This is a genomic window from Oceanospirillum beijerinckii DSM 7166 (assembly GCF_000422425.1).
GTDB lineage: Bacteria > Pseudomonadota > Gammaproteobacteria > Pseudomonadales > Halomonadaceae > Oceanospirillum > Oceanospirillum beijerinckii.
Window position 1 is genome coordinate 1 of sequence record NZ_AULT01000010.1, and the last position, 115,343, is coordinate 115,343.

A 115,343-nucleotide genomic window follows, 5' to 3' on the forward strand; every position below is an offset into this window, starting at 1 on the left:
TGAGCGACCTAGTAGCCCGATTACTATTCGAGGCAGTAACAATAGTGACCGTACCGAGGCGATGGTGATAGATGCGTCCAATCTGCCTTCCGGTACGATTCTGAATCTGCAGAATATTGAGTTTGCGGTCATTATTGGCCCTGCTACCCTGTTTGGTGGCGATGGTCAGAACACTCTGTATGCGGGCACCGGTAGTCAGTTTATGATTCTGGGACCGGATGATGATGAGCTGCACGGAGGCGATGGTGATGATACCGTGGGCTCCAAAGGCGGTGATGATCTGCTGTTTGGTGATAACGGTAACGACACCCTGTTTGGTGGCGAGGGTATGGATATTCTACATGGCGGCATGGACTCAGACCGAGTCACTTATGAAGGCAATCAAGCCGATTACCTGATTGAGCAAACGCATGGGGTGTTGACGATCACCCATAAAAATGACATCACCGATAGTGATACATTAGTCAATGTAGAACTTGTTGAGTTTGCTGATCAATCACAGGTCGTGACTTATGCTCAAGACTTGGGCGTAATCGCAACGCTATACACGCATATCTTGGGACGCCAGGCCGATGTCGCAGGCTTCCAATGGTGGGCTGAAGAAGAAAGCCAGGGTGAGATCTCCTTAGGTGGAATGGCACTGAGTATGATCGAATCGGAAGAGTTCCAGAGTAAAAATAACCTGGACATAGGGTCTCAAAGTCAGGATGGCCAGATTGAGAGCTTGTATCAGATTATTTTGGAGAGGGATTCTGATGATGCCGGAAAGGCTTATTGGATTGAACAAGCTCAGATGCACAATATGACCTTATTGGAAATGGCTCAAGCGTTTGTCGATTCAGAAGAGTTCACTGAGCAGTACTTAGCTCCTGAGAGCTGGAACTTCTTGTTGTCTTAAACAAAACATCACAAGCACTAAAGTCAACCTGGCTCGGATTGCCTGTACGATGGGCTCCGATGCTCAGGTTGGCTCTCATAACAAAAGGATGAAGCGCCTTCTCAGGGGTTTTGATCTCAATTTTGATCAGGCTGCTCGGTTCATCGCCGCTATCAGCGCCCCTGGGGACATGGATGCTGGCTATGGACAGAACAAGCTGGCAACGAGGGCGCTTTAAAATCAATATACTGGTACTGGCCATTGTGGTGGGCGATGCAGGCATTCCTGTGCTCTGATTACCTAAGACTTCCTGAGGCATTAACTTAAGACGCTTCGCCAGCTATCACTCGATTGAGGTTAAAGTGATTATGCCAATGGAGCAGATCCACCTCATTCATGGGTTTGGCCAGTAGAAATCCCTGGCCTTCATTACAGCCCAGTTCTTTGATTAGATTAAGTTGCTCGCGATTCTCAATGCCTTCTGCGGTTACATCCAGCTTCAGGCTATGAGCCAGTTGGGTGATGGTGCGAACAATATCCAAATCGGTACTATCAGCACTTAATTCCTGAATAAAGGCACGGTCAATCTTAAGGGTATGTACCGGTAATCGTTTCAGATAAGCCAAGGAGGAATAGCCGGTACCAAAGTCATCAATGGCGATACGAATGCCCATCGCCTTAAGCTTTTCCAGTTGGGCGATGGAGTGCTCAACATCGGCGAGCATACTGGTTTCGGTCAGTTCCAGTTCCAGTTTATGGGCGGGTAAACCGGTTAGATCCAAACAACGATTAATGACTTCAGGCAGATTATCCTGGCGTAATTGACGGGCAGACAGGTTGACCGATATTCCTAGATCATGGCCTTTCTGCAGCCATTGGCTGGCAAAGTTGCAGGCTCTTAATAGCGCCCACTCACCGACAGAAGTGATTAGGCCTATCTCTTCCAGTACCGGAATAAACTCCGCCGGAGAAGTGCTTTTGCCGTCTCTATGAATCCAGCGCAGTAAGGCTTCTACCCCTTGCACCTGACCTGTTTGCAGATTAACCCGGGGTTGGAATACCAGGTGGAACTGCCGGTGCAACAGAGCCTGGCGTAGCTGATTCTCCATACGTACCCGGTTCTGGGTTTGGATCGTCAGATCTTCGGTAAAGAAACCAAAGCCTTGTTCATTGTCCTTACAGCGATGCATGGCGCTGTCGGCTTTGTTGATCAGTTCATCAAACTGATCTCCGTCATAAGGGTAGAGCGTGATGCCCAGGCTGATACTGATAAACAGCTCCGCCTGAGTCAGTTCAAAGGGCAGGGCCATGATCTGATGGAATTGTTGTGCCATATGGGCGGCTTGATCCGGTGTTTGAATACCTTCCGCCATCACCAGAAAAGCGTCGCTGCCTAAACGGCCAATAAAATGCTCCGGCAGGCGCTGCTTCAGGCGTTGGCTGAACAGTTTCAGCAGGTCATCACCAGCACTGCGGCCCAGGCTGTCGTTGATAAGGCTTAGACGATCTAAGTCAATCAAAAACAGTGCCATAGGCGCACGCTTGCGTTGCAAGACATGGCGTTCAAAGTGTTCACACAGGCGCTGACGATTGGGTAAGCCTGTTAAAGGATCAAAGCGCCTGAGGAAGTCCAGATGCTGCTCACTGTTGACCAGCTCTGTGATATCTCTGCCGGTGGACACAAAATGGCTGACCTGACCAAACTCATCGCGAATCGGTGTAATGGTTTTCTCTTCCTGGTAGCGTTTGCCATTTTTCCTGCGGTTGATAAAGATATCTCTGAAGCTTTGCCCTGAGCGCAGGGTTTTCCACATTTTGTGATAAAAGGTGTTGTCGTGCTCACCAGAACTCAGCAGCTGTGGTGTTTGTCCCAGAACGTCGTTTTCTGCATAGCCGGTTTGGTGAATAAAGGCTGGATTAACGTACTCGATACGGCCATGGCTATCGGTCACCATCACCAGATCCTGAGTCTGCTGCATCGCCTGATGAAAGTGTACGGGCAGTCGGCTGGCAGCCTGATACTGGGACATATCTTTCAGAATCGCCTGTAAGTCTCCACTGTCGTCATCAACGGGTTGCAGGCTGATCTGGAGTGTACGTTTAACGTTTTGTCGGCTTGTAGCACTAAGGTTCAGGCTCAGTTGATCATTGCGGTGTGCTCGGCAGGCTGATATCAGACTGGTTTGTTCCTCAGAAGGTAGCTGATGCAGGAGTTCCTGGCCGGAGAGGGTTTGTTCGGGAGGAGTAAGCGCTAATAACTGACGAGCTGCCTTGTTGGCATAACGAAGTTGAGCCTGTGCAGATAAGACTATGGTCGCAACAGCCAGATTGTCCAGAATTTTGTGCAGCGAAGCATTTTCGGGATTCAACTCTGTTTTTAGAAGGTTCATGCAGTTAAATATCTCGGTACGGCAACAAAAAGCAGCGCAACGAACTCTTCCTCGTGTTGCGGTTTCTGCTCTATAAAATATCAGGCTTCACGCCAACGTCATAGAGTCTTGATACAGGTATTTCACAGTCTGGTTCCCGGATGTGATGGTTTTCACATTGGGTAATTATTTTCAGAGGGAGTTTACAATGGGTCAAACAGTAAAAGTGGCGATTGTCGGAGCAGGTACTGCGGGTTTAAGTGCCCTGAAAGTTGTGCAGCGCCATACAGATGATTTTGTCTTGATTGACCCAGGACCTTTGGGAACCACATGTGCCCGTATCGGCTGTATGCCATCCAAGGCATTGATTGAAGCTGCCAATGAGTTTCATAAGCGACATTTTATGCCGGAGCTGGGGATCAGTAATGCCCGTCAGCTGAGAATCGAGTCCCGAGAAGTGATGAAGCGGGTGCGTTTATTAAGGGATCGTTTTGTTCAAAGTCCGGTTAAAGCAGCTAAAAATCTGGGGGAGCGTTATATCTCTGAGCATGCCGTATTTGAAGATGCCCGGACTCTCCGGGTTGGTGAAACTCGTATTAAGGCTGAAAAAATTATTTTAGCTACGGGCTCGAAACCCATCATCCCGGAGGCTTGGCAGCACTTTGATGAGCGGGTTTTAACCTCAGAGCGCCTGTTTGAACTGGAGACATTACCTGAAAGCATCGCGATTGTCGGTTTGGGTGGCGTAGGGTTGGAGCTCGGGCTGGCGTTGTCCCGACTTGGGGTGCAAGTGATCGGTATTGAGCAAGGTGAGCGTTTGGCAGGGGTTGCTGATCCTGATGTCAGTCATTGGGCTTTAGAAAGCCTGTCAACGGAGTTTCCTATCTATATGGGGCATCAACCTGAGTTAGATCGTGATGCCGGACAGATTACCATACAGGTGTGCGGTGAACGTGTAAGGGTAAGTGCGGTATTGGCTGCGATGGGGCGTCGCCCTGGAGTGCTGGATATGAACTTTGCTGCGACAGGGTTGCCGGTGGATCCGCAGGGGATTCCATGTTTCAACCCGGATACGCTTCAGGTAGCCGATAGCGGAATATTTATCGCAGGGGATACCTCCGGCGGTCGGGCTCAAATGCATGAGTCAGCCGATGAAGGACGTATCGCGGCTTATAGCGCTTTGCAGGGTGTGGAGTTAAAGCCGTATCAACGCCGTGTGCCCATGTCCATCGTATTTACCGATCCCCAGATAGCATCCTTTGGTGCGCGTTACGATGAGCTGGATCTAAGCCAAACGGCCATTGGCAGTGCCGACTTTAGTTTTCAGAACCGGGCGCTGATTATGGGAGTAAACCGGGGCGTGGTGAAGCTTTATGCGGATAGAAAAAGTCGCAAACTCCTTGGAGGGGAGATGCTGGTGCCAAAAGCCGAGCACTTTGCATTTCAATTAGCCACTTGTGTTCATAACGGCATGACCGTCGATGAGATTGTTCATCTTCCGTTCTACCATCCGACCATGGAGGAAGGGTTGCGTAGTGCTCTGTATCACCTGGGTGAAGAGCTGGGTGGTGTGCTACCGGAGCACTTTCTGCCTTATAAAACCGACTAACAGAGTGAGAGTTGCCAATGCTTGATACTCAGAGACGTGGCGCATCAAATTTCTTTATTGGTTTGCTGCAGGTCTGGGTATCAGGGGTGCTAAACACCCTGATATCTGTTACTGAGATAAATGCCATCAAGAATCAGTTTTTGGCCACATCCTGCATATCCAGCTCGACCACATGGCCTGGGCCTGCATCCAGTAGGATGTAGTAATCCTGCTCTGGTAGTGGAAAGGTAAAGGTCGATTGTTCAGATGAGTGGCCTTGCGCTAAGACATCGTCGTTATAGCTGATCACCACATAGGGCAGATTGCTGGTGCCCGAGCCATCAGAGAAACCGCCTTTACATTGCACTTCCTGCTGCACCTGGCTGCAATCCAGGTTGATGCTATGGGCGTGGCTAAGTTGGCTGCTTAATATGAATACCGACGCCAACACCAGCAATGAGGGTGACGATGAAGATAAACGAAACGACATAAGGCGGCTAGCGGACATCAAAGGTCTCCTTGTTATCAGGCATTATCGGCCAGGAGGTCTGATACACCTCTCCAGACCAGGTTTGAGCGGTCATCCAGAAGCGAGCGCCGTCATGGATCTTTTTCGGTAACTCAAAGTGCGCGTGTTTGCTGCCCAGAGGGCCATGAATCAAGGTGCCTGGTGCGCGTATTGTTCTCGGTTTGCCCACGCGCACATGCAGGAACTTAATCTCATGTAGCGCTTGTTTGCCGATGTTGACGGCCAGATTGGTGGAGATGCCCGGCCTGATCGGTTTCAGGTCTTTTTCCAGTAACCCTGCATAGGCATTCATAGAGACTTTCCACGGACCCAACGCTTTTTCGCTGTAGCTAAAGCCGGTGTCTTTAACCCCCTGGCTGCCCAAGGTGATAGCGATGCTGCAGCCAACGCCGATCCCTACCAGCATCAGAATGTTAATGTACTTAAAGACACCCATGGGGCCGCCCCAGGGCTTGGCAAGGTGCCAGCTCTTCTTCAGAGCTTTAAGCGCCGGAGTTCTGCTCATCACGATACGCGCCCCACGGCGGGTGCGTTTCAGATTAATAATCAAGCCGGTGACAGCCAGGCCTGTCATTAGTGCGCCAAAGCTAAACCAGACTAGTTTTACCACCAGATCGGCAGTACCGGATTTGGCCCAGTAGCCGTAGTGCAGGGGCCCCATGGCGTGATCAAAGCGCTGCAGAGCTGTGTATTCGCGCACATCGATGGTTTTAACGATGTCGCCATCATACGGGTTGACATAAACCGTGCTGCCACCGCCGGTTCTTACCAGCCATTCACCAAAGCTACCCGAGACCTGATAGGGATCAGCGTTATGCTCTGGGGCGTTGAGCATATCGATCTGAAAATCCGGGTACTTGTCCTGCACGATTTGGCTGATCTGAGCACCGGTGAGTGGTGTTGGTGTTTTTGTGCCTAACTTTTCCAATTGTTCGTAGCTAAGTAGCGGTTTACTGGGATAGGGCTCAACCGGATTAGGGGCATCCATAAAGCGCACAAACGGGTTTTTATAGAACCACCAGCTGCCGGAGATACCGATAATCAGCAGGAACCAGATGCTCCACAAGCCGACCAGTTTATGCAGATCAGCGATAAAGACACGGGTGTTGCCGGTACGGGGCTTTTTAAAGAAGAAACGCCAGAACTTGGGGTAAGCCAGTAAACCTGCCACCAGAGAGATCAGGGTCAGCAAGCCAAAGGCATTGACCAGGCTGCGGCCAATCACTGGCAAAAACAGAGTGGCATGCAGAAAACTTAAAAAACGTCCTACCGTTAACAAAGGAGTATCGCCCGTCACTTCGCCGGAATAGGGGTCAATCCAGGCGTAACGGAAACCGCCATTTTCATCGTTATAACGGGCAAAAGCCGCAGTATGGGGATGGTTTTCATTGGTCTGGAAAAAGCTTAACCCCTGCTCGGGGTAAGCCGCCTGTAGGGTGTCAAGCAGTTCCCCGGAGTTGATGCGTTCACCGGTGGGGGAAACGCGCATCTCAGGCATCAATAGCCAATCGATCTCCTGAGACAGAACCGCCAGAGTGCCGGAGGCCAGAACAATCGTCATCAGCAAGGTCAGCTTTAAACCGACAAAGCTATGAATCAGATAGGCCAGATACTGGCGGTTCCATTTGCGTTTTACTTTCGGGCGGCGGGTTGCACGCTGTCTGCCTGCGGAGTCAGCCGTTGCCGCTGGTGGGGCTTGTGTCAGCTCATCCATGGATGTGCAGTCCTCGATAGTGGGGGCAAATTGTGGGGGGCAATAAGATTCAGGGTTTAGGCGGGTAATGCCATCTCTTGCTGAATTTGCATGCACCAGCGCTCAATACGTTCGTCGGTCAGATCTCTTTGGGTGTCTTCATCTAATGCCAAACCGATAAAGTTGGCTTTGTCTTCAGTGAGCGCCAGAGATGCTTCAAATTCGTAACCTTCGACCGGCCAGTGACCGACAATGGTGGCTCCTTGTGCAACAACCTTGTCATGCAGCATGCCCATAGCATCCAGGAACCATTCACCGTAACCCAGCTGATCACCCAGGCCGATAAAGGCCATGATCTTGTCGGAGTAATCGTATTGATCCAGCTCGTCCCACACTTCTTCCCAGTCTTCCTGGATTTCGCCGTAATCCCAGGTTGGGATGGCAAACATAATAAAGTCGTACTCGTTGATCACGTTCAGGTCAGCGTCCTTCACGTCAAACAGATCAACCAGTTCATCGCCCAGTATCTTTTGTACTTTTTCTGCGACGTCTTGGGTATTACCGGTCGTGGTACCGTAAATCAGAGCGATCATGATTAAAGCCTTTGCAATGGATTAAAAATAAAATGCAAATGATAGTGATTGTTATTTATTTTGAAAATGCTTTAATTGATCATCTGGATAGATCGTTTGGTGCTAATAAAGTAATCTGGCTAGAGGCTAGAGGCTAGAGGCTAGAGGCTAGAGGCTAGAGCGAAAGTGCGGCAAGGGAGGGGATAGGTGTAAATAGTAGAAAGGGGATAGTAGAAGGAGACATAAAAGGTACGGAAACAAACAGGCCATATACGTTGATCGCATACGGCCTGAGGACTTTACCGAAAACTGGCTGGTAAGAATATGTAGCTATTAGCCCTGACTGATTAAGCCGAGCGTTTCACGGCCAGATCCGCAAACAGTGCCAGGCGCTCCTTATAGATGGAGTCCGGTAGGCAATCCAGAGCTGTTTTGGCTTTATCTGCCATCTCGTAAGCTTTCTCACGGGTGTATTCCAGTGCTCCTGTTCTATTGATGATTGCGAGCACATCATTCAGGTGTTCCAGGCCGCCCTTACGAATCGCTGTGCGGATCAGCTTGGCTTCCTCATCGGTGCCTACGGCCATGGCTTGAATCAGTGGCAGGGTGGGTTTTCCTTCTGCCAGATCATCACCCACGTTTTTGCCCATCGCTTTGGCATCGCCTTCATAGTCCAGTAGGTCATCCTGCAGCTGGAAGGCCAGTCCCAGGTAGTTGCCATAATCAGCCAGATGTTGACGTTGTTCAGCCGTTGCGCCAGATAAGATGGCAGCGGACTCGGTGGCCGCTTCGAATAGCATGGCGGTTTTCGCTTTAATCACCGTCATATACTGTTCTTCGCTGATTTTAGGGTTGCGCACATTGGTCAGCTGTAGCGCTTCACCTTCGGAGATCACGTTCGTTGCATTGGCGTAGATCTTCAGGATCTCCATATCACCAATCTGAACCATCAGCTCAAAGGCGCGGGTATATAGGAAATCGCCCACTAATACGCTGGCGGGGTTGCCCCACTTGTTATTGGCCGTTTCATTACCGCGACGCATATCAGATTCATCGACCACATCATCGTGTAGCAGAGTGGCCGTATGGATAAACTCCACCAGCGCTGCCAGAGGAATACGCTCTTCTTTTAAACAGTCGAAAGCTTTACACACCAGCAGGACCAACAGAGGCCGCATGCGTTTACCACCGCTTTCTACAACGTATTCGGCGATATTTTCAACCAGAGGCACACGGGAGTGCAGCTGATCAATGATGTTCTGGTTAAGGGCGGAGAAGTCGTCCGCAACGATATCGTGGATCGAGCTCTTAGGCTGCATGATGTTGGCTTTTCGCTATTAAATGACACAAAAAAATGGGTGTCTGAATGCTATTGACCGGGCGTTAGGGTGTCAAGTTGAAGCTGGCTTTTTACGCTATATTACAAGGCGATGACGACATTGATTGAAGAGGTTGTTCAGGTGGATTCAGAAGACTATGAAAGGTGAAGGCTATTCATCCAAAGCCTGTTGTAACCAGTGCTTAAGCTGTGCTTTGGGAGTCTCTGTGGCTTGTCGATAGCTATCCTGCATCACTCGAATATCGTTTTCCAACAGGGCTGTTAGCTGTTTGGCTGCGTCTTTATTATCGCCGATAAGCAGGCTGTTGATAATATTCAGACGTCGTTGGCAGGCTTTAACCGGAGAGGATTTAAACTGCATGGAGATCAGATCTGTCGCTTTGCGCAGGCGATTATGTTGCTGCATCATCTGCAATAAAAAACGGTTGCCGGAACAAGCGATCAGTTGCTCATGAAAGTCAGCGCTGAGCTGAAATAATATCTTGGCAGGTATGGGGTTGTTTTGCTCAATAATCGCCTGATGGCGACTCTGTAACTGCTTCAGTGCGGAGCGATTCAGTTGCCATTGAGGTTCCAGCAGTGCCGCAGGTTCAAACATCAAACGACAGCGATAGCTTTCATAGTGATGTTGCAAGCTGTTCAGGCTGGGATTGACCTGCCACTTATAACCTTGTCCGCGTGAGAGCAACCCATCGTTTTCCAACTGCTGCAGTAGATTACGACCGCTGTGTCGGCTCAGTTGGTAGTGCAGCTGGAACTCCTTTTCAGAAAAGCTTTCGGTCAATTCCTGGAAAAACAGATCCACCAATACCCTCAGATAGACCTTTTCCTCAACAGGAGGTTGCTCTGTATTTTTCTCGGGTTCTGTCAGCTCAGAGCTATCCACCAGAAGCTCAAAGCCCCGATAAGGCAAAGAGCGCACCAGTTGATGCTCTTGCAGGTAAAGCAAGGCCGCTCGTATTGGGGTGCGGGAGACACCAAGGCGTTGTGCCAGTTCGGCTTCCTTTAGGCGATAGCCTGCACTCAGGTGCTCAGACCTTATCCAGTGAATGATTTGGCTGGCCAGTTTCTGCTGTAAGGCTGTGATAGCGGTTTTGCTCATAGATCCCGGTTAATCGACTTTGCTGTACTGGGAGAGCATCTTAGCGGATTAATCTTTTGATCACCATAATTGTATTTTGTATTCAAAAAAACAATTGATAATAATTATCATTAGATATAGTCTTTTGTGTGTTCAAAAAACTATTTATCTGTTGTTCAGGAGTTTCCCGTGCCTTTTAAGCGAGCCATATCCCGACAGTCCGCTGTTTTAACACCTTCTCTACTTGCCAGCGCTATTGCACTGGCTGTGTCCTCTCATGCCTGGGCGCAGCCCGAGTCTATGGATGATATGGTGATTACCGCTAATCGCACGGCAACAAAAATTGCGGATATACCGGGCTCTGTGCAAGTGATTGAGGCGGAACAGGTTGAGCAACAGATGTCTGGTGGTGTGGACTTTAAGGATGCCCTGTCGCAGCTGATTCCCAGTCTGGATGGCGGTAGTCAGGGACGAACCAATTACGGTCAGCTGATGCGTGGGCGCTCCGTGCTGGTGATGATTGATGGTGTATCATTGAATTCCAGTCGCAGCGTCAGTCGTCAGTTCGAATCCATTGATCCGTTTAATATTGAACGTATTGAGGTGATCTCCGGTGCCAGTGCTATTTATGGCGCCGGTGCCAGTGGCGGCATTATCAATATCATCACGAAAAAAGGTGCTCAGGATGAGTCCAGCTTTAGTGTTCAGGCGGGTTTAAAAAGTGGCTTTAACAGTGATGATCTGGATCGTCAGTTAGCCGCATCGGCACAGGGTGGTACTGAAACTGTGGACTATCGTGTATCGGCGTCCTTGCGCCAGAGCGATGGCTTCTACAATGCCGATGATGATCAGGTACTGCCGGATATCACTCAGACCTCATCTCAATATATCGATCAGCAGGATCTGATGGCCAGTGTTGGTGTGCAGCTGGATGATGAACAGCGTTTGGAGTTGGTTGCGCAATATTTTAAAAATGAGCAGGATGCCAATAAGTCAGCCTCTTTTGGTATTAATTATGCTGGCTTTTCTGATCCAGAGCAGATCAGTGTTCAGCATGGTCTTGTGTTGGCTGAGCAGCCCGCAACAACCCGTCAGTTGCTTAATCTGCAGTACTCCCATGACGATATTGTTGGCCAGTCACTGTATCTGCAAGGCTATTATCGCAGTGAAGAGATGCAGTTTTATCCTTTCCCGCGGATTGCCGGTGCTAACAGTACAATCAGTGCCTCGAATCAGCAGACTGATGTTTATGGCGTAAAATCCGCGATGGTCAGTGCTTTGGATGAAGCAAGCACTGAGCTGGTCTATGGTGTTGATCTGAGTCGGGAGAGCTTCAGTAGCAGTCAGCAGTATTATGATTTTGCAGCCGCAGCAGTCAGTGGTGGTCTGATCTATAACCCAACGGTTAACACCGGGCGTTATCCCGAAGTCGATATCGATACCGCAGCGCTGTTTTTACAGGCGAATACCCGGTTAAGCGATAAGCTGACCGTCAATAGTGGTATGCGTTATGAATATGCTAATGCCAATGTGGGGGATTTCGTAGCGACAACGCAGCAATACCAGGTGGCGACGGGTGCTTTGCCCTATGCTGATGCGGTACCGGGAGGTGAAGCAGATTACTCGGCAACATTGTTTAATTTAGGTGCCGTATTCGATCTGAATGCTCAGCATCAGTTCTATGCTAATTTTTCTCAGGGTTACGATATTCCTGACCCGGCTAAGTATTACGGTTATGGCAGTTATGACGGCTCTTCTCTGATCAGCGGTATTGATGTGGCTGGTAATAAGGCAGATGCCATTGAAACGGATAGTTATGAGTTGGGCTGGCGTTTTGATAATAATCAGTTGAGTACTCAGGTTGCGGCCTATTACTCGTTATCCGATAAGCGTATTACCAATAGTAGTCGTAATCTATCGGTGCAAGTGGTGGATGAAAAGAAACGTGTCTATGGCCTGGAAAGTGCCGCTAGTTATCGTATCAATCATCAGTGGCTCGTCGGTGGTAACCTGCACCTGGTAAAAACAGAGAAGAAAACCGAGGGCCATTGGCAAGATCTGGAAGCTTATTATGCCAGTAACAATAAGCTGGGCGCTTATGTCGATTGGACTCAGGATAAGTTAGGCCTGCGCCTGCAAGCCAATATGATTGATGACCACACCGATGGGGCAGAGCGTCAGCTGGACGGCTATACGGTGACCGATCTGCTGGGGCATTATGTTTTGCCTGTTGGGCAGCTGAATTTTGGTATCAATAACCTGCTCAATGAAGACTATCAAACCCTCTGGAGTCAGAAAGCTCAGATGCTCTATGCTAATTTGACTGATCCAGCAGTCGTGACTTTTGAGGGGCGCGGGCGTACTTATAGCGTCAGCTATAGTCTGGATTTCTGATCTTTCGATGCGTGCTCTCTATATCTGAGGGCTGTATTGATGGAGAGACGTATGGGCTGGTGCCTGGCTTTCCTTAGACGTTATATGCAGTTAATTATTCGATAAAACAGAGGCTTATCGTCTAACAACTGATGGCAGGCCCGTCATGCTAAGTAAAAAAGCCTGACAGGCCTTTTGTGTCGGGCGATCAATCATAAAATTGCCTGGTAATAAGGGTTGCTGTTCGACGGTGCTTACTATAGAATGCGCGACCTGCTTAGCATCCCCTTTGCTCCCTGTCCGATGGTTGCCAGAGCGCGTCCATTCAAAACAGGTAAGTAAGTAGCATTCATCAATCGCTAAGCACTGCAGTATTTTGGAGACAAACATGTACGCAGTAATCAAAAGCGGCGGTAAGCAGTACCGCGTAGCTGAAGGCGATGTCCTGAAGATTGAAAAACTGGAGCTGGAAACTGGCGCTTCAGTTGATTTTGACCAGGTTCTGCTGGTTGCAGATGGCGATGACGTTAAAATTGGTGCTCCTCTGGTTGAGGGTGCTAAAGTGTCTGCTGAGATCGTTAACCACGGCCGTGCTGATAAAGTTAAAATTATCAAGTTCCGTCGTCGTAAGCACAGCATGAAGCGTCAGGGCCACCGTCAGTGGTACACTGAAGTGAAAATTACCGGCATCGCTGGTTAATTTACGCTTATCACTTAGGTTTCGCTCCAGCCCAAAATGGCAACAGAGCCGGGCTGACAGCGGCAAGATTAATTCAACGAGGATGCACTAATGGCTCACAAAAAAGCTGGTGGTAGTACCCGTAACGGTCGCGATTCCGAATCGAAACGCCTTGGTGTTAAGCGCTTTGGCGGTCAAGTAGTTAAAGCTGGTAACATCATTGTTCGTCAACGTGGTACTAAATTCCACGCTGGCGTAAATGTTGGTATGGGCAAAGATCACACTCTGTTTGCAACTGCAGACGGTGTAGTGAAGTTTGAAGTGCGCGGTCCGAAGAAACGTAAGACAATTACGATCGTTCCTGCTGCATAAACCGATTTTTGATCGGTTTGAAAAGCCCCGCCTTGTGCGGGGCTTTTTTCGTATTCAGCGCAACCATCTGAGATGGCCTGCTGAGATCACTTTTCCAGCGATACTGAGTTATCTGGGGTATCGCTTGCCTGTCGAAATCAGGGCTTTTCAAAGGCTGAAGATAGATCGGGATACTCTGTGAACGCTTTTCCTGAAGTCTGCTGGTCGAACGATACACGGTTTTTTTTGCCGGTATGCGCTACGATCGGAGCCTCGTCGGAAAGAGTATTAAGTTGCAGGGATAAGCCGGTGAGAAGCTGGAACAACGTACCAGATTGAAGAGCACGGAATCATGCAGTTTGTAGATGAAGCAAGTATTCACGTGGCCGCCGGTAAAGGGGGTAACGGTTGCCTGAGTTTTCGTCGGGAAAAGTATGTCGCAAAAGGTGGCCCGGATGGCGGTGACGGTGGCGATGGCGGTAGCGTCGTGTTGGTGGGGGATGACTCCCTTAACACTCTGATCGACTTCCGTTATCAGCGCCGCTATCGTGCGCAAAACGGTGATGGTGGCCAGGGGCGTCAGTGTTCCGGTAAGGCCGGTGAGCATCTGTTTGTTCAGGTGCCGGTGGGGACTACCGTCATTGATGAAGATACCCTTGAGGTGCTGGGTGATATCACGGAAGTGGGTCAGGAGCTGATTGTGGCTCAGGGCGGTCGCCGTGGTCTGGGTAATACCCGCTTTAAATCCAGTACCAACCGTGCACCCCGCAAAACCACCAATGGTAAGCTGGGTGAAGAGCGTAATCTGCGCTTTGAGATGAAGGTGATGGCGGATGTGGGTCTGTTAGGCCTGCCTAATGCCGGTAAGTCCACTCTGATTCGTGCGGTATCTGCTGCTAAACCTAAGGTGGCAAACTATCCATTTACTACTCTGGTGCCAAACCTGGGTGTGGTAAAAATGGAGCAGCACAAGCACTTTGTCATGGCCGATATTCCCGGTCTGATCGAAGGGGCTTCTGAAGGTGCTGGTCTGGGTTTTCGTTTCCTGAAACACCTGACCCGTGCCCGTCTGTTGCTGCATCTGGTGGATGTGGCCCCGTTTGATGAATCTGATCCGGTAGAGTCTGCTCAGGCGATTATTCGCGAGCTGGAACAGTACAGTCCAACATTGTCTGAGCGTCCGCGCTGGTTGGTGTTGAATAAGCTGGATCTGGTTCCTGAAGAGGAGCGTGATGCGCTGTGTGAGCGTATCGTATCTGAGCTGAACTGGGATGGTCCTGTGTTCCGTATTTCCGCTATTGGTGGTGAAGGTACGCAGGATGTGTGCTGGACAATTATGCGCTGGTTGGATGAACAGCGTGAATTGCAGGCCGAGAACCCAGAGCTGGCGGAAGAAGAAGCCGAAATTCGTGAGCGTATGGAAGAAGAAGCCGTTGCTCGGGTTGAGGCTTATCTGGAACGCCGTCATGGCCGCAAAGCTGTGGTTCAGGAAGACGATCTGGATGATGACGATGACTTCGACGACGATGATTACGACGTTGAAGTTGAGTATACCCCTTGAGTTTTTTCTGTAGCACAGTAAAGTCTCACGCCGGGTATCTAGCTGTGAACTGCGGCCGCTTAGGGCCGTGTATTAAGCGGTGAGCACTTTGCAGTATTAGCCTTCGGGCTGATACTGACTGAATACACAAAAGGTGGATGGATGATGTCGCAGCGTGACAGATTGGAGCGCGCAAAACGGGTCGTAGTTAAGATCGGTAGTGCCTTGTTAACCAATGATGGTGCAGGCTTGGATCTACCGGCAATTGCGAGCTGGGTTGACCAGATGGCCGCCCTGCATGAGCGGGGTGTGGAATTGATCCTGGTATCTTCCGGTTCTGTAGCCGAAGGTATGAGTCGTCTGGGGCTGACTGAACGACCGTCCACCCTGCACGAGCTTCAGGCTGCCGCAGCGGTGGGGCAGATGGGCTTGGTGCAGGCTTATGAAAGTCAGTTTATGGGACACGGGGTTCGTGCGGCGCAGATTCTGCTCACCCACGATGATCTGTCAAACCGTAAACGCTATTTAAATGCCAGAAGCACGGTTAAAGCGCTGCTGGAGCTAAAGGTGATCCCCATCATTAATGAGAATGATACTGTGGTCACCGACGAGATACGTTTTGGTGATAACGATACTCTGGGGGCTCTGGTGGCTAATCTGCTGGAGGCAGATGTGCTGATTATTCTGACTGATCAGGAAGGTCTGTTTACCGCAGACCCCCGCTCTAATCCGGATGCAACCCTGATCAGTGAAGCCTGGGCGGATGATCCCGAACTGGCAGGTATGGCGGGCGACGGTGGGCGTCTGGGTCGTGGTGGTATGATCACTAAGGTGCGTGCTGCCAGCTTGGCCGCCCGTTCCGGTACGACGACTCTGGTGGCCAGTGGTCGTCAGCCCAATGTGCTGTCCCGTGCCCTGGATGGTGAAGATCTTGGGACTCTGTTTCTGCCAAAAGATACGCCTTGGGCTGCGCGTAAGCGTTGGCTGGCCGGTCATCTGCAGACCCGTGGTACGCTGGTGTTGGACGCTGGTGCGGTACGGGTGCTGCGCGATAAGAATACCAGCTTGCTGTCTGTGGGTGTGAAACAGGTCAGTGGCCGTTTCCGTCGCGGTGATATGGTGCAGTGTGTCAGTGAGCAGGGTGAGTTGATCGCCAAAGGCCTGGTTAATTATGATCAGGATGATGTGCTGAAAATTCTGGGTCAACCGACTCATAAGATGGAAGCACTGCTGGGTTATATCGCCGATCCTGAGCTGATTAACCGGGATAATCTGGTTTTAGTCTGATCTTTCGGACCGATTCTGGGTAAAAAAATAGCAATTTCCTTTAAAAAGCGGTTTTAAGGGGTGTTCAACGGCTTTGCTTTGCCGTAAAATGCGCACCCCTAAAGACATTTGATTTTAATATATGACGTGCGCCTGTTGCGCATATCATTAACCGAATTCTCCAAGGAGCTTAACGGTGGCGAATATCGCATCTGCAAAAAAACGTGCACGCCAGGCTGAAAAGCGCCGCAATCACAATGCTAGCCTGCGCTCTATGGTGCGCACTTATGTAAAGCGTGTTGTAGCGGCAGTTGAAGCGGGTGACTACGCAAAAGCAACAACTGAATTCCAAGCTGCACAAGTGAAGCTGGACAGTGTTGCTGACAAAGGCATCATCTCTAAGAACAAGGCTGCTCGTACTAAGAGCCGTCTGAACGCTCGAGTTAAAGCACTGGCTGCTTAATTCAGAGACGTTTCTTTGAGATAAAAAACCGGCTTAGGCCGGTTTTTTTATGCCTGCTATTTATAGCCACCTTTTAAAGCACTTTTTTGCCTATCTTCTGATTTACTTTTTTCCTGTTAAAAGCTCCCCCCTTTCTCTTTCTGGGGTTAAAATCGATCTCTTTTGCGGATGTTGCTGTATTTATTGAAAGCTCAATATTCTGCTCAGCTTGTGCTTAAGTGTGATCACCTAAGTGTTACCGGTTTTCCTCAGCTCTAAGGATTCGCTATGTCCCGGCCTCAGTCCCGGCCCTCTCAATCCGATCAAGTCCAGCCTTCGGAATCACAGCCAGGCCAAGCTGCTTCTGGTAACCATCAAGCGAGTTCTGGTAATAACGAAATGACCTCTGGTAAGAGCGATGGGGCTCGCAAACCCGGCCTGCTGCGCTCCGGTTTAATTGTCAGCATGATGACCATGCTGTCCCGTGTGTTGGGTCTGGCACGGGATATTGTGATTGCCAACCTGTTTGGTGCGGGCAGTGGTGCGGATGCGTTTTTTGTCGCCTTTAAGATTCCTAACTTTCTGCGTCGTCTGTTTGCGGAAGGGGCGTTTAACCAGGCCTTTGTGCCCGTGTTATCGGAGTATCGCAGCCAAAGGGATCGCGTGGCTGTCAAAGGGTTAATTAATGCAGTGGCGGGAACGCTGGGCTTAACTCTGGCGGGTATCACGCTGTTAGCGATTCTTGCTGCGCCTTTGTTGGTGTGGGTATTTGCTCCAGGATTTAGTCAGATGCCTGAGAAGCAGGCGCTGACCGTTGAGATGTTGCGTCTAACCTTTCCCTACCTGTTATTGATCTCAATGACTGCCTTTGCGGGTAGTATTCTCAATAGTTACGACCGCTTTGCTGTGCCGGCATTTACCCCCGTGTTACTGAATTTGTCGTTGATCGGTTCGGCTATCTGGCTCACACCTATGATGGCTGAACCTGTGATGGCGTTGGCCTGGGGGGTGTTGATCGCCGGTAGTGTCCAGTTGCTGTTCCAGATACCGTTCCTGGCACGAATTGGGCTGTTACCCAGGCCTAAGGTCAGTTGGAAGGATGAAGGTGTACGTCGCATTATGAAGCTGATGGCACCGGCCTTGTTTGGTGTTTCGGTCAGTCAAATTAACCTCCTGTTAGATACGGTGCTGGCCTCCTTCCTGATCAGTGGCAGTGTCTCCTGGTTGTACTACTCCGATCGCTTGGTTGAGTTGCCATTGGGGGTCTTTGCTATCGCCATTGCGACAGTAATCCTGCCGAGTCTGTCCACCAAGCATGCGGAAAAGTCCCAACAGGGTTTTGCCAGAACCCTGGATTGGTCGATGCGCATGGTGCTGCTGATTGCGGTACCTGCTGCTGTGGCCCTGATTGTTCTGGCTGAGCCTCTGCTATTTACACTGTTCCAGTACGGTGCGATGACGGTGCATGATGTGGATATGGCGGCAATGAGCCTGCGCGCTTATGCGGTGGGGCTGATCGCCTTTATGCTGATTAAGGTGTTGGCTCCCGGTTATTACGCCCGTCAGGATACGACGACCCCTGTGAAGATAGGTATTAAGGCCATGGTGGCTAATATGGTATTTAACCTGGGCTTGGTGTTCTGGTTGGAGCATGCTGGTTTGGCACTGGCGACTTCGCTGTCAGCCTTCCTGAACGCCGGTTTGCTGTGGTACGGGCTGAAAAAGTCTGGTGTTTTTGTCTGGCAAGCCGGGTGGTGGAAGTATCTGCTGCAACTTATCTTATCCACAGGCTTGATGCTGGTGTTATTGCTGCAATTGAATCCAACGTTAGCCGAGTGGGCCAGTGTGGATTGGCTGCAGCGAGCAATCTGGATGGCAATTCTGGTAGCCTTTGGCGGTGTTGGTTATGTGGCCATGCTGATATTAACCGGTTTAAAACCGAGAGACCTGCGCCACTGATTTAATGTGGTCAGTGACGAGGTATGTCCTATAGATAGCTCTCGCTCAACTATGCTCCGGCTGCTCTGAGGCTTTGATCTCCGCCTATTCTTTATGTAGGGGGTACATATTAATATATTGCACAACTCGTGGGCTATGGGCTCTATTCGGGCTGCTACCATGGGGAAGAGCGTGGTGCCAGATAATAAGATCTCCAGCTTTTGCAGCAATAGGCTTGATATTAAATTTGGACCAATCCTGCTCTTGAGGGTTGGTGTTATCCGGTAAAGATCTTAGCCAATTATCAATTTTATGGTGGAAGCCCGGAGCGCAGCTGAATGCTCCCTGATTTTCTGCGGTATCGGTCAGATAAATAAGACCTTGCGTACGAAATGGAATAGGTGGGTTAAAGTGATCAAGATCCCAGTGGATGTCAGGGCCAGGAAATTTCCATAACTCCGTCTCAGGGGGGTTAATACTGACTCGGTCAGTGGAGACCGTTAACTGGTTTGTTTGCCATAGTTGTGCAAAGGCTTTTCGAATAACCTCTTTTTTTCTAATCTTTTTCTGTATAGGGCTATCAAAAAACTGCACCATGATTTGTTGCTTGCTTTCATGGGGGAGGTACCAAGTGTCGGGGACCTGCAAAGAGAAATTTAGAAACCGGTTAATTTCTTCGAGTAGAGTGTCACATTCCTGTTGATTCAGAACAGAGGGGATTATGATATAACCCTGTTCATTCCAAAATGCCATCTGCTCTTCTGAAAGCACATTTGTAATTTCTTGGGGATCGTATTGTGCAGGAGAGTGCCGTAGAGCTTGATTGATTGCTTTAACAGCTTGGTCGGGAGCTTGATCATTATTCTTTGTTAAAACAAAGTCCTCAAATTCAGTAAGCTTTGAGCATTGATATAGACAGGCTAGGGCAGGTTCCAAGCCAAGGTTTAGTTCATTGATCAGTATAAGATCTAGTTCCCACTCCTGCTGTATCAATTCCTGGTCGATCCTACCCTGTTTGTTGAGTTGATGCTTATGCCAGAAGCGCTTTAGGTGGGGGATGTTTAACGCTGTTAACTCCTGGCTTTCAGGCAGTCGCTGTTGCTTGGTTTCTTGAGGCATCACTTCTTTCATATTCAGTCCCTTGGCTCGATTGTCTTGGTATTTGCTCTGTGATTCGAGCAGTATGCTATAGGAATATGGTCATGAGGAGAAAAAGAGTGACCTCAGGCTAAACTACAGCCTGGATAATGGGAAGGTTGCCCGTTAAGTTAAATCACAGGGCTTTGTCTCTATATTTTGCCTGTAAATACTGCTTTAAAGTAGACAATTGAGCCCTTACTGATGAGATATTGGGTTGAAAGGGTGCACCGTACGTTTATTTCGCTATAATCAGGCTCTTTTGATTTTTTTGTGTACACACTGCATAGGGTGCACTTAGCCGTTTATTCTTATTGGATAAGCACGGGTATTAAACCACCTGAACGAGGGTAGCTGGGGCAAAATGGAACTGATTCGAGGTTTGCATAATTTCCGGCCTGAACACAGAGGCTGTGTCGCCACCATTGGTAATTTTGATGGTGTACACCTGGGACATCAGACTGTTTTACGTCAGGTCAAAGCCAAGGCTCAGGAGCTGGGGCTACCTTCTACTGTGGTCGTGTTTGAGCCTCAGCCCAGAGAGTTCTTTGCTAAAGATCAGGCTCCGGCCCGTTTGACCCGCTTTCGTGATAAGACTGAGCGTTTAGCCGAGCAGGGCGTTGATCGTGTGGTCTGTCTGCCCTTTAACCGTCGTTTAGCCAGTTTATCTGCCCAGGCCTTTATTGAAGAGGTTCTGATCCAGGGGTTGGATATTCGTTATCTGGTGGTGGGTGATGACTTCCGTTTTGGCTGCGATCGGGCCGGTGATTTTGCTCTGCTACAACAGGTGGGCGAAGAGCAAGGTTTTGATGTGGTGCACACTGAAACCTTTGAAGTGGCTGCTGAGCGCGTCAGCAGTACACGGGTACGTCAGGTCTTAGCCGATGCTAACTTTACTCTGGCCAGTGAACTATTGGGCGTACCTTATCAGATTTCTGGCCGTGTGATACATGGCCAGAAGCTGGGGCGGCAATTGGGCGTACCGACGGCCAATCTATCATTAAAAGATAAAAAGCCTGCGTTGCAGGGAGTGTATACGGTGCTGCTGACAGGAGAGGATGGTACAACTTATCGTGGGGTTGCCAATATTGGCAACAGGCCGACGATTCGAGGCGTTAAACCTTCGCTGGAAGTGCACCTGTTTGATTTTAATGGCGACCTGTACGGACAACGTGTGCAGGTAGTCTTTTGCAGTAAGTTACGTGATGAAGTGCGTTTCCCGGATGTGGAAGCGCTGCGTCAACAGATCCAGCAGGATCTGCAGGTGGCGCGCAGCTATTTTGATGGACATGATGGTCAGATGATCCCTCTGGCCCACGGCATACTGGGTATTAACTGAACAGGGCAATGATCGTATGGTCCAAAGGCACATGAAGGGTTAACTTGCCCGGCAGCCTTAGGCCACGGACATCAGCCTGAATGACCAGTAACGGACTGTCTGTAACCCTATTATTTTTTGAAAATCTGAGCAGCGATATCTGAGCCATGAGCGATTACAAAAACACTCTCAATCTTCCAGAAACTGATTTTCCCATGCGCGGCAACCTGCCTCAGCGCGAACCTGATCGTCTTGCTCGTTGGGATGAGATTGGTCTGTACGACAAGATGCGTAAGGCGGGTGAAGGTCGTCCGAAATTTGTTCTGCATGATGGCCCTCCGTATGCAAACGGCAATATCCATATTGGTCACGCCGTTAACAAAATTCTGAAAGATATGATTGTGAAATCCCGTACGCTGGCGGGTTTCGATGCGCCATATGTACCGGGTTGGGACTGTCACGGTCTGCCGATTGAGCACAAGGTAGAGACCATGATCGGTCGCGCCGGTGACAAGGTGCCGTTCAGTGAGTTCCGTCAGAAGTGTCGTGAGTATGCAACAAAACAGGTGGATGGCCAGAAAGCCGACTTTATCCGTCTGGGTGTGCACGGTGACTGGGAAAAACCTTACCTGACCATGAACTTCGATACCGAAGCCAATATTGTTCGTGCTCTGGGTCGTATTCAGGAAAACGGCCACCTGGTAAAAGGCTATAAGCCGGTTTACTGGAGTGTGGTCGGTCAATCCGCTCTGGCAGAAGCTGAGGTGGAGTATCAGGATAAGACCTCGATTGCTCTGGATGTGGCATTTACCTTTATTGATCAAGCCAGGGCGCTGGAGCTGTTTGGTAATCCTGCCGGTGAAGGCGATGTTTCCGTTGTGATCTGGACCACCACCGCCTGGACACTGCCGGTTAACCAAGCGGTGTCTCTGAATGCGAATCTGGATTACGCCCTGGTACAGCTGCGTGATCAGCGCCTGGTACTGGCTGCGTCTATGGTGGATGGCATCATGGCGCGTTGGGGCGAAGATAAGTTTGAAGTGCTGGCAACGGCTTCCGGTCAGGCACTGGAAAACCAGCTGTTGAAGCACCCATTCTTCGACAAGCAGGTACCTGTGATTCTGGGTGATCACGTCACTACCGATGCAGGTACAGGTGCAGTACACACCGCGCCTGATCACGGTATGGACGATTTCCTGGTGGGGCAGAAATACGGTCTGGGCACGATTAATCTGGTTCAGGCTAACGGAACCTATACGGATGAGGCCGGTGAATTTGCCGGTATGCATGTCTATAAAGTGGATGAGCCGGTAATGGATGCCCTGAAGCGTGAAGGCAAGCTGGTGCATCACAAAGCGTTTGAGCACAGCTACCCTCACTGCTGGCGTACCAAAACACCTCTGATCTATCGTGCGACGCCACAGTGGTTTATCTCGATGGAAGAGAAAGGCCTGAAAAAAGACGCGCTGGAAGCGATCAAGGGTGTGCAGTGGTTCCCGGGTTGGGGCCAGAACCGTATCGAGGCGATGGTTGAGCAGAGCCCGGATTGGTGTGTCTCCCGTCAGCGTACCTGGGGTGTGCCGATTACGCTGTTTATCCACAAAGAGACTGAAGAGCTGCACCCGCGCACGACTGAGCTGTTTGAGCAGGTAGCGCAGCGCATCGAAGAAAAAGGTATGGATGCCTGGTTTGAGCTGGACGCCGCTGAGCTGTTAGGTGATGAAGCCGATCAGTACACCAAGGTCACCGATACGCTGGATGTATGGTTCGACTCCGGGGCGACTCACTACGCGGTACTTAACAACCGTGACGAGCTGACCTTCCCGGCGGATCTGTATCTGGAAGGTTCGGATCAGCACCGTGGTTGGTTCCAGTCCTCGCTGAAAACGTCGATTGCGATCAATGGTTGTGCGCCGTACAAGCAGGTGCTGACCCACGGCTTTACCGTGGACGAGAAGGGCTACAAGATGTCCAAGTCCCTGGGTAACGTGATCGCGCCACAGGAAGTGACCGACTCTCTGGGTGCGGATATTCTGCGTCTGTGGGTTGCCGCAACCGATTATTCCGGTGAAATGGCGGTATCCAAGCAGATTCTGCAGCGTACTGCAGACTCTTATCGTCGTATCCGTAACACCGCACGTTTCCTGCTGGCCAACCTGAACGGCTTCAACCCTGAAACCGATATGGTGACACCGGAAGAGATGCTGTCTCTGGATCAGTGGGCGGTGGATCGTTCCCTGCAGCTGCAAAATGAACTGCTGTCTGCCTATGAAGAATATCACTTCCTGAGCGTTTACCAGAAGGTACATAACTTCTGTGCCCAGGATCTGGGCGGCTTCTATCTGGATATCATCAAGGATCGTCAGTACACCACACAGGAAAACAGCTTGGCACGCCGTTCTTGTCAGACTGCGCTGTACCATATCGCAGAAGCGCTGGTACGTTGGATTGCGCCTATTACGGCTTTCACTGCGGAAGAGATCTACGAAAATATCCCGGGTGAGCGTGGCGAATCTGTCTTCCTGACGACCTGGTATGACGGTCTGTTCGAGATGCAGGACAGCGGTGAGATGAACCGCGACTACTGGAATCGCGTAATGAGTGTGAAGGAAGCCGTAAACAAGGCTCTGGAAGACGCGCGTAAAGACGGTAAGGTGAAAGGTTCTCTCTCCACTGAAGTGACCCTGTATGCGGATGACGAGCTGCAGCAGTTGATCGGTCGCCTGGGTGACGAGCTGCGTTTTGTACTGCTGACCTCTGATGCTCAGATCAAACCGCTGGCCGATGCGGCTGATGCGGCAGAGACTGAACTGGCTGGTTTGAAAGTTGTGGTTAAAGCCGCTGAGCATGCGAAATGTGGTCGTTGCTGGCACCACCGTGAAGACGTGGGCCAGAATGCGGATCACCCTGAACTTTGTGGTCGCTGCGTGTCTAATCTGGAAGATGGCGAAGGCGAGCAACGTCAGTTTGCTTAAGCCTTTGGATTAGAAATAAACCGTTCGGCTGGCTGCTTGCTTATTTTACAGCGATGGCTGGCCGAATGGGTGGTTAGAACCGCCTGCCCAGAGTTTTGAAATGATCCAGTCTCTTAAATGATACTGTGTTTTGCTCATACTGAGCTGGTAGCTGATATTACCTATTAAGCGGATTAAAAAGCGGTTAACTATGGCACGCAAAGATACACACAGGGGCGAAGCGCTTAACGGGTCAGCGAATGCTGGCCCGTCTCTGTCTGGAAGCTACCACCAGCAAACACCTTTGATTGATGAGCCCAAGGTCAGTAAATGGGGCCAGTTAAAGTGGCTGTGGTTGTCGCTGGTGGTGATTGTCTTGGATCTGGCTACTAAGGCCTGGGTATCCAATACCTTCCGTTATGGTGAACTGTTAGAAGTGCTGCCGATTTTTGATCTGACCCTGCTGCACAATAAAGGCGCGGCGTTTAGCTTTCTGGCCAATGAAGCGGGTTGGCAGCGCTGGTTTTTTGCCCTGATTGCCGTGGTGGTCAGTGGTGTCTTGCTGGTGTGGTTAAAACGCTTAAAAGGCAATGAAACCTGGTTAGCCGTCGCTTTAGCGCTGGTGTTAGGCGGTGCGCTGGGTAATCTGCATGATCGTGTCTTGCTGGGCTATGTGGTGGATTTTCTGTTTTTCCACTGGGAAAACAACTACTTCCCCGCTTTTAATTTGGCAGACAGCGCCATTACCCTGGGTGCAGGTATGCTAATTATCGATATGATTCGCAACCCCGATAGTAAAAAATCCTGACGTTTTATCGCTGTAGCGCATGCTCTATTGCGTATAGCTTGCAGTTTGAAAGGCCTCCAATAATTTGAAAGCCCCTAATAAACTGCCAAATTTTGTCTAACCCACAAACGTGGAAGGTCGTGAAGATGAGTGAACAACAGATTGGTCAAGGGACTCAGGTCACTTTGCATTTTGCCCTGAAACTGGAAGATGGCGCTGTCGTGGACAGCACCTTTGATAAAACCCCGGCTACCTTTGCTGTTGGTGATGGCAACCTGCCTGAAAACTTTGAACAGCTGCTGCACGGCCTGAGCGCTGGTAGTAAACAAAGCTTCACTGTTGCGCCGGAAAAAGCTTTTGGTCAGCATAACCCAAGCAATGTGCAGACGATTGCCCGTGCTCAGTTTGGTGATATGGAACTGGAAGAAGGTCTGATGATCAACTTCGCCGATAAAGCCAACGGTGAACTGCCGGGCGTGATCGCAGGATTTGACGATAAAACCGTACAGGTGGATTTTAACCATCCGCTGGCCGGTCGTACTCTGACGTTTGACGTGGAAGTGATTTCGGTGGCTGATGCGCCGGAAGAAGCCACTGCGGAATAAGCGGGATAGCCTGATGACAAGTGAACAAGGCATGCAGATTCTGCTGGCCAACCCCAGAGGCTTTTGTGCCGGGGTTGATCGTGCCATTGAGATCGTAAACCGTGCGCTGGAGATCTTTGAGCCGCCCATCTATGTGCGTCATGAAGTGGTGCATAACAAGTTTGTGGTGAATGATCTGCGTAACCGTGGTGCGGTGTTTGTCGATGAACTGCACGAAGTCCCGGACGATACCATCGTAATCTTTAGTGCTCACGGTGTATCCAAAGCGGTGCAGGATGAGGCGGATCGTCGTGGCCTGAAAGTCTTTGATGCCACCTGCCCTCTGGTGACCAAGGTTCACCTTGAAGTGCTGAGATACAGCAAACAAGGCCAGGAGTGTGTGTTGATCGGTCACGCCGGCCACCCGGAAGTAGAAGGCACCATGGGGCGTTATGATACCTCAAGCGGCGGTGCGATCTATCTGGTGGAAGATGAGGCGGATGTCGCAGCATTGGAAGTGCAAGACACGGGTAAGCTGGCGTATGTGACTCAGACGACATTGTCGATGGACGATACTGCACGGGTGATTGATGCCCTGCGTGCCAAGTTCCCGCTGATCGAAGGCCCGAAAAAAGACGATATCTGCTACGCTACGCAAAACCGCCAGGATGCGGTGAAGCAATTGGCGGAAGAGGTGGATCTGGTCCTGGTAGTCGGTTCACCCAATAGCTCCAACTCGAATCGTCTGCGTGAACTGTCCGAGCGGATTGGTACCCAGGCTTATCTGATCGATAATGCCGAAGAGATTCAAACTGAGTGGTTGAAAAATGTTGGTCAGATCGGTATCACTGCGGGTGCTTCTGCCCCTGCGGTACTGGTTGAACAGGTGATCGAGCGCTTAAAACAGTTGGGTGCAGATGCACCAAAAGAGTTATCAGGTCGGGAAGAGAATATTGTGTTCTCTATTCCAAAAGAGCTAAGGCTGACAGAAGTGGAATAATACCATTCCCGATAAGTTTCTTGATATCAGAGTAGGTTGGATAAGCGAAGCGCCATCCGACACTGACTCCGATACCGGATGATTGTCGGAAGGCGCCTTGCGGCTTTTCCGACCTACAACAACTTATCTGGTTTGGTATAAGCTGCTGTACCTTTCTCTGTAATAACAAAAAAGACGCGTCAAGCGTCTTTTTTGCTTTACGAGGTTTAGATCACCAACAGGCTGCGGGTGTTTTCGCTTCGCCGCTAGCCGTCACTGTCATCACAATACTGGTACAGCCAGTATCATTTGCCTGTACCTTTCCTGTTACCGCTTTGGCTGTTACCGTGTAGTTTGTTGCTGACGCATCTTCAATTTTCAGCTTGTACCAGCCTTCCTCAGAGGTTAAATGCACGCCAATATCCGAAGCGCTATTGGAGTAACTGCTACTGGACACACGCCAATTTTCCTGTGCCAGCTGTACCTTCATAATAGCGGTATAGGCATCGGCCCGGCGGCTTTCAAGAACATAGTTGTTGTATGAGGGATAAGCGACGGCTGTCAGAATACCCAAAATAGCGACTACAATCAGAAGCTCGATCAATGTAAATCCCTTTTCTAGCCTATTCATGGCGCTCTCCATTTGCTTACCGGTCTGGTGGACTCTTACACTTGCACGGCGTGTGTCGATTAAATGTTAGGCGAAAGCACCCTCTAAGGACAGGAGGTTCTGTGTATAGTCGGGGATTTACCTTAATCGAGTTGCTATTGACAGTACTCATTGTCTCTATCCTTGTCGTTATCGCTGTTCCCAGCGTTAAAGAGCAGATTGAGATTGAAAATATTCGCGGTGTTGCCAATAACCTGAAGCAGGAGCTCTCTTTGGCACGTTCTGAGGCGATTAAGCGTAACTCAGATATTTTTGTGGATATGACGATGAGTGGCGATGGTGCAACCTGGTGTATCGGCATTAGCGTGAATGATAATTGCGACTGCACGATCACTGATCCTGATCTGGCCGGTGCCTGCACACTACCAATTAATGGGATGAAAGTGCGCCGGGTGATCAATAGCGATGACTATGGTGATGTGGCGATGGATATGGCTGCGGATTTTAACTTTAGATTTAATGCGATCCGGGGTACCGCCAGTCCTGCAGGGTCCTATGTGTTTGAAAGTGGTGCCTATAATATTGATGTCACAGTGAGCTTGCTGGGTCGGGTCCGGCGCTGCGATAACAATAATAATATGGCCGGGTGGACAGACTGTTAGGAGGCTGGGATATGGACCTCAAGCAGGGAAAGCAAGCAGGTTTCTCTCTGGTAGAACTAATGATAGCCGTATTGCTTTCGGGTGTGATGGCAATGGCTGTGAGTCGTATCTATGTGACTGGTGTTCAACAGGCGAATAACAACCATCAGCAGGCGCAGTTGAATCACAATCTGAGAGCCAGTCTTGATTTGATATTGACTGAGCTGAAACGGGCTGGCGGTTACTCAGTCGATTTTATGACGATCAATAATCAGAATGACTTCAGTGTTTACACTGCTAACCCTTTTATGCAGGGGGTTAATAATCTATCGCTGGGTGGAAGCTGCACAGGGAATATCTGTACCTGTGTTACTTATAGCTATGATTTGAACCAGGATGGCAGCCTGGGAGTCAGTTCAAATGGCGGAGCGGCTTTGGCTAACCCTGTAACGGAGAATACCGCAAATGTTGAGCAGTTCGGCTTTCGTTTAAATAAGGGGGCCTTGGAAATGCGCCGTTCCAGAGCTGCCATCGCTAATACAGGCTTCGATTGCACCAGTAGTACAGGGCGCTGGGAAGACCTGACAGACCCTGAAGTCACCATTGATGACTTTGATGTACGCTATATTGATGAAGCGGGTACCACGCAAGCAGGGCCTGAACAGATCGACCTGACGAACGGTGGTGTCAGTTGCGGCCCTGGTGCGAACTGTTTGGAAGTTCGCAATCTTGCCATCAGCATCACGGGTTCCCTCGGTCATTACTCTCTCTCTGCTGCTGGACGGATTCGGGTTCGTAATGACCGTTTATACACAGTGCCAGCAGTACCTTAGGGCGTGTGATTATGCTTCTTTATCGCCGACAGCAGGGCATGGCCACTTTAACCTTTTCCATCATGTTGCTGCTTGCGATCACATCCGTCAGCTTCTTGACGGCGAAGACTTTGCTAACGGATCAAAAAATAGCATCTAATGACTACCGAGCGAAGGAGTTGACCTATGCATCAGAAGCGGCATTAGAGTATGGTCTGGCTTGGTTGAATCGTCATCAGCCCGACTTTGAGGCCTGGAATACGAATGATGAAGATGCTAATGGTCAGAGTTTTAACGACCTAAATGCGCCTAACACCAGTCTTACAGCTGCTATCGACAGTTATATTTTAACGGTTTCCTACCGTCGTCGTTGTATCTCGCCTGATTCCGGTACTGTTGATGATGCATGTGGGCAGTGGTTGATTCAGATGAGCACGCAAGCCTCTGCAAGCAGTGATCATAGCTTGAGCCGCTCTCAGGTGATGTTAGTGCTGGAAGATTTGAGTAACTTTCCGGCGTCTACCGGTTATATCCGTGTACCGGGCTCCTGGCAGGACTGGTGATAAAAATGAAAACTTCGTCTTTGACCTCTCCAGCTTTTTATCAGAAAGGTTTGACTCTGATTGAGGTGATGGTGGTGTTGTTAGTGGTCTCGATTGGCCTGATGGCGACCGCAAAATTTCAAGGTGATTTACTGCATGAAGGTGGCACCAATAAGGCACGTATACAGGCGTTGAGCCATGCATCGGATAAAGTTGAAGCGTTGCGTATTGATCATGACAGTGCTGCGGGTGGTCATAGTGTTGAAACCGGTGCTAATGCTCAATATTTGGTAAATTGGACGGTAGGCTCGTTTGCAGGTATTACTGACGCGCAGCACCATAGTGCCAGTGTAACCTGGACCGATACCCTGAATCGAAGCCAAGCCATGATGTTATCCTCTGTCGCTTATCCCGACCGTTTATATACGGACCCGGAAGGTGCCGCTAACTGTATATATGGTAGCTGTTCGCTTGATGATCCTGACCCGCCAGTGGTCACTATTGCTGTGGGAGGTGCAGAGGATATGGGCGGGAAATATCGTTATCCTATCACTTTGACGATTACGCCTGAGGCCGGTTATGGTCAGGTTGCGCTTGTGGTGTTAGAAAATAATGTGCCAAATAGCATGATAGAAGGTGGATCTGATAACGGTGATGGGCACTACACCTTAGCCGTTAATATCAGTCATCAAGTGACGTTTGATCTGCTCTCTGATGCTGTTTATGGTGCGAACGGTTTAGATGTTGACGTTGGGGCGACGTGGGTACAAAGAGAGCCGGTGGTTACTATTGTCTTAAAAGAATCACCTTAAAAGAACCACCTAAAAAAATCTTCACCCTGAGCGATGCTCCTGAAATGTAGAGGATAGAGTTGTTGAATGATTTTCTGATTGTAGGCGGGGGCGTGATCGGCATGATGATGGCCCGTACTTTGTCTGATAGTGGTGCAGATGTCACTATTGTCGATAAAAATGAGTTGTGCCGTGAATCCTCTTGGGCAGGAGGGGGAATAGTCTCTCCATTGTACCCTTGGCGTTACCGCGCAGAGATAACGGCTCTGGCCAGCTGGTCTCAGGGCTTTTATCCCAAGTTAGCACAAGAGTTATTGGCAGAAACCGGTATTGATCCTGAGTTTCGTCCCGGCGGTTTGTTGATGCTGCGGGTCGCCGATGAAGAGGATGCCCTCGCTTGGGCGGAAAAACACCATCGCCCTCTGACTCGAGTCGGCAAAGATTTTATCTACCAGACTGAAACCAATATCGTGCCAGATAAAGAGCAGGCGATCTGGATGCCCGAAGTGGGTAGTATTCGTAACCCGCGTTTAGGGAAAGCGCTTAAGCGTAGTCTGGAGTTGCGTGACAATGTGCGGATTCTGGAAGGTGTTGAGGTGAAAGGCATTCGCGAGATGGATGGGCATGCCATCGGTGTTGAAACTGCGAACTCTGTTTTAAGTGCAGGTAAGGTTATTGTGACTTCTGGCGCCTGGAGCGGTCAGGTTTTAAAAGGCATCTTGCCTGATTTACCGGTACAGCCAGTGCGTGGTCAGATGTTGGTGTACAAAGCAGAGCCGGGCCTGGTGGACCGAGTGGTGATGTTGGATGGCCGTTATGTGATTCCTCGTAATGATGGCCGTATTCTGGTGGGCTCTACACTGGAGTATGCTGGTTTTGATAAACAAACGACAGAAGAAGCCAAAGCGGATCTGATGGCATCTGCGGAATCGATTCTACCGGCATTAAAAGATCTGGCCGTTGAGCATCACTGGTGTGGCTTGCGCCCAGGCTCTCCTGATGGGGTGCCATTTATTGGCGAAGTGCCTGGCCTGAAAAAGCTCTACATTAATGCCGGTCACTTCCGTAATGGTCTGGTGTTGGCACCTGCGGCCACTCAGTTGCTGTGCAATCAGTTATTAGGCCAAGAGCCGATTATTGACCCTGAACCTTATCTGCCAGAGAAGCGTTTACAGGAAGCGGATGACGGTGTGATGATCTGATGGTGCGCTTGGATGATACCATTGAACTCACAGGTGACAGAATATGAAAAAAAGCAGCTTAAGCTGCTTTTTTCATTAATAGGATGGAATTTTTCCGGATGTTTACCTGCATCGAACAGGCTACCTCTGTTCCGGCCCATCATCTAAAAAGTGTTGCTTGTGCTCATGGCAGCAAAACCACAGCTGTTCATGTTTCACAGCATCTTTTTGTGGCAGATGCAGACTGCAGAAGCGGCATTGTACCATCTGTTCTGACTGCTCTTTTTTGTCTTTGACGTGTTTCTGTTGATACTCAAGCTTTTTTCGGTTGTAGGCTTTAAGTAGACGTATGCCAACCCATACCAGAGCAGCAAAGATAATCAGTCGAAAAATAATAAATCCCATATACGCTTCCTTTTCGTCCGCAGGTCTGGGGTTCTGGTCCCGATGCCACTGATCAGGCAGCGGTCAAACAGATCACTTATGGATACTCAGACCGCAATAAACTATCTGGTGTTCCTGAAGCTTAGTTATCAGTATTGAGTTTTTGCGGTCAGGTGTATCGGTTGTTAACTAAACACATCAGGAATCAGGAATTCCCAAGGTGCTTTTGATTTTTCACCCATCGTTTCAATTAAACGAAACTCACCATCATCATTCAGCTGTGGGTGATCCGGGTATTGATCGCGCAGTAGTTTTAGAGAATCACGAGCCAGATCTTCCATACCCAGGTGTATATAGGCTTCTGTCAGTGTCGCCAGGGCATCAGCTGTCACCGGTGACGTTGGGTAGTTCTCCAGGGCATAACGGCTGCGATTGACTGCGGCCAGGTATCCGCCCTTGCGAATATAAAACTGTGCGATAAAAATTTCATGACGGGCTAATACGTTACGAATAAATAACATCCGCTGACGAGCGTCTGTGACATAACGGCTGTTAGGGAAACGTTGGATCAGTTGACTAAAGTCATTAAAGGCATTGCGTGTTGCACCCAGATCACGCTCAGAGATATCGACCAACTCCATACCTTCAAGCATATAACGCCCTGCCATATATGCAGACAAACCACGCAGATAGTAAGCATAGTCTACTTGTGGGTGGCTTGGGTGAAGCCGGATAAAGCGATCCGCGGTCGCGCGGGCCAGCTCATAATCCTGACTTTTAAATTGAGCGTAAACCTGTTCCAGCAGTGCCTGAGCTGAGTAGCGCCCCAGGGGGTACTTGGTTTCAAGAGCCTGTAACAGTTCCAGGCTACGTGTGTAGTTATCGCTGTCCAGTGTGCCCTGAGCTTCCAGGTACAGAGTGCGCTCTGCTTTTGCTAAATCTTTGCTCGTATTATCCGTTGATGCACAACCCGTCAACAGGCCGATTCCAGCCAGACAAACAAGACTCATACTCCGACGCAGGGTATGCTTGGGTTGCGAGAAAAAGTGTAAATAGTGGACTAAGTTTCGCATAATCACCAAAAAAACTGTTTTCAATGGTAGAATTACCGGGCAGACGACTATAGCACAGGCCGTTATTAAATACGTGACCGGATTCGTGCTGATTATTTAATTCCCTCATGGGAGAGAATTAGACATAAAATAACTTAAGAGTTGCCTGTACAGCACGTAATATACGCTTTTTTCTGACACAACCTTCATTTCCGGACTGATATCCTCCATGGCTGAATCCATTTCCCTGCAAGCAGACGTTCCCTTTGAACTGGGTGGCTCCCGTTTTGATCAAATTGCGGCCGAGCTGTTTCCTGATTACTCCCGTTCCCGTTTGCAAAGCTGGATTAAAGAAGGCGCGCTGACGGTGAATGGTCAGGTGCGTAAGCCGAAGGAAAAACTGAACGGTGGTGAAACTCTGAGCGTAAATACCACTGTTGAAGATAATGAAGAGTGGCAGGCGCAGGATATCGCGCTGGATATTGTTTATGAAGATGACGATATTCTGGTGATCAACAAACCGGCGGGATTAGTCGTTCACCCCGCTGCAGGTCACCAAAGTGGTACCCTGCTGAATGCTTTGCTGCACCATTGCCCCGAAATGGCACACCTGCCCCGTGCCGGTATTGTTCATCGTCTGGATAAAGACACTACAGGCCTGATGGTGGTCGCGAAAAACCTGATGGCACAGAATGCTCTGGTTGAGCAGTTGCAGGACCGTAGTATGGGCCGTGAATATGAAGCGGTCGCGATTGGTGTGATGACTGGTGGTGGTAAAGTTGATGCTCCCATTGGCCGTCACCATAAAGACCGTAAACGTATGGCGGTGACCGATAGCGGTAAGCCTGCAGTGACACATTATCGTGTATTAGGTCGCTTCCGTGGTCATACCCATATCCGCTGTAAACTGGAAACCGGGCGTACGCACCAGATTCGTGTGCATATGTCCCATATCAGCTATCCTCTGGTGGGTGATCCCGTTTACAGTGGGCGCATGAAGTTGCCTGCGGGTTGCAGCCCTGAGCTGAAAGAAGCCTTGCGTCGTTTTAGTCGCCAGGCCCTGCATGCCAAACGTCTGGAACTGTGGCATCCTGCTACCGGCGATATGATGGAATGGGAAGTGGATCTGCCGGAAGATATGCTGCAGCTGTTGGAAGAACTGACCCAGGATAAAGATCTATAATGCGTAACGCATTCGCTTTTATATCACCTCATTGGCCTGCGCCAAGAAGTGTAAAGGCACTGGTAACCTCCCGTGAGCGGGGTGGTAACCCTAAGCCCTATGAACATTTCAATATGGCAGAACATGTGGGAGACAGCTCGCCTCATGTGGCTATGGCCCGTGAAGACCTGCAGCATTTTGTGGGTGACGCCCATCCGTTGTTATGGCTCAATCAAACCCATAGCACGATTGTGGCCGACGAATACAAGCCGGGTATGGAAGCGGATGCTTCGGTGGCGTTTAGCTCTGATTATGCCTGTGTCGTAATGACGGCGGATTGTTTGCCGGTATTTTTCTGTTCCACTGAGGGTGATCGGGTTGCCGTAGCTCATGCTGGCTGGCGCGGCCTGGCCGATGGTGTGCTGGAACATACTCTGGCACGCCTGAACTTACCGCCGGAGAAAGTCATCGTATGGCTGGGGCCTGCAATCAGTAGTAAACATTTTGAAGTAGGTGAGGAGGTACGTGAGCGCTTTATTGCCAGTGATGCTCAGGCTTTCCAATGCTTTGAGCCCAGCCCGTTTCGTCTAAAACACTATATGGCGGACCTTTACCATCTGGCCCGTTTACGCTTGAATCTATGTGGCGTTGATCAGGTTTATGGCGGTGGCTTCTGTACCTATGCTGAGCGCAGTCGTTTCTACTCCTATCGTCGTGATGGTGTCACCGGTCGTATGGCCAGTGTGATCTGGCTGGCACAGTAATTCTTTCTGTGCCTCCCCCTCTTTTATGCTCTCTGCAATTAAAAAGTTCTGATATAGATCATAGGCTTAGACCTTTATCTTCAGGCTCACTCTTGAACTTGCCCTAAGTGTCCCTATCTTTCTTGGTAAGAAACGAAAGCTATTCTATCTGTTGGCCTACCTGGAAGAGCCTCTAAAACGACTCTGGCCAGGTCTCGCACAGATTACGTGAGGAATTTAAGTATGCGTGTTGATCGTTTAACTGGAAAGCTGCAGCAGGCGTTGGCCGATGCACAATCTATGGCTGTTGGCCGCGATCACAATATGTTGCACCCGGTTCATCTGGTGCTGGCGATGGTTGAACAACGCGACGGTGCTGTACGTCCTTTGATTGTTCAGGCTGGCGGTGATTATACCAAGTTGCGCAACGAGCTGCGTGAGCAGCTGGAAGCTTTGCCGGTTATCAGCAATAGCGATGGCCAGGTGATGATGTCTCCTGAAATGGGGCGGATTTTGAACCTGGCGGATAAAGAGTCACAAAAGCGCAAAGACCAATATATATCCAGCGAGCTGGTGCTATTGGCGGCAGTCGCTGACTCCAGTGATACTGGTAAGGTGCTGCGAGGCTGTGGCCTGAGCAAAGATAGTCTGGCTAATGCCATTGATCAGGTGCGGGGAGGACAAAGCGTGGATGATCCTAATGCTGAAGAACTGCGTCAATCTCTGAATCGCTTTACCGTTGACCTGACCCAGCGTGCGCTGGACGGTAAGCTGGACCCTGTAATCGGTCGTGACGACGAGATTCGCCGTACGATTCAGGTACTGCAGCGTCGTACCAAAAATAACCCGGTTTTAATCGGGGAACCTGGCGTAGGTAAAACCGCCATTGTTGAAGGTCTTGCCCAGCGTATTATCAATGGTGAGGTGCCGGAAGGTCTGAAAAACAAGCAGGTACTGTCACTGGATATGGGCGCGCTGATTGCCGGTGCTAAATATCGTGGTGAGTTTGAAGAGCGTCTGAAAGCGGTACTGAATGAGCTGTCCAAGCAGGAAGGTCAGATTATTCTGTTTATTGATGAGCTGCATACCATGGTCGGTGCCGGTAAAGGTGATGGCGCCATGGATGCGGGTAACATGCTAAAACCGGCTCTGGCCCGTGGTGAATTGCACTGTGTCGGCGCTACGACGCTGGATGAGTATCGCCAGTATATCGAGAAAGATGCCGCTCTGGAGCGTCGTTTCCAGAAGGTGCAGGTGGATGAGCCCAATGAAGAGGATACCATCGCGATTCTGCGTGGTCTGAAGGAGCGTTACGAGCTGCACCATGGTGTAGATATCAGTGATGGTGCTCTGATTGCGGCAGCGAAGCTATCCCAGCGTTATATCACCGATCGCCAGCTGCCGGATAAGGCAATTGACCTGATTGATGAGGCGGCTTCACGTATCCGTATGGAGATGGATTCCAAGCCGGAAGAGATGGATAAACTGGATCGTCGTTTGATCCAGCTGAAGATCGAACGTGAAGCGCTGAAGAAAGAGAATGATGACGCATCCCGCAAGCGCCTGAAACACCTGGAAGAGGTGATCAGCCAGCTGGAGCGGGAATACGCTGATCTGGAAGAGGTCTGGAAGAGCGAGAAATCCGCAGTACAGGGCACACAACAGCTGAAAAGTGAGCTGGAACAGGCTCGTTTGGATATGGATGCGGCTCGTCGTGCCGGTGATTTGGCTAAAATGTCGGAGATTCAATACGGCATTATTCCTGATCTGGAGCGCAGTATGGAGATGGCCGCTCTTGAGGAACAGCAAGAGAGTCAGCTGTTGCGTAATAAGGTCACCGATGAAGAGATTGCGGAAGTCGTCTCTAAATGGACCGGTATTCCGGTGAGCAAGATGTTGGAATCTGAGCGGGAAAAGCTGCTTAAGATGGAAGAGGGCCTGCATCAAAGGGTCATAGGTCAGGAAGAAGCGGTGTCTGCGGTATCGAATGCGGTGCGTCGTTCCCGTGCCGGTTTGGCGGACCCGAATCGACCAAACGGTTCTTTCCTGTTCTTAGGCCCTACTGGTGTGGGTAAGACCGAGCTGTGTAAGGCTCTGGCTAAGTTCCTGTTTGATACCGAAGATGCGATGGTGCGTATCGATATGTCGGAGTTTATGGAGAAGCACTCCGTAGCGCGTCTGATCGGTGCCCCTCCGGGTTATGTGGGTTACGAAGAAGGCGGTTATCTGACTGAAACCGTGCGTCGTCGTCCTTACTCGGTAGTCCTGCTGGATGAGGTGGAAAAGGCTCACCCGGATGTATTTAACATCCTGCTGCAAGTGCTGGAAGATGGTCGTCTGACCGATGGTCAGGGCCGTACTGTCGACTTCAGAAATACTGTGATTGTGATGACCTCGAACCTGGGTTCCGATGTGATTCAGTCCCATGGTGGTAAGGATGAAGAGTACGATGTGATGAAAGCTCAGGTGATGGATGTGGTCGCCAGCCACTTCCGACCAGAGCTGGTTAACCGCATCGATGAGGTTGTGGTATTCCACAGTCTGGGCCGTGCGGCAGTGAAAGGTATCGCGCGTATCCAGTTGGAGCGTCTGCAACAGCGTCTGGCGGAACGTGAGTTAAAACTGGATATTACCGATGAAGCGTTGGAGCAGTTGGTTGAAATCGGCTTTGATCCGGTTTACGGTGCCCGTCCATTGAAGCGCGCTATGCAGCGCTGGATTGAGAACCCGCTAGCCCAGGAGATTCTGGCTGGTAAGTTCAGCCCGGGTCATACCATTCAGGTTCAGAATAAAGAGGGTGAGCTGGTGTTTGCTTAGCGGTTGAACAGGTTGCTGATGATTCTGACAGAGGGATCGCTCAGTGTCATCAGCTGAACAAACTTGTTATTGAAACAGAACATATCGCTAAATTGAGAAGGGTGTCGGTCTTTGAATCTACGCCCTTTTTTATTCATTACTTGGGTGTCAGACCTTGCCAGCTGTGTATTGATTATTCGGCTGTGTATTGATTGCTCAGCTGTGTATTGATTGCTCAGCTGTGTATTGATTGCTCAGTGAGACGGAGCGTTATTCTTTAGACTGTCCTTTAACAGGGGGCTTAATGGCCCATGTTTTTAGTTGCACATAACGTCCTGCCAGGACCTCTTTTGAGTGTAATGGCGTGACCTGCCAGACGACCCTGCGTAAGCCACTGGCAGGGTCCAATACGGGAAGGATCGTATCGACACGAATAATACCGACATCCTGCCCGTTATCATGAATAATCGTTTCAGTATTTTCTGTCAGTCCGCGGGACATCTCCAGGGAGATATCCACACTCAATTGTAGCTGATCGATATTAGACAGCGTCAGGGTCTCATCTCCCGCTTCAATATACTCTCCCGCTTGTAGCTTGGTATCGGTGACAACACCGGTAAAGGGCGCGCGCAGTGTTTTCAGCTCCAGGTTTATACGGGCACTTTCCAATAATGCCTGAGCTCTTTCGATACCGGCCTGGCTACTGCTTAATGTTATCTGGGCATCAAACAGATCGTTATCAGAGACTGATTTTGTTCGATGTAGGCGATGCATATTACTCAGGTTCCGCTTGGCCTTTTTCATTTCTGTGCGGGCTATTTCCAGGTCTGCCTGAGCTTTGGCCAGAGCAGCTTTTTCCTTGCGGCTATCCAGCTGGGCCAGTACATCACCTTGATAAACCTTCTCTCCCAGCTTTACCCGTTGAGTGAGGACTCCATTGCTTTCGAAGGTCAGCTTGGCCTGCTGCTTTGGCATTACAACGCCGCTAATCAGTTCGTTGGCCTGACTCATTGGAGATAAAAGACTCAAACTAAGCAATAAGCATAGACTGGAAGCTATTCCCAGCCACATCTGTCGATTAGTGAACGATGGACTGGCAATTGTTGTTTGCATGGTCATAAAAATATCTCTGTCTAGATCAGATAAAGAGCTCTGCTCTTAACATCTTGCGCACCGGACGCCACAAGTGTTCCCAGAGCAGGCGGTGTTCGGCCAGTATTACAGCCTGACAGGCTAATTCTTCCGGGATCGGTCTGGATTGGGTTTGCACCCGGATATTAATCTTACGATCCGGGCCGTAGGCCTCGGCCAGTGGCGCCATTTCATATACCTGTCCGGTAATCAGGTCACCGTTTTGCAGTCGGATGCGCGCTTGTTGTCCCAGCTGAATCAGTTCTCGGTCTGCTTGTTCAATACCGATATCAATCAGCTGCCTGGTGGCTGGGCGCAATTTGACTATCTCTTCACCCTGGCTATAAAAACGGCCCTGAATCATGGCGACAGGCATCGCTTCTACCAGCCAGTCGCCTTCTGGGAGAGGAATGTTCAATTTTTGCTGACGTTGTCTCAGGTGCTGCAGATTTTCACGGGCGGCGACAAGCTCTGCCCTTAAACGGCTTGCTTCAGCACCTTCATGTTCTGCTTCAGCGACTTGGATCTGTAGCTGTATACCCTGTACCTGAGATGTGGCTTGTTCAAGCTGGAGCTGCAGTTCCGGAGAGTAGAGTTGAAAGAAGCGTTCACCGGGGGCAACAGTCGGTTTATGGTACGCATCAATCGCTGCGAGGGTAATAAAACCACTTTCCGGTGCATGAATCACCTGTTTGGGAGTGACGCTTTCGCAAGGGGCCAGTACCCGAACTCTGGGATTGAGGGTGAATAAGGTTACGCTAAGCAGGCATAAGATTCCTAGCGTCCAAGGGCGACGTTTTTACTCCAGAACACAGTGATACTCCACTCTTTCATCGCCCTTGGCCAGGTGTTGGTCAGTTTGGCGATGATTTTAGCGACCAGCCAGATAAAAAGCAGAACCCCCCAGAAGCCCAGGGTTTGGGCGATAAAGCTGTAACCAAGATAGGCTATAGTAGAAAGCATTATGCTGATATAAAGCAGAGCCAGACCACCATAGATCATATAAAAGCGCCTTTCTCGCTCGGTGGGCATTAAAGGGGCCTCTACATCCATACGAAACACTTTGGTTTTTAACAGCCTGGAGAACCAAACCGTGGAGTTCTGCTTAAGGTTGGGCATCTCCATCAGGTCACTGAGAATGTAGTAGCCGTCAAACTTCACCAGGGGATTCAGGTTAAAAAGCAGCGACTGGGCGGTACACATGGTCATGATAATAAAGGCGATAGTGCCCAGAATACTGTTTACATCCGCTATCAGCCAGATATAAGCTGAGATCGCCGCCAGCAAAAGTTCGGTATAGATCCCGGCCAGAGCGACGTAGATCTTGTGGCGTTTGTTTTCAAATAGCCAGGCATCGTTAACGTTGCAATAGAGGCAGGGCTGCATTACCAGTAATAGAAAACCCATATCATCAATATCGCCGCCAAAGTTTTTACAGGTAAGCCCGTGACCGCATTCGTGCAGAGCAATTACCACCAGGGCTACAATCCATACCCCTAAAAAGTTCAGCCAGTTTTCGTGCATGGTAAAAAATACCTGCTCAAAATCGTCTACAAAACGATCCAGTTGCCCAAGCACCAGTACCAGAGCAGAAAACATAAAGATCAGGCAGGCTTTAACAAACAGCGGATGCCATAAAAAACGGACCTTATCGATCAGGGCATTAAATTCTGTATTGGGGTTTACCAGGTGGAAACGCATCAGCAGCATGGAGCCTTTGGCTTGCAGGAATTTGCTGCGTTTCTCATCCTTTAAGCGCTCGATCAGAGCGATATTTTCTTCATGTTTACTGCGTTTAAGCAGCTTGTTGTCCTTCAGGGACTTGTACAGCTCCTCGGCACTTTCGTTGTCGTACTCGTATTTGGCGCTGGTTTCGTTAAATAGCTCCACCAACTGCCTCAGATTACGAGCACCGTCAAACAGCCGAATCAGGTCAAACTGAGCCTCATCAAAGCGGAAATACTTCTGCTTTTCGACATCCTTGATGATGTAGGAGGGTTCTCCATCGATCATCATCTTACGCTGGGTTAAATCTTCCCGCAGTGGTAAAGGGATGGTGTCTGACATGGACTAGACTCCAAACCAGAACAGGAAGAAGTTTCGTACCCGGCGGGCCATACGGATCAGGGTCGAGCTTTCCGGGGTATTGATACGGGCGACTCCTGTCATACCCGGTTGCAGGTTATCCGGTGCCTGCTCAATCACCAGCTCGGCAATAAATTCGTTCTCTTCCAGCTCGGATTTAGCTTCCTGGTCCAGTGCCTGAGTGGGGACATCAAAACTACGACCAATATAAGCGACTTTGCCGGAGAAATATTCGCCGGGGCGGGCTTTCAGTACGGCGGTCACCTGATGGCCGATCTTCACATCCAGCACATCTTCTTCCGCCAGTTTGACGATTACCGTTGGTTTATCTGGGTCAGCCAGGCGGAGGATTTCATCGCCCAGGCTGAAGTTGCGCCCCACCAGCTCATCGGTACGAGGGGTCAGTACAATAGCGGGACGGGTGGCTCTGACATCCACCTTATGCAGATCTTCTCTGGCTTTGGTTACCTGAGCTCTGACGCTGTTGCGATCAATCAGGTGACGACTGAGCTCAGCCGCGTCATCTTTAGCACGGGCTTCAATAATCTGTCGTTCCAGTACTGCCAGCTTGCTTTCTGCTTCGATCAGGCTCAGGCGCAGATCACTGTCATCCAGTCGAAATAAGAGCTGTCCGGGTTTTACTTTCTGGCCTTCGCGTATGTGCATCTCTTTGATGACACCTGAAACCGGTAGGAAGAGGCCTTGACCCAATTTGGCTTCTACCACCACATGGCCGGTAACGGAACGGAAGAAGGGGGCGTAGTGCAGAGTGGCAGCAATTAGACCGACTGCGACACAGATGATGGTCCATTTACGCCAGGACACCATGGCGGCACGGCTACTGGCACCCACTTTACCTAAGGCTCCGGCAAAAGGGATTTTCTGGTACAGGCTGGCGTTACGCAGGGAGATGGTGGTTTGATTTGCCAGAATGCTAAGAATATCGGCCTTGGTGCTACTGGCAAAACCGCTCTCCTTACTGATCATGGCGATCACACCTAAGGTACCTTCGTCATCTTTTAGCGGCATCATCCACAGGGATTGAGTGCCTTCCCGCTGCAGGAAGTTAAGCCAGATATTATTGTCGGGATCATCGACCTTTTTGCGATACTTCTCTCTATCAGCAACATAAACGCTGCGACCGGCTTCCCGCACTTTCTGCATCATCTCCAGCAGGGCGTCTGTCAGTTTTTCCGACCACTGCTTATGTTTGTCTTCACTTGCTGCCCCCATAAAGAGTGTGTCTCTGTTTTCATCCAGCAGGGCGATGGCACAGTATTCGATTTCGACCAACTCATTAGCGAGGGTGGTGACCGAGGTGAGTACGTGGTTGATATCCAGTGTCGAGGTGATCTGCTGTGACATGGACAGCAGGGTGTTCATCTCCTTAACCTTTTGTTCTGTTTGCAGGAAACGCACATTCTTGATCGAGATGGCGGCGCTCATAGCCAGATCCTCAATCATTTGCTGATCATCTTGATTAAAGGTACCGTCAATACTGTCTTTGCGGTTCAGTACCTGAATTGCGCCGTAGATCTGATCATCAATAGTTAGGGGGACGCAGATCATAGAGCGGGTCACAAAGCCGGTCTTTTCATCTACGGTATTGGTAAAGCGCTTATCGTTACGTACATCGGTTACGATTTCAGGGATTCGAGTATTAATTACACTACCCACAATACCTACGCCTTTCGGTAGACGCAGGCCAATCACTTGGTTTGCAGTAGGGCCTTCGGCCAGCTTACAAACATTCTCTTCCTGTTTGCCATCTACAATCCAAAATGAACCCGCTTCTGCATTCAGGGCTTCCAATACCCTTTCGAAAATCACAGATAATAGTTTGGTCATATCTGTGGTGCTGACAAACTCCCGGGTCAGGCTTTGAGTTAGCCGGAGTTGCTCCACTTGCTTTTGCAGGTGGTCCGTCGCAGCTGGACGGTCTACCGATTGCTGTTGAGGCGGCGTTTGTCTATTGCGACCGGTATGCTGAGCGCCTTCGGCTTGTGTCTTGGCCGTAGCTGTTGATTTCATGCCTAAGTGGCTTGGGCGGCGAACCCCAGGATTTGGACCCATGTGCATGGGTTTGGGGCCAGGGCGGCGGGTTACAGGTTGCTTAATGCCAGACGGGTTATCTGGCTTGAGCACAGTAGCGACCTTTGGGTTGGTTTGAACTTGAGGACGCTTGGGAACTGAGGCCATACAGAATCCTTCTACATGCACCTGCCATAGATGCAAAAGCCTTAGGCCTGAAACAGGACTAAGGTTGGTATCACATAACTAAGATTAAAGCTAAATTAGCCTGCCGTTTTGGCTTGGACTTGGTGCTTCAGGCTCGCATGCGGGTTTGAACGCTTTTCATCTCCAGAGTACTGCTATAAACACTTTGAGGAACCTGTCACCTTGAGTCATGGTTATTCCTCTGTATCAATGTTTGGCGGTAAAGCCTGAGTACTTCAACATAAATATTTCCTTCCTCTCTGGTCACTGACCGGAGAGGAAAGGGTCTCACTGCCGACAAACTTTTGTGTAGGTGCTTAGAGTGAGTTCAGGTGCCAAATTTCTATAAATAATATTTTAGTTTAGAGCGTTATGGGGAATCCATTGTGGTCGGCTCACATTTTTCAGTTTAACCCGTGATTAGTCTTGCTCATGCTACATGATAAGCAATACTGCCGGTTTTGCTTACTGCAAAATACATCAACAGTGATGGAGTGAATAATCTAAAGGCATATAAAATCTGAGGCTATTTGGTAAGAAAAATCTAAAATAAGCACCTGTTTTAGAAATATTTTCTGTCCTTTTTGCACTAGCGCTATTGTTCTATTGACATCCGTCAAGGTCTGTAAGAACCTACTCCTCCTTATTTTACGGGCGTAGAGATAATGGGCGACCCCCCGAAGTCTACGTGAAGGGTAAACAGGCTAATTTACCCGCCGAAGGAATAGCAGGCCCAGGTTAACCCGCCAGGCCTGGCTGACGCCCCGACCCGCATCTACCTATGCGAAGAAGAGTGCAGGACCCACCCGGTCCTAAGTGCCAGGTAAGGCAGCCTTGTCATGTGCCTGCATGACTAGTGAAGTTAAAGGTGGCTGCCCTTTATCAGCCACATTGGATTTTTATTATCGTGATCAGCTTTTTCTTGCTGAGACTTTGATTTGGCTTCCTCTGAGTGAGGGGCTCTGTCTTAGCGCAATAAATAGAAGAAAGACTGTTCGTCTGATATCTGTTCGTTTTTGCACTCGAACTATTTTTTAGGGGGTTCACTACGGTGGAATTACTTTCTGGCGCCGACATGCTCGTTCGTTCTCTCCAGGATGAGGGCGTTGAGTATATCTACGGTTATCCCGGCGGCTCGGCTCTTCATATTTACGATGCCATATTCCGCCAAGACAAGGTTAAACACATTCTGGTCCGCCACGAGCAAGCAGCAGCCCACATGGCTGACGGTTACGCTCGTGCGTCCGGTAAACCGGGTGTGGTTCTGGTAACGTCTGGTCCAGGTGCGACCAACACTGTAACCGGTATCGCGACGGCCTATATGGACTCTATTCCTATGGTCGTACTGTGTGGTCAGGTGATGAGTCACCTGATTGGTGAAGATGCGTTCCAGGAAACCGACATGATCGGTGTTTCCCGTCCTGTGGTAAAACACAGTTTCAGCGTGAAACATCCTTCCGAAATTCCAGCAGTGATCAAAAAAGCCTTTTATATCGCTTCAACCGGGCGTCCCGGTCCGGTTGTTGTGGATATTCCTAAGGATATGACGGCTCCGACCGATCGTTTTGAATACGAATATCCGAAGAAGGTTAAAATCCGCTCTTACAACCCGGTAGTGCGTGGTCACACGGGGCAGATTAAGAAAGCGGTTGAGATGATGTTAAAAGCCAAACGCCCGATTCTGTACGCGGGCGGTGGTGTGATTCTGGGTAAAGCGGCTTCTCAGTTTACTGAACTGGCGAAGAAGCTGGGCTTCCCGGTGACATCTTCTCTGATGGGAATTGGTGCTTATCCGCAAACCGATAAACAGAGTATCGGTTGGTTGGGCATGCATGGTAGCTATGAAGCTAATATGACCATGCACCATTCTGACCTGATTGTGTGTATCGGTGCGCGTTTTGATGACCGTGCAACCAATAACACCAGCAAGTTCTGTCCGACGGCGAAGATTATCCATGTGGATATCGATCCGGCGTCTATCTCTAAGACCGTTCGTGCCGATGTGCCGATTGTAGGTCCGGTAGACTCTGTACTGAACGAGATGCTGGAGCTGCTGGCGCAGGCTAAAACAAGTCCGAATACAGATGCATTGGCAGATTGGTGGAAGCAGATCAATGATTGGCGTGCCAGCCACTCTGTACTGTATACCGCAGAAGAAGATCGTCCGATCAAACCTCAGCAGGCTGTTGAAGCCATGTGGCGAGTGACCGGTGGTGATGCATATGTAGTAACCGACGTGGGTCGGCACCAGATGTTTGCGGCGCAGTACTACAAGTTTGATAAACCAAACCGTTGGATCACCTCCGGTGGTCTGGGCACCATGGGCTTCGGTTTCCCGGCGGCCATGGGTATCAAACTGAACTACCCGGACAACGATGTGGCGCTGGTCACCGGTGAGGGCAGTTTCCAGATGATGATGCAGGAACTGTCAACCTGTAGCCAGTTTGGTATTCCGGTGAAAATTATCAACCTGAATAACCAATCTCTGGGTATGGTGCGTCAGTGGCAGGATCTGAACTATCAGGAACGTCACTCTCAGTCTTGCATGCAGTCTCTGCCTGACTTTAAGATGCTGATTGAATCTTATGGTCATGTGGCACTGAAGGTTGAGAAGATCGAAGATCTGGAGCCGACGCTGGAAAAAGCGTTTGCCATGAAAGATAAGCTGGTGTTTGTCGACGTAATGGTCGATCCGAAAGAGCACGTTTATCCGATGCAGATTCCTCAGGGATCGATGCGTGACATGTTGCTGAGCAAGACGGAGCGTACCTAAGATGCGACACATTATCTCAATTCTGATGGAAAATGAGGCCGGTGCGTTATCACGGGTAGTAGGCCTGTTCTCTCAGCGTAACTTCAACATTGAATCGCTGAACGTTGCACCGACAGAAGATCCAACGCTGTCTCGTCTGACACTGACCACCATAGGCTCAGACCAGGTGATCGAGCAGATCACCAAACAGCTGAATAAGCTGGTTGATGTGGTGAAACTGGTTGACCTGACCGAAGGCGTTCACGTTGAGCGTGAGCTGATGCTGGTTAAGGTGAAAGCGGTGGGTGCTCAGCGTGCCGAAGTGAAGCGTACAACCGATATCTTCCGGGGTCAGATCGTTGATGTGACTAACACCATGTACACCGTACAGATGGTGGGAGATAACGAAAAGCTGGATGCCTTTATCCAGGCGCTGGGCGTTAACGGCATTCTGGAAGTGGTGCGTACCGGTGTTTCCGGTATTTCCCGCGGAGAGAAGGTGTTAAGCCTGTAAGCTTTGGCTTCGATCGTTTAGATACTTTCTTGCTAAGTGTCAGAACCGCCCCTTGTGCAAACAAGGGGCGGTTTTTTTATGTCTGTGTGAATAGGACAAAATGACACATTCGGTGTTTGTGCTGGGTTGTTTTGTTCGTATTTGAGTGGATTATTCGGTGTCTGATTTTATTAACCCCTTGTTAATAAAGGGGAATAGCATAATGGCTTACCTCTTGCTGAACCCTGTGACAGGTTCGGACGTTAACAGAACAACCCCAACCCTCCGACCTCAATTCCAAATGTCATAACAACAAGAATGGAGTTCATTTATGTCTGCTTCTTCAGGGCCTCTGGCCTTTTTGATGAAAGACCGGATCGTTGCTAAGCCGGGCTTTAATCGTTGGTTGGTGCCGCCCGCATCAATCGCAATTCACATGTGTATCGGTTCCGTTTATGCCTGGAGTATTTTCAACCCACCTCTCGTGAAGCAGGTGGGCGTAGTCGCCAGTGCAGCGGATGACTGGACACTCAGTTCCGTGGTCTGGATCTTCTCCACCGCGATTGTTTTCCTGGGGCTGGCTGCTGCGATTGGCGGTAAATGGCTGGAAGAAGTGGGCCCGCGTATGGTCGGCTTTCTGGCTGCAATCTGCTGGGGAGGCGGCTTTCTGATCGGCAGTGCCGGTATCGCGACCCATCAGCTCTGGCTGGTCTATCTCGGATATGGAGCGATAGGAGGCTGTGGCCTTGGCCTCGCCTATGTTTCCCCGGTCAGTACCCTGATACGCTGGTTCCCGGACCGAAGGGGGATGGCGACCGGGATGGCGATTATGGGCTTTGGTGGTGGTGCGATGATAGGTGCGCCCCTGAAAACCTGGCTGCTGTCTGTGTATTACGAAGCACCGCAATATCTGGGTAAGCTGGCCGATGTTAATCTGATCACAGAAGGTGGTCGTCGTTTTGCTGAGGTTGCGGGACAACAGGTTGAAGTGGTTGTGGCAACAGCAGCCGATATGGCTAAAGTGCCAGTGCCCGGACCTGAAGGTGTCTATGTTGTCGGCACGGGTGATACCGGTGCCGCAAGCGTCTTCCTGACCCTGGGTATTGTCTATTTTGTCATTATGACGATTGCGGCGTTCTCATATCGCGTACCGGCAAAAGACTGGGCGCCGAAAGGCTGGACACCGCCATCTGATGAGAAATCCGGTAAGAAGATGATCTCTGATAATCATGTTCATATCGACCAGGCGATTAAAACTCCTCAGTTTGCCCGTATGTGGATTGTGCTTTGCCTGAACGTGACGGCCGGTATCGGGGTAATTGGTGTCGCCAAGACCATGATGGGTGAGATCTTTGGTTCGACCCTACCCGAAATTGTCGATGCCAGTTTCGCCGCCACCTATGTGCTGATGATCAGTGTCTTCAATATGGTGGGGCGTTTCTTCTGGGCTTCTATTTCTGATTTTATTGGCCGTAAAAACACCTACCACTGCTTCTTTGTGCTGGGCACGCTGCTGTATCTGTCGATTCCCTTCGTGGCGACTCAGGTCAGCGTAGAGCCGTCTACCATGTGGCTGGTACTGTTCTATGGTGCGACCATGACCATCTTCACCATGTACGGCGGTGGTTTTGCCACTATTCCGGCTTACCTGGCTGATATCTTCGGCACTCTGCACGTGGGTGGTATTCACGGCCGTCTGCTGACCGCATGGAGCACCGCAGGGGTTCTGGGGCCATTTGCCATTACCTATCTGCGTCAGATGTCGGTGGAAGATGCCCTGAAAGATCTGGCGGCTAAAGTCGACCCGGAAGCCTTCCGTCAGGCCTTTGGGGCAGGCATGGATCAACTGGAAAACCTGATTGCAGCCAAAACGGTAACGATCTCCAGGCTGATGGAAATCGCCCCGGCAGGTACGGTTGATCCAACCTCCAGTCTGTATAACACCACCATGTATGCGATGGCAGCACTGCTGGTCATTGCCTTCTTTGCTAATCTGGGCATCAAGCATGTGGATGACAAGCACTACGTGCATAATACCCACCCGGAACATGCACCTGATAAACCCGTGCAAAAAACAGATAACACATCAAACAAGGAAGCTGAACCTGCCTGATACCTTGTTCAGATGCTCTGCCGGTTAATCCGGCAGAGCGTTTTTAATATCACGACATCTGATTCAATAGACTCTCTATCAATACCCCTCTGGCACCAGTAGTTGTGTCTGCCCCGATTGCTCCAGACGACAGTTAAAACCAAACACCTGCTGAATACTGTCCTCATTGATCACCTCGCCTGGTGCACCCTGGGCCAGAATCTGCCCCTGTTTCATCAACAGAATATGATCTGAGAAGTAGATCGCCTGACTGATATCGTGCAGTACCATAACTACAGTCGTACCTTGTTCCCGATTCAGCTGTCGTACCAGAGACAGAAGCTCATACTGATGGGCAATATCGAGAAAACTAGTGGGTTCATCCAGCATCATAAGTGGCGCCTGCTGGGCCAGCACCATCGCCAGCCAGGCGCGCTGGCGCTGACCTCCAGACAGACGATTCAGATGCCGATTAGCCAGAGCTTCCAATCCGGTTTTTACCAGAGCATCCTGCACAATGCGATGATCCTCTGCAGAACTGATCACCAGAAAGCGGCGGTATGGATAACGCCCCAGCATCACCAGTTCTGCCACCGTCATGGTATCCGGTGCTTGCGGGTGCTGAGGCAGAAAAGCCAGCTTACGGGCAATCGCTTTACGGGAGAGCGCGCCTAGCGGGTCCTGATCTAATCTGATCTCCCCTTCTGTGATCGTTTGTTGCCCCGATAAGGCTTTTAACAGCGTCGACTTACCACAACCATTCGCCCCTAAAAGGGCTGTCACCTTACCCTCTGGCAAAGTCACATCCAGTTTTTTCAGCACCTGAGTCTGCTGGTATTGCACGCAGATATGATGAGCAGAAATAGCAGTCACGATAGCACCTTTGCAGCCGGAGGCTTTTTCAGTAACAGGAAGATAAAGACAGGTACGCCAGTAATGGCAATGATCAGTCCAAAGGGTAGCTGGATTGGCGCAAATAAAGTACGGGCGATAAGATCCGCCAATACACAAAGAATACAACCCCATAACAGCGTCGGTAACAAAAGAGCTGCAGGTGTTTTCTCACCACTGAAGCGGGCCAGGTGCGGGGCTAACAAGCCAATAAAAGCCAGTGCTCCAACAGCGGTGACCGCCAGCGCACTGAGTGCCCCTGCCGCTAACAGACAATACAGACGAGTAGATGACTCCAGCCCCAGCGCCATCGCGGTATGCTGATCCAGCAGCATGGGTTTCAGGTGCAGAGCCAGTAGTATAGACAACATCAATACAGGCAGAGCCAAGGTCAGCAACCAGAGTGACTTCTCCTGATAAGCACCGGATAAACTGCCCGACAGCCATGTTAACACCTGACCAATCTGGTGAGTTTCTGCGTTCAGCATCAGCAGATTCAGTAAAGCAGAAAGCAGAGCTGATAAACCGATACCACACAGAATCAGAGCCACTGGGCTTAATCGCTGACTCAGCCAGCCGATTACTGTCAGGGCAAGCAGACTCCCTGCAGTCCCCGCCAAGGCCTGCCCGGCCAGCATCTGCTCTGGTAAAAGCATAACGCTACACAGTACCGCAATCGCAGCCCCCTGATTAATGCCCAGAATACCGGGATCCGCCAGATGATTTCCGGTCAGAGTCTGCAGCAACAGTCCGGAGCAGGCCAGGCAGGCCCCCGCGGTGATGGCCAGTGACAAACGAGGGGCTCGCAGTTCCATAACCAGCTGCCAGGCAAGCTCGCTTTGCTCTGACAGCAGTAAAGCCAAGGTATCGGCACTGCCATTAAATAGATAGAGCAACACACTGATCAGTGCCAGAACGATCAGCCATGAGTGACGCAACAGATAGCTCATGTCCGATACCTCTGATACACCAGCCACATAAACCAGGGCGCGCCAATAATCGCCATAGGAATACTGGGAGATGCCGGTGTTTCCGGAGCAACCCAACGGGTCAGGCCATCGGCCAGGGTCATCATAATCGCTCCCAGTAACAAACTGGCGCTGAGATGAGCACTCGCTTTAACACCGACCAGTAACCGGGCCAGATGAGGCACCACTAAACCGGTAAAAAGTATCGGTCCGGTTACCGCAACGGAGGCTCCGGTCAGCAACAGAATCAGAACCAGTACAACCAGATAGACCCGTATGGGAGAAATCCCCAGGCTGCTGGCCTTGGCTTCTCCGGTAGTGACCAGATTAATCCCGGGCAGCATCAGATAGCTAACGGAAAAACAGCTCAGACAGATCAGCGCCAGAACCGGCAGTAACTCAGCAGGGACAAACGCCAGACTGCCGGACAGCCAGAAGCGAATGGCATTAATCGCGTGTTGCTCCAGCAACAGCATGCTGGTAGTCAGTGCAGCAAAAAAGCTGGCCATCAGTGCTCCAAGCAGAATCAGGGTGCTGGTATCGTTACGCTGCCGGTTCGCCAACATCAGTACCAGCAGTAATCCTCCGGCAAAAAGAGCGCCGATCAGTGCAGCACTAAAACGCATTACCGGGCTCATTTCGATACCCAGAATAAATACCAGCACCAGAGCCAGTGCGCTACCCTGAGTCACACCCAGTGTCGAAGGACTGGTCAGAGGATTCTGGCTCAGTCGCTGTAATAAAAAACCAGCACAACCCATAGCAGCACCGGTCAGCAGACCCGCTATCAACCGGGGAAAGCGCAGTTCTGTCAGTACCAGTTGCTGAATGGGTTTTTGAATGGATTGTTGAATTGATGGGGTGTCAGATACCAGGCTCAGGTATAAGTCAGCTAAAGACAGCTGTGGATAACCGGCCAGCAGAGATAGCAGCATGGAGGCCAGCAATACCGTAACCAGAACCAGCCAGATAGCGTACTGCCGGATCAGGTTGAATAACCCGGATGCGGCTGTCGCTTCAGGATGATGGCGTGTAAGCACGAATAATTGCCTCCAGATCGTGTAATACCTGTTCTGCCGCCAGCGGTCCTATGCCCAGCATCCGGTAATGGTCATCCACCGGGATAATCCGGCCTTTGAGTAATGACCAGAAGCCGGTGCCCTGCCACTGGCGAATCATAGATCCCAGCTCCGGGCTGTATTCGCTTAACAGGATCAATTCCCCTTCCAGCTGACGAATCTGTGCCGGTGAACGCAGCCGGGTGGCAAAGCCTTTAATATCCTGATTATCAGGGCGGCGAATACCGCATTGGTCCAATAAGGTGTGGATAAAAGTATCCTGCAGATACAGACGCACATGGTCCTGCATGGAACGCACCACAGACACCGAGGGGCGGCCTTTCTGTATATATAAAGCATTGATACGCTGACATTGCTGTTCAAAACCGGTCAGCCAGTCATTGGCTTTTTGTTCCTGCTGTAAGGCACGGGCAAACAGCTGCAGATTATCCCGCCAGCTGACACCGATGCGTTCGCTGAGTACCGTCGGTGCGATCCGGCTCAGTATTGGATACAGATGACCGTGCACTGAACGACTGCCCAGAATCAGATCCGGTTGCAGCTGGAGAATACGCTCCAGATCCGGTTCTGAGTTTAATCCGACAGGAATTGGTGTCTGATCTGCTGGGATATAGTCTGGCAGATGATTGATCTGGTAGGGATAGGTGGTCGCCACGGGTAAATGCCCCAACCCGACACTGATATCCAGTTCTCCCGTATCCAGTACCACCAATCGGCGTACCTGATGAGGCACACAACTCCGCCCCATTGCATGCTCGACCCAATGACAGCTTTCAGCAGAACGGTCAGGGTTAACAGGATTGTGAGTTAAAGACGCAGAAAAGCCTGCCCTTGCGATCAGCAAAGACAGGCCTGCCATGAGAAACAGAACCAGAGTTCTGCCTGCCCGGAGACAGGGGGCTATAGCCCTGTCCCGGTGCAGATTGTGCCGGTTATACCGTAAGTTCATTGGTCAGACTGCATTACCATTGATGATGATAAGACACCATCAGAGTACGTCCCGGTGCGTAGTGTTGCCCCTGAGATTCCGAACGGTTCAGCTGTCCCAGTACGGTGCGGTAATCTTCATTCAGCAGATTTTCGATCCCGACATTAATACTGCCTTGTCCTAACTGATACGCGGCAAAGTAATCCAGTGTAGTATAGGCCTTAACTTCGCCTCGCCCCCAACCTGCGCCATCTTTGAAAGCTTCATCGCGAGCCGCTGAATGGTTCACCTGAACTTTATGCAGCCAGTCCGCTGACGGCTGATACTGCACGTAAGCGTTCAGTTGTACAGGAGGGACACGGAAACTGTTCAGATCCAGCCATTTGCCCTGGTTCTTGTCGTAGGATTCCCCCTTCATCCAGGTCAGCAGGCCACCCAGGCGCCATTGATCATTCAGCTGATGGCGACCGGTCAGCTCAAGGCCAGTGATGCGTTCTTTAACCCGAGGCAATACCAGAGAGAAGTCTTCAATGGCGATACTCCCCAGATCCGAGGTGCTGTGAAATACCGCCGCACTCAGCTGAGTATCACCCAGGTCAGAGCGAACACCCACTTCATAGGTATCGGTTTTCATCGGTTCCAGTTCGGAACTACCAGCATCAAAGTTGGAGGTATAACGCAGACGCAGGCCCAGATCTGGCAGCTCAAAACCCTGAGAGAAGTTGGCGTATACTTCGGTCTGGTCTGTTACCAACCAGGTCAGACCGGTATTGAACATCACATCGTCATAAGAGATGCGACCGCCATCAATGGGGACTTCCTGGCCCAGGGTGACATAATCATCAAATTCAGCGCTGATGGTTTCGTAGCGCAGGCCACCTTCCCAGATCAGGTTATCGCTCAGATCTGCTTCCAGCTGAGCAAAACCTCCCAGAGTTTTCTGACGGATCTCAGGTACAAAGCCTTTTTTACCGGTCTGAACAAAGTTCAGCTTATTGCTGTTGTCGTAAATATCACCATCGTAGATCAGCGCAGGGCCGTCTTCGGTAGCGTGGTTAAAGTCCACACCCCAGCGCAGCATAACGGCATCGTTAACCGGGGTGTTCATGGTCAGGCGAGAACCCCAGTACTGACCGGACAGTTCAGTCTGAGCCAGATGGTTCCATGAACCATAAGGACGGCCATCAAAGGGCAGGAAACGGTTATAGGTATCGCGGTAATACAGCTGGGCATCCAGCGCCCCCAAAGCGGTTTCGTACAGTGACCAGGCCAGATTCAGCTGAGTATTCTCAACGGCGGTTTGCTTATCCAGTGCCAGGCCGGATACCGCCAGCGCTTTACCGTCAGGGCCATCAACCCGCGTATAGTCAGTATCCTGATCCCGTTCCAGATGATTCACCGACAGCGTAATCGCCTGCTTGTCATCGCTCCAGCGCACTTTACCCGCTAGTGTCAGCGAACCGGTATCGCTCAGATCACTTTGTCCCAGTTCAGGCGCAACGCGATCGCCATCGGCATCAAAGAAACCGCCAGTTTGTTCATAACCTACGGTCAGACCGTAATCCAGCGAACCATCCAGTTGATCACTCTGGCCTGAAACAGTGTGTGATGCTTTCCAGCCGACAGAATCCTTACCGTGAGTCAGTGAGGTATTCATTCCGATAGTGGATTCTGAAACACCGGTATTTTTGCGGGTGATGATATTCACAATACCACCCGAAGCACCGCTACCGTAGATAGCGCTGCCACCGCGAATCACTTCGATGCGCTCAATGGTTTCCGGGGCAATACCAGCCAGATCCCTGGAGATATTACGGTTGGCATTCTGTGGGATGCCATCCACCAGTACCAGCATCTTACGACCACGCAGAGTCTGGTTGTTATTGGTCATGGTTTTACCCGCCGGGGCCATACCAGGCACCAGCTTACCTAGGGCATCTCCCAGTAATGAGGAGATGCTGAATTGCTGTCTCAGTTCCTCCTGATTGATAACAGTCACAGAGCGTGGGATCTCACTCAGTACCGTGTTATGGCGGGATGCACTGATCACCAGATCATCCTGCTGTTGTGGATTGGACGATGCAGCCAGCACCAGAGGGCTTGCGACAGCCGTGCTCAGTATCAGAGGGGCGACGATTGAGTATTTCATAGGTAGAATCAACAAATTTAAAAATAATGTATTTGATAATCGTTTTTATTAACTGGTTTTTATCTTAATAAAAAAACCACAAGGAGGGCAAGTTGTCTTTTGGTATTTATGACGTGGGTGCGACCACCTTCTACGCCTGTCAGGCCGACCCCAGATTCAGCTACTGTCTTTATGTGCCTCAGCAGATTCATCAGCAGAAAAATCTGCCGGTCTGCGCCGTAATTCATGGCTCCCGCCGTACCGTTGAGGGTTATCGGGATCGTTTTGCAGACTTTGCTGAGCGCGAGGGCTGCATTATTCTGTGTCCGTTATTCCCGGTGGGCATCCCGGACAGAGACGATACCAGTGGCTATAAGTACCTGTATGAAAAAGGGATTCGTTATGACCTGGTTCTGCTGGCCATGCTGGAAGAGGTGGCGGAACGCTTCTCTGCCCGTCGTGATCGTTTTCTGATGCACGGCTTTTCTGGTGGTGGACAGTTTGCCCATCGTTTTCTCTACCTGCACCCTCATCGCCTGCAGGCGGTTTCGGTAGCCGCTCCTGGCATCGTCACCCTGCCCAGTGATGAACGCTGGTGGATGGGGTTATCGGATAGCAAAGAAATTTTTGGTATTTATCCAGACTTTGATACCATAAAAAGTATACCTATACAGATTATGGTGGGCGAACAGGATCTGGATGGCAGCGAAATCAACCTGACACCAGCCTCCCGGTACTGGCGCCCCGATTGCAATAAAGCCGGTCGCAACCGTCTGGAACGTGCCACAGTGCTGGCCTCTGCGCTCAGAGATCAGGGCTGTCAGGTACAGCTGGATGTGATTCCGGGTGTTCATCATGAGGGCTTCCCTCTGATCCCTGATGCCACCGACTTTCTTGCCCGTTGGATTAGTCATGGAGAACCCCGCTTTGAGCACTCAGAAGGACGAGAACCTGAGAAGCATTAACCCGCTACAGGCTGAGCTGAGTCATCAGCTGATAGCCCTCTTTATCCGGGAGGGCCTGACCACAGGCAGTGCTTTATCTGAGCGGGAGCTGGCAGAAAAGCTGTCGGTTTCCCGTTCTCCGATTCGTGCCGCGTTGAAACTGCTGGAGCATTTCCAGGTGGTTGAACCCCGTCCAGGTGGCGGTATGCGTCTGGCCATGGACAGTCCTGCTCTGATGCGGGTTGAGATGACGTTACCAGAATCACCGCAGGATCAGTTGTATGTGCAGATCGGTCAGGACCGGGTGCAGGGGCAACTGGAAGAACATGTCACTGAAGCAGACCTGTTACGTCGCTACGATGTGCCTAAAGCGCTGCTGACCAAGGTACTGACACAACTGGTCAGCGAAGGGCTATTGCAGAAGGCGCAGGGCAAAGGCTGGCTGTTTACCCGTCTGATCGGCTGTGTGGAAAGTAATAAGGATAGCTATGAGCTACGCCGGATCATTGAACCGGCCGCTATTCGCAGTGCTGGTTTTCAACCAGAGCCAGAACGTTTTCAGGCCTGTTTGGCCATGCATAAACAACTGGTGGATGGACTGGTATTTGAAACCCCTCACCATGCATTGCTGAATATTAACGCGGGCTTTCATCAGATGCTGGCGGACTTTTCCGGTAATCGCTATTTCAGTGAGATTATTCGTCAGCATAACCGGATGCGACGTTTTACCGAATCCGGTGCGGTGTTATACCCGGAGCGTATGCTGCAGTCCTGTCAGGAACATCTGGACATTCTGGAACAGATTGAAGCGCGGGACTTTGAGTGGGCAGCGACTCTGATGGAGCGTCACCTGGGCATCTCTTCCAAGGGACAGCTGGGTGTACCAGAATAATTGCACTGATCACCACCGGAGCAGCCATTTTCCAGCTTAACGATGCCTGAACATATCTCGCTCAGGTATCCGTATCCAGCTGTGACCAGAACGCTTCAATTAAAGGGTTCTTCAGTTTTTTCTTCAGTACACAGACCCCGACATCATAAGCGGCCAGCGTCGGGGTAACCGATAATACTTTTACACGGTCGGCCAGAGGGCTGTTATCCAGTACGATTTTTGGCACCACACCAATACCAAACCCCAGACTGACCATGCTGACAATCGCTTCATTACCGGCGACCTGAGCATAGATGTTCGGTTTAATTCCCTTGTTACTGAACCATTGATCCACCCGGCGTCGGGCCAGATCTTTCTCAGGCAGAATCATAGGCACTTTACGCCAATCGATAGCATTAACTTCCTGTTCCACCAGAGGGTTAAGTACAGGATCATCCACCGGGGCGATAAAATACAGTGGAGATAACCCTGTGGATTTAAACGCAAGACTGGCGGGCAGGTGATCGGGACGAGCGGCAATGGATACATCCTCATCACCATTTATAACCCGGCTGACGGCGGGGCCTGGCTCGCCAGTATGCAGCTTTATTTCTATACCGGGAAAACGGCTGCGAAAGCGACGCAGAATATCATGTAAGAAGCTATAGCTGGCAGTTACCGAGCAGTACATGCTGATCTCACCGTGTAACTGACTGGCGTCTTCCAGCAGGGTGTGGCGAATCATATCCCACTGACTTAAGGCATCTCTGGCATAGGTCTGAAATCTTTCTCCTTCCCGGGTCAGTGTAACGGTGCGGTTATCGCGCTCAAACAGCGCAACCCCCAGAGTATCTTCCAGTTGCTTGATGCTGCGGCTTAGCGCCGATGAGCTGATATGACAGGCTTCACTGACGCGGCCAAAGTGCAGGGTTTCAGACAGGGCGACAAAATGTTTGAGCTGGCGGATATCCATAGGACTTTAACCTGCAAGGTGATGAAATCTCAGGTGATTATAGTGTTAGAGAGATAGTGTTGCAAAAAACGGGATATAACATTGCATATATATCATTTTACGCAATGGTTATGAGTCGGTATCTTTAGCTCAACGAATAAGGCAAGGCTGAAGCGGTAAACGCCAATAAGAGCAAACGAATGGGCAAAGACCTGTCACTGCTTCAGTTGAGAAGATCAAATGATCTGTAAAGCAAAGAAATAGATGCAAGAGCTAACAGAGCTTTACTGCCGACCCTATATGCAGCCTGCTTACCCTAACGGCAGGCGCTAAACAGTTAATCAAAATTTTAAGGAAGTAGAACCATGCAGGTTTATTACGATAAAGATTGTGATCTTTCCATCATCCAGGGCAAAAAAGTGTCTATCATCGGTTACGGTTCTCAAGGCCACGCGCACGCGTGTAACCTGAAAGATTCCGGCGTTGACGTGACTGTTGGTCTGCGTGCTGGTTCTTCTTCCCGTGCAAAAGCTGAAGCTCACGGCCTGAAAGTTGCTGATGTTGCTGATGCAGTTGCTGCAGCTGACGTAGTAATGATCCTGACTCCGGATGAGTTCCAGGGCCAGCTGTACAAAAACGAGATCGAGCCTAACATCAAGCAAGGTGCTACTCTGGCTTTCGCTCACGGCTTCTCTATCCACTACAACCAGGTTGAGCCTCGCGCTGATCTGGACGTAATCATGGTTGCGCCTAAAGCGCCTGGTCACACTGTACGTTCTGAGTTCGTTAAAGGCGGCGGTATCCCGGATCTGATCGCAATTTACCGTGATGCTTCCGGTAGTGCTAAAGAACTGGCTCTGTCTTATGCAGTGGGCGTTGGTGGTGGTCGTTCCGGCATCATCGAGACGACGTTCAAAGATGAGACTGAAACAGATCTGTTTGGTGAGCAGGCTGTACTGTGTGGTGGCGCGGTTGAGCTGGTTAAAATGGGCTTCGAAACCCTGACTGAAGCGGGTTACGCTCCAGAAATGGCTTACTTCGAGTGTCTGCACGAGCTGAAACTGATCGTAGACCTGATGTACGAAGGCGGTATCGCCAACATGAACTACTCCATCTCTAACAATGCTGAGTATGGTGAGTACGTGACTGGTCCTGAGGTAATCAACGAGCAATCTCGTGAAGCCATGCGTAACGCTCTGAAGCGCATTCAGGATGGTGAGTACGCGAAGATGTTCATCGCGGAAGGTCAGACTAACTACCCATCCATGACTGCGCGTCGTCGTAACAACGCAGCTCACCCAATCGAAGAGACGGGCGAGAAACTGCGTGCGATGATGCCTTGGATCGCGGCAAGCAAGATTGTAGACAAAGAGAAGAACTAATAGTCTTTCTCTCTGCTCTGAAAAAGCCAGCTTATGCTGGCTTTTTTTGTGCCTGAACGTTCTGTAAGCGCGCCAAAATGAATATTTTTATCCAAATGCGCAGCACTTTATCGAAGTGCCTTTCCCATGTCTGTCTATAAGTTTGCCCATAAAATAGCGTCTGTTTAGCATATTTTTATGACTTTCTGATATCTGATTGATGTTGATGATGGTGCCTTGGGAAGCGATATGTGTAGAATAACAGCTTCATTTTTTTTCTAACAGGTTGCTTGAATGAACAATCCGGAAAAACATCCTCATACGGGTGATGACGATTTTGTGGAAGAGACCCGCATGTTATCTCTGGGAGAAGATGAGGTTGAAGAAGAGACCGTAGAAGAGGGGCAAAAGGTACGTCGTCGCGGCATTTATCTACTGCCGAACCTGTTTACCACGGCCGCCCTGTTCTCAGGCTTTTTTGCCATCATCTCAGCGATGCATGGCGCGTTTGATAACGCAGCCATTGCTATTTTTGTTTCCATGGTGCTGGATGGCCTTGATGGGCGCGTGGCGCGTCTGACCAATACCCAGAGTGATTTTGGCGCTGAATATGACAGTCTGGCGGATATGGTGTCCTTTGGCGTAGCTCCTGCGCTGGTGGCGTTTAGCTGGATGCTGGAGGATATCGGCAAGCTGGGTTGGATCGCGGCCTTTGTTTATGTTGCCGGTGCAGCCCTGCGTCTGGCGCGTTTTAATACCCAGATTGGTTCCACGGATAAACGTTGGTTTATCGGCTTACCGAGCCCGGCGGCGGCGGCAGTGATTGCTGGTATTGTCTGGACCTTTAATGATCTTGAACTGAGTGCTCTGAGTTATAAATATGCTTTGGCGTTTATTATCGCCTCAGTGGGCGTACTGATGGTCAGTAATGTACGTTACAACAGCTTTAAAGATATCGACCTGAAAGGCCGTGTTCCTTTCCTGACGATGTTTGTTGTAGCGCTGATCTTTGTGGTTATTGCCTATGATCCGGCTACGGTGCTGCTGGTGATCTTTATGATTTACGGTTGTTCTGGGCCTTACCGCGCGCTGTTTAAGCTTAAACCAGCGAAAAAAGACAGTGGGGTCTGATGGGTGTAGCTCAATAATAAGGCCGTCTGTATAAAAACGCCCCATTGCACAGTAACCTTCATTGAAAAAGGTCGTGCATGGGGCGTTTTTTTATGTCGGTTTAAAGGGATGGCCCATACATGGGGTCCCCCTAATCGCTATAAGTATAACCGTACAAATGTAGTCAATGATTGCACGGCTGATATAGATAGATTGACTACTGGAAGCTCAGTGTAAAACCGGCATTATCCAGGTAAGCCTGCTCTTGTTCCAGGTCGGCTACCGTGAGCGGATTGTCCTCCAGCCAGTCTGGGTTAAAGGTCAGGGTGATCTGTTTTTGTTTGACCTCTATTTTGACGTCGGTATAGGCATCATCCAGTCGGCTGTGGTTGAGTAATATTGCCAAGCGTAACAATATGGCCAGGTGGATAAGGGCTTGTTGGATGCCTGCCGGTTGCAAGCGCAGTTCGCTGATAGGGAATTTGCGCCTGTGGCTGCGTACCAAAGCGGCCAGCATGCCCTGCTGTTGACGGGAAAATCCAGACAGATCTGAATGTTGCAGCAGGTATGCACCGTGTTTGTGGAACTGGCTATGAGCGATCGACAGGCCTATTTCGTGTAACTTGGCTGCCCAGATCAGTAATAAGTGCAGGTCTTCGCTATTAAGCTGCCACTCTTTTTTGGTCTGTTTATATAGATGCTCAGCTGTGATAGCGACATTTTCTGCTTGGAGTGTGTCAATCTGGTGGCGCTCAATCAGCGCGCGGACTGTTTTTTCTCTGATATCCTGATGGGCATTACGGCCTACGATATCGTGCAGAATCCCTTCACGCAGCGCACCGTCGGCAAACTCCATATGCTCGATATCAAGCAGTTCAAAGATCGCTTGTAAAATGGCAACACCGGCAGGAAATACCTTAGCGCGTTCGGGCTTCAGGCCCGGCATTTCAATATCGTCCAGTTGCTTAAAACGTAATAGATGTTTGGCCAGTTGGTTCAGAGGGCCGCGGGTGATGCCGTGCTCTGTCCAGCCATTCTGCTCCATGATGGCCGCTGTGGCTTTAATGGTGCCAGATGTGCCAACAACCTGCTGCCAACCCAGCTTTTTATAGGGCTTAACAATATTGAGTAGCTCGTTTTTAGCCGCCAGGATGGCTTGCTGATAGCGTTTAGTTGTGATCTGGCCGTCCGGGAAAAAGCGCTTACTGTAGGCAACACAGCCCATATGCAGGCTTTCCAGTGCTAGTGGGTCGTAGCCTTCACCGATAATAAACTCGGTACTACCGCCGCCGATATCGACAACCAGGCGACGGCCTTTCTGTGTGGCCAGGGTTTGTGCAGCACCCACATAAATAAGACGAGCCTCTTCGCGGCCACTGATCACTTCCAGCGGATGACCCAGAATCTCTTCTGCTTTATCGAGAAACTCTTGTGCGTTCTCAGCTTCCCTTAATGCATTGGTACCGACAATACGTAAATTATCGTGTTCAATGCCTTGCAGAAATGGAGCAAAACGACGCAGGCAATTAAGTGCTCGTTCCTGGGCTTCTTCGGTTAGGTTGCTCTCCTCATCAAGACCTGCTCCCAGTTGCACTTTTTCACCCAGGCGCTCCAGAGTGCGGGTTTCGCCGTGGGCCATGCGAGATACAATCAGGTGAAAGCTATTAGAGCCAAGGTCAATCGCTGCAAGTTTGTCGCTGTCACTGTTTGCCAGTGGCGCTGAGTTTGAGGTTTCCGTTTCATTCATAGTTGGAGGCCTGTGAAAATAATATCCCTAATTATGGCATGATCATAAAAGTGTCACATGACTAATCCGTGACATCGGTTAAAAAAACCTTTTTAAAAGTGTTGTAACTGCGAGAGTGCTAATCCCTACTTTTACCGTCAAGCATTACGATGCTATTATATGGCGCAACATCAATTGGTTTTGCCCCGGAGGCAGTTCAATGAGCGAAAATATTGTCAATGTGACAGATGCTTCTTTTGAAGATGACGTACTGAATTCCGACATTCCTGTACTGGTAGATTATTGGGCAGAGTGGTGTGGCCCTTGTAAAATGATCGGCCCTGTTCTGGAAGATATTGCAGGCGAGTATGCGGGTAAGGTGAAGATCTGCAAGCTGAACATCGATGAGAACACTGAGACGCCACCTAAGTTTGGCATTCGTGGCATTCCTACGTTGATGCTGTTTAAAAACGGTAATGTAGAAGCCACAAAAGTCGGTGCGCTGTCTAAATCACAGCTGGTCGCTTTCCTGGATGGCAACCTGTAAGACTGTATTATGCAGGCGCTTTTGCGCCTGCATGTCATTCTTTATTTTAAAACACGGTTTGTCTGCTATTCATTTGAAGCGAGTCACTTTAATGTGGCTGACGACAACACAACAGCCTGTTTTATTGTTAAAAGTTGATCAAAAACGAAATATTTTGATCAGTACCCGTATAAAAACTAGCATATTCATTACGTTGGTGTTATTTTAGACCTAACGTATTTCTAGCCAATACATCTCCTTTATAGCACTGTTGGACAATCCGTTTTAGGGATTCCGCGTTTACGTCATCTCGTAAAACCTTATATTTGTCCGTACAGTCCCAATCTTAACCAATCCATGCAATCAGGTTTTCTGATGAGCATTACGCCTAAATACCTAAATTAAGACCCATGAATCTTACCGAATTAAAGCAAAAATCTGTTCAAGAACTGTTAGAACTAGCCCAGGAAATGGGTGTCGACAACGTTGCTCGCTCTCGCAAGCAAGATATCATTTTTGCCATTCTTAAACGACACGCGAAAAGCGGTGAAGATATCTACGGTGATGGCGTACTGGAAATCCTGCAGGATGGTTTTGGTTTCCTGCGTTCCGCAGACAGTTCTTACCTGGCCGGCCCAGATGATATCTATGTCTCACCGAGCCAGATCCGTCGTTTCAACATGCGCAAGGGCGATCATATCGCCGGTAAAATCCGCCCGCCTAAGGATGGTGAGCGTTACTTCGCACTGTTGAAAGTAAATGAAATTAACTTCGACAAGCCAGAAAACTCCAAACACAAGATCCTGTTTGAAAACCTGACACCTATCTTCCCGGACGATCGTCTGATGATGGAGATCGGTAACGGTTCCACAGAGGATTTGACAGCTCGTGTGATCGACTTGGTCGCTCCGGTGGGTAAAGGTCAACGTGGCCTGATCGTATCTCCTCCAAAAGCCGGTAAAACCCTGATGTTGCAAAACATCGCCTCTTCCATCACCCGTAACAATCCTGAATGTCACATGATCGTACTGCTGATCGATGAGCGTCCGGAAGAAGTGACCGAGATGACGCGTTCTGTACGGGGTGAAGTTGTGGCATCGACCTTCGATGAGCCGCCAGCCCGTCACGTTCAGGTGGCTGAGATGGTGATCGAGCGTGCGAAACGTCTCGTAGAACATAAAAAAGATGTTGTGATCCTGCTGGACTCCATTACCCGTCTGGCCCGTGCTTACAACACTGTGATTCCTTCCTCCGGTAAAGTACTGACCGGTGGTGTGGACGCTCACGCACTGGAAAAACCAAAGCGTTTCTTTGGTGCGGCACGTAATATCGAGCACGGCGGCAGTTTGACCATTATCGCAACCGCTCTGGTTGATACCGGTTCCAAGATGGATGAGGTAATCTTCGAAGAGTTTAAAGGTACTGGTAACATGGAGCTGCATCTGGATCGTAAGATCGCAGAGAAACGTGTTTACCCTGCAATCAATATTCGTCGCTCTGGTACTCGTCGTGAAGACCTGCTGGCCAGTGAAGATGAACTGCAACGGGTATGGATTCTGCGTAAGCTGCTGAATCCAATGGAAGACACCGGTGCCATTGAGTTCCTGATTGATCGCTTGAAAGATACCAAGACCAATGATGAGTTCTTTGAGGCGATGAAGCGGAAGTAATCACTCCGTGAATTGAAAAAGGGTAAGCCAAGGCTTGCCCTTTTTATTGCCCTGAGTTTTTTATGGGAATGCTTTTCAGTTGTAACTGGCAACATAAAGCCGTCACTATAATCAGTGTAAGACTGCTGACCGCGACAGTTTTTGAATGTCTATTAGCTGCTAAGTTTTGCCTGTTTAGAGTTAGGTTCTAGGAAATTATGCGTTATAAAGACTTGCGTGAATTTATCGAACAGCTGGAACAGATGGGAGAGCTGAAGCGTATCTCTCAACCGGTTGACCCTAATCTGGAAATGACAGAGATCTGTGATCGCACTTTGAGACAGGGTGGTCCTGCACTGTTATTTGAGAATCCTGTCGGTTATGACATGCCTGTGCTGGGAAACCTGTTTGGTACGCCACGACGGGTAGCGCTGGGTATGGGCGAAGACAATGTGGAGTCCTTGCGGGAAGTGGGGCAGCTGCTGGCTTACTTAAAAGAGCCTGAACCACCGAAAGGCTTCAAAGATGCCATGGAGAAGCTGCCGATCTTCAAAAAAGTTCTGCATATGGGACCGAAGAAGGTGCGCAACGCTGCTTGTCAGCAAGTGGTGTTGGAAGGTGACGATGTAGATCTTTATAAGATCCCGGTCCAAACCTGCTGGCCGGGCGATGCCGGTCCTCTGGTGACCTGGCCGCTGGTGATTACCCGTGGTCCACACAAAGAGCGTCAGAATCTGGGGATCTACCGTCAACAACTGATCGGTAAAAATAAGCTGATTATGCGCTGGTTATCCCACCGTGGCGGTGCGCTGGATTTTCGTGAGTGGCAGCAGACGCATCCTGGTGAGCCTTTCCCGGTGGCTGTGGCGCTGGGTGCTGATCCCGCGACCATTCTGGGTGCAGTAACTCCGGTACCGGATACGTTATCTGAATACGCTTTTGCCGGTCTGCTGCGTGGCGGTAAGACCGAAGTGACTCAGTGTCTGGGGAATGATCTGCAGGTGCCTGCCTCGGCTGAGATCGTGCTTGAAGGTCATATTTATCCTGATGAGGTGGCCCCGGAAGGCCCATTTGGTGATCATACCGGCTACTATAATGAGGTGGAGCAGTTCCCGGTCTTTACCGTAGAACGCATTACCCATCGTAAAGATCCGATCTATCACAGCACCTACACCGGACGTCCACCGGATGAACCTGCGATTCTGGGAGTGGCGCTAAACGAGGTGTTTGTACCGATATTACAGAAGCAGTTCCCGGAAATTGTCGATTTCTATCTACCACCTGAGGGCTGCTCCTATCGGATGGCGGTTGTTACCATGAAGAAGCAATACCCAGGTCATGCCAAACGGGTGATGATGGGAGTCTGGTCCTTCCTGCGACAGTTTATGTACACCAAGTTTGTTATTGTCACTGATGATGATGTCAACGCCAGGGATTGGAACGATGTAATCTGGGCGATCACTACCCGTATGGACCCGGCGCGGGATACGGTGATGATTGAAAACACGCCGATTGATTACCTGGATTTTGCCTCGCCGATTCCCCGTTTAGGTTCAAAAATGGGTCTGGATGCCACCAATAAGATGCCCGGTGAAACGGATCGTGAATGGGGTGTGCCGATCGAGATGGATCAGGCTGTGAAGCAGAAAGTGGATCAGTTGTGGGACCAATTAGCTATTTTTGACTAAGATGCTGTTTGTTTAAGTGAGAAATGAGCCGTCTTGCCTCAGTGTGGCTTAGCCAGGTATCAGTCTTTGCCCTTACCTGTACCTCTGGCCGCACTGATTGCTCTCAATTATAGATTTAAGCGCAAACGTATCTTTAATTATCATGACTACCACTATGCCAGGTCTGATTACAGTGCACTGTTTACCCAGCGGCCAGAGCTTTTCTGCCAAGCCTGAAGAGAATCTGTTACAAGCCGCCAAAGCGCAGGGGTTTCGTTTGCCTAAAGGTTGTCGCAATGGGGTGTGTGAATATTGCGAAGGTCGTCTGATTCAGGGGTTGCTCAATTATAACGGTCGCCGGGGCTGGCAAGAGGTCCGGGCCGGAGAAGATTTCTTATTTTGCACAGCATATGCGTCGGAGGATATCTGGGTGGAGTTACCCAGAATACTGGCGCCAGGAGAGTTTAACGTGAAAACATTGGCCTGCCAGATCAACCGTGTTGAACAACTGGCTAATACAGAGGTATTTAAGGTCGAGCTTCAGGCGCCTGCCGGAGTGAGCTTGGATTTTGCTGCGGGACAGTATCTGGAAGTGATTTTGCCTAACGGTGAGCGTAATGCCTTCTCTATCGCCAACCGCCCGGATGGTCGTCGTATAGAGCTGCATATCCAATACCTGCCGGATAGGGATAATTCCCGTGTGCTGATTCAGGTGCTGCAGCAGCAAAATACCATTGAGGTTGAACTGCCCAAAGGCGAATGTGTGCTAAAAAATACCGGTACCGATAAGGCCTTTTTTGTCGCAGCGGGTACTGGTTTTACCCAGATGAAAGCGCTGTTAGAAGAGGCTTTTGAGCAGGGCAGTGATCAACAACTGTATCTGTACTGGGGGGCTCGCCGGGTGCAGGATCTGTATATGGCTGAATTGCCAGAGCAGTGGCAGCAGGAATATGAAAACTTCCACTTTGTACCGGTTGTGGGGGATCTGCTACCGACACAGGACTGGGCAGGCCATGTGGGTATGCTGCATGATGCTATGATCAAGGATCACGGTAAGTTTGATGATGCCACAGTATATGCCAGCGGTTCGCCGAATATGGTCTACTCCGTGACGGATACCCTGATTCAGTATGGCCTGGATCAGGAGTGCGTATTTTCTGATGTATTCTTCTATGCCCCTCGATAACCCCTGAATATTGCGATAAGCCGAGCTGATATTGGCTGAGATACAGCGCCCAATCGATGCTGTTTATAAACGACTAACGCTAATGGGATGTAAGGAGTGATCTGATGTCCGATCAAGCTGTAATGACAGATAATAAGGCAGAGGTCGTGACCAAAGCTCCGATTTTGATTACCGGTGCAGCCCAGCGTTTGGGCCGTGCTGCCGCGATTCATTTTGCACGGCAAGGTTATCCTGTGATCATCAGCTATCGCCGCGAGCGTGATGATCTGGCAGAGCTTCGCGCTTTGGGTATCACTACCTTGCAGGCAGACTTTAGTGATGTGGCCGGTATTCAGGCTTTTATTGAGCAGGTAAAACAGCATACGAATTGCCTGCGTGCCATTATCCATAATGCTTCCTGTTGGTTGCCGGATAGCAAAGAGCCTGAACAGGCTGCGGTCGGTTTCCAACAGATGTTTCAGGTGCATATGATGGCACCTTACCTGATCAACCATCAGTGTCAGCCACTGCTGATGGCCTCGGAAGGTGCCAGAGATATCGTACATATGACGGATGCGGTGGTGCGTAAGGGGTCTAAAAAACATGGTGCTTATGTGGCAACCAAGGCGGGCCTGGAAAGCCTGACTCAGTCTTTTGCCGCGATGTTTGCGCCGGATATCAAGGTGAATGGGATTGCTCCGGCGTTGATCATCTTTAATGATGACGATGATGAGGTATACCGTACCAAAGCCTTGAAAAAATCCGCGCTGCAGATCGAGCCAGGTGAAGAAGTGATCAACCTGAGCCTGGATTATTTGCTTAATAACCACTACCTGACAGGCGTAATCCTGCCTGTGGAGGGTGGTCGCTCACTGATTTAATTCCCCTGCTCTTAATGTAGCAGGCCGTAATCGCGTATTATCCGTATGTTTGTTATCCGCTTCGGATATCTGCTTTCTCTCTTTTTGGTATGGCGCGCATGGTTTGAAGGGCGTCAATGCTGCGACTATTTTTAGTGCTTAAACACATTTGTGTCGCGGTATTGGCAGAAGGTGCTGTTTTTTCTTGGAAATAGACCGCTAAAGTTGCACTGGACAGAATGCACTTTGCTTGTAAAATGCACACTCTGTTTGACGTATATCAATAATTAAAAATATCTCAGCTACTTTAACCTTCAACTTGTGAGGAAACCTGATGTCTCATCATGACGAAAACTTTCGCGACGATTCCGGCATTATCTGGTTTGTACCTGGTCTGGCTGTTCTGATCGGTATGAACTGCCTGCCAGCGACTATTTTCTGGTCTAACCTGCTGCTGGGTTAATGCTGCGGCGGAAGGATTCGCAAAAACGCCCGTGGTGTTGACCAACACCGCGGGCGTTTTGTTTTGAGGTGGGTTTATAGCGTCAGCAAGCCGCTAAACCACTAAGCTGCTAGCCACCCTATCTTGCTGGCAGCCTATAAATTGAATACATGCTCACTAGTAGCTGGATTAGCGGTCTTACAGATTAGGGTTTACCAGTACACGGCCACGGATCTTGCCTTCGATAATACCCTGTGCATACTCAGGCACCTGCTCCAGGCTCACCTCTTCAACCACTTGCTCCAGGATCTCTTTTGGCAGTTCATCCGCCAGGCGCTGCCAGGCCTGTACACGGCGCTCGTAAGGGATCATGACGCTGTCGACACCCAGCAGATCGACGCCACGCAGAATAAATGGCATGACAGTGGTGTTCAGGGCATGGCTAGCAGCCAGGCCGACAGTCGCGACACGACCGTTGTAATGCATTTGAGACAGTACTTTGGCCAGGATATCTCCACCTACGGTATCTACTGCACCGGCCCAGCGGGACTTGTCTAATGGGCGGGCTTTCTCTTCAAACTCGCTACGGGGCAGCACTTCACTGGCACCCAGCTGTTTCAGGTAATCTGCACTGTCTGCTTTACCACTCACGGCAACCACTTCAAAGCCGTTTTTCGCCAGTAGTGCCACAACGATACTACCCACACCCCCGGTTGCACCGGTGACCAGCACAGGGCCATCTTCAGGCTTAAGACCGCCTTCCTGCAGGCGCATGACACATAGCATAGAGGTTAGGCCAGCAGTGCCGATGACCATCGCCTGACGGCCCGTTAGACCCTCTGTCAGCGGCACCAGCCATTTGGATTGCAGGCGCATCTGTTGGGCATAACCGCCCCAGTAGCGCTCACCCACGCTCCAACCGGTCAGCACAACCGCATCGCCCGGTTTGTAATCCGGGTTATCGGATTCGGCAACAGTACCCGCCAGATCTATACCTGGCACCATAGGGAATTGGTGCACAATCTTGCCTGCACCGGTGACGGCCAGACCATCTTTAAAGTTCAGAGAGCTGTAATCGATATTAACCAATACATCGCCTTCCGGCAGTTCGTCCACAGACAGTTCACGTACGCCTGCCAGTGTCTTTTTCTCTTCCTGTTCCAGTACCAGAGCCTTGTTCATAGTCGCCTCGGTGTTGTTATCATATCTTTGTCAGATGTTTGAGGTAGTACGCACTGATACAAACGTATTTTGGTGCTCTTCGGTCAACGGCTGAAGCCATCTGCTAAAGAGACAATTTTGTATCCGTGCTTAATGTGATGGCTATCAGCATAATGCGCTATTGTTCTATTTGTCAAACAAATAGGTTTTTATCACTTGTCACTCTTTTCTGGTAAACTGAGCGCTCAGGTTTGTATTTGTTTGAGGTGCCCCGTGAAAATTGAACCCCTGGTAACACAAAGTCTGGCGAAGCAGATCTCAGAACAGCTGCGGGCGGCTATTATGTCCGGCGAGCTGAAAGCGGATGATCGTCTGCCAACTGAAGGGGAGCTGGCGACCCGTTATCAGGTGTCCCGTCCCACCATTCGTGAGGCCCTGAAGCGTCTGGCGGCTCAGAACCTGATTCGCTCTCGCCGTGGCCCTGCCGGAGGCACCTTTGTGACTCGACCTTCGTTGGAAGAAGCCAGTGATAGTCTGGCCTCTTCTGCCACTTTGTTAGCCAGTATGGATCAGTTTAGCCTGTCTGAGGTGGCGGATGCCCGTCATGAGATGGAAAAAATCTGCTGTCGCCTGGCGGCGGTGAACCCTGATAAAGCACTGCTGGAAGTGATGGCCCGGGAGCTCGAAATTCAGCAGGATGAAGACCTGAGTGATGAGGCGTTTTGTGCCTCGGATGTGCGTTTTCACCGGGCCTTGGTCGATGGCTGCCAGAACGCCATGCTGCAATTTATGATGTACGGGGTGATTGAGGCGATGCAGCCCGTGACCAATATGGTGGTCTATCGCTTCCGTGATCGTATCAATGTGGTTGCGGCGCATCAGAAACTGTATCAGGCCATTGCGGATAGTGATGCCGCAGGTGCTGAACAGGCGTTAGATGAACTGATGGTATATCTGAAGGCCCGTTTCCAGGCCGCTCAGGAGTGGAAGGCGAATCAGGCGTAATTCGCGCCTCTAATATAAATCCACTCATTTAAACCCTAATCTATGTGTTCTAATCCTAGTCCATCTGTTCCAGCAGAGAGGGAATAACTTCCCGTACTCGAATATCCTGCTGTAGACGACGCATCAGAGTAGGGATTTTTTTGGCATCAACCTGATAGTAGGCGCGCTTTAATCCGTTCAGTCGGCGGGTTAGTTTAAGGTCATAGCTGGTTGCAATATTATCCGCTTGATTAATGTCATGCAGAACAAGTCCCAATTCATCCTGAATAATGCCGTAGCGGCGTTTGCTTTGATTCCAGACCACCGGCTTTCCGGTGGTTGTCTTACTTTCCAGAATGCTGTAACCGCCTTTTCTGCTGAGTTCACGACTTGGATTCAATGGGGTATCGTTTTGCTTTTTCGCGGCAAAGGCCCGTACCTGATCCAGCAGAAGATAGTGATTATGGCCGATACGCATCTGCATGCCGCTATGGAGGTGATCGGGTAGGGTTTCTTGATCAGCCTGAGGTTTGACACCGTTATACGCCGAGGCTATTTCTGTTAGTGTCAGCAGCAGAAGTCCAGAGCAAATAACTTGTAGAGCAAGAGGGCGATAATAGCAGGCAAACGCATGTAAAGAATGTCGGAACCAGATCAGGTGCGGCATGGGAGCTCCTGTATAACCATTACTGATATTTAACAGGACTAATGATGGCGAATATTATTGGCAAATGTCCAGAGCCATCTCTAATCGAATGCAATCGGTAAATATACCTCAGCCTTTTGTTGCGCTTATTTTCTGAAACTGTGGCAGATGGTCATGGTCGTTGAAATAGATAAGCTGTTGAGACAGGTAAAAGCGGAGATGCTGCTCGGCAATCTCCGCTTTTGGGTTGAAGAGAATCTATTGCTAGATCCAATTTACTACGGCATACATACCGACAATAGACATCACGATAGTGTATGGCAGCGCCATCAGCACCATGCGGCCATAAGATAAACGTACGAGTGGGGCAATGGCTGAGGTCAGCAGGAACAGGAAGGCGGCCTGGCCATTAGGCGTCGCCACACTGGGCAGGTTGGTACCCGTATTGACCGCAACGGCCAGAGTATCAAAGTGCTCACGGGTGATTGCACCGGAATCCAGTGCCGCTTTAATCTCAGAGATATAAACCGTGGCTACAAACACGTTATCACTGATCGCAGATAGCAGCCCGTTTGCAATAAACAGCATACCTGGCTGCTGGCTCGGCTCCATATCCAGTACCATCTGGATAAATGGTTGGAACAGGTGCTGCTCATGGATTACGGCAACTACTGAGAAAAAGACAATTAACAGTGCGGTAAAAGGCAGAGCCTCTTCAAAGGCATGGCCGATCTGGTGCTCTTCGGTGATACCGTTAAAGGCCGTTTGCAGGACGATAATTACCAGGCCAATCAAGCCCACTTCGGCAATGTGGAAGGCCAGAGCAAAGATCAGGAAGGCTGCACAGATCGCCTGTACTACCAAGGCTGCTTTATCTTTATTGGTGCGTTTTTCTGTTTGATGCTGGTCGTAATCTTGCAGAATAGTGCGCACGGATTCCGGCAGTTTAACGCCATAACCTACGATCTTGGTTTTCTCCAGCACCACACAGGTGATCAGACCTACAACCAATACTGGCATGGTGACTGGGGCCATGCGGGTAAAGAATTCAACAAAGTTCCATCCGGCTACTTTGGCAATCAGCAGGTTCTGTGGTTCGCCTACCAAGGTGCAGACGCCACCCAGTGCGGTACCTACGGCGGCATGCATCAGCAGGCTGCGCAGAAAGGCGCGGAATTGTTCCAGATCTTCTTTATGCTGATCGTGCAGTTCCTGGTCATCACCATGATCATGGCTCTTGGTGTGGAACTGCTTACCTGATGCAACCTTGTGGTAAACCGAGTAGAAGCCTACACCGATGCTGATTACAACTGCGGTTACCGTCAGCGCATCCAGGAAAGCCGATAGTAAAGCTGCGGCGATACAGAACAGCAATGAGAGCATGGATTTTGAGCGTACGCCCAACAGGATCTTGGTAAAGGCAAACAGCAGGAGCTGTTTCATAAAGTAGATCCCGGCCACCATAAAGACCAGCAGCAGAATCACTTCCAGGTTGGCTTCCACTTCGTGCATAACGGATTCAGGGGAAGCTAACCCAATGGCTATGGCTTCGATGGCGAGCAGTCCACCGGGTTGCAAAGGATAGCACTTCAGCGCCATCGCCAGCGTAAAAATAAACTGGACAATCAACAACCAGCCCGCAGCAAAGGGGCCAAAGCCAGGCATAAAAAACAGGATAGGATTAATAATTAGAAAGGCTAGAATGACTTTCTTGTACCACATAGGTGAGTTACCAAGAAAGTTTCTCAAAAAGCCTTGCGACATGGTCTGTGCCATTTGAGTGTTCCTTAAAAAAGGTTTGGGGGTCGGTTTTAATTTTTTTTGTCAGCCAGCCCATCTTTCAGGAACTCACGGAAGTACCGGAGCCTTGAGAGCGTACCTGATCTGTGCAGTAAATATTGTTGTTATGCACAGGCATGCCCTGCTCTGCCCAGCAGGAGAAAGCCGGGGGCATTATACACACATCACTACAAAAACAGAGCGCTTGATAGGTCGTTAAATAGTGGAATAGAGACCAAATGATGGTGTTATAACCCGGAGGGGCTAATCCTTATGGGTAATGGTTTGATTTCTATAAGGTTTATTTTGTGAATTAGTAGTCGCACTCGATATAGGTTTTTTGTATGGCAATAAGTTTTTGTATAGCGACAGTTTTGAAGGTGCGATAATTTTTTGAATAGCAACAAGACATTAGCTTTAGGGTATCAGGTTAGCTTTGCCCAGTGCTTTTGGATAAGCTAGATCTGATGCCATAAACGGCTCAACAAGGCGCAAGACCGGCATGCAGTTCACCCGTCTGATGTGCATGATTTTAAAAGTGATTATTAGCCCTGATTAAAGAGATGAAAGCCTGTCAGATCATTTAGTAAGTGCTTTCTTTCAGGGTATGCGTAGAAATATACCCAAATAAGAATATTCCGCTGTGTCTGCTGGCTACACCCGAGTATGCAGGTAGGTAGAAGTAGAGTTGATGTAGAGAAGTTTTTGTTTGGTGCTTAGAGAATTAGTCCCCCTATTTCGAGAAGGATAGCTCATGAGTTTGCCCGATCAGTTACAACAAACCTGTGATAATAACTGGCAGCGACTGTCAGAGACGCTGGATGCAGACCAGATTACCCAGCTAAAAGCCTATTCAGCGGCGGACAAAATTATCACCACCAGTGATTACGTGGTGGAAAGCATGCTGCGTTTCCCACTGCTGTTGAAGGAGATGCTGGACAATAACTGGTTGGAAATGCCGCTGAACACGCAGCAGATGCGTGAGTTGTTGCAAACTAAGATCGCCGGTGTTGAAAGCGAAAATGATCTGCACCGGGTGCTGCGTCAATTCCGTCGTCAGATGATGATGCGCATTATCTGGCGTGACTTCTCCTTCCAGGCCAATATGTGGCAAACCACGGCAGAACTGAGCGATCTGGCAGACATCTGTGTCGATGAAGCACTGAACTGGCTATATGATCATTACTGCCAGCAGTGGGGCACGCCGTATTCGAAAGCGGAAGCGGGAGAAGAATCGATACCGCAACGTATGGTGGTGATCGGTATGGGCAAGCTGGGTGCCCGTGAACTGAACCTGTCGTCGGATATCGATCTGATGTTCTGCTTCCCCCGTCACGGTCAGACCCAGGGCGGTCGCCGTACGCTGGATAATCAGGATTTCTTTATCCGCCTGGGTCAGAAGCTAATTGCTGCGCTGGATAATAATACCGTCGATGGTTTTGTTTTCCGTGTCGATATGCGTCTGCGTCCTTATGGTCAAAGTGGTGCGCTGTCACTGAGCTTCCCGGCCATGGTGGATTACTACCATGATCAGGGCCGTGAGTGGGAGCGCTACGCCATGATTAAAGCTCGGGTGATTGCCGGTGATCTGGTATCCGGTAATGAGCTGCTGCAGGATCTGAACTCCTTTGTCTATCGCAAGTATGTGGATTACAGCGCCATCGAATCCCTGCGTGATATGAAGTCGATGATCAATCGCGAGGTGCGTCGTAAAGGCCTGACCACAAACGTGAAGTTAGGCTCCGGTGGTATCCGGGAGGTGGAGTTTATCACCCAGGTGTTCCAGCTGATTCGCGGCGGTCGTGAGACGGAACTGCAGGAAAGATCGATTCGCAAGGTGCTGCCTATTATCAGTGGCATGGGCCTGTTACCCCAGCAGATTACCGATGAGCTGTTAGAGGCTTATCTATTCCTGCGGAATGCGGAGCATGCGCTACAAGGTGTTGCTGATCAGCAAACCCAGACCCTGCCGGAAGACGATTACCCGCGTCTGCGCATGGCCTGCATTATGAACTTTGATAACTGGCAGGCGTTTGAAGAGAAACTGGATTATCAGCGCGCCCGTGTCGCTGAGCACTTTGCCAATGTGATTGCGGCCCCAGATGATGATGAGGAAGCGGATCAGAGTCTGAGCGCTGAATTGGGCGCGATCTGGAAGGGGGAATATGAGCCGGAAGCAGGCACCTCTCTGCTGGATGATCAGGGGTTTGAGCAGCCTGAAGATACTTTCAAACGTCTGGAACAGCTCAGAAGCAGCCGTGTGGTGCAAAGCCTGCAGAGGGAAGGTAAGCAACGCCTGGATCAGTTTATGCCGCTGTTGCTGGCTGCCGTGACCGAAAGTGATACGCCGTCGCGCACCCTTGAGCGCACCCTGCAGTTAGTAGAAGCGGTACTGCGCCGTAGTGCCTATTTTGTCCTCTTAATGGAAAACCCGGGCGCGCTGAAGCAGCTGGTGAAACTGTGTTCTGCCAGTCCTTGGATTGCCGAGCACCTGGCCCGTACGCCGATTCTACTGGATGAGCTGCTCAATACTGCCACCCTTTACACGCCTGCTGAGCTGGAGCCGCTACGTGATGAGCTGCGTCAACAGATGCTGCGTATCCCGGAAGAAGATGAAGAAGCCCAGATGGAGGCGCTGCGTTACTTTAAGCGTGCTCATGTTCTGCGGGTCGCCGCGTCCGATATTATGGGCACCCGTCAGCTGATGAAGGTGAGTGATTATCTGACCTTTATTGCCGAAGCAATTCTGGAGCATGTGCTGCAGATGGCATGGAAGAAGATGACCGATAAACACGGTCGTCCGGCCAAAGCGGATGGTAGCCCCTGTGACCCCGGCTTTGCCATTGTCGGTTACGGCAAAATGGGCGGCATAGAGCTGGGTTACGGTTCCGATCTGGATCTGGTATTCCTGCACGATGCGGCCCCTCAGGGTTATACCGATGGTGATAAGAGCATTGATAATGGCGTCTTCTTTACCCGTCTGGGTCAGCGCATTATCCATATTCTGAATACCATGACCTCCTCGGGTCAGCTGTATGAGGTGGATATGCGTCTGCGTCCCTCCGGTAACTCGGGTCTCTTGGTGAGTTCACTGAAAGCCTTCAGGGACTATCAGCTGAAAGAGGCCTGGACCTGGGAGAAACAGGCTCTGGTCCGTGCCCGTGTGGTGGTCGGCTGTCCAGATGTGGCTGCCAAGTTTGAGCAGATTCGCGCCGAGATCCTGTCTGAAGAGCGCGATGAGGCGCAGCTGCAGGAGGATGTGGTTTCCATGCGCATCAAGATGCGCGATAACCTGGGCTCAAAACCGGCGGTGGGTGATGAAGCGCCGATGTTCCATCTGAAGCAGGATGCCGGTGGTATGGTGGATATTGAGTTTATGGCGCAATACTGTGTGCTGCGTTTTAGCCCGCAACACCCGGAACTGCTGCAGTGGACCGATAATATCCGTATTCTGGAAACGGTGCAGCAGGTGGGGATTTTGCCAGAAGATGAGGTGAAACTGCTGAGCGAGGCTTATCTGCTTTACCGTCAGGCTGCTCATAACGCCTCGATGCAGAAAACCAAGAGCCAGGTGCCAGCAGATCGCTTTGTTGAAGAGCGGGCCAGGGTGAGCGCCATCTGGCAGCGTTTGCTCAATACCGATCAATAATTTCCGAACGTTGCAAGCCAGGGATTTGAAAGCCAGAACATAGATGGTCAGGAATTAGAGGGGTTGACCCGCATGGTGCGGGTTAATCCTCCAGAGGCTAAGCTTTACAATTCTTGCCTCTTCTCTTGCTGCACTTTATTGTGGTTCTCGTTAATATCAGTACCTGTCGTTGATTTGTCACTTTTCCGCTCATATCTGAAGAACGTCCGTCATGAAAATACTACTGATTGCTGAAAACCATCCCGAAGGTCTGTTGAATATCCAGGCTTTAATTCAGCGTTTGGTGCAGAAATATGATGAGGTACATATCAGTCTGATGGTTTCAGAGGGACTGCAATCCCTGGCTCGCCGTCTACCTGATGTGGATGCGCTTTTCACCTTCCCAGATGCCAGTATGCCGCTGAAGTATTTCTGGTTGGCAGGACGGCAGCTGGAAGAGTATCACTTTGATCAGGCCATTGTGCTCAATAGCAGCTGGCGCGCGGCGATGGTGGCCTGGATGTCAGGTATCGAACGTCGTACCGGTTACCTGCGTCGTATGCGAGTGATAGTGCTGAATGATACCCGTTGGCTGAATACTCAGCAGTTTGCCACGGAAAAAGCGCAATACTTAGCATTGGCAGATGATCACGGTGAAGCGGTAACAGAGCTGCCAGATGCCAAGCTGCTGGTTGATCAAGCCAATGCCGAGGAACAGATCAAAACTCATTATCTGCAATCAGAACGTCCGACGGTTGTCCTTTGTCCCGGTGGTAATTTGGCTCAGAACCAACGTTGGCCAGCCAGCCATTGGGCGCGTTTAGCGGCAGAGCTGATTGAACAGGGTTGGGCTATTTGGCTGGTGGCACCTAAAGCGGATCAGGGGCTCTGTGAGCAGATCTGTGCCGGTCTCGACCGGGAACAGCAGATGGAGATCAGTAATCTGGCCGGGCGTTTAGCCTGGGAAGATATGGTCGATTTGATCGCCCAAAGCCGTGCGGTGGTGGCGCAGAATAATATCTTCAGTCATATGGCGCTGGCGCTGGATCGACCCTTGGTATCCCTGTCTGGTGCTCATGAGTTTAGTCGTTATCTACCAGAAAACAGTGACGCACGTTCCGTCAGTAGTGATCGTCACTGTCAGCCTTGCGAACAGGACTCCTGTCGCATGGAGACAGACCAATCGGGTACTGCGCCTTGTATCCAGGCGTTGAGCGTTGATCGGGTGCGTGCGGCAATTCTGAGCATGGTGCCGATGCAGGCAGTGGATTAAATCTATGCTAATCGAGTCTGTCTATAATCCACTTTAAATGATGAGATTTTTTCACTAATTGCTGTGAATAATCTCACTTGTTCTTCTTGGTACTACCATTAGAATCTGCAGGATCTGATTGATCTCTGAATGTATATTTTTTAATGACACAATGCTTGAGTTACATAACCCGTATGAGCTGGTGCATGGCACGCCAGTGCTCTTATGCGTCTGTACTCAGCGGTTTTTGCTCAATCCTGCGTTTGTCTCCACTGCGTGCTATCAAGAATGCGTGCAGTCAGCCCAATGAAGCCCTGTTCAGTGTGATTCAGCTGCAGCAGCGCACTCACCACAGTTGATCTCTTTTTCTTAATCAAATCGTTCTGTTTAACCCGCTGATTTGTATTTGGCTGCTTTGGCTTTGATCCTTACCTGCCAGATAGCACCTGTTTTGAGAAAGAGAGAAATAACGATGAAACGTCACGCCCATGCCTGGTTAGGTCTGTTGGAAGGTAGCTTTTTGATGGCGCTGGGAATCCTGTTTTTAAAATCTACCCATGTGGCCGTTGGTGGTATTACCGGTGTTGCCTTGATAGCAGATTGGTTATCTGATCGCTTTACCTTTGGCCAGATCTTCCTGCTGATTAATCTGCCGTTTTACTGGTTAGCTTATCGTGAAAAGGGTGGTACGTTCACCTTGCGTACTGCTGTTGCGGTGACTCTGATCGGCGTATTAACGGATCTGTTGGGTCAAAATATCGATGTGCAATTGGATTCCCCTATTCTGGGAGCGCTGGCCAGCGGTGCCTTAGTGGCCTTTGGTATAGTGACTCTGTTTCAGCATAATGCTTCGACGGGCGGCTTTACCGTGCTGGTATTGTGGCTGGAGCGCCGTTGGCAGGTTAATCGTGGTATTGCGCTGTTAACCATTGATGCTATCACTATTATCAGTGCCCTGGCACTGTTCGGTGCTGGGTTATGGTTAAGCTCTTTGCTGGTAACGGTAGTGATGGGTTTGATTATTGGTCGCTATAAACCGCAAAACCCTCAGCCACAGTTGAAAAAGTCGTCATATGCGCCTATTGCTGTGCCTATGCCTGTGGTTACGATGGCACAAAAAAATCAGATGACAAATCGCGACAAATTGGCGTAAGTATTGGCGCCGGTCGGCTTGTAAAGATCGGGTAGATGCTTAAGCCGATAGAGTCAATCTGATTGTATTCAGGTGCGCCCGTAGAATGGGGGTGCCTGATAATGTTTTTTCTTAACCGGCTTTATTAGTAAGACTGCACTAAAGAGTTGCTGGGTTCTTTTAAAAAAGTGGGAAAAATAGAGTGCTCTTTTTTTCTGTTGTGATCAGCTTTATTAATCAAATCTGAGTTGTTGAATAATAGTTCGGCCAATTCTTCAATTGAATTAAAACCAACATGCTTATCACCCAGGTGTGCCCAGTAGTTATAGCAGTCAGGGTCAAGGTATTGATTTATATGGTTATATGGTGGCAAGGACGTAATTCGATCACTTTTCACTGTTGCCATTCCCGGCATAATATCAATAGCATCATCTCTGTTTTTGTAGATTGATATATTTAGCTTAGTGCTGTTAGCTGGCATATATTCACCAATATCCTTAACAAGAGAAAAGCAGCTGCTTTCTGTCTTTTTAAATACTTCTTTTGTCTGTAGCTGAACTTATACTCTAATTTGTATTTGCATGTTATTACATGATATTACAAAACAATCGGCTTATTGATATAGGTCAAATTGTGACGCGTTAGCTTGTTCAAAACGTCAATTAAATAGTGAAGATATCCACCTGCCTTTGAAAGCATGATGAAAGGTGCGACGCTATGCTTCTTGTGTTTGGGGCGCGGGAACGCGACGTATATCAAATCTTAACCCTCTATTAACCTCTTAAATGTTTAACTTGAGACCGATTTTATCTAGGCTTGTAGCCCTTGTTTGATTGACCGGTCGGCTTAAGGGTGATCGCCATGGATCTATCGGCATTTGATTTGGCTCTACTGACTCTGACCAGTGGCTTTACCTCTTTGATGACTGCTTCGGTGGGCATCGGTGGTGGCGTGCTGTTATTGGCGGTGATGGCCTCTATACTGCCGGCCAATGTATTGATTCCGGTGCATGGTTTGGTGCAGCTGGGCTCCAATGGCAATCGAGCCTTTATGACCCGTCAGCATATTCACTGGCCCATGGTGCTGTTTTTTTCACTGGGTGCGTTAGTCGGTGCGCTATCCGCTTCTCAGGTACTGGTGCAGTTGCCATTGGATGTGATTCGATTGGCCGTAGCGGTTTTTATCTTATTGATGGTGTGGGGTCCTAAACCGAAAAAGCTACAGGTATCTGGCCCGGGCACATTAATAGCCGGTTGTATTACCACCTTTGCCTCCATGTTTGTAGGGGCTTCGGGACCTTTGGTTGCTGCAGTGGTGCATCGCTCTGGTCAGGAAAAATTAGCGACGACCGCCACCTTTGCCGCCTGTATGTCTTTTCAGCACTTGTTAAAAGCAATGGTCTTTGGCTTTGTTGGTTTCTCATTTGCCCAGTGGTGGTGGCCGGTCTTGCTGATGATTGCATCCGGTGCTGTTGGCACCTGGCTAGGCTTAAAGCTGCTGAACCGTTTGCCTGCTGAGCTATTTGCCCAATTGTTTAAAGTCTTGGTTACTTTACTGGCACTGCGTTTGTTGTGGCAGGCATGGGGAGCGGTCTAGCGATTGAGAGCCGATATCGGGTCGCGATTATTTATTTAAACCGCAATAACTGATTAATTGTTTGTTATCCGTAGTCTCAATCGCTCCGTATGATACTCCGGTTCAATTGATCTGTAGGTAGGCTGCTTATTTGTTTAACTCAGTGGACGATAGGATACTTCTCTCGTTTGATTTCTACCTGAGTAACTTTTTACTGATCAGAATTTTAAATGACTCATCAATGCACAGGGATAACGCCGAGGCTGTCTGCATGAAAACACTTCTCTCCCGTCGCGCTGGCCGCGCTGTATTAACCACCGTTGCATCTATAACGGCCTTATCAGTGACACTTGTTTCTGGGGCGCTTTTTTCAGAAAAAGCACAGGCGGCACAACCGCAAATGCCGCCCATGCCGGTCGAAGCTCAAATCGTGCAACCGGAAGATCTGGTGCGTCGTATTGAGCTGGTGGGCTCTTTGAATGCCAACGAATCGGTGATGATCCGGCCAGAAGTCTCTGGACGTCTGGCTAAGATTCACTTTGCGGAAGGTCAGACGGTTAACGCTGGTGATCTGCTGTTCTCTATGGACAGCTCGGTACAAAGTGCCGAGTTGAGACAGGCTCAAGCCAGTCAGGGCTTAAGTGAAGTGGAGTATAAACGTGCCAGTCAGCTATTAAGCAATAACGCTGGCAGTGTGAATACCCGAGACAGTGCGCTGGCTAAGCTACGTATCGATCAGGCCGGTGTTGAACTGGCCAAAGAACGCTTGGCTAAAATGCAGCTGAGTGCGCCGTTTAACGGTATTGTAGGCCTGCGCCAAATCAGTGAAGGTGAGTATGTTACACCGGGTCAGGGTTTGGTGAATCTGGTGGCGATCAACCCGATGCGTCTGGAGTTCCGTGTGCCCGAGATCTACCTGAGTGGCGTTGCTATGGGGCAGATGGTGGATGTGACCTTTGATGCTCTGCCGGGCGAAAAGGTACAGGGTAAGGTGTTTGCCATCTCGCCTGAGGTGGATCTGAACGGTCGTAACGTGAAAGTGGTGGCGGAACTGCCGAATGACGATGGTCGTCTGCGCCCCGGTCTGTTTGCCCGTGTCAGCCTGCAGCTGGAGACCATTAAGGGAGCCCTGATGGTTAAAGGGGAAGCGCTGGTGCCGCAAGGCAATGCTCAGCTGATCTACACCCTGGTGGACGGCAAGGTAAATATTGCACCGGCGACTCCGGGTCTGCGTGAGCGTGGTCGAGTACAGATTATTCAGGGGGTTAAGGCCGGTGATATCGTGGTGACTGCAGGGCAGATGAAGCTGCGCCCGGGTGCTGCCGCCGCGCCGGTTAATTTGCCGAAGGCTCAGTAAAGGAGTTCTTAAGACATGGTCTTGTCTGAAGTTTCAATTAAACGTCCCGTCTTTGCGACGGTGATGAGCCTGCTGCTACTACTGGTGGGCCTGATCGCCTATGACCGTTTATCGGTACGGGAATACCCCAATATTGATGTGCCTACGGTATCGGTGGAAACCCGTTACAGCGGTGCTAACGCCAGTATTATCGAATCTCAGGTGACAAACGTGCTGGAAGATTCCCTATCGGGTATCGAAGGCATCGATTTTATGACCTCGTCATCGAGTTCCGGTAAAAGCCAGATCACCATCAATTTTAAGCTGGATCGTGATGCGGATAATGCCGCCTCCGATGTGCGTGACCGGGTCGGTCGTGTGCGCGGTATGCTGCCCGATGAGATTGATGAGCCGATTGTAGCCAAGGTGGAAGCCAACGCTCAGCCGATTATGTATCTGGCGTTTTCCAGCCCGAATCATACTCCGTTGGAGATGACTGATTTTGCTGATCGCCTGGTAAAAGACCGCCTGCAAACCGTACCGGGTGTGGCGGAAGTGCGTATCTTTGGTGAACGCCGTTACTCCATGCGCATCTGGTTGGATCAGGCCCGTATGGCGGCCTTTGGTGTCACGGTTGCGGATGTGGAAAATGCGATTCGGGCACAAAACCTGGAAGTACCATCGGGTTCTATTAAGTCCGATGCCCGTGAGTTTACCGTACTGTCCAAAACGGACCTGCAAACGCCGGAAGAGTTTGAGCGTGTCATTATCCGTGATCAGGATGGTTATCTGGTGCGGGTGCAGGATGTGGCTCGTGTCCGTATCGATGCTGAGAATGACCGTGGCACGGTTCGATTCAACCAGAAAACAGCGGTAGCGCTGGGCGTGGTAAAACAATCGGTGGCTAATCCTCTGGATGTTTCTGCGGGCATCAAAGAGATGATCCCGCAGGTGGAATCGGTGCTGCCGGAAGGCATGCAAGTTGAGGTGGCCTACGACTCCTCGGTGTTTATTGATCGCTCTATTCAGGCAGTATACAGCACCATTATTGAGGCCGTGGGGCTGGTGATTCTGGTGATATTCCTGTTCCTGCGCTCGTTCCGTGCGACCTTGATTCCTCTGGTGACGATTCCGGTCTCCATGATCGGTGCCTTTATCTTTATGTACGCGCTGGGTTACTCCATCAACACTCTGACCCTGTTAGCGATGGTCATGGCTATCGGTCTGGTGGTGGATGACGCCATTGTGATGCTGGAGAATATCTATCGTCATATCGAAGAGGGGATGGATCCGATTCAGGCGGCGTTTAAGGGCTCAAAAGAGATTGGTTTTGCCGTTATCGCCATGACCATTACCCTGGCTGCGGTATTTACCCCGATCGCCTTTACTGAAGGGCGTACCGGTAAATTGTTTGCGGAGTTTGCATTGACTCTGGCTGGTGCGGTGCTGGTTTCTGGTTTTGTCGCGCTGACGCTGTCCCCAATGATGTGTTCGCGTATTCTGAAGCATAAAGAGAACCCTGGTTGGTTCTATCGCTTTGGTGAGCGCATGTTGTCCGGCCTGGAAAATGGCTACCGCCGTTCTCTACAGCTGACACTGAAGGCGCGCCCTTTGATCGTATTGATGGGGCTGGGTTGTATTGCGGGCTTATATTTCAGCTTTACTCAGTTGAAATCCGAGCTGTCTCCAGTGGAAGATCGCGGCACCATTATCGGCTTTGGTATTGGCCCTGAAGGATCAACAACGGAGTTTCTGGATCAGTACAGCCGCCAGATTGAAGGCATCTTTTCCGGTGTCCCGGAAGTGGAGCGCTACTTTGTGATTACGGGCTTGTTCCCGACAGAAAGTAATATTATCGCTTTTGCCGGTATGAAGGATTGGGAACAGCGTGAGCGTAGTGCGCAGGCGATAGCAGGTTCTCTGCGTGGCCCTATGTTTGCGGGTATTCCTGGTATTATGTCTTTCCCTATTACTCCTGCTTCTTTAGGTCAGAGCCCGATTGCCCGCCCGGTAGAACTGGTGATCCAGTCCAGTGGTGACTTTGCTCAGCTGCAGCAGCTGGTAGGTGCGGTGATGGGTAAGGTGTATGCCAGTGGCAAACTGGTCAACCCGGATGTAGACCTGAAACTGAATAAGCCTCAGCTGCAGATTCAGATCAACCGGGATAAAGCCGCAGTGATGGGCATTACCGTATCAGAGGTGAGTCGTACACTGGAAACTCTGTTGGGTGGCCGTTCGGTGACGCGCTATAAGCAGGGTAACGAACAGTATGATGTGATTGTGAAGGTTGCCGATGTGGATCGTGCGACACCGTCGTCGCTGTCCTCCATCTATGTGCGTGCCAATAGCGGCCAGATGATCCAGCTGTCGAATCTGGTCACTGTGACTGAAACAGTGGCGCCTCGTGCATTGAATCACTTTAATAAGCTACGTGCAGCGACTATTCAGGCCAGCCTGGCTCCGGGTATGACTCAGGGTGAAGCCTTGACCTGGTTGCGTGAGACTGTGGAGCAGACCGCTGAAGAGATGGGGGTGATCGGTATTCAGTATGACTACAATGGTCAGGCCCGTGAGTTTATTCAAAGCGGTGATACCCTGATGATCACCTTTATCCTGGCGCTGGGCTTTATCTATCTGGTACTGGCAGCACAGTTTGAAAGCTTTGCTTCACCTATGGTCATTATGTTGACTGTACCTCTGGCGATTCTGGGGGCACTGCTCACTATGCAATACACTGGTGGTACATTAAATGTTTACAGTCAGATTGGTTTGATTACGCTGATCGGTGTGATTACCAAACATGGTATTTTGATGACCGAGTTCGCCAATCAGTTGCGTGAAGCCGGTAAAGAGAAGCTGGAGGCCATCGTTGAAGCCAGTGTACTGCGTCTGCGTCCGATTCTGATGACGACAGCGGCGATGGTGCTGGGCACAGTCCCATTGGCGCTGTCCACCGGGGCCGGTGCGGAAAGTCGCCAGGCGATTGGTTGGGTGATTGTCGGTGGTTTGACTTTCGGTACCATTCTGACGCTGTATGTGGTACCAACCGTGTATACCTATATCGTCAGAAAGCTGCCCCATTTACCAGAACCTGACTATCAATAAATGCCTGTATGCCGTTGTCGTTAATTGGCCTGTCAGAATAGTTTCACCGGTCATAATTGTTGTGACTGGCCATAAAAAGTACAAACGGTAAAAAAGCCGTCCTTTAGGGGCGGCTTTTTTAATGGTATATTCCCCAGCTATCAAAATAACAAGATCCATACTGATAAGTACTAAGCAGCTCTCTTTATCCATAGCGTCAAGATTCGTTAAGCCTGATGTTATGGTCTTCCTCTCCCCGGATTTATCAATGGGGGGGATATTAAAGGCGCGTCTAGTATTGGTTCTAACAAAGATACTGCTGGATACTGAATCATTATTTTCCCCGGAGACTGTCTTGTTTATGGATAAAATGGATTAAAGATATCTCCTTATACTTTGGCTTTCTGGATAGTGTTGGTCAAAGCGTGACAGGTAATAAGATGTTAAGAACGGTTTTAATCGTAGATGACAGTCGTGTCTCTCGAATGATGCTCTCAAAAGCCATTGCAGATCTGGACCCGGACTGGCAAATTATCGAAGCGGAAAATGGCCAACAGGCTGTTGAGATGGGCTGTGAGTTTGCGCCTAATCTGGTGGTTATGGACGTCAATATGCCTGTTATGGATGGCTTCGAGGCCGTTGAGATCTTGCGCCCCAAGTTACCCAATACGTCGTTTGCGATGCTAACCGCTAACGTACAAGCTTCCAGCCAGCAAAGGGCTGAGGAGCTTGGGGTTCACTTCCTGGCAAAGCCGGTTACTCCGGCGGTTGCAGAAAAAGCACTGGCTATTTGGAGGCAGGAGCATGAAGGATCTTACAGCGCTTGAGCTGGATGCCTTAGCGGAGATATTTAATATCAGTGTGGGGCGCTCTGCTTCGGTGCTGAGTGAATTAACCGGTGAAGCGGTAACGATGAGTGTACCCATGGTACACATTCTGTCTTCCGAACGAGTGGTGGAGCTGTTTGCCATCAGTCATGAGCGTCTCACTTGTATCAGTCAACAATTCTCTGGCTCTTTCTCTGGTGCAGCCATGTTGATGTTTACAGAGAGCAGTAGCCTTGAAGTTGTGCGTCTTATGCTGGGCAGCCAGGTGCCACTGGAGCAACTGTCCGAGATTGAGCAGGATGCGCTCAGTGAGATCGGTAATATTATTCTGAATGCTTGTTTTGCAGGGATTGCAGATATGCTCAGAGATAGCTTCTCTTGTGAACTGCCCGAGCTGATGACCGGTGATATCGAGCATATTTTACACAGTGGAGGCAGTGAGCAGAAAGTGCTGTTCTTACAGATTAAGCTTGGGTTGGAGCAGAGAAACCTGGAAGGTTATCTGGCCTTTCTGATGGGCAGTGAAACGGAATCTATGTTACAGCAATCATTGTCTAATTTTCTGTCAGGTATGTAGAGTACTCAGATGAAGCTATTTGAAAAGACACTGAATATTCTGCAGTCCGGTGTCATGATACTGGATGATGAGCTGAATATTGTCTTTATCAATCTCTGGTTGCAGAAAGCATTTGCCTATGTGGATGCTCAACCAGGTGAAAACCTGTTGAGCCTGTGTCCTGAACTGAAAGGGCGTCGAATTGAGGCGAGCCTGCGTCAGGCGTTGGACAGCGGTCTCCCTGCTGTACTTTCTCCGGTGCTGAATCGTTCCCCTTTACCCTTGTATCATAACGGACAATCCCAGGCGGAGCCGTTTGCCCAGATGATACGGGTCCAACCTATGCGGGAAGAAGAGCAGAACTATTGTATGCTGGAGGTTCAGGATGTGAGTTCGGTGATACGTCGGGAACGTTTACTGAATGAGCAGGCGGATAAGCTGAATCAGATGGCATTGACGGATGAGTTAACGGGTATTGCTAATCGCCGTCATTTCAATAGTCTGTTGGAAAAAGCCGTGGCCTCCACTATAGACAGCAGCCAATCACTGAGTCTGATCTTCTTCGATATTGATTATTTTAAACCCTATAACGATCATCTGGGGCATCAGGCTGGAGACCATTGTCTGGCCCGTATTACGCAGCACCTCAATGATATCTTAAAAGGTGAGGGCTACCACCTGGCCCGCTACGGTGGTGAAGAGTTTTGCATTATCCTGCCGGGAGTCTCTCCCGCTCAGGCCACGGTGCTGGCTGAGAACTATCGTCAGAATGTTGAGCGGTTGGCAATAAGGCATCCCGCCAGCAGTGTGGCTAAGGTTGTGACCGCCAGCTTTGGTGTTTCAGGTTTTAATGCCGGTAAGAGTGATACCTTTACCGGCCTGGTACTGAAGGCAGATAATGCTCTCTATCGGGCGAAAATGTCCGGTCGTAATCAGGTTATCCAAGCCTGTCTTGATGAGTAAGCCTTTTTCTGTTCTCGGTCGGATGCTGGATGCCTCTGGTCTAGTCCGTTTTGAGCAGTTCATTGATCTTTGCGATCAGCTGTTCTTCATCCAAAGGTTTTCTGAAAACCGCTTTGGCCCCCAGTTTCTTCGCGCTGGTCAGATAATCGGTACTGGATAAACGACCGCCACCAGAGATACAGATTACGGGTAGCTGGGGGTGCTGGCGTCTGAGCTCTATCAGCAGTTCGATGCCTTCTTTTTCGGGCATAATAATATCGCTGATCACCAGATCGGGAAGGTCGTTACTCAATGTGGCAGCGACCACAGGATCAGCACCATGCGTAGCCTGTGTAACCTTAAGGCCAGCTATTTCCAGCGCCATATTCAGAGCAAAGCGCACCAGTTCATCATCATCAATCAATAAAATATGCTTCATTGGGTGTCGTCCTCAAAAAGTCTTTATTGGGTGCAGGCTTGTGGGTTGTCTGCCAGAGGGAAGAGGATAATAAAGCGACTGCCTTTACCGGATACGCTCTCCACGGTAATACTGCCACCCGCCTGCTGAATCAATCCGTGGACAACGGATAAACCCAGTCCTGTGCCCAGTCCAACCGCTTTGCTGGTATAAAAGGGTTCAAAGATACGTTGCTGTAGGGTTTCATCCATGCCACAGCCCTGATCCTGAATGCTCAATTGAACCCCGTCGTGTAACCGTTTTAAATCAACATCAATCGGCCCGCCTTTCCCTTCATAACTGTCTTCTGCATTGGTGATCAGCGCCAGTAGAATATCAGCGCTTTGACTGGGGCTCAGATTGATAGGGCAAGTTTGTTCTGTGATTGTAAAGTTTAGCTGATCTCCATAGGAGATAGAGGAGCGGTAGAGAAGTTGGTGCTCCTGAAGTTCCTGTTGCAGGTCGCTGACCGTGTTCTCGCGCTTGTCTTGATGACTGAAGCGCAGTAGCTGCCCCAAGACTTCCTGTGCGTGTACTGAGGCTTGCAGGATTTTGTCCAGTACGGCTTGCAAAGGACTGCCTTCCGGGAGCTGCTTTTTACTTAACCGGCTCAAGGTCTGTATTGGTTGCAGGTAGTTGTTGGTCGAATGGGCGATGCCCCCTGCCAGAGTACCCAACGATTGCATCTTTTGCGCATTGGCCAGCTCTATCTCAAGCTTGACACGGTACTCGATCTCTTCTTTTAGAATACGGTTATAGCGCCAGGTGCTGTAGGCAAAGGTAAGAGAGCTGATGACTAAAGCAGAAAATAGCCCAACTACAATTTCATCTAAATCCCAGTCTTCATGGTCACGGGAAAAGTCATAAAACAGGTCAAAGGCATCAATACTGACTAAGGCCGTGGTGAAGATGACAAAACAGATCAGACCTGTAACTACTTGTCTACGATTGCTGAGGCGAACTTTCTCTTCCATCAACTGGCGTCTACGGGCTCTGGGCATATCAGGTGTCCACCGAATAAGTCAAGACTATGAAAAAAGGGTGGCATAAAGCCACCCTTTTCACAGTATAGCGCTCAATCCCGAAGGTTTGAGAGCAATAGCTTGTTAAGGCTGATGAGATGGCATAACAGCTTTAAACAAAGGAGCCAAAACCCACCGCTTTACGCAGCTGATCCATCAGAGGTGCCGCTTCCGCACGGGCACGGTCTGCACCTTTGCGCAGCACTTCTTCTACGTAGCCCATATCGTTCATCAACTCTTCGTAACGGGCGCGAGGCTCTTTCAGGTGATCATTCACCAGTTCGAACAGGTCATTCTTCATCTCGCCCCAGCCGATACCGTCTTCGTAGCGTTTACGCATCTCGGCGGTTTGCTCTGGCGTGGCGAAGGCTTGCCAGATCTGGAACAGCGTACAGCCTTCGGTTTCTTTTGGCTCGCCGGGTTCCAGCGAGTTGGTTTTGATCTTACGGATCAGCTTCAGCAACTTCTTCTCGGTTTCAAACAGAGGAATGGTGTTGTTGTAGCTCTTGCTCATCTTACGGCCGTCCAGGCCGCCCAGAACCGCCACTTCATCATCCACGCGGGCCTCAGGCAGTGTAAAGTACTGGCCTTTGTAGATGTGGTTGAAGCGCTGAGCCACATCACGGGCCATTTCGATATGCTGAATCTGGTCACGACCCACAGGAATATCGGTGGCGTTAAACATCAGAATATCGGCGGCCATCAGTACCGGATAACTGAACAAGCCCATGGTCACGCCCTTGTCCGGGTCGCTGCTGCCTTCCTCTTCGTTTTCCTGAGCCACAGCTTTATAAGCATGAGCACGGTTCATCAGACCCTTAGAACAGACACAGGTCAATAGCCAGGTCAGCTCAGTGATCTCAGGGATATCAGACTGACGGTAGAACACAGAGTTGTCGGTATCCAGGCCCAAAGCCAGCCAGGTTGCGGCGATGGCGCGACGGGACTCGTCAACACGCTTAGGATCGTGACACTTGATCAGAGCATGCAGGTCCGCCAGGAAGTAGAAAGATTCATTGGCAGGATCGCGGCTGGCCTCAATAGCGGGACGAATTGCACCCACATAGTTGCCCAGATGAGGAATACCTGTGGTGGTGATACCGGTTAAAACTCGACGTTTTTCCATCATGATACGTTTATCTTCAATCAGTTCTGTTTGATACGAACCCTTAACTTGCACAAGTCAGCATCGATCTGAGATGACCGTGCTCAAATGAATAAAAACCTACGGGGTCCGTGTAAGCCAGGCTATTGTAGCCTGTTTTGGTGTGAGTCTGACAGGGCTCAGACGAGGAACCCTGTCAGTTGTGGGCAGAAAAGCGTATTACGATGATTGAAATACTGCTTGAATACGCCGATCCGGCCATCCGTCTGATCGTTTATGATCGATTAGACTGTTTTGAGCAATGGCTTACAGTGTTGTTGTCACCGCTGAAGCAGCGCGTTTCGCTTTTTCGACCGCTTGCTCAATACTGTTATCCAGTGCCAGCGCAACACCCATACGGCGCTCGCCTTTCACTTCCGGTTTACCAAACAGGCGCAGCTGAGTATCGCTTTCCTGCAGAGCCGTGGTCAGGTTACCAAATACAGGCTGGGTGGATTCGCCTTCAACCAGAATCACGGCTGACGCAGCAGGCCCATGTTGACGAATGGCTGGTACTGGCAGACCCAGAATCGCGCGGGCATGGAGGGCAAATTCCGACAGATCCTGGGAGATCAGGGTGACCATGCCGGTGTCGTGTGGACGTGGAGACACCTCGCTGAAGTAAACATTATCACCTTTAACAAACAGCTCTACGCCAAACAGGCCACGGCCACCCAATGCATCGGTAATCGCTTTGCCGATACGCTGGGACTCGGCCAGTGCCACTTCAGACATCGCCTGAGGCTGCCAGGATTCGCGGTAGTCGCCTTTTTCCTGACGATGGCCAATAGGTGCACAGAAGCTGGTGCCACCTTCGTGACGTACCGTCAGCAGGGTGATTTCGTAATCAAAGTCGACAAAACCCTCAACAATCACTTTGCCTGCACCGGCACGACCGCCTTCCTGGGCGTAATCCCAGGCGTAATCCACATCTGCGGCTGTTCTGACCAGGCTCTGGCCTTTACCTGAACTGGACATAATGGGTTTAACCACACACGGCATACCCACGGTTTCAATGGCGGACAGATACTCTTCTTTCGTGGCTGCAAACTGGTAAGGAGAGGTGCTTAAGCCCAGCTCTTCGGCCGCCAGGCGGCGGATACCTTCCCGGTTCATGGTCAGCTGAGTGGCACGGGCGGTAGGCACGATATTAAAGCCTTCCTGTTCCAGCTCGGCCAGAGTATCGGTGGCAATTGCTTCAATTTCAGGCACGATCAGGTGAGGTTGTTCCTGTTCGATCACCTGACGCAGAGCCTGACCATCCAGCATAGAGAGGGTGTGGCTACGATGGGCCACCTGCATAGCCGGGGCATTCTCATAACGATCCACTGCAATCACTTCACAACCCAGGCGCTGCAGTTCGATCACGACTTCTTTACCCAGTTCACCACAGCCGCACATGAGTACGCGGGTGGCGGTTGCACTCAAAGGAGTACCTATGCTTGTCATAACAAATGTTCCTCAAGAGGTTTTGCCGACATAGAAATTTATGCCGGTTTAATAAAAGCTTGATCCAATTCGGCCCGGCGCTGACAGCTGTTTAATACCTGCTGTTTCTGCTCATGGGTATATGTATTCCATAAGCGGATCTCATTGCCATCCCGGTAACAGCCGATGCAAAAACCCTCATCGTTGAGGGCGCAAACGCTGATACAAGGTGAGGCAACGGTAGCTGCACGAGGGTTAAATGTCTGTTGCGATGCCGTATGTTTAAGACTCACAAATACTCCTGGCGGGATACGCGATCCCGAATGCTCTACTCTGCGTTATTATGTCTGAAAGGTTTAGTCAGTTCCGAGCTTTTAACTGGGTATTAAACCGAACTGCATTATCCACATAATGTTGTGCATTGGCTTCCAGCATTGCGTATTGATCTTTGTTGATCGGTCGCTTAATTGTCGCTGGAGCTCCTACGACCAGAGAGCCATCAGGAATTTCCATGCCTTCTTTTACTACGGCTCCGGCACCAATAATGCAATACTTGCCAATTTTGGCGCCGTTCAGAATTACTGCGTTCATTCCGATCAGGCTGTAATCGCCGATCTCACAACCGTGTAAAATCACCTTATGGCCGATGGTGACACCCTTACCTATGGTCAGGGGAACATCATCATCCACATGAAGAACAGAGCCATCCTGCACATTGCTCTGCTCACCTATGGTGATCAAATCGTTATCACCCCGCACAGTAACGTTGAACCAGATGCTGGCCTGATGGCCGATCTTTACCGAGCCAATGACATCGGCACTGGGGGCGATAAAGTAATCATCGGAATCAAACGTTACCCTGCGATCCGCTAAGTCATAAATCACGGTCTGCTCCTTGAGGTTGTCATACACGCGCTTACTTTTATCATGGTGCGCGTTTGCTTATTATTATAAAAATTGAGTGTATCCGTCTGCTGATCTCGTCTGTCTGGCTCAGCCATGCCATGCCAGAAGCAAGATCTTTACCGGGCACGCGGTGAAAATCCAGCCTTTTAAGCCGGAATACGACTATTTTGTCAGATGATTATTCCATCTTGCACGGTACTTTTGACTATCTAAGGGCGAATATCCCAGTCAATGGTGATATTTAGCTATGCAAAAAATATCAGCTTTCCCGGCTGACCCGACGATGCTTGCTGGGCTCCAGATGACGCAGAGGGCTGCCTTCGGGAGGCTTTTGGTGTAATGAGATCGGGGCGTCAAAACCAGTTTTCAGCAGATCGACCAGCATCATGGCAGACAATCCCCAAATGATATATTCCTCAAAATGATAGCAGGGCACATAGATCGCTTCCCGGCCTATGGGGATGACATCCGTATGGTGGCGGTCATCGGCCAGAAAAAAAGACAGGGGAACACGGAAGATGGCATCCGGTTCATCTTCATTGGCGGTCAGCTCGATATCTTCCGGTACGATGCCTACCCAGGGGGTGACCCGCACACCCATATGGGAGATCACTTGATTCAACCGACCGATAATTTCCACCTGCTCTGGGGCCATTGCCACCTCTTCATGGCTTTCTCTAAGTGCCGTATGCTTTAGATTACGGTCTGTTTTGTCCTGCATACCACCGGGAAACGCCACTTGACCGGAGTGACTGGAGAGATGAGAAGCCCGGCGGGTCAGAATAATCTCAGGGTCGTCAGGGTTGTCGGTTAAGGCGATAAGCACCGCCGCATCGGGATGGGCACCCTTTATGGTCTGTCCCTGAAAACGGGACAGCTTATGTTTGAGTTGTTCTAATTTCACAGGTCTATCCGTTGTATCGCAAGTAAAGTACAGAGCGGGTATATCAAATCAGCTCTGCTTTCATCTTAATGGAGAAAGCGCGAACAGGGAAAAGTTTGACGCTGGTCAAGGCCGGTAATCTACCGTATTCTGTCCATAATTTGTGTAAAAGCGCTAAGCCTGTCTTGGCCGTAATAAAGGATCAACGCATGAATTTTTGCAGCGAATGTGGCCAATCTGTACGGGTTGGTATTCCTGATGACGATAACCGCCCGCGCCATATCTGCGATAATTGTGGCACTATCCATTATCAAAACCCCAAAATTGTTGCTGGAACCGTACCTGTATACGGCGATAAGGTTTTACTGTGTAAACGAGCCATTGAGCCTCGTGTCGGCTATTGGACACTGCCAGCCGGTTTTATGGAAAACGAAGAAAGCACTGATGCAGCCGCTGCCAGGGAAACCTGGGAAGAAGCGAATGCTAAAGTGGATATCAAGCATCTGTATGTGTTGATCGATACGATTGCGATCAGTCAGGTGTATATGATGTTTCTGGCGGATATGCCTGAACCTGAGTATGGTGCCGGGCCGGAAAGTCTGGAGGTTGAACTGTTCTCGGAAGATGAGATTCCGTGGGATGAGCTGGCTTTCCCAACGATTGAAAAAACCCTACGTCTCTATTTTGAGGATCGGAAGAAGGGAGAGTACCCGCTCCACCAATGTCAGGTGACAAAAGAGGACCGGGATCGCTTTTTTGCTCAGGCATCGGCCGTGAATCACGCTTAATTATCAGCAATCCTTAATAATCCATAGCTGATTAATGGCAGATAACAGTGCTGGTTCAGGGATGGTCGTGTCCCTGTCCCTACATTGTTAACGCTTGCCACAGGAATGCCTGCTATAGGAATGCCGTGCCGGGATATTCCGTGTTCTTTGGCTGTGGGCGTTATAACTCTGCCAAAGGAAAGACATCATAGGCCGGTTCTTCATAGGGGTGGGCTTGCTTCATCGCCGCAACGGCATCCCGAATGAGTGCATCTGAACACACTAATTCAACCCGGTACTCTTCCACCGTTTCCACCTGTCCCTGCTGACCGATAAAGGGATTGCTGCCCGCCAGAGCTCTAAATTGCCCCAGCCCTTTCACTTGCCGGCAGCAATGATCGTAATCACCAATTTTTCCGGCACCTGTGGCAAATACGGCACTTTTGACGCTTTCCAGATGGGATTCAGGGACAAAAAAAGCCAGTTTGTACATAAATATTACCTTAAGGAGTTCTGATGGCGCTCAACGGCTTAAAACAATGCTTAGCTGGCGCTGGCTTTGGAAGAAACGAGGTTCTCCGGTGACCGGGTCGGTAAATTCCAGGGTATAAGCTAACAGCTGTAACGGCTGGCTGTAATCTTCATGATCCGCCTCTGGTTGAACAACGGGGTACCAGGGGTCATTCTCCAGAGCCATGCCCAGTGAAGACATATGCACCCGCAGTTGATGCTGTTTGCCGGTATGAGGTTTTAGCAGATATAACCCGCGTTCGCCCTGCTGATGAATCAGGTTAACTTCGGTTTCACTGTTGGGCTCTCCCTCCGCTTCCTGCATGGTGAAAAAGGTTTCACCTCGGACAATATTGGATTTGTGGATATAGGGATAGCTGAGATCTTCCCGCGCAGGGGCTACCGCCAGATAATTTTTACGTACATTACGCTGCTGGAACATGGTCTGATAAGCGCCACGGTGCTGCGGCTGCTTACATAGCAGCACCAGACCGGCAGTCTCCCGATCCAGGCGGTGAGAAGGGGCCAGTTCCGGCAGGTTAAGCTTTTTGCGTAACCGAATCAGCAGGGTCTCTTTTAGATGACGTCCAGCAGGAATGGTTGATAGCCAGTGAGGTTTATCGGCGATAACGATCAAATCATCCTGATAGATGATCGTTTCTTCAAACGGTACCGGCTTTTCATCAGGCACTTCCCGGTAGTACCACACCCTTTGGTTCGATTGATAAGGGCTGGCGACTTGATATGCCTGACCCTGATCATCTACCAGCTCACCCTTTTCCAGACGACTTTCCAGCACCTCGGCAGGCATATGGGGAAAACGTTCAATCAGAAAGCTCAGTAGATCAGGCCATTCACCCGGTGGTAAGTTCAGGTAGCTGGGGGCTACGCCATCACGAATCGGAAGCGGTGCCGCAGGTGAATTTTTTCCAGAGCGATTTCGGGCCATAGTGAGTATCAGGTGCAATCAAAGTGAGTGTGTGAGGATATCGGTTGAGGCATGGATTGTAGGCGAGAGGGCGGGAGACTGGAAAGCAAAAAGTCAGATCTCAAACTCTATGGGGATGAAAAAAAGCCGGGCTTTCTGGGCCCGGCTAACTCATGGCTTTGTAAAACATATGCTTCCAACCAACAACAAACTAACAACAACGGAGAACTTCATAACGGTGATTTGTAGCTAACCCACTTATGAACAGTAAGCTTCTCTGTGCTCTAAAATTTTTCAGTATCTATAAAGTGGTTAGGGTTGTCGTTCAACATCAACTGGTAAATACCGGCATCATACCCATCCCCCAGAGCAGTACGCTGCCCGTAATCATGCCTACCAGGACAACGAGGCCAACTGTTAGGATGGATGTACCAAACAGAAACGCCTGTTCTTCCGGTGGCTCCATAATAGTTTCAACACCGTTATAGAGTAGATAGATGGTGTAGCAGAGCGCGACTAACCCCACCATCACCACAAACCATAGCATGGGCCAGAGCCCCGCAAACCCCGCCATAAAGAGTGGTGTTGAAGTAAAGGTTGTGAGTACCATACAGCGGTCAAAGCTGGCATCGGCACCATAGGTCTTTTCCATCCAATGCACGGCATGAGCCATGATATAGACACCAATCAGCAGGGCAAAATAGAAGATGATGGCAATAGGCAATGCACTGGCGACGGTAAGTCGGATATAGTCGCCACCGGCAATGCTCCAGCCCATTTGGGTCGTGCCGATAAAAACACTTAAGGGGGGGATGGCGGCAAGCCAGAAAAGGTCATTCTTGTAGCAGTCCAGCCAGGTGTATTTTTCCTGTTTGATAAACTGCCATTCAGCTTTAGGGTGATAGATCACGCCAAACATATGTTGCAGCATGACAACCTCCTTACCCGTTAGGGTTTTTACAGGTCGTTTGCAGTAAATTGAATGTGCTGTCTTATTATTGTGTTGTCTCAAATGGGCAGATAGTGATCCACCAGTAACACCACGAACAGCCACATGATGTAACGGATCGAGAACCAGAAGGTTCTGATTGCTGCCTGTTTATCCTGACCTCGATACAGAATGATGACATGCTGCAAAAAGCGACCGTTCAAAATCATGACGCCTATCATATAGAGTAGACCACTCATGCCGGTTGCGTAGGGTAATGTTGTGGTTAATATCATCAAAACGGTGTAAAGCAAGATTTGCAGCCTGGTAAAGGCTTCTCCGTGAGTGACGGGTAGCATGGGGACACCTGCACGGGCATATTCCTCTCTTCTATGCAGTGCCAGAGCCCAGAAGTGTGGCGGCGTCCAGGCGAAAATAATCAGTACTAACAACAGGCTATGACTGTCGATCTGCCCTGTCATGGCTGTCCAGCCCAGCAGTGGAGGCGCAGCACCGGCCAGGCCGCCAATAGTGATATTTTGCGGTGTTGCCCGTTTTAACAGTGCGGTATAGATCACGGCATAACCGATCAATGATGCCAGAGTCAGCCAGGCAGTCAGACTGTTTACGGTAATAAACAGTAAACTGATGCCTAACGTGCCAATTAAGAGTGCAAAAGTCAGTACCTGTTTAGGGCTCAGCTTTCCCTGCGGCAATGGACGATAGCGGGTGCGGGCCATCTGACTATCGATCTTTTCATCCAGCAGATGATTGATAGCGGCAGCAGAGCCTGCGGCCAGTCCTATTCCCAAAAGAGCAAAAATCACTTTATCCACAGGCAGAGCGCCGGGCAGTGCCAGACACATACCAACAAAAGCTGTGAGTAACATCACCGCCACGACCTTAGGTTTACACAGTTGATAATAACTGCGCCAAGGCAGGTGGCGAACAGATGGTGTAGGTAAATGATGAAAATTAGGCATGACGAATCGCCTCCCCAAAAGGCAGTGGTGGGTGCAGGGCATATAGATACCAAAGCAGATTACACAAAACGAGCAGCATCAAGGCGGCACCGAGGTTGTGCATCACTGCGAGAGACAGTGGGAAATAAAGCAGAACGTTAGCAATACCCAAAGAAACCTGTAATACCAGTGCGGTAAATAACCAGAAAGCTCTTAATTGCAGAGATATATTCAATGGGCGACGCATAATATACAGCGCCATCCCGCCGACAATAATCAGAGTTGCAATGGCACCCAGGCGGTGGGTGGTGTGAATAGCCACTCGGGCTGGGCCATCTAACTGCCCTCCGAGATAGTCTGGCCCCACTCTCTGGTTAAAATTGAATCCCTGCTCCATCGACATCTCGGGTGCCCATTGGCCCTGGCACTGCGGAAAATCGGGGCAGGCAACAGCCGCATAGTTAGCACTGGTCCAGCCTCCGAGTGCGATTTGTAGCGTAAGTATGCATAGGGCCAGTATCGCCCAATGTCTGAGCTTCCACAGCAGGAGCCATTCCTGTTGATTGGGTTCATGAAGCAGGTTGTCAAAGCGCATCTCGCTCCAGCCCTGAATATCGTTCAGGCGCTGATCCAATCGTTTGAGACGCAATGAAAGGATGTAAAGAAGGCTTAAAGTAGCCATGCCCCCTAACAGATGCAGTGCGACCACCTGAGGCCAGAGCTTCAGTGTGACCGTCCACATACCAAACATGCCCTGCAAAATAACCAGGCCCAGCAGGATATAGCTCTGTTTTTGCGGATAATCGTTGATATGACGATTACGGAAGGCTTGTACCGCCAGGAACATAATCAGTAGCCCCAGAGTTGTTGCGGCATAGCGGTGAATCATCTCCGGCCAACCTTTATTGGCTTCCACTATGTGATCAGGAAAAAGCTCCGCAGCACGGGCTAACTGTTCTGAGGTGGTCGGCACTATGACATGCCCATAGCACCCCGGCCAGTCCGGGCAGCCAAGCCCAGCATCAACCAGGCGGGTCCAGGCCCCTAGACCTATAACCAAAACGGCCAGTAAGATTCCTAACTGGCTGGCCCTGACGGCCGATGTGAGAGACGTTCTTCTAAGCATCATCTCCTCCTTGTGTCTTGAGGACTGCCACTACACAACAGCAGATTACTGTTTGCAGGACTACCCGGCTGAAGACGCTTTAAGCAAGCGACGGAGATCTTTTAACAGTTCCCGACCGGAGTGACTGGCTGCATAACCTGTGACCAGATTACCCATCGGATCCACAATTAATACCTGATAGTCTTTGCCTAACCAGGGACGGGCCTGCCAGTCTGGATTAGACATGGTTAACCCATGCCACTGGCGAACACTTCTATCGCCCATACCTTCCAGTGTTTCAGGCAGCGATGAGTCATGCCGCTCTGAATTAAGAAATACCCGGCGGACTCTATCTCCCTCTTTGCCTAACGCTTTATGAATTTGTTGCAGCTGTTGCTGCCAATGCCGACACTCTCCCTGACATTCTTGATGATTCACCAGGACCAGTAACCAGTGCTGTTTTAACGCATCTGGAAAGCGGTTCTGAGCTTGCCAGGGCCAACGGTAAAAAGGCTCTTTGTCCTGCAAAAAATCTCCGTTATTGACGCTGTTAGTCGGTAGCCAGACCTCAAAACGGACCATTAACGAGGCCAGTATAAAGGGGATCAGCAATAGGATAAGCAGCAGAGATAGGCGACGGCGGTTCCGTCGAATCTGTTGTTCCGACAAAATATGCATAACAGACTCCCAACCTCGTCCTATGAGGCGTTTCTTATTGTTCTTTACAGAGTTCATGCTGCAAAAACAGGTATTTTGCAGTAACAGATCAAGCGCAGTGCTCTTTTCAGGACGCTTACTTTTTAAGCTAGCAGAGATTTTTGGAGTTGCGCTGTTTTATCCCTGATTGATTGGGCAAGGCTAAAACTTGCTATAACGTGTTTATGATTTGGCAGAAAGCAGGGTTTGTTTAAGTCTGGCTAGCCAATAAGGACCAGCCCAGAATAGCAGGAGTACACCAAACAACGAGAACCATTGCAGGGCATAACCCTGATGCTTTTCGGGCGTTAAACGAGGGGATGCGGGTTGAGCCTGCTGTACACCTGACTGCTGGTTGTCGACTAAGCGAAACTCATAGGGTAGTAATGCACGTTGGCTGAGTGTATCCAGTTGAGACCAGTCCAGTTGTTGTAAGCGTATAGGCCATTGTTGTGTTTCAGGAGGATAGCTTTGAGTTATTTCTGGAATATTAAGCTGAACCTGCAGGGTGACTGTTTCATTGGGGGTTTCAAATTGGGGACGTTCACTGCGTAAACGTGGCGCTGCTATCCAGCCTCGATTGACTAATAGCCAGACAGGCTCTGTGTGGTCGACCTCAAACAGCGTCAGCAGCTGATAGCCCGCTTTGCCCTGATAGGTGCGATTATCCAGAATAAAGCTTTTATCCGCATGATAGCGACCGGAAAACTGGATATGTTGATATTTAAACCCATTGCCAGAGCTTTCTTGTACCTCCTTAGCAGCATCCAGGTATTGCTGGTAGAAGGTCGCAAATGGCAGAGGGTTTTGCTCTCCTGCTGAGATCTGATCCAACATTAAACGTTTTTCTTCTGCTCTATCCAGTTGCCATAAACCCAGGTTAAAACACAGCATAAGAATCAACAGCACCAGTGAGTGATAGCAGAACTGGCGCTTGCTCATTGATGTTTTCATGGACTTGGGGTGAGACATATTAGGCAGAGGCAAAAGTCGTGTGTCCTTGGGTAATGGCTTATGCTTTAGAGACCAGATCATCTTTCCAAAAGATCTGATACAGGAGGCTATGATGCTGAAACCACTAATCTTACTGCTGTTTGTGGCCATTCTTTTGAGTCTGGCCTGTGGGCTGTTTTTCCTGTTAAAGCCTGCCAGCAGTGAAAATAGCTTACGCTTACTGACATCATTAAAGTTTCGTATCTCTTTGACCGTAATGTTGTTGGTTTGTTTGGTTTATGGTTTTGGCACAGGGGCCTTAACCTCTCAGGCTCCCTGGTAAGAGAGTCGAGAAGTTAAAGCTTCTTATGAGTGATGCCCTTTTTAGGGTCAGAAGACATAAACAAACAGGAAGAGTCCCAGCCAGACCACATCGACAAAGTGCCAATACCAGGCGGCGGCTTCAAAACCAAAGTGATGTTTGGCATCAAAATGTCCTTTCATAATTCTTACCAGCATTACCAGCAGAATAATACTGCCCATGGTGACGTGCAGGCCGTGGAAGCCGGTCAGAATAAAGAAAGTGCCACCGTAGATACCCGATGCGAGAGTCAGGCCCAGTTCGGTATAGGCTTCAACATACTCTTCAGCCTGAATAATCAAAAAGCAGAGACCCAGCACCAGCGTGATAGCCAACCAAGTTGTGACAGTAAGACGATCATCCCTTTGCAGCGCATGGTGTGCTCTGGTTAAAGTGAGACTGGAAGAGACCAGTAGAATGGTATTGATCAATGGCAGATGCCAGGGGTTGATAGTCTGCTCGGGTCCTGGAAATTTCTCCGCATCTGGCGTGGTCATCAGGGGCCACTCTGCGACAAAGCCTGGCCAAAGCAGCTCATGGGTCATGGCATTGCTGCCTTCACCGGCTAACCAGGGAACAGCCAATTGCCGCACATAAAACAGTGCCCCAAAGAAAGCAGCAAAGAACATCACCTCTGAGAAGATAAACCAGCCCATACCCCAGCGGAAGGAGCGGTCCATCTGTTCACCATATAAGCCATCCATACTTTCTTTGGCGACGGTGCCAAACCAGCCAAAAAACATCCAGACAATAATTAGAAAACCGATGACTCCCAACCAGCGTAAGGCGCTGTCGGGTTCGTTAATCATATTTCCGGTGCCAAACATCAGCAGGAAAAGCCCTATCGCCGCCACGATAGGCCAGTGGCTCTGGGCGGGCACGTAGTAACTTTGGGCGTGATCGTCATGATCCGATTGAGCGTGTGTGCTACTCATCTCAATATCCTCCTGCCAGGAGTATGGTGTCTTGTACATGAATTGATGGGACCGTGCTTGCGATATGATCAGCCGATCCCCTTGGCTCTGGTTGACGGATTTTTGCAGGATCAAGCTGAGCGATACTGCTGACCGAACGGGTATCTGTGATATCGAACAGGGTATAAGCCAGTGTCAGGGTTTTTATATGTTGTGGCAGATTGGGGTCAACCCGGAACAACAATGTCATCTGAAGACTGGCCCCAGCGCCCAGCTCCTGCTGTTCAAAGCAGAAACACTGGGTTTTCAGCAGATACTCTGCGCCCTCTGAGGGACTGACACTGGGTACGGCCTGGGCTGTCATACGTTTGAGAGAGGGATTGATCACTTTAAAGCTGACTTTACTCAGTTCACCAGGGTGAACCTGAATAGAGCGTGCTTCGGCCTCAAACAGCCAGTTCATATTGGCGTTGGTGTTGGTGAGAAACTGCACCGTGACCTTACGGTTAGGGTCAACGGTAAAGCCCTCTTTTTCTATATAGGCGGTGTTACTGACTTTGCCGTTTAGCCCGGTAATATCACAGAAGACATCGTATAAAGGCACTAACAAAAAGCCGAACAGAAACATGCCCAGGGTGGCGAGAACCAGTTTGCTCACCGTGGTTTTATGTGGATTCTGATCTTTCATGCTTACCTCCCGACTTCCGGTTTTGGAAGCCATTCAGTGCAGCGAATAATAGTCGTCTTACTTAGCCGCTATGTATTTTATCGATAGACATTTAACCGATAGGCATTCAATCGATGGCTACTCAATCGATGGCTACTCAATCGATGCGCGGTGGCTGAGCAAAGGTGTGGTAGGGCGCAGGAGAGGCAACCTGCCACTCCAAGCCTTCAGCCCCTTCCCAGGGTTTTGCTTCGGCCTTCTCGCCACCTTTAATGCACTTAATCACTATGTATAAAAATAGCAGTTGGCTGAAGCCGAACATAAAACCACCAATACTGGCGATCATATTGAAGTCAGCAAACTGCAGGGCGTAGTCGGGAATACGACGGGGCATTCCGGCCAGGCCAATAAAGTGCATCGGGAAAAAGGTGAGGTTGACACCGATCATCGAGAGCCAGAAGTGCCACTGACCCAAGCGTTCGTTGTACATATGACCGGTCCACTTCGGCAGCCAGTAGTAGGCTCCGGCGATAATAGAGAACACGGCACCCGGCACCAGTACATAGTGGAAATGTGCTACCACAAAGTAGGTGTCGTGATACTGGAAATCCGCCGGGGAGATCGCCAGCATCAACCCGGAGAAACCACCTATGGTAAAGAGGACAATAAAGCCGATGGCGAACAGCATAGGGGTTTCAAAGCTGATTGCGCCCCGGAACATAGTGCTGACCCAGTTAAATACCTTCACCCCGGTGGGTACGGCAATCAGCATGGTGGAGTACATAAAGAACAGCTCACCGGCTAACGGTAATCCCACAGTGAACATATGGTGCGCCCAGACCACGAACGACAGCAGGGCAATCGATGCCGTGGCGTATACCATAGAGGCGTAACCAAACAGGCGTTTGCGGCTAAAGGTCGGTACGATATGAGAGATGATGCCAAAGGCAGGCAAAATCATAATGTACACTTCCGGGTGACCAAAAAACCAGAACAGGTGCTGGAACAGGACCGGATCACCACCACCACCGGCATCAAAGAAGCTGGTGCCAAAGTGAATGTCCATCAGCATCATGGTGATCACACCGGCCAGTACCGGCATCACAGCAATCAGCAGGAAAGCGGTAATCAGCCAGGTCCAGACAAACAGCGGCATCTTCATCATGGTCATACCCGGTGCACGCATGTTCAGAATGGTGGCGATGACATTGATCGCCCCCATAATGGAGCTGATGCCCATCATATGCACAGAGAAGATAAAAAAGGTCACACTGGGTGGCGCGTAAGTAGTGGAGAGCGGTGCATAAAAGGTCCAGCCAAAGTTAGGGCCGCCACCTTCCATCAACAGCGTCGACAGCAACATGGCAAAAGCAAAGGGCAGTATCCAGAAACCGAGGTTATTCATTCTGGGCAGTGCCATATCCGGTGCGCCCACCATCAGCGGAATCATCCAGTTGGCGAGGCCAACAAAGGCGGGCATTACGGCACCAAACACCATAATCAGACCGTGCATGGTGGTCATCTGATTAAAGAACTCAGGCTGTACCAGCTGCAGCCCAGGCTGAAAGAGTTCACTGCGGATCACCAGAGCCATACAGCCGCCAATCAGAAACATGGCAAAGCTGAACCAGAGATAGAGCGTGCCAATATCTTTATGGTTGGTAGTGTACAACCAGCGGGTTATACCTTGAGCGGGGCCATGATGGCCATGCATCAGCTCAGGTTGGGTCATATCATTCATTGTCCTGCTCCTTCTGCTGACCTACTGGCCTCTGGCTTGTTTGATCTCCTGAGGTGTCACCATCTCTTTGGTGTCATTACCCCAGGCATTACGTTCATAGGTGATCACGGCTGCCAGATCCACAGCATCAAACTGCCCGCCGTAAGCGGCCATGGCTGTACCTGCTTTGCCATTTAGTACAATATTGATATGGGCAGCTTTATCCTGAGTCGCCATCACACTGCCTTTTAGGGCCGGGAAAGCGCCGGGAATACCCATGCCGTTAGCCTGGTGACAGGCTGCACAGGCGGTGTTATAGACCTGTTCACCCTTGGTCATCAGCTCAGCCAGAGTCCATTCTTTCTCTGCCGATGCGGCTTTCGCTTGCTTGGCGGCCTGTTGTTGAGCTACCCAGGCGGAGTAGTCATTGTCGTTCATCGCTACGACCACAATAGGCATAAAACCGTGATCCTTACCGCATAGCTCGGCGCATTGGCCGCGATAAGTGCCGGGTTTATCGATTTTGGTCCAGGCTTCATTGATAAAGCCGGGGATAGCATCTTTTTTTACCGCAAAGTCGGGAATCCACCAGGAGTGGATTACATCATTGGAAGTGAGCAGAAAGCGCACTTTTTTACCCACGGGCAGTACCAGAGGGTTATCGACCTCTAACAGGTAGGTGTCGGTTTTTTCTGCCTGATTTTGGATCTGCTCTTTGGGGGTGGAAAGGTTGCTGAAGAAGTCGATCTCTTCGTTCAGATACTGATAACGCCACTTCCATTGATAGCCTGTGATCTGGATATCCACTTCGGCTTCTGAAGTGTCGTACATCTGCCTCAGGGTTGCCGTCGCGGGGACCGCCATGCCCACCAGAATCAGCAGTGGAATAATGGTCCAGATAATCTCAACGGTGGTGCTTTCATGAAACTCTGCTGGCTTCGCACCCTTAGATTTTCGGTGATGAAAGATTGACCAGAACATGATACCGAAGACAATTAAGGCGATCACCACACAGATCCAGAAAATGGTCATATGCAGGGAATAAACCGATTCACTGATCTCGGTAACCCCGACGGGCATATTCAGCTCCCAGTCGGCGAAGCTGATTGAAGGAGGTGCCCATAGCAATAATACAAAGGCTTTACAAGGCAAACCCTGGGCATGGGGTCTACCGCCTATATCCCTTAACGTGTCCATAGGCCCACCTGCGCTATTCGGCTGGCTAATAAGGTCTTATGCTGTCGGCCCGCACATTGTTTTATAGGACTCCCATAAATGGGACTGCGTCCGAAAGGGCTGCAGCGATGATCATCAAAACTGTGTAAAACAGTCTGATTTAGCTTGAGTATAGACGGGGTTTATCAGCCAACAAGCAAAGAAAAAATACTGTGATTGTTGGAAAGTTAGGCTATGAAAGTCGTATCAGAAATGATTTTTAAAATGAGGTGGCGGTATTATCTAATTGATTTTTTAGACATTTTATAAGGTATGTTTGTCTGTGTTAGCTGGTTAGCCAACGTACCAATAGTACTAATAACAGTACAAACAGTAGCGTCATGACTATACCTGTGACGATAAAAGGCCAGGGCGAACTCGCATTAAAATCCTCCCGACGTTTATTTTCTTTTTGCACACCGATAAAGGCGGCTAATACACTTTGAATAACAGCTAACCAGTGCCTCATATTGACTCTCTTTGACTGCCGAAAAGTTTTAATGCAGGTGCTTATCAAGGGCCTGTGATATTAAAACGTATTCTATTAAGCCTGCTGGCTATTTTTTCTCCTATGATCAAAGATATAGGCAAATGTAAAAAAAATCCTGTATCTGGGGTGATGAATGGGAAAAACATGGCGGCATCAGACAAAACCTGCGGCAGTGAGCGCGGGTGTCTCCCGCTTACAGCGTGTGGCATCACTCGCCGGTGGTTTGTTGATACTGTTTCCTTTGTTGGCCAGCGGGAATGAGCCGGTTCTGACTGTATTTAATACGATCGACTTTTGGCGCTATACCGCCCTGGTAATGGGAGGTGGGCAGTTCATAGTCATCCTATTGTTAGCACGCTTTGCCTACCAGAAGTCACAGCAAGTCAAAAAGGCCCAGACTATCAGCAGTGATTTGAGTGAGAAAACTCAACTGCTGAGCCGTCAGCATGAGCTATTGCGTACGTTGATGGATAATTTGCCTAATCTGATCAGTTTCAAGAATAAAGCCGGAGAGTACATCGAGTTTAATCGTGCTTTTGAAGCCTTCACGGGTAAAAGTCGAGGCCAGATTCTTAAACATACCGAGCTGGAGTTATTTGAAGATATTGATGCGGCCAGTATCCGTGAACAGGACCGGTTGGTGATTGCTACCGGGGTGACTCAGCAGGCTTCATGTTGGATTAATGATGGTGGTAAGCAAGCTCATCTGATGCATATTGTTAAGGTCCCTCTGAGAGCTCAGAAAGGTGAGCGTACAGGAATATTGAGTATCAGCCAGGACATCACTGCTCAACATCAACAGGAGACTATCTATACCTACCGCAACCGCATTCTGGAAATGATGGCACAGGGTAAGCCGTTGCAGGATGTTTTGAACAGTCTGATCAGTTTTACTGAGGATACCTTCCCCGGTTTGATCTGCTCTGTTCTGCTGTTAGATAAAACAGGCAAACATCTTTATACCGGTGCGGCACCCAGTTTGCCTGAGTTTTATAACCAAGCAATAGATGGTGTGCGTATTGGCAGTGACGTGGGCTCTTGTGGTGCTGCGGCTTATACCGGTCGGCCTGTAATCGCCAGCGATATCAGTACACACCCCTACTGGAAAGATTTTACAGGCCTGGCGTTAAGCGCTGGATTAAAAGCGTGTTGGTCAATTCCGATCAAAAGTCGTCAGGGAACAGTGTTGGGGACTTTTGCTTTATACCATCGAGAGGTTGCCGATCCTTCTGCGGCACAGCTGGAGTTATTACAAGCCAATAGTCAGCTGGCTTCTATCGCGATTGAAGCGGATCAAATGGATCAGCAGTTGCACAAGCTATCCCAGGCTGTAGCCTGTTCGGCCAGTTTTGTGATGATTACTGATGCTGAACTGACGCTGGAGTACGTGAATCCTAGTCTGGAAACAGTGACAGGGTATGGTGCAGATGAGTTGATTGGTCGTAAGGCAGGCTTTCTGTCCTGCGATAAAGCAGAGGCCGATATCATCCGTGATATCTGGAACACTGTTCTCACAGGAGAGATCTGGCGTGGCGAGCGTATGCTTCAAAAGAAAAATGGTGATCGTTTCTGGATTATGAGCTCTACTGCTCCGATAAAAAACCAGGACAATGAAATCACTCATTTGGTAAGTGTGGGTGAAGATATCACTCAGCTGAAGAAAGATCAGGAACGAATGGAGATGCTGGCGTTTTATGACCCTTTGACCGGCCTGGCGAATCGTCGTTTGTTTAAAGATCGCCTGGATCAGGCGCTAAAAAAAGTACGGCGCAATCAGAATCATATGGCGTTGCTTTATCTGGATCTTGATCACTTTAAGGATGTGAATGATGAATATGGCCATGATGCAGGTGATGAGTTACTGAAAGAAGTCGCTAACCGTTTACGTCAGTCCGTACGTGACAGTGATGTGATTGCCCGCATTGGTGGTGATGAGTTTAACGTGATCCTGCATGATCTCAATTGTGAACAGGATGCGATGTCCGTGGCTGAAAAGGTTTTACGGGTGGTCACTGAGCCTATTGATATAGGTGTGGCAGAGGTTACTGTCTCTGCCAGTATTGGTGTGACGTTAGCTCCGGATGATGCTGAGGAAGCCAAAGCATTGATTAAAAATGCTGATGAGGCCATGTACCAAAGTAAACGGGGAGGTCGCAACCGTTGTCAGCGTTATCAGTTTTTATAACTCTTTTCCATCATTAGCGGCTATCTTACGCCAGCTGCTTTTTTGGCTGCCTTGATCTTTATGGGGGGGCTATTCTGACTGCGATACTAAAAAAGTGAGATGTTTTATCTAACATTTTGATTTATATGTTCTTTCTAATGATTTTCCTGCCATATCTACAGGCTCTTTTAAATATTCTTTCGCGATTGCGATATGGGCTTTTTGGGTTTTTCCTGACTTTATAGTTATTAAATTGATAAAAATCACTATGTGTATTTTTATCAAAATAAATTATGAAAACTATATAAGCCATATATTGTACTTATTTCTCCCGCCTCGTTAACGTCCTTAAGTGCACCAGTAGCATAAACTGGTGACTGGAAGTCCACTCGATTTTTAACAACAACAAAATCGCAATATACCGCAGGGCGGAAGAAGTCGCCTGGTATCGGTCTATAAATTTTTGGCTAAGGAGCTTGAATGATCGGCTTTTGGCCCATACGGGAAGCGGTGTCTGAAACAGCCTCTTCCCATGCAGAGTTGGAGGGTTCTATGGGCGCGCTATCCCATATACGTGTACTGGATATGAGTCGTATTCTGGCCGGTCCCTGGGCTGGTCAGATGTTGGCAGACCTGGGTGCAGATGTGATTAAGGTTGAGCGACCACAGCGTGGTGATGATACTCGCAGCTGGGGGCCACCCTGGATGGATGTGCGCTCACAGGAGCGAGGTGAAGCGGCTTATTATCTGTGTGCGAACCGTAACAAGCGCTCTCTGGCTCTGGATATTACCAGTCCTCAAGGACAAGCCGTGATTCGTAGTCTGGTGGCGGATTGCGATATTCTGCTGGAAAACTATAAGGTTGGCGGACTGAAAAAATATGGTCTGGATTACGACAGTCTTAAAGAGATCAATCCACGTCTGATCTACTGTTCCATTACCGGTTTTGGCCAAACAGGCCCTTACGCCAAACGTGCCGGGTATGATTTTCTGATTCAGGCTATGAGTGGTTTGATGAGTATTACCGGTGAGAAAGAAGGTCAACCGGGTGCGGGGCCACAGAAAGTTGGTGTGGCATTAACGGATATTCTGACCGGTATGTATGCCACGACTGGCGTCCTGGCAGCATTGGCGGCACGTGAGCGTACCGGCGAAGGTCAATATATCGACGTGGCGCTGATGGATGTGCAAGTCGCTTGCCTGGCAAACCAGTCCATGAACTATCTGGTATCCGGTCATTCACCGACACGTCTGGGTAATGCTCACCCGAATATCGTGCCTTACCAGAGTTTTGCCACGTCTGACGGTTATATGATTCTGGCTGTAGGTAACGATGACCAGTTCCGCAAGTTCTGTCTTGAAGCTGGTGTAGAGCACCTGGCTGATGATGAACGTTACTTAACGAATGCTTTACGTGTCGCGAACCGGGAAACGTTGAGTGCCACCTTGTCTGAGGTGATTATTACTCGTACTACCGCAGATTGGATTCAATCCCTGGAAGCGGTTTCTGTACCTTGTGGCCCAATTAATACCATAGGTGAAGCTTTTGCTGATCCGCAGATTCAGGCCAGAGGCATGCGTCTGAATATTCCTCATTCCCATTCAGCAGAGGGCAGTATGCCTGCGGTTGCCAACCCGTTGAAATTATCGGGTACACCCATTCAGTACGATACTCCAGCCCCTCTGCTCGGTGAGCATACCCGTGATGTGTTGAAAGAAGCAGGACTCAGTGAGCAACAGATTGAACAGCTGCATCAGCAGGGCGTGATTTCAGCTGTTTCAAGTCAAGAGGGAACAGCGGCTGAATAATTGAATTGCACTTACTATTTGAATCTAAGTGATCTGATGAGTCGATGACTGATTATCTGTATCTGCTTTTTCTAACGGTTAGATCAAAGGTTTCGACAGAGCCCTTTTCGCTGGAATGACCGTGTCTTTAGCCTGCCTTGTGCAGGCTTTTCTTTTCTGTATCGTTCTATTTTGGTGAGAGGCCGCTTCTCTGAGTGGATATTTGGGAGGTCAGGTTTTATTTCCGGCTTTAAACGAAAGGTAACTGAAAAGGGGTCGCTCCAGACCCGCTTTAGGTTTATCTTATTGGACCTCCTGCTGTTATCATCCAAAGTAGTTTTATATCAAGCGGTTAGTTTTAGTGTGTTCAATAGGTATAGCAGGAAATTGATTGAGCCTGATCAAGCCCTTGGTGATAGCGTGCCAATAAGTATTTAAAACACGGAATAGAGAAATGAGTAGAGCAGAAATTACCTACGCCGAAGTAGCAACCGTCGCAGATTTACTTGTTTCAGAAAGTGAAACACCAAGTGCAAAAAGTATTAAAAGCAAGTTTGGGGATGAATGCAGTCTGGGGACTATACAGAAGCACTTAAGTACCTGGCGTGAAGCTCGTCAGGCAATGACGCCGCCCCGTGAGATTGAGTTATCCCCAGAGATGCAGGGGGTCTGGATTCGGGAAGTTGAACGTCAGGTTTCGTTAGCTAAAGCTGACTCCGAAGCTAATGTTGCTATGTTGACTGCTGAGTTAAATGATATGGCGACGGAAGTTGAGCGTTTGGACGAAGATCGACGTAATATCACGAAAAATTGTGAAGAACTTCAGCAAGAAGTGGAGAATCTGCAAGAGCAACTGAGATTACGACGCGAAGAAAACAGTAAATTATCAGAAGAACTGGCACTGGAGAAAAAGTCTGCAGAAAATGGTCGTATCTCACTGGTAAAAGAGCAGCTCAAGCTGGATGCTTTGAAGGAACAGCAGGAAGCGCTGCGCAGCCAGTTGCTGGAATTGGAACGTGCGGTTACCGATGCGGGTAATGCCAAAAGTGATGCGAAGCGCAAACAGTTTGAGATGGAAAAACTGTTGGCAGTAGAAGAGAGTAAGGTCGAAGGTCTGAACGAACAGAATCAGCTGAAGAGTGATCAGATTCAGCGCCTGGAGCTGGAAAAAGACTCCATGAAGCAGCAGCTAAGCAATCTGGAAAAAGAGCTGCGTGAGGCTCTGCAAAATCAGAAAAATATCGAGATTCAGGCGGCTGCAAGTGAAGGTCGTGTAAAACATCTGAGTGAAGTACAGGAAGAGCTGGTACTGGCCAAGAGCGAAATCAAAGAGCTGAAAAAGGACAATCAGAAAATTCGTGAAATGCTCAATACCAGCTATATGTCCAAGTCTTAATCTGTCGCGTATCAAAACTGACCTTCGTTGAACTGATCGTTTAGTCATCAGTTTGAAAACGGCCTTAAAGTGAAAATCTCTTTAAGGCCGTTTGTTTTTCTGGGCTGAGAAGCTCTGTTCTGTGAAATCATTCATCAATATGATCATCCATACCCCAGCTATCCGAGCATCATAAGCACACACACAAAAGTTTCTCTTTAGAAAATGGCTTTATTCTTCAGCCGTCGGCCAGAAAATATTGAAACACTTTTGTGTAAGTGGGTATAAGCGCACTAAACTGCGATATCAATGAATGCACTGAACGGCAAAAAACACTTCCCTGACCGCCAATATTGTTTCCTGACCAATTTTTATACTGCTTCTATCGGGTTAAACACCCGCCTGACTTTGCCAGCGGCACTGCCCTGTCGTTGGCGAACCACAACAAGAAGAGTACAAGAATAAAGGTACGAATTATGTCCAGTCGTGTAGATCCTATCACCCTGGCGGTCGTTCGGGGTGCGCTTGAAACCGCGCAGCGGGAGATGACCCTGACCCTGGAAAAAACCGGTCGTTCCAGTGTTTTTAACCTGGCCCACGATTACAGTAATGCGCTGTTTGATCACTTCCCTGAAATGATTCTGCAGGGACAGGATATCCCGATTCACCTGGGTTCACTGATTCCGGCCATGAAAGAAGTGGCGGAGTATTTTGGTGATGATATCCATGAAGGCGATGTGATCTATCATAATGACCCCGCTTATAAAGGCAGCCATATTCTGGACTGCTGTATGTACAAACCAGTGTTCTATAAAGGTGAACTGGTGTTCTGGACGGTATGTAAAGGCCACCTGACCGATATTGGTGGTCCTGTGCCTGCCGGTTATAACCCGGATGCCACCGAGATCTATGCGGAAGGCCTGCGTATTCCACCGGTGAAGTTGTGGGATAAAGGCAAACGCCGGGAAGATGTGATCAATCTGCTGCTGACCAATATGCGTGCCCGTCGTGATCAGGAAGGCGATCTGAACGCTCAGTACGGTGCCTGTCGTGTCGGTGAGCGTAACCTGTTGGCGCTGCTGGATAAATACGGTGTTGAGCAGGTGCAGGCCTGTATTGCTGAGCTGAAAAATATGGCGGATGAGCAGATGAGAGCGCTGATCCGCGAAGTGCCGGACGGTGTCTATACCGGCTCTGCGCTGCTGGAAGATGCCGGTCACGGTTTTGGCGAGATGGAGATCACTTCGACCATCACCATCCGTGATGACAAGGTGCATATCGAAGTGCAAAGCCCGCCTCAGGTGCCTTACTTTATCAACTCCTACGAAGGCAACTCCATGTCCGGTATCTATCTGGGCCTGATGATGTTTGCCCAGCTACCGCCGCCCTATAACGAAGGTTTGTATCGCTGTGTGACGGTGGATCTGGGAGAGAAGGGCACCTTGTGTAATGCGGAAGAACCGGCGCCTCACGTGAACTGTACCACTACGCCGATGGAAACTCTGACCGATGCGGTGCGTAAGGCGTTTGAACAGGCGGCCCCCGAGCGTGTTACCGCCTCCTGGGGACATGCCAGCGGTATCAATATCGCCGGTATCGACCCAAGAACCAACGAGCAGTATGTGACCATGGTGCTGGCATCGATTATCTCCGGTGCCGGTGCCACTCAGGTGATGGATGGTTGGCACGCCTGTGGGCCGTTGTGTTGTTTTGGCGCCCTGAGTTCCGGTGATATTGAGCTGCTGGAATACTCCTATCCGATTGTCATCCGTCGTTATGGTTTGATTCAGGACAGTGGTGGTGCCGGTATGCATCGCGGCGGTTCCGGTACGGTTTGGGAGGTGGAACCGATCGATCATGAGATGACGGTGATCGCCTTTGGTGAAGGCCGTGAGATCCCGACTATGGGCGCAGCGGGTGCCGAAAACAAACTGCTGGAGCCGAAGCTGGGCAAACTGGTGGTACAGCGTGCAGACCAGTCTGAAGAGATCCATAAGAAAAACACTATTCTGACGGTTAAGTCCGGTGAGCGTGTGGCTAACTTTAACCCCGGTGGAGGCGGTTTTGGTCATCCGTTACAGCGTGATCCTGTGGCTGTATTGGAAGATTACCGCAATGGCTTGGTTTCTCTGGAGGCGGCCAAGCTGGAGTATGGCGTGGTGTTGAATGCGGATTCTATCGGTGTTGATCAGCAAGCTACCGAGCAACTGCGTCAGGCCCGTGGTGCCACAACAACAGATTCATCTCAATCAACCTCTACTAAACCAACGGCACAATAAGGAGACCAGACCATGCGTAGTCAATATCGTTTAGGCATCGACGCCGGTGGCACCTTTACCGACTTTGTGCTGGCGGAAAATAACGGTGAGTTACGGGTATTTAAGAGTCCATCCACGCCACAGGATGGCACCATTGCAATTAAGGCGGGCTTAAGCCAGATCAGTGAAGCCTTGGGCAAATCCATTGAAGAGATCGTCCAGTCCTGTGATCTGTGCATTAACGGTACCACGGTTGCGCTGAATGCGCTGATTGAGAAAAAAGGCGTTAAGGTGGGCCTGTTATGTACTGCCGGTCATGAGGACAGTCTGGAGATTCGTCTGGGCCATAAAGAAGAGGGTTATCGTTATGAGGCGGATTTCCCACCGGCTCATATGATCGCCCCTCGTCATCTGCGTAAGCCGATCAATGAGCGGGTACTGTCCAATGGCCAGATCGATCAGGCGATGGATGAGCAGGAGATCCGTGATGCCGTGGCCTACTTTAAAGCCCAGGGCGTAGAAAGTGTGGCTATCTCTTTTGTTTGGGCGGTACGTAATCCCGAGCATGAAAAACGTGCCAAAGAGATTGTGCAGGAGATGATGCCGGGGGTGTTTGTCTGTACCGGCAGTGAGGTTTATCCACAGGTGCGGGAATATACCCGTACCTCGACCACGGTGGTAAACGCTTACCTGAGTCCTGTGATGCGCCGCTATGTGGAAAAAATTGATGAGTACTTTCGTTCCTTAGGTGCTAAATATCCGGTGCGTTACTTCCAGTCCAACGGTGGTCTGGCCGTAGGCGAGGCGATGCAGGGGCGAGCGGTCAACGCCATTAATTCAGGTCCTGCTTCCGCACCGCAAGCCGGTTTGTTTGTCGGTCAGCCGTTTGATATCAACAATGTCATCACCGTGGATATGGGCGGCACCTCGTTTGATATCACCCTGACCAAAGACGGTCATACCAACCTGAATAAGAACATCGACTTCCTGCGTTATCGCATCGGTGTGCCTATGATTCAGGTGGAAACCCTGGGTGCCGGTGGTGGTTCCATCTGTCATGTGGATAAGTACGGCATGTTGCAGGTGGGCCCTGAGAGTGCCGGTGCGACACCGGGCCCTGTCTGTTACGGCAAGGGAGGTACACAGCCGACGGTGACCGATGCCAATTTGGTATTGGGCTACCTGAACCCAGCCGCGGTGCTGGGTGGGGCGATTCGTCTGGATCGTGAGGCAGCCATTCATGCGGTTAAAGCGCATGTGGCCGATCCGCTGGGTATCAGTGTCGAAAAAGCCGCTTTTGGTATCAGCACCATTGTGAATTTGAATATGGTGAATGGTATTCGCCGGGTATCCATCGAACGGGGTTATGACCCCCGTGATTTTGCCCTGTTGTGTGCCGGTGGCGCGGCGGGTATGCATATCACTGCGTTGGCGGAAGAGATCGGCAGTACCACAGTGCTGGTGCCTAAGGTGTCGTCAGTATTCTGTGCTTTTGGTCAGATTATCTCTGATGTACGTTATAACTATCTGGCTTCTGAGCCGATGCGTCTGGATGGCGAAGATGTGAACCTGGCTGCACTGAACGATAAGTTTGGTGAGCTGGAAGAGCAGGGTCGTGAGCATCTGCTATCTGATGGTTTTGCCGATGAGCAGATCAGCTGCACTCGCAGTGTCGAAATGCGCTATGTCGGTCAGATCCATGAATGTACCGTCGAGATTCATCCCGGCAAAATCACCCAGGAGAAACTGGCGGCGATTCTGGATGATTTCCACAAGCGTCATGAAGAACTGTATACCTATAGTGAGCCGCATAACCCGGTGGAGCTGGTGAATATCGAATCCACCATGACCGGTCATGTAGCAAAACCGGACTTCCAGGACCTGATTGCCAAAGGCTCCAGTGCAGAAGAGGCCCTGATCGAATACCGTCCGGCGCTGTTTGATGCCGATGGTCACTGGATTGATACCGCGGTTTATTCCGGGCCTAAACTGGATGTGGGGCTGGAGATTCAGGGGCCTGCGATCGTGGAAGAGCCAACCACCAATATCGTGGTGCGCCCTGGTTGGACGCTGGTGCTGGAAAGCAACCATTGTTATCGCTTAACCAGAAGAGATGCCTGATCGCAGATGGACTGAATGATGTATCGAGGCTAATGGGTGGGATAGGATGTTTCGCTCGTTACAAGGCATAAAGCTAACTCCGATGCTCTCAGGGGACTGAGACCTCTTCTTGGGATGACTGGAGAGGTCGCGGAGTTAACCGGTTGAGTCAGATCTTTGGTCTGGCTCCTTTTTCATTTCTGGATTTGGATCATCTATGGGCAAAAAACAACGGATTCTTAAAACAACATAAAAGCATCTGCACCGTGTTATGCACAGTGAACCCATGTGTTCATAAGCGTTCAATGCACAGGTCTTTAATGCTTAAACCGATGCAGCACATGGATATGAACTGAATAAAAATAAAAGAGGTGTTCATATGTATACCAGCTATAGTACCCACCTATTACCACCGCAGGACCGGCAGGACTATTGGAAAGAGGTGGTCGAGCAGACCTATTTCCCTCTTGAAATCCGTTTTGCCAACCCCAGTCAGTTTCATGGTTCCCTGAGTCAGTTAAAACTGGATAAGCTTGGCCTGTCTTATCTGGCAAGTTCTTCCATCTGCTTTGAGCGCGAACAACAGCAGATCTGCAATGAACTGGAGCCCTGTTTTCTGATCACCCTGCCGTTAAATAAATCCGTCCACTTCTCTCAAGCTAACCACTCCGTCTGCTGCCAACCTGAAGGCTTTATTCTGGAACGCAGCGACCTGCCCTACCGCTTTAGTTATGACGGTGATAATGCCCTATGGGTGTTACGGGTGCCGGTCTGCGAGCTAAAAAGCAAAATTCGTGACCCGGAGCGTTATCTCTATATGCAGTTCGATCGTCGTCAGGGCGTCGGGGCGATGTTTTTTGATTATCTGCAAAGTGTGGTTAAGCAGGCGCTGTATACCGACCCGGTCACCAGTGCAGTGTTGAGCAATCAACTGATTGACCTGTTGGTGTTGAGCTTAAAAAATGACGATAGGGTATTGATGAGCCATGAAGAGGGCATCCGCCGGGCTCATCTGGTCAATATCGAAGCTTTTGTGCGCGATAACCTGGGCCGGGCTGAGCTATCGCCGGATATGATCGCGGCGGCCTGTAATATCTCTACCCGTTATCTGCATAAACTGTTTAAAGAGTCGGATCAAACCGTGAGTCAATGGATTAAAGAACTGCGGCTACAGGCTGCGTTAAGTGATATTAAAACCCATAGAAGCACGACTCTGGCAGAGATCGCCTATCGTTGGGGCTTTAATGATCAGGCTCATTTCTGCCGTCTGTTTAAGGCCCGTTTTAACTGTACACCCAAGGAGGTGCGCCATTCTCATTGAGCCTGGTGCTCAATGGGTAGTGACTGCACCCCTATGGTTTGTTGCTTTAGTGGCTATTATTAGCGCGTCAGAGAGTGCTTCTGGTGTTGCGATAAGTGCTGTTTATTGCCATGAAACAGGACATTGATGATTCAAAAAAGTGTACATCGGAGATCAAATAACAGGGCGCTGATCTGCAATTAGTCAAACAGGAATACTTCTAGCCTGTACTTATCTCTTATCCGTCTCATGACTTGATTTCGTGAAGTCTGG

General features: G+C 49.9%; 98 protein-coding genes and 1 pseudogene. 55 read left to right on the forward strand and 44 right to left on the reverse strand.

Annotation, left to right across the window (positions count from 1 at the left end):
* Together H579_RS27575 and H579_RS30040 are read left to right on the forward strand one after the other, a co-directional pair.
* A partial coding sequence (locus H579_RS27575) for a DUF4214 domain-containing protein (RefSeq protein WP_157834550.1) occupies positions 1–898 on the forward strand: 898 nt, incomplete at its 5' end.
* Between the two features lie 7 nt (positions 899–905).
* A pseudogene (locus tag H579_RS30040) lies at positions 906–1,170 on the forward strand (IS4 family transposase); the annotation flags it as partial.
* Positions 1,171–1,200: 30 nt separating this feature from the next.
* Here the strand turns inward: H579_RS30040 and H579_RS24140 are convergent.
* Complete coding sequence (locus H579_RS24140; protein WP_051227288.1) at positions 1,201–3,267, reverse strand: putative bifunctional diguanylate cyclase/phosphodiesterase; 2,067 nt, start codon at positions 3,265–3,267, stop codon at positions 1,201–1,203.
* Positions 3,268–3,454: 187 nt separating this feature from the next.
* Here H579_RS24140 and H579_RS24145 point away from each other — a divergent pair, with 187 nt between their 5' ends.
* Positions 3,455–4,855, forward strand: a complete 1,401-nt coding sequence (locus H579_RS24145; RefSeq protein ID WP_036565300.1) for a dihydrolipoyl dehydrogenase — start codon at positions 3,455–3,457, stop codon at positions 4,853–4,855.
* A gap of 133 nt (positions 4,856–4,988) precedes the next feature.
* Here H579_RS24145 and H579_RS0104120 read toward each other — a convergent pair whose 3' ends face one another.
* From H579_RS0104120 to H579_RS0104140, 5 genes are all read right to left on the reverse strand, one after another.
* The gene (locus tag H579_RS0104120) at positions 4,989–5,342 is read right to left on the reverse strand and encodes a hypothetical protein (RefSeq protein ID WP_051227289.1); all 354 of its coding nucleotides are present in this window, start codon (positions 5,340–5,342) and stop codon (positions 4,989–4,991) included.
* Positions 5,332–7,077 (reverse strand): PepSY-associated TM helix domain-containing protein, encoded by a 1,746-nt coding sequence (locus tag H579_RS27580; protein WP_051227290.1) that lies wholly within the window; start codon positions 7,075–7,077, stop codon positions 5,332–5,334. Before H579_RS27580 ends, H579_RS0104120 begins: the two co-directional genes overlap by 11 nt.
* Before the next feature lie 56 nt (positions 7,078–7,133).
* Complete coding sequence (gene fldB, locus H579_RS0104130; RefSeq protein ID WP_342662778.1) at positions 7,134–7,649, reverse strand: flavodoxin FldB; 516 nt, start codon at positions 7,647–7,649, stop codon at positions 7,134–7,136.
* A 326-nt stretch (positions 7,650–7,975) separates the two neighbouring features.
* Complete coding sequence (gene ispB / locus H579_RS0104135) at positions 7,976–8,947, reverse strand: octaprenyl diphosphate synthase (RefSeq protein WP_028299633.1); 972 nt, start codon at positions 8,945–8,947, stop codon at positions 7,976–7,978.
* A 171-nt stretch (positions 8,948–9,118) separates the two neighbouring features.
* The gene (locus tag H579_RS0104140) at positions 9,119–10,069 is read right to left on the reverse strand and encodes a GntR family transcriptional regulator (protein WP_028299634.1); all 951 of its coding nucleotides are present in this window, start codon (positions 10,067–10,069) and stop codon (positions 9,119–9,121) included.
* Between the two features lie 168 nt (positions 10,070–10,237).
* On the opposite strand from H579_RS0104140, the gene H579_RS0104145 reads away from it, so the two are divergent.
* The 7 genes from H579_RS0104145 (at position 10,238) to murJ (ending at position 18,658) form a co-directional block, all read left to right on the forward strand.
* Positions 10,238–12,442 (forward strand): TonB-dependent receptor, encoded by a 2,205-nt coding sequence (locus H579_RS0104145; RefSeq protein WP_051227291.1) that lies wholly within the window; start codon positions 10,238–10,240, stop codon positions 12,440–12,442.
* Positions 12,443–12,809: 367 nt separating this feature from the next.
* Positions 12,810–13,121, forward strand: coding sequence for a 50S ribosomal protein L21 (gene rplU / locus H579_RS0104150; RefSeq protein ID WP_028299636.1), 312 nt, complete (start codon positions 12,810–12,812; stop codon positions 13,119–13,121).
* A gap of 90 nt (positions 13,122–13,211) precedes the next feature.
* Positions 13,212–13,472 carry a 50S ribosomal protein L27 gene (gene rpmA / locus H579_RS0104155; RefSeq protein WP_028299637.1) on the forward strand — a complete coding sequence of 87 codons (261 nt, stop codon included), beginning with the start codon at positions 13,212–13,214 and terminating at the stop codon, positions 13,470–13,472.
* A gap of 331 nt (positions 13,473–13,803) precedes the next feature.
* Positions 13,804–15,012 (forward strand): Obg family GTPase CgtA, encoded by a 1,209-nt coding sequence (gene cgtA, locus H579_RS0104160; RefSeq protein WP_028299638.1) that lies wholly within the window; start codon positions 13,804–13,806, stop codon positions 15,010–15,012.
* Between the two features lie 144 nt (positions 15,013–15,156).
* A complete protein-coding gene (proB, locus tag H579_RS0104165; protein WP_028299639.1) occupies positions 15,157–16,278 on the forward strand; it encodes a glutamate 5-kinase in 1,122 nt (373 codons plus the stop codon).
* Between the two features lie 175 nt (positions 16,279–16,453).
* Positions 16,454–16,720: a 30S ribosomal protein S20 gene (rpsT, locus tag H579_RS0104170; RefSeq protein ID WP_028299640.1), complete on the forward strand. Its 267-nt coding sequence runs from the start codon at positions 16,454–16,456 to the stop codon at positions 16,718–16,720.
* A 378-nt stretch (positions 16,721–17,098) separates the two neighbouring features.
* Positions 17,099–18,658, forward strand: a complete 1,560-nt coding sequence (gene murJ, locus H579_RS0104175; RefSeq protein ID WP_028299641.1) for a murein biosynthesis integral membrane protein MurJ — start codon at positions 17,099–17,101, stop codon at positions 18,656–18,658.
* Positions 18,659–18,742: 84 nt separating this feature from the next.
* Here the strand turns inward: murJ and H579_RS24155 are convergent, their stop codons facing one another.
* Positions 18,743–19,768: a phytanoyl-CoA dioxygenase family protein gene (locus H579_RS24155; RefSeq protein WP_051227292.1), complete on the reverse strand. Its 1,026-nt coding sequence runs from the start codon at positions 19,766–19,768 to the stop codon at positions 18,743–18,745.
* Positions 19,769–20,138: 370 nt separating this feature from the next.
* Here H579_RS24155 and ribF point away from each other — a divergent pair, with 370 nt between their 5' ends.
* From ribF to ispH, 5 genes are all read left to right on the forward strand, one after another.
* The gene (ribF, locus tag H579_RS24160) at positions 20,139–21,113 is read left to right on the forward strand and encodes a bifunctional riboflavin kinase/FAD synthetase (protein ID WP_051227293.1); all 975 of its coding nucleotides are present in this window, start codon (positions 20,139–20,141) and stop codon (positions 21,111–21,113) included.
* Between the two features lie 146 nt (positions 21,114–21,259).
* Positions 21,260–24,067, forward strand: coding sequence for an isoleucine--tRNA ligase (gene ileS / locus H579_RS0104195; RefSeq protein WP_028299642.1), 2,808 nt, complete (start codon positions 21,260–21,262; stop codon positions 24,065–24,067).
* Between the two features lie 190 nt (positions 24,068–24,257).
* Entirely contained in the window at positions 24,258–24,854 is a 597-nt protein-coding gene (lspA, locus tag H579_RS0104200) for a signal peptidase II (RefSeq protein ID WP_084623914.1), read from the forward strand.
* 125 nt (positions 24,855–24,979) lie between these two features.
* Positions 24,980–25,438 carry an FKBP-type peptidyl-prolyl cis-trans isomerase gene (fkpB, locus tag H579_RS0104205; RefSeq protein WP_028299644.1) on the forward strand — a complete coding sequence of 153 codons (459 nt, stop codon included), beginning with the start codon at positions 24,980–24,982 and terminating at the stop codon, positions 25,436–25,438.
* Between the two features lie 31 nt (positions 25,439–25,469).
* Positions 25,470–26,417, forward strand: a complete 948-nt coding sequence (gene ispH / locus H579_RS0104210; protein WP_028299645.1) for a 4-hydroxy-3-methylbut-2-enyl diphosphate reductase — start codon at positions 25,470–25,472, stop codon at positions 26,415–26,417.
* A gap of 211 nt (positions 26,418–26,628) precedes the next feature.
* Here the strand turns inward: ispH and H579_RS0104215 are convergent, their stop codons facing one another.
* The gene (locus H579_RS0104215) at positions 26,629–27,027 is read right to left on the reverse strand and encodes a type IV pilin protein (RefSeq protein WP_028299646.1); all 399 of its coding nucleotides are present in this window, start codon (positions 27,025–27,027) and stop codon (positions 26,629–26,631) included.
* Between the two features lie 101 nt (positions 27,028–27,128).
* Here H579_RS0104215 and H579_RS24165 point away from each other — a divergent pair, with 101 nt between their 5' ends.
* The 5 genes from H579_RS24165 (at position 27,129) to thiO (ending at position 30,994) form a co-directional block, all read left to right on the forward strand.
* A complete protein-coding gene (locus H579_RS24165; protein WP_036565304.1) occupies positions 27,129–27,668 on the forward strand; it encodes a GspH/FimT family pseudopilin in 540 nt (179 codons plus the stop codon).
* Positions 27,669–27,679: 11 nt separating this feature from the next.
* Positions 27,680–28,480: a prepilin-type N-terminal cleavage/methylation domain-containing protein gene (locus H579_RS0104225; RefSeq protein ID WP_028299647.1), complete on the forward strand. Its 801-nt coding sequence runs from the start codon at positions 27,680–27,682 to the stop codon at positions 28,478–28,480.
* 11 nt (positions 28,481–28,491) lie between these two features.
* The gene (locus H579_RS0104230; protein WP_157834551.1) at positions 28,492–29,022 is read left to right on the forward strand and encodes a pilus assembly PilX family protein; all 531 of its coding nucleotides are present in this window, start codon (positions 28,492–28,494) and stop codon (positions 29,020–29,022) included.
* A 5-nt stretch (positions 29,023–29,027) separates the two neighbouring features.
* Positions 29,028–29,813 (forward strand): type IV pilus modification PilV family protein, encoded by a 786-nt coding sequence (locus H579_RS0104235; RefSeq protein ID WP_028299649.1) that lies wholly within the window; start codon positions 29,028–29,030, stop codon positions 29,811–29,813.
* A gap of 62 nt (positions 29,814–29,875) precedes the next feature.
* A complete protein-coding gene (gene thiO, locus H579_RS24170; RefSeq protein ID WP_036565306.1) occupies positions 29,876–30,994 on the forward strand; it encodes a glycine oxidase ThiO in 1,119 nt (372 codons plus the stop codon).
* A gap of 120 nt (positions 30,995–31,114) precedes the next feature.
* Here the strand turns inward: thiO and H579_RS0104245 are convergent, their stop codons facing one another.
* Both H579_RS0104245 and H579_RS24175 read right to left on the reverse strand, forming a co-directional pair.
* The gene (locus H579_RS0104245; RefSeq protein WP_028299650.1) at positions 31,115–31,378 is read right to left on the reverse strand and encodes a PP0621 family protein; all 264 of its coding nucleotides are present in this window, start codon (positions 31,376–31,378) and stop codon (positions 31,115–31,117) included.
* Positions 31,379–31,542: 164 nt separating this feature from the next.
* Positions 31,543–32,367, reverse strand: a complete 825-nt coding sequence (locus H579_RS24175; RefSeq protein WP_051227294.1) for an outer membrane protein assembly factor BamD — start codon at positions 32,365–32,367, stop codon at positions 31,543–31,545.
* Positions 32,368–32,638: 271 nt separating this feature from the next.
* Between H579_RS24175 and rluD the strand changes: the two genes are divergently transcribed.
* The 3 genes from rluD to clpB all read left to right on the forward strand — a co-directional run bounded on the left by rluD (position 32,639) and on the right by clpB (position 37,131).
* On the forward strand, positions 32,639–33,592 hold the full coding sequence (rluD, locus tag H579_RS0104255; protein WP_028299651.1) for a 23S rRNA pseudouridine(1911/1915/1917) synthase RluD: 954 nt from the start codon (positions 32,639–32,641) through the stop codon (positions 33,590–33,592).
* The gene (gene pgeF / locus H579_RS0104260) at positions 33,592–34,335 is read left to right on the forward strand and encodes a peptidoglycan editing factor PgeF (protein ID WP_028299652.1); all 744 of its coding nucleotides are present in this window, start codon (positions 33,592–33,594) and stop codon (positions 34,333–34,335) included. Before rluD ends, pgeF begins: the two co-directional genes overlap by 1 nt.
* A 222-nt stretch (positions 34,336–34,557) precedes the next feature.
* Positions 34,558–37,131 (forward strand): ATP-dependent chaperone ClpB, encoded by a 2,574-nt coding sequence (gene clpB / locus H579_RS0104265; RefSeq protein WP_028299653.1) that lies wholly within the window; start codon positions 34,558–34,560, stop codon positions 37,129–37,131.
* 249 nt (positions 37,132–37,380) lie between these two features.
* Here clpB and H579_RS0104275 read toward each other — a convergent pair whose 3' ends face one another.
* The 4 genes from H579_RS0104275 to H579_RS0104290 all read right to left on the reverse strand — a co-directional run bounded on the left by H579_RS0104275 (position 37,381) and on the right by H579_RS0104290 (position 42,525).
* Entirely contained in the window at positions 37,381–38,229 is an 849-nt protein-coding gene (locus tag H579_RS0104275) for an efflux RND transporter periplasmic adaptor subunit (protein ID WP_084623917.1), read from the reverse strand.
* 19 nt (positions 38,230–38,248) lie between these two features.
* Positions 38,249–38,929 carry an HlyD family secretion protein gene (locus H579_RS0104280; protein ID WP_028299655.1) on the reverse strand — a complete coding sequence of 227 codons (681 nt, stop codon included), beginning with the start codon at positions 38,927–38,929 and terminating at the stop codon, positions 38,249–38,251.
* A gap of 89 nt (positions 38,930–39,018) precedes the next feature.
* Entirely contained in the window at positions 39,019–40,308 is a 1,290-nt protein-coding gene (locus H579_RS0104285) for a zinc metalloprotease (RefSeq protein WP_028299656.1), read from the reverse strand.
* A gap of 3 nt (positions 40,309–40,311) precedes the next feature.
* Positions 40,312–42,525, reverse strand: coding sequence for a GAF domain-containing protein (locus H579_RS0104290; RefSeq protein ID WP_028299657.1), 2,214 nt, complete (start codon positions 42,523–42,525; stop codon positions 40,312–40,314).
* A 1,069-nt stretch (positions 42,526–43,594) separates the two neighbouring features.
* Between H579_RS0104290 and H579_RS0104295 the strand changes: the two genes are divergently transcribed.
* The 3 genes from H579_RS0104295 to H579_RS24180 all read left to right on the forward strand — a co-directional run bounded on the left by H579_RS0104295 (position 43,595) and on the right by H579_RS24180 (position 47,901).
* Positions 43,595–45,316, forward strand: coding sequence for an acetolactate synthase 3 large subunit (locus H579_RS0104295; protein WP_028299658.1), 1,722 nt, complete (start codon positions 43,595–43,597; stop codon positions 45,314–45,316).
* 1 nt (position 45,317) lies between these two features.
* Positions 45,318–45,809, forward strand: coding sequence for an acetolactate synthase small subunit (gene ilvN / locus H579_RS0104300; RefSeq protein ID WP_028299659.1), 492 nt, complete (start codon positions 45,318–45,320; stop codon positions 45,807–45,809).
* A 310-nt stretch (positions 45,810–46,119) separates the two neighbouring features.
* Complete coding sequence (locus H579_RS24180) at positions 46,120–47,901, forward strand: OFA family MFS transporter (RefSeq protein WP_051227295.1); 1,782 nt, start codon at positions 46,120–46,122, stop codon at positions 47,899–47,901.
* Positions 47,902–47,979: 78 nt separating this feature from the next.
* Here the strand turns inward: H579_RS24180 and H579_RS0104310 are convergent, their stop codons facing one another.
* The 5 genes from H579_RS0104310 to H579_RS0104330 all read right to left on the reverse strand — a co-directional run bounded on the left by H579_RS0104310 (position 47,980) and on the right by H579_RS0104330 (position 53,895).
* Positions 47,980–48,753: an ABC transporter ATP-binding protein gene (locus H579_RS0104310; RefSeq protein ID WP_028299660.1), complete on the reverse strand. Its 774-nt coding sequence runs from the start codon at positions 48,751–48,753 to the stop codon at positions 47,980–47,982.
* Positions 48,750–49,721, reverse strand: a complete 972-nt coding sequence (locus tag H579_RS0104315) for a FecCD family ABC transporter permease (protein WP_028299661.1) — start codon at positions 49,719–49,721, stop codon at positions 48,750–48,752. The genes H579_RS0104310 and H579_RS0104315 overlap by 4 nt, the downstream gene beginning before the upstream one ends.
* Positions 49,718–50,779, reverse strand: coding sequence for a FecCD family ABC transporter permease (locus tag H579_RS0104320; RefSeq protein ID WP_028299662.1), 1,062 nt, complete (start codon positions 50,777–50,779; stop codon positions 49,718–49,720). The genes H579_RS0104315 and H579_RS0104320 overlap by 4 nt, the downstream gene beginning before the upstream one ends.
* A complete protein-coding gene (locus H579_RS24185; RefSeq protein WP_051227296.1) occupies positions 50,757–51,677 on the reverse strand; it encodes an ABC transporter substrate-binding protein in 921 nt (306 codons plus the stop codon). The genes H579_RS0104320 and H579_RS24185 overlap by 23 nt, the downstream gene beginning before the upstream one ends.
* Before the next feature lie 103 nt (positions 51,678–51,780).
* Positions 51,781–53,895: a TonB-dependent receptor gene (locus tag H579_RS0104330; RefSeq protein WP_028299663.1), complete on the reverse strand. Its 2,115-nt coding sequence runs from the start codon at positions 53,893–53,895 to the stop codon at positions 51,781–51,783.
* A gap of 92 nt (positions 53,896–53,987) precedes the next feature.
* Here H579_RS0104330 and H579_RS24190 point away from each other — a divergent pair, with 92 nt between their 5' ends.
* The gene (locus tag H579_RS24190) at positions 53,988–54,839 is read left to right on the forward strand and encodes an alpha/beta hydrolase family protein (protein ID WP_051227297.1); all 852 of its coding nucleotides are present in this window, start codon (positions 53,988–53,990) and stop codon (positions 54,837–54,839) included.
* Positions 54,802–55,710, forward strand: coding sequence for a GntR family transcriptional regulator (locus tag H579_RS0104340; RefSeq protein ID WP_028299664.1), 909 nt, complete (start codon positions 54,802–54,804; stop codon positions 55,708–55,710). The genes H579_RS24190 and H579_RS0104340 overlap by 38 nt, the downstream gene beginning before the upstream one ends.
* Positions 55,711–55,771: 61 nt before the next feature.
* Here the strand turns inward: H579_RS0104340 and ilvY are convergent, their stop codons facing one another.
* A complete protein-coding gene (gene ilvY, locus H579_RS0104345) occupies positions 55,772–56,662 on the reverse strand; it encodes an HTH-type transcriptional activator IlvY (RefSeq protein WP_028299665.1) in 891 nt (296 codons plus the stop codon).
* Positions 56,663–57,006: 344 nt separating this feature from the next.
* Between ilvY and ilvC the strand changes: the two genes are divergently transcribed.
* Complete coding sequence (ilvC, locus tag H579_RS0104350) at positions 57,007–58,023, forward strand: ketol-acid reductoisomerase (protein ID WP_028299666.1); 1,017 nt, start codon at positions 57,007–57,009, stop codon at positions 58,021–58,023.
* Positions 58,024–58,296: 273 nt separating this feature from the next.
* A complete protein-coding gene (gene pssA / locus H579_RS0104355) occupies positions 58,297–59,133 on the forward strand; it encodes a CDP-diacylglycerol--serine O-phosphatidyltransferase (RefSeq protein ID WP_028299667.1) in 837 nt (278 codons plus the stop codon).
* Between the two features lie 196 nt (positions 59,134–59,329).
* On the opposite strand, the gene ppx is transcribed toward pssA, so the two are convergent.
* Complete coding sequence (gene ppx, locus H579_RS0104360; protein ID WP_051227298.1) at positions 59,330–60,859, reverse strand: exopolyphosphatase; 1,530 nt, start codon at positions 60,857–60,859, stop codon at positions 59,330–59,332.
* 199 nt (positions 60,860–61,058) lie between these two features.
* On the opposite strand from ppx, the gene trxA reads away from it, so the two are divergent.
* From trxA to H579_RS29830, 6 genes are all read left to right on the forward strand, one after another.
* Positions 61,059–61,385 (forward strand): thioredoxin TrxA, encoded by a 327-nt coding sequence (gene trxA, locus H579_RS0104365; protein WP_028299669.1) that lies wholly within the window; start codon positions 61,059–61,061, stop codon positions 61,383–61,385.
* 389 nt (positions 61,386–61,774) lie between these two features.
* Positions 61,775–63,034, forward strand: a complete 1,260-nt coding sequence (rho, locus tag H579_RS0104370; protein WP_028299670.1) for a transcription termination factor Rho — start codon at positions 61,775–61,777, stop codon at positions 63,032–63,034.
* A gap of 197 nt (positions 63,035–63,231) precedes the next feature.
* Positions 63,232–64,701, forward strand: a complete 1,470-nt coding sequence (gene ubiD, locus H579_RS0104375) for a 4-hydroxy-3-polyprenylbenzoate decarboxylase (RefSeq protein WP_028299671.1) — start codon at positions 63,232–63,234, stop codon at positions 64,699–64,701.
* Positions 64,702–64,855: 154 nt separating this feature from the next.
* Positions 64,856–65,866, forward strand: coding sequence for a 2Fe-2S iron-sulfur cluster-binding protein (locus tag H579_RS0104380; RefSeq protein ID WP_028299672.1), 1,011 nt, complete (start codon positions 64,856–64,858; stop codon positions 65,864–65,866).
* 104 nt (positions 65,867–65,970) lie between these two features.
* The gene (gene folM / locus H579_RS0104385; protein ID WP_245583209.1) at positions 65,971–66,726 is read left to right on the forward strand and encodes a dihydromonapterin reductase; all 756 of its coding nucleotides are present in this window, start codon (positions 65,971–65,973) and stop codon (positions 66,724–66,726) included.
* 313 nt (positions 66,727–67,039) lie between these two features.
* Positions 67,040–67,168: a hypothetical protein gene (locus H579_RS29830; protein ID WP_281167007.1), complete on the forward strand. Its 129-nt coding sequence runs from the start codon at positions 67,040–67,042 to the stop codon at positions 67,166–67,168.
* A 177-nt stretch (positions 67,169–67,345) separates the two neighbouring features.
* On the opposite strand, the gene acuI is transcribed toward H579_RS29830, so the two are convergent.
* Positions 67,346–68,329, reverse strand: a complete 984-nt coding sequence (acuI, locus tag H579_RS0104395) for an acrylyl-CoA reductase (NADPH) (RefSeq protein ID WP_028299674.1) — start codon at positions 68,327–68,329, stop codon at positions 67,346–67,348.
* 252 nt (positions 68,330–68,581) lie between these two features.
* On the opposite strand from acuI, the gene H579_RS0104400 reads away from it, so the two are divergent.
* Positions 68,582–69,313, forward strand: a complete 732-nt coding sequence (locus H579_RS0104400) for a FadR/GntR family transcriptional regulator (protein ID WP_036565312.1) — start codon at positions 68,582–68,584, stop codon at positions 69,311–69,313.
* A gap of 55 nt (positions 69,314–69,368) precedes the next feature.
* Here the strand turns inward: H579_RS0104400 and H579_RS0104405 are convergent, their stop codons facing one another.
* Complete coding sequence (locus H579_RS0104405) at positions 69,369–69,959, reverse strand: hypothetical protein (RefSeq protein WP_028299676.1); 591 nt, start codon at positions 69,957–69,959, stop codon at positions 69,369–69,371.
* A 243-nt stretch (positions 69,960–70,202) separates the two neighbouring features.
* Complete coding sequence (nhaB, locus tag H579_RS0104410; RefSeq protein ID WP_028299677.1) at positions 70,203–71,714, reverse strand: sodium/proton antiporter NhaB; 1,512 nt, start codon at positions 71,712–71,714, stop codon at positions 70,203–70,205.
* Between the two features lie 757 nt (positions 71,715–72,471).
* Here nhaB and glnE point away from each other — a divergent pair.
* The 4 genes from glnE (at position 72,472) to H579_RS0104430 (ending at position 77,750) form a co-directional block, all read left to right on the forward strand.
* On the forward strand, positions 72,472–75,366 hold the full coding sequence (gene glnE / locus H579_RS0104415) for a bifunctional [glutamate--ammonia ligase]-adenylyl-L-tyrosine phosphorylase/[glutamate--ammonia-ligase] adenylyltransferase (RefSeq protein ID WP_036565316.1): 2,895 nt from the start codon (positions 72,472–72,474) through the stop codon (positions 75,364–75,366).
* Between the two features lie 211 nt (positions 75,367–75,577).
* Complete coding sequence (gene waaF, locus H579_RS0104420) at positions 75,578–76,618, forward strand: lipopolysaccharide heptosyltransferase II (RefSeq protein WP_028299679.1); 1,041 nt, start codon at positions 75,578–75,580, stop codon at positions 76,616–76,618.
* Between the two features lie 155 nt (positions 76,619–76,773).
* Entirely contained in the window at positions 76,774–76,956 is a 183-nt protein-coding gene (locus H579_RS29045) for a hypothetical protein (protein ID WP_157834552.1), read from the forward strand.
* Between the two features lie 113 nt (positions 76,957–77,069).
* Positions 77,070–77,750 carry a DUF6198 family protein gene (locus tag H579_RS0104430; protein WP_028299680.1) on the forward strand — a complete coding sequence of 227 codons (681 nt, stop codon included), beginning with the start codon at positions 77,070–77,072 and terminating at the stop codon, positions 77,748–77,750.
* 124 nt (positions 77,751–77,874) lie between these two features.
* Here the strand turns inward: H579_RS0104430 and H579_RS0104435 are convergent, their stop codons facing one another.
* Positions 77,875–78,210, reverse strand: a complete 336-nt coding sequence (locus H579_RS0104435) for a hypothetical protein (protein WP_028299681.1) — start codon at positions 78,208–78,210, stop codon at positions 77,875–77,877.
* Positions 78,211–78,590: 380 nt separating this feature from the next.
* On the opposite strand from H579_RS0104435, the gene H579_RS0104440 reads away from it, so the two are divergent.
* The 6 genes from H579_RS0104440 to H579_RS0104470 all read left to right on the forward strand — a co-directional run bounded on the left by H579_RS0104440 (position 78,591) and on the right by H579_RS0104470 (position 86,070).
* Positions 78,591–79,325: a sulfite exporter TauE/SafE family protein gene (locus H579_RS0104440; RefSeq protein WP_028299682.1), complete on the forward strand. Its 735-nt coding sequence runs from the start codon at positions 78,591–78,593 to the stop codon at positions 79,323–79,325.
* 250 nt (positions 79,326–79,575) lie between these two features.
* Complete coding sequence (locus H579_RS24195) at positions 79,576–80,661, forward strand: efflux RND transporter periplasmic adaptor subunit (RefSeq protein WP_051227299.1); 1,086 nt, start codon at positions 79,576–79,578, stop codon at positions 80,659–80,661.
* 15 nt (positions 80,662–80,676) lie between these two features.
* Positions 80,677–83,745, forward strand: a complete 3,069-nt coding sequence (locus H579_RS0104450; protein ID WP_028299683.1) for an efflux RND transporter permease subunit — start codon at positions 80,677–80,679, stop codon at positions 83,743–83,745.
* Positions 83,746–84,164: 419 nt separating this feature from the next.
* Complete coding sequence (locus tag H579_RS0104460; RefSeq protein WP_051227300.1) at positions 84,165–84,551, forward strand: response regulator transcription factor; 387 nt, start codon at positions 84,165–84,167, stop codon at positions 84,549–84,551.
* Positions 84,529–85,128, forward strand: a complete 600-nt coding sequence (locus H579_RS0104465) for a chemotaxis protein CheX (protein ID WP_028299686.1) — start codon at positions 84,529–84,531, stop codon at positions 85,126–85,128. The genes H579_RS0104460 and H579_RS0104465 overlap by 23 nt, the downstream gene beginning before the upstream one ends.
* Positions 85,129–85,137: 9 nt before the next feature.
* Positions 85,138–86,070: a GGDEF domain-containing protein gene (locus H579_RS0104470; protein WP_028299687.1), complete on the forward strand. Its 933-nt coding sequence runs from the start codon at positions 85,138–85,140 to the stop codon at positions 86,068–86,070.
* A gap of 40 nt (positions 86,071–86,110) precedes the next feature.
* Here H579_RS0104470 and H579_RS0104475 read toward each other — a convergent pair whose 3' ends face one another.
* The 7 genes from H579_RS0104475 to H579_RS0104505 all read right to left on the reverse strand — a co-directional run bounded on the left by H579_RS0104475 (position 86,111) and on the right by H579_RS0104505 (position 91,910).
* Positions 86,111–86,488: a response regulator gene (locus H579_RS0104475; protein ID WP_028299688.1), complete on the reverse strand. Its 378-nt coding sequence runs from the start codon at positions 86,486–86,488 to the stop codon at positions 86,111–86,113.
* 23 nt (positions 86,489–86,511) lie between these two features.
* Positions 86,512–87,507: a sensor histidine kinase gene (locus tag H579_RS0104480; RefSeq protein WP_028299689.1), complete on the reverse strand. Its 996-nt coding sequence runs from the start codon at positions 87,505–87,507 to the stop codon at positions 86,512–86,514.
* 133 nt (positions 87,508–87,640) lie between these two features.
* A complete protein-coding gene (locus H579_RS0104485) occupies positions 87,641–88,654 on the reverse strand; it encodes a tryptophan--tRNA ligase (RefSeq protein WP_028299690.1) in 1,014 nt (337 codons plus the stop codon).
* A gap of 285 nt (positions 88,655–88,939) precedes the next feature.
* Positions 88,940–90,121, reverse strand: coding sequence for a formate-dependent phosphoribosylglycinamide formyltransferase (gene purT / locus H579_RS0104490; protein WP_028299691.1), 1,182 nt, complete (start codon positions 90,119–90,121; stop codon positions 88,940–88,942).
* Positions 90,122–90,159: 38 nt separating this feature from the next.
* On the reverse strand, positions 90,160–90,393 hold the full coding sequence (locus H579_RS24200) for a DUF1289 domain-containing protein (RefSeq protein WP_036565321.1): 234 nt from the start codon (positions 90,391–90,393) through the stop codon (positions 90,160–90,162).
* A gap of 67 nt (positions 90,394–90,460) precedes the next feature.
* Complete coding sequence (locus H579_RS0104500) at positions 90,461–90,985, reverse strand: gamma carbonic anhydrase family protein (RefSeq protein WP_028299692.1); 525 nt, start codon at positions 90,983–90,985, stop codon at positions 90,461–90,463.
* Positions 90,986–91,265: 280 nt separating this feature from the next.
* Positions 91,266–91,910 (reverse strand): CoA pyrophosphatase, encoded by a 645-nt coding sequence (locus H579_RS0104505; protein WP_028299693.1) that lies wholly within the window; start codon positions 91,908–91,910, stop codon positions 91,266–91,268.
* 188 nt (positions 91,911–92,098) lie between these two features.
* Between H579_RS0104505 and H579_RS0104510 the strand changes: the two genes are divergently transcribed.
* On the forward strand, positions 92,099–92,677 hold the full coding sequence (locus H579_RS0104510) for an NUDIX hydrolase (protein ID WP_028299694.1): 579 nt from the start codon (positions 92,099–92,101) through the stop codon (positions 92,675–92,677).
* A 160-nt stretch (positions 92,678–92,837) separates the two neighbouring features.
* Here the strand turns inward: H579_RS0104510 and H579_RS0104515 are convergent, their stop codons facing one another.
* From H579_RS0104515 to H579_RS0104550, 7 genes are all read right to left on the reverse strand, one after another.
* Positions 92,838–93,149: a YqfO family protein gene (locus H579_RS0104515; RefSeq protein WP_028299695.1), complete on the reverse strand. Its 312-nt coding sequence runs from the start codon at positions 93,147–93,149 to the stop codon at positions 92,838–92,840.
* Positions 93,150–93,179: 30 nt separating this feature from the next.
* Positions 93,180–94,115, reverse strand: coding sequence for a pseudouridine synthase (locus H579_RS0104520; RefSeq protein WP_051227301.1), 936 nt, complete (start codon positions 94,113–94,115; stop codon positions 93,180–93,182).
* Positions 94,116–94,425: 310 nt separating this feature from the next.
* A complete protein-coding gene (locus H579_RS0104530) occupies positions 94,426–95,025 on the reverse strand; it encodes a Yip1 family protein (protein ID WP_028299697.1) in 600 nt (199 codons plus the stop codon).
* A gap of 77 nt (positions 95,026–95,102) precedes the next feature.
* Entirely contained in the window at positions 95,103–96,005 is a 903-nt protein-coding gene (gene cyoE / locus H579_RS0104535; protein ID WP_028299698.1) for a heme o synthase, read from the reverse strand.
* A complete protein-coding gene (locus H579_RS24205; RefSeq protein ID WP_211224664.1) occupies positions 95,998–97,110 on the reverse strand; it encodes a COX15/CtaA family protein in 1,113 nt (370 codons plus the stop codon). Before H579_RS24205 ends, cyoE begins: the two co-directional genes overlap by 8 nt.
* A 60-nt stretch (positions 97,111–97,170) precedes the next feature.
* Complete coding sequence (locus H579_RS0104545; RefSeq protein ID WP_028299699.1) at positions 97,171–97,767, reverse strand: hypothetical protein; 597 nt, start codon at positions 97,765–97,767, stop codon at positions 97,171–97,173.
* Positions 97,768–97,968: 201 nt separating this feature from the next.
* On the reverse strand, positions 97,969–98,727 hold the full coding sequence (locus H579_RS0104550) for an SURF1 family protein (RefSeq protein ID WP_028299700.1): 759 nt from the start codon (positions 98,725–98,727) through the stop codon (positions 97,969–97,971).
* A gap of 124 nt (positions 98,728–98,851) precedes the next feature.
* On the opposite strand from H579_RS0104550, the gene H579_RS0104555 reads away from it, so the two are divergent.
* Entirely contained in the window at positions 98,852–99,061 is a 210-nt protein-coding gene (locus H579_RS0104555; RefSeq protein ID WP_028299701.1) for a DUF2909 family protein, read from the forward strand.
* A 47-nt stretch (positions 99,062–99,108) separates the two neighbouring features.
* Here the strand turns inward: H579_RS0104555 and H579_RS0104560 are convergent, their stop codons facing one another.
* From H579_RS0104560 to H579_RS0104580, 5 genes are all read right to left on the reverse strand, one after another.
* Positions 99,109–100,014, reverse strand: a complete 906-nt coding sequence (locus H579_RS0104560) for a cytochrome c oxidase subunit 3 (protein ID WP_051227303.1) — start codon at positions 100,012–100,014, stop codon at positions 99,109–99,111.
* A gap of 1 nt (position 100,015) precedes the next feature.
* Positions 100,016–100,681, reverse strand: a complete 666-nt coding sequence (locus tag H579_RS24210) for a cytochrome c oxidase assembly protein (RefSeq protein ID WP_084623932.1) — start codon at positions 100,679–100,681, stop codon at positions 100,016–100,018.
* A gap of 136 nt (positions 100,682–100,817) precedes the next feature.
* Positions 100,818–102,401 (reverse strand): cytochrome c oxidase subunit I, encoded by a 1,584-nt coding sequence (gene ctaD, locus H579_RS0104570; protein WP_036565323.1) that lies wholly within the window; start codon positions 102,399–102,401, stop codon positions 100,818–100,820.
* A gap of 21 nt (positions 102,402–102,422) precedes the next feature.
* Positions 102,423–103,577 (reverse strand): cytochrome c oxidase subunit II, encoded by a 1,155-nt coding sequence (gene coxB / locus H579_RS0104575; RefSeq protein WP_245583210.1) that lies wholly within the window; start codon positions 103,575–103,577, stop codon positions 102,423–102,425.
* Positions 103,578–103,881: 304 nt separating this feature from the next.
* Positions 103,882–104,064: a DUF2970 domain-containing protein gene (locus tag H579_RS0104580; protein WP_028299705.1), complete on the reverse strand. Its 183-nt coding sequence runs from the start codon at positions 104,062–104,064 to the stop codon at positions 103,882–103,884.
* A gap of 154 nt (positions 104,065–104,218) precedes the next feature.
* On the opposite strand from H579_RS0104580, the gene H579_RS24215 reads away from it, so the two are divergent.
* The 6 genes from H579_RS24215 to H579_RS0104610 all read left to right on the forward strand — a co-directional run bounded on the left by H579_RS24215 (position 104,219) and on the right by H579_RS0104610 (position 115,091).
* The gene (locus H579_RS24215) at positions 104,219–106,270 is read left to right on the forward strand and encodes a diguanylate cyclase domain-containing protein (protein WP_051227304.1); all 2,052 of its coding nucleotides are present in this window, start codon (positions 104,219–104,221) and stop codon (positions 106,268–106,270) included.
* 531 nt (positions 106,271–106,801) lie between these two features.
* Positions 106,802–108,058, forward strand: a complete 1,257-nt coding sequence (locus H579_RS24220) for a CaiB/BaiF CoA transferase family protein (RefSeq protein ID WP_051227313.1) — start codon at positions 106,802–106,804, stop codon at positions 108,056–108,058.
* Positions 108,059–108,491: 433 nt separating this feature from the next.
* Complete coding sequence (locus H579_RS0104595) at positions 108,492–109,433, forward strand: DNA-binding protein (protein ID WP_028299706.1); 942 nt, start codon at positions 108,492–108,494, stop codon at positions 109,431–109,433.
* Between the two features lie 455 nt (positions 109,434–109,888).
* Complete coding sequence (capB, locus tag H579_RS24225; RefSeq protein ID WP_051227305.1) at positions 109,889–111,691, forward strand: caprolactamase subunit beta; 1,803 nt, start codon at positions 109,889–109,891, stop codon at positions 111,689–111,691.
* A gap of 12 nt (positions 111,692–111,703) precedes the next feature.
* Positions 111,704–113,791: a caprolactamase subunit alpha gene (gene capA / locus H579_RS0104605; protein ID WP_028299707.1), complete on the forward strand. Its 2,088-nt coding sequence runs from the start codon at positions 111,704–111,706 to the stop codon at positions 113,789–113,791.
* Between the two features lie 358 nt (positions 113,792–114,149).
* Positions 114,150–115,091 carry an AraC-like ligand-binding domain-containing protein gene (locus H579_RS0104610; protein ID WP_028299708.1) on the forward strand — a complete coding sequence of 314 codons (942 nt, stop codon included), beginning with the start codon at positions 114,150–114,152 and terminating at the stop codon, positions 115,089–115,091.
* The last annotated feature ends 252 nt before the right edge of the window (positions 115,092–115,343 follow it).

What these genes read in the sequence shown, in the direction of transcription:
- H579_RS0104580 (WP_028299705.1), bottom strand. Translation starts at nt 104,064, where the DNA reads ATGAGGCACTGGTTAGCTGTTATTCAAAGTGTATTAGCCGCCTTTATC.
- H579_RS0104235 (WP_028299649.1), top strand. Translation starts at nt 29,028, where the DNA reads ATGAAAACTTCGTCTTTGACCTCTCCAGCTTTTTATCAGAAAGGTTTG.
- H579_RS0104405 (WP_028299676.1), bottom strand. Translation starts at nt 69,959, where the DNA reads ATGCCGCACCTGATCTGGTTCCGACATTCTTTACATGCGTTTGCCTGC.
- H579_RS24215 (WP_051227304.1), top strand. Translation starts at nt 104,219, where the DNA reads ATGGGAAAAACATGGCGGCATCAGACAAAACCTGCGGCAGTGAGCGCG.
- H579_RS0104230 (WP_157834551.1), top strand. Translation starts at nt 28,492, where the DNA reads ATGCTTCTTTATCGCCGACAGCAGGGCATGGCCACTTTAACCTTTTCC.
- H579_RS0104290 (WP_028299657.1), bottom strand. Translation starts at nt 42,525, where the DNA reads ATGGCCTCAGTTCCCAAGCGTCCTCAAGTTCAAACCAACCCAAAGGTC.
- ilvN (WP_028299659.1), top strand. Translation starts at nt 45,318, where the DNA reads ATGCGACACATTATCTCAATTCTGATGGAAAATGAGGCCGGTGCGTTA.
- H579_RS27580 (WP_051227290.1), bottom strand. Translation starts at nt 7,077, where the DNA reads ATGGATGAGCTGACACAAGCCCCACCAGCGGCAACGGCTGACTCCGCA.
- ileS (WP_028299642.1), top strand. Translation starts at nt 21,260, where the DNA reads ATGAGCGATTACAAAAACACTCTCAATCTTCCAGAAACTGATTTTCCC.
- rluD (WP_028299651.1), top strand. Translation starts at nt 32,639, where the DNA reads ATGGCTGAATCCATTTCCCTGCAAGCAGACGTTCCCTTTGAACTGGGT.
- waaF (WP_028299679.1), top strand. Translation starts at nt 75,578, where the DNA reads ATGAAAATACTACTGATTGCTGAAAACCATCCCGAAGGTCTGTTGAAT.
- H579_RS0104450 (WP_028299683.1), top strand. Translation starts at nt 80,677, where the DNA reads ATGGTCTTGTCTGAAGTTTCAATTAAACGTCCCGTCTTTGCGACGGTG.
- murJ (WP_028299641.1), top strand. Translation starts at nt 17,099, where the DNA reads ATGACCTCTGGTAAGAGCGATGGGGCTCGCAAACCCGGCCTGCTGCGC.
- pssA (WP_028299667.1), top strand. Translation starts at nt 58,297, where the DNA reads ATGAACAATCCGGAAAAACATCCTCATACGGGTGATGACGATTTTGTG.
- H579_RS0104215 (WP_028299646.1), bottom strand. Translation starts at nt 27,027, where the DNA reads ATGAATAGGCTAGAAAAGGGATTTACATTGATCGAGCTTCTGATTGTA.
- cgtA (WP_028299638.1), top strand. Translation starts at nt 13,804, where the DNA reads ATGCAGTTTGTAGATGAAGCAAGTATTCACGTGGCCGCCGGTAAAGGG.
- fkpB (WP_028299644.1), top strand. Translation starts at nt 24,980, where the DNA reads ATGAGTGAACAACAGATTGGTCAAGGGACTCAGGTCACTTTGCATTTT.
- H579_RS0104380 (WP_028299672.1), top strand. Translation starts at nt 64,856, where the DNA reads ATGCCAGGTCTGATTACAGTGCACTGTTTACCCAGCGGCCAGAGCTTT.
- ilvY (WP_028299665.1), bottom strand. Translation starts at nt 56,662, where the DNA reads ATGGATATCCGCCAGCTCAAACATTTTGTCGCCCTGTCTGAAACCCTG.
- H579_RS0104440 (WP_028299682.1), top strand. Translation starts at nt 78,591, where the DNA reads ATGGATCTATCGGCATTTGATTTGGCTCTACTGACTCTGACCAGTGGC.
- H579_RS24205 (WP_211224664.1), bottom strand. Translation starts at nt 97,110, where the DNA reads ATGCTTAGAAGAACGTCTCTCACATCGGCCGTCAGGGCCAGCCAGTTA.
- H579_RS0104285 (WP_028299656.1), bottom strand. Translation starts at nt 40,308, where the DNA reads ATGTCAGACACCATCCCTTTACCACTGCGGGAAGATTTAACCCAGCGT.
- H579_RS24195 (WP_051227299.1), top strand. Translation starts at nt 79,576, where the DNA reads ATGAAAACACTTCTCTCCCGTCGCGCTGGCCGCGCTGTATTAACCACC.
- cyoE (WP_028299698.1), bottom strand. Translation starts at nt 96,005, where the DNA reads ATGCCTAATTTTCATCATTTACCTACACCATCTGTTCGCCACCTGCCT.
- glnE (WP_036565316.1), top strand. Translation starts at nt 72,472, where the DNA reads ATGAGTTTGCCCGATCAGTTACAACAAACCTGTGATAATAACTGGCAG.
- H579_RS24140 (WP_051227288.1), bottom strand. Translation starts at nt 3,267, where the DNA reads ATGAACCTTCTAAAAACAGAGTTGAATCCCGAAAATGCTTCGCTGCAC.
- H579_RS0104225 (WP_028299647.1), top strand. Translation starts at nt 27,680, where the DNA reads ATGGACCTCAAGCAGGGAAAGCAAGCAGGTTTCTCTCTGGTAGAACTA.
- ribF (WP_051227293.1), top strand. Translation starts at nt 20,139, where the DNA reads ATGGAACTGATTCGAGGTTTGCATAATTTCCGGCCTGAACACAGAGGC.
- rho (WP_028299670.1), top strand. Translation starts at nt 61,775, where the DNA reads ATGAATCTTACCGAATTAAAGCAAAAATCTGTTCAAGAACTGTTAGAA.
- lspA (WP_084623914.1), top strand. Translation starts at nt 24,258, where the DNA reads ATGGCACGCAAAGATACACACAGGGGCGAAGCGCTTAACGGGTCAGCG.
- H579_RS0104560 (WP_051227303.1), bottom strand. Translation starts at nt 100,014, where the DNA reads ATGAGTAGCACACACGCTCAATCGGATCATGACGATCACGCCCAAAGT.
- H579_RS24220 (WP_051227313.1), top strand. Translation starts at nt 106,802, where the DNA reads ATGGGCGCGCTATCCCATATACGTGTACTGGATATGAGTCGTATTCTG.
- H579_RS0104465 (WP_028299686.1), top strand. Translation starts at nt 84,529, where the DNA reads ATGAAGGATCTTACAGCGCTTGAGCTGGATGCCTTAGCGGAGATATTT.
- H579_RS0104510 (WP_028299694.1), top strand. Translation starts at nt 92,099, where the DNA reads ATGAATTTTTGCAGCGAATGTGGCCAATCTGTACGGGTTGGTATTCCT.
- ubiD (WP_028299671.1), top strand. Translation starts at nt 63,232, where the DNA reads ATGCGTTATAAAGACTTGCGTGAATTTATCGAACAGCTGGAACAGATG.
- H579_RS0104550 (WP_028299700.1), bottom strand. Translation starts at nt 98,727, where the DNA reads ATGAGCAAGCGCCAGTTCTGCTATCACTCACTGGTGCTGTTGATTCTT.
- rpmA (WP_028299637.1), top strand. Translation starts at nt 13,212, where the DNA reads ATGGCTCACAAAAAAGCTGGTGGTAGTACCCGTAACGGTCGCGATTCC.
- H579_RS0104275 (WP_084623917.1), bottom strand. Translation starts at nt 38,229, where the DNA reads ATGACCATGCAAACAACAATTGCCAGTCCATCGTTCACTAATCGACAG.
- H579_RS0104515 (WP_028299695.1), bottom strand. Translation starts at nt 93,149, where the DNA reads ATGTACAAACTGGCTTTTTTTGTCCCTGAATCCCATCTGGAAAGCGTC.
- H579_RS24145 (WP_036565300.1), top strand. Translation starts at nt 3,455, where the DNA reads ATGGGTCAAACAGTAAAAGTGGCGATTGTCGGAGCAGGTACTGCGGGT.
- H579_RS0104470 (WP_028299687.1), top strand. Translation starts at nt 85,138, where the DNA reads ATGAAGCTATTTGAAAAGACACTGAATATTCTGCAGTCCGGTGTCATG.
- H579_RS0104610 (WP_028299708.1), top strand. Translation starts at nt 114,150, where the DNA reads ATGTATACCAGCTATAGTACCCACCTATTACCACCGCAGGACCGGCAG.
- rplU (WP_028299636.1), top strand. Translation starts at nt 12,810, where the DNA reads ATGTACGCAGTAATCAAAAGCGGCGGTAAGCAGTACCGCGTAGCTGAA.
- capB (WP_051227305.1), top strand. Translation starts at nt 109,889, where the DNA reads ATGTCCAGTCGTGTAGATCCTATCACCCTGGCGGTCGTTCGGGGTGCG.
- folM (WP_245583209.1), top strand. Translation starts at nt 65,971, where the DNA reads ATGTCCGATCAAGCTGTAATGACAGATAATAAGGCAGAGGTCGTGACC.
- H579_RS0104530 (WP_028299697.1), bottom strand. Translation starts at nt 95,025, where the DNA reads ATGCTGCAACATATGTTTGGCGTGATCTATCACCCTAAAGCTGAATGG.
- H579_RS24185 (WP_051227296.1), bottom strand. Translation starts at nt 51,677, where the DNA reads ATGGCAGGCCTGTCTTTGCTGATCGCAAGGGCAGGCTTTTCTGCGTCT.
- H579_RS0104480 (WP_028299689.1), bottom strand. Translation starts at nt 87,507, where the DNA reads ATGCCCAGAGCCCGTAGACGCCAGTTGATGGAAGAGAAAGTTCGCCTC.
- trxA (WP_028299669.1), top strand. Translation starts at nt 61,059, where the DNA reads ATGAGCGAAAATATTGTCAATGTGACAGATGCTTCTTTTGAAGATGAC.
- H579_RS0104330 (WP_028299663.1), bottom strand. Translation starts at nt 53,895, where the DNA reads ATGAAATACTCAATCGTCGCCCCTCTGATACTGAGCACGGCTGTCGCA.
- capA (WP_028299707.1), top strand. Translation starts at nt 111,704, where the DNA reads ATGCGTAGTCAATATCGTTTAGGCATCGACGCCGGTGGCACCTTTACC.
- ispH (WP_028299645.1), top strand. Translation starts at nt 25,470, where the DNA reads ATGCAGATTCTGCTGGCCAACCCCAGAGGCTTTTGTGCCGGGGTTGAT.
- nhaB (WP_028299677.1), bottom strand. Translation starts at nt 71,714, where the DNA reads ATGGCACAGACCATGTCGCAAGGCTTTTTGAGAAACTTTCTTGGTAAC.
- H579_RS0104435 (WP_028299681.1), bottom strand. Translation starts at nt 78,210, where the DNA reads ATGCCAGCTAACAGCACTAAGCTAAATATATCAATCTACAAAAACAGA.
- H579_RS24210 (WP_084623932.1), bottom strand. Translation starts at nt 100,681, where the DNA reads ATGAAAGATCAGAATCCACATAAAACCACGGTGAGCAAACTGGTTCTC.
- purT (WP_028299691.1), bottom strand. Translation starts at nt 90,121, where the DNA reads ATGACAAGCATAGGTACTCCTTTGAGTGCAACCGCCACCCGCGTACTC.
- H579_RS0104595 (WP_028299706.1), top strand. Translation starts at nt 108,492, where the DNA reads ATGAGTAGAGCAGAAATTACCTACGCCGAAGTAGCAACCGTCGCAGAT.
- clpB (WP_028299653.1), top strand. Translation starts at nt 34,558, where the DNA reads ATGCGTGTTGATCGTTTAACTGGAAAGCTGCAGCAGGCGTTGGCCGAT.
- H579_RS0104120 (WP_051227289.1), bottom strand. Translation starts at nt 5,342, where the DNA reads ATGTCCGCTAGCCGCCTTATGTCGTTTCGTTTATCTTCATCGTCACCC.
- H579_RS0104555 (WP_028299701.1), top strand. Translation starts at nt 98,852, where the DNA reads ATGCTGAAACCACTAATCTTACTGCTGTTTGTGGCCATTCTTTTGAGT.
- fldB (WP_342662778.1), bottom strand. Translation starts at nt 7,649, where the DNA reads ATGATCGCTCTGATTTACGGTACCACGACCGGTAATACCCAAGACGTC.
- H579_RS0104545 (WP_028299699.1), bottom strand. Translation starts at nt 97,767, where the DNA reads ATGCATATTTTGTCGGAACAACAGATTCGACGGAACCGCCGTCGCCTA.
- H579_RS24155 (WP_051227292.1), bottom strand. Translation starts at nt 19,768, where the DNA reads ATGAAAGAAGTGATGCCTCAAGAAACCAAGCAACAGCGACTGCCTGAA.
- coxB (WP_245583210.1), bottom strand. Translation starts at nt 103,577, where the DNA reads ATGGACACGTTAAGGGATATAGGCGGTAGACCCCATGCCCAGGGTTTG.
- H579_RS0104315 (WP_028299661.1), bottom strand. Translation starts at nt 49,721, where the DNA reads ATGAGCTATCTGTTGCGTCACTCATGGCTGATCGTTCTGGCACTGATC.
- ctaD (WP_036565323.1), bottom strand. Translation starts at nt 102,401, where the DNA reads ATGAATGATATGACCCAACCTGAGCTGATGCATGGCCATCATGGCCCC.
- H579_RS29830 (WP_281167007.1), top strand. Translation starts at nt 67,040, where the DNA reads ATGTCTCATCATGACGAAAACTTTCGCGACGATTCCGGCATTATCTGG.
- H579_RS0104430 (WP_028299680.1), top strand. Translation starts at nt 77,070, where the DNA reads ATGAAACGTCACGCCCATGCCTGGTTAGGTCTGTTGGAAGGTAGCTTT.
- H579_RS0104460 (WP_051227300.1), top strand. Translation starts at nt 84,165, where the DNA reads ATGTTAAGAACGGTTTTAATCGTAGATGACAGTCGTGTCTCTCGAATG.
- acuI (WP_028299674.1), bottom strand. Translation starts at nt 68,329, where the DNA reads ATGAACAAGGCTCTGGTACTGGAACAGGAAGAGAAAAAGACACTGGCA.
- H579_RS24180 (WP_051227295.1), top strand. Translation starts at nt 46,120, where the DNA reads ATGTCTGCTTCTTCAGGGCCTCTGGCCTTTTTGATGAAAGACCGGATC.
- pgeF (WP_028299652.1), top strand. Translation starts at nt 33,592, where the DNA reads ATGCGTAACGCATTCGCTTTTATATCACCTCATTGGCCTGCGCCAAGA.
- proB (WP_028299639.1), top strand. Translation starts at nt 15,157, where the DNA reads ATGTCGCAGCGTGACAGATTGGAGCGCGCAAAACGGGTCGTAGTTAAG.
- H579_RS0104140 (WP_028299634.1), bottom strand. Translation starts at nt 10,069, where the DNA reads ATGAGCAAAACCGCTATCACAGCCTTACAGCAGAAACTGGCCAGCCAA.
- H579_RS0104520 (WP_051227301.1), bottom strand. Translation starts at nt 94,115, where the DNA reads ATGGCCCGAAATCGCTCTGGAAAAAATTCACCTGCGGCACCGCTTCCG.
- H579_RS0104245 (WP_028299650.1), bottom strand. Translation starts at nt 31,378, where the DNA reads ATGGGATTTATTATTTTTCGACTGATTATCTTTGCTGCTCTGGTATGG.
- H579_RS0104475 (WP_028299688.1), bottom strand. Translation starts at nt 86,488, where the DNA reads ATGAAGCATATTTTATTGATTGATGATGATGAACTGGTGCGCTTTGCT.
- ispB (WP_028299633.1), bottom strand. Translation starts at nt 8,947, where the DNA reads ATGCAGCCTAAGAGCTCGATCCACGATATCGTTGCGGACGACTTCTCC.
- ilvC (WP_028299666.1), top strand. Translation starts at nt 57,007, where the DNA reads ATGCAGGTTTATTACGATAAAGATTGTGATCTTTCCATCATCCAGGGC.
- ppx (WP_051227298.1), bottom strand. Translation starts at nt 60,859, where the DNA reads ATGAATGAAACGGAAACCTCAAACTCAGCGCCACTGGCAAACAGTGAC.
- H579_RS24175 (WP_051227294.1), bottom strand. Translation starts at nt 32,367, where the DNA reads ATGAGTCTTGTTTGTCTGGCTGGAATCGGCCTGTTGACGGGTTGTGCA.
- H579_RS0104485 (WP_028299690.1), bottom strand. Translation starts at nt 88,654, where the DNA reads ATGGAAAAACGTCGAGTTTTAACCGGTATCACCACCACAGGTATTCCT.